General features: G+C 41.5%; 86 protein-coding genes and 2 tRNA genes (2 of these 88 cut by a window edge). 27 read left to right on the forward strand and 61 right to left on the reverse strand.

All coding sequences use genetic code 11. The annotated features are described in order from the left end of the window. Positions 1-200, forward strand: the 3' portion of a protein-coding gene (locus tag BMX50_RS26450; protein ID WP_091217381.1) for a VIT domain-containing protein. Its footprint begins 3061 nt before the window's first position; 200 of the gene's 3261 nt are visible here — the last part of the coding sequence; its start codon lies beyond the left edge, outside the window; the stop codon is at positions 198-200. A gap of 106 nt (positions 201-306) precedes the next feature. Here BMX50_RS26450 and BMX50_RS26455 read toward each other — a convergent pair whose 3' ends face one another. From BMX50_RS26455 to BMX50_RS26495, 9 genes are all read right to left on the reverse strand, one after another. Next, a complete protein-coding gene (locus BMX50_RS26455; protein WP_091217385.1) occupies positions 307-909 on the reverse strand; it encodes a DUF1684 domain-containing protein in 603 nt (200 codons plus the stop codon). A 135-nt stretch (positions 910-1044) separates the two neighbouring features. Next, positions 1045-1446, reverse strand: a complete 402-nt coding sequence (locus BMX50_RS26460) for a nuclear transport factor 2 family protein (RefSeq protein ID WP_167668119.1) — start codon at positions 1444-1446, stop codon at positions 1045-1047. Between the two features lie 18 nt (positions 1447-1464). Further along, positions 1465-2004, reverse strand: a complete 540-nt coding sequence (locus BMX50_RS26465) for a carboxymuconolactone decarboxylase family protein (RefSeq protein ID WP_091217389.1) — start codon at positions 2002-2004, stop codon at positions 1465-1467. 20 nt (positions 2005-2024) lie between these two features. Further along, the gene (locus BMX50_RS26470; RefSeq protein ID WP_091217392.1) at positions 2025-2597 is read right to left on the reverse strand and encodes a DUF417 family protein; all 573 of its coding nucleotides are present in this window, start codon (positions 2595-2597) and stop codon (positions 2025-2027) included. A 67-nt stretch (positions 2598-2664) separates the two neighbouring features. Continuing rightward, the gene (locus tag BMX50_RS26475) at positions 2665-3522 is read right to left on the reverse strand and encodes a helix-turn-helix domain-containing protein (RefSeq protein WP_091217722.1); all 858 of its coding nucleotides are present in this window, start codon (positions 3520-3522) and stop codon (positions 2665-2667) included. Positions 3523-3918: 396 nt separating this feature from the next. Next, positions 3919-6210 (reverse strand): GH92 family glycosyl hydrolase, encoded by a 2292-nt coding sequence (locus BMX50_RS26480; protein ID WP_091217396.1) that lies wholly within the window; start codon positions 6208-6210, stop codon positions 3919-3921. Between the two features lie 128 nt (positions 6211-6338). After that, positions 6339-7772, reverse strand: a complete 1434-nt coding sequence (locus BMX50_RS26485) for a RagB/SusD family nutrient uptake outer membrane protein (RefSeq protein ID WP_091217401.1) — start codon at positions 7770-7772, stop codon at positions 6339-6341. A gap of 20 nt (positions 7773-7792) precedes the next feature. Continuing rightward, entirely contained in the window at positions 7793-11299 is a 3507-nt protein-coding gene (locus BMX50_RS26490; RefSeq protein ID WP_091217406.1) for a SusC/RagA family TonB-linked outer membrane protein, read from the reverse strand. A gap of 125 nt (positions 11300-11424) precedes the next feature. Continuing rightward, a complete protein-coding gene (locus BMX50_RS26495) occupies positions 11425-12585 on the reverse strand; it encodes a FecR family protein (RefSeq protein WP_091217410.1) in 1161 nt (386 codons plus the stop codon). 190 nt (positions 12586-12775) lie between these two features. Here BMX50_RS26495 and BMX50_RS26500 point away from each other — a divergent pair, with 190 nt between their 5' ends. The 4 genes from BMX50_RS26500 (at position 12776) to BMX50_RS26515 (ending at position 16600) form a co-directional block, all read left to right on the forward strand. After that, positions 12776-13363 carry an RNA polymerase sigma factor gene (locus tag BMX50_RS26500; RefSeq protein ID WP_091217414.1) on the forward strand — a complete coding sequence of 196 codons (588 nt, stop codon included), beginning with the start codon at positions 12776-12778 and terminating at the stop codon, positions 13361-13363. Positions 13364-13597: 234 nt separating this feature from the next. Next, a complete protein-coding gene (locus BMX50_RS26505; RefSeq protein ID WP_091217726.1) occupies positions 13598-14653 on the forward strand; it encodes an alpha/beta fold hydrolase in 1056 nt (351 codons plus the stop codon). A gap of 113 nt (positions 14654-14766) precedes the next feature. After that, positions 14767-15237, forward strand: coding sequence for an organic hydroperoxide resistance protein (locus BMX50_RS26510; protein ID WP_167668121.1), 471 nt, complete (start codon positions 14767-14769; stop codon positions 15235-15237). Between the two features lie 268 nt (positions 15238-15505). Beyond that, entirely contained in the window at positions 15506-16600 is a 1095-nt protein-coding gene (locus tag BMX50_RS26515; protein WP_091217417.1) for a metallophosphoesterase family protein, read from the forward strand. Between the two features lie 555 nt (positions 16601-17155). Here BMX50_RS26515 and BMX50_RS26520 read toward each other — a convergent pair. Further along, the gene (locus BMX50_RS26520) at positions 17156-18091 is read right to left on the reverse strand and encodes a dipeptidase (protein WP_208864807.1); all 936 of its coding nucleotides are present in this window, start codon (positions 18089-18091) and stop codon (positions 17156-17158) included. Positions 18092-18316: 225 nt separating this feature from the next. On the opposite strand from BMX50_RS26520, the gene BMX50_RS26525 reads away from it, so the two are divergent. Then, positions 18317-18733: an acyl-CoA thioesterase gene (locus tag BMX50_RS26525; protein WP_091217422.1), complete on the forward strand. Its 417-nt coding sequence runs from the start codon at positions 18317-18319 to the stop codon at positions 18731-18733. Positions 18734-18848: 115 nt separating this feature from the next. On the opposite strand, the gene BMX50_RS26530 is transcribed toward BMX50_RS26525, so the two are convergent. The 7 genes from BMX50_RS26530 to BMX50_RS26560 all read right to left on the reverse strand — a co-directional run bounded on the left by BMX50_RS26530 (position 18849) and on the right by BMX50_RS26560 (position 38129). Next, a complete protein-coding gene (locus BMX50_RS26530) occupies positions 18849-19244 on the reverse strand; it encodes a DoxX family protein (RefSeq protein ID WP_091217425.1) in 396 nt (131 codons plus the stop codon). Positions 19245-19418: 174 nt separating this feature from the next. After that, a complete protein-coding gene (locus BMX50_RS26535; RefSeq protein ID WP_091217428.1) occupies positions 19419-20108 on the reverse strand; it encodes a fibronectin type III domain-containing protein in 690 nt (229 codons plus the stop codon). Further along, on the reverse strand, positions 20108-27199 hold the full coding sequence (locus tag BMX50_RS26540) for an IPT/TIG domain-containing protein (protein WP_091217431.1): 7092 nt from the start codon (positions 27197-27199) through the stop codon (positions 20108-20110). Before BMX50_RS26540 ends, BMX50_RS26535 begins: the two co-directional genes overlap by 1 nt. Before the next feature lie 288 nt (positions 27200-27487). Continuing rightward, positions 27488-29674, reverse strand: a complete 2187-nt coding sequence (locus BMX50_RS26545) for a TonB-dependent receptor (RefSeq protein WP_091217435.1) — start codon at positions 29672-29674, stop codon at positions 27488-27490. 76 nt (positions 29675-29750) lie between these two features. Then, positions 29751-30146 carry a hypothetical protein gene (locus tag BMX50_RS26550; protein WP_091217440.1) on the reverse strand — a complete coding sequence of 132 codons (396 nt, stop codon included), beginning with the start codon at positions 30144-30146 and terminating at the stop codon, positions 29751-29753. A gap of 43 nt (positions 30147-30189) precedes the next feature. After that, positions 30190-36618, reverse strand: coding sequence for an FG-GAP-like repeat-containing protein (locus BMX50_RS26555; RefSeq protein ID WP_091217444.1), 6429 nt, complete (start codon positions 36616-36618; stop codon positions 30190-30192). Positions 36619-37127: 509 nt separating this feature from the next. Next, positions 37128-38129 (reverse strand): hypothetical protein, encoded by a 1002-nt coding sequence (locus tag BMX50_RS26560; protein ID WP_091217447.1) that lies wholly within the window; start codon positions 38127-38129, stop codon positions 37128-37130. A 423-nt stretch (positions 38130-38552) separates the two neighbouring features. Between BMX50_RS26560 and BMX50_RS26565 the strand changes: the two genes are divergently transcribed. Then, positions 38553-39794 (forward strand): tyrosine-type recombinase/integrase, encoded by a 1242-nt coding sequence (locus BMX50_RS26565; protein WP_091217734.1) that lies wholly within the window; start codon positions 38553-38555, stop codon positions 39792-39794. A gap of 281 nt (positions 39795-40075) precedes the next feature. Here the strand turns inward: BMX50_RS26565 and BMX50_RS26570 are convergent, their stop codons facing one another. Then, complete coding sequence (locus tag BMX50_RS26570; protein WP_091217451.1) at positions 40076-42280, reverse strand: DUF262 domain-containing protein; 2205 nt, start codon at positions 42278-42280, stop codon at positions 40076-40078. Next, positions 42270-44078: a DUF262 domain-containing protein gene (locus BMX50_RS26575; protein WP_091217455.1), complete on the reverse strand. Its 1809-nt coding sequence runs from the start codon at positions 44076-44078 to the stop codon at positions 42270-42272. The genes BMX50_RS26570 and BMX50_RS26575 overlap by 11 nt, the downstream gene beginning before the upstream one ends. Before the next feature lie 271 nt (positions 44079-44349). Here BMX50_RS26575 and BMX50_RS26580 point away from each other — a divergent pair, with 271 nt between their 5' ends. Further along, positions 44350-44814, forward strand: a complete 465-nt coding sequence (locus tag BMX50_RS26580) for a tyrosine-type recombinase/integrase (RefSeq protein ID WP_262494047.1) — start codon at positions 44350-44352, stop codon at positions 44812-44814. Between the two features lie 468 nt (positions 44815-45282). Beyond that, positions 45283-46281 (forward strand): transposase, encoded by a 999-nt coding sequence (locus BMX50_RS26585; RefSeq protein WP_091217458.1) that lies wholly within the window; start codon positions 45283-45285, stop codon positions 46279-46281. A gap of 306 nt (positions 46282-46587) precedes the next feature. On the opposite strand, the gene BMX50_RS26590 is transcribed toward BMX50_RS26585, so the two are convergent. The 16 genes from BMX50_RS26590 to BMX50_RS26665 form a co-directional block, all read right to left on the reverse strand. Further along, on the reverse strand, positions 46588-49884 hold the full coding sequence (locus tag BMX50_RS26590) for a type I restriction endonuclease subunit R (RefSeq protein WP_091217463.1): 3297 nt from the start codon (positions 49882-49884) through the stop codon (positions 46588-46590). A 35-nt stretch (positions 49885-49919) separates the two neighbouring features. Next, complete coding sequence (locus BMX50_RS26595; protein ID WP_091217466.1) at positions 49920-51098, reverse strand: restriction endonuclease subunit S; 1179 nt, start codon at positions 51096-51098, stop codon at positions 49920-49922. Then, complete coding sequence (locus BMX50_RS26600) at positions 51095-52579, reverse strand: type I restriction-modification system subunit M (protein ID WP_091217470.1); 1485 nt, start codon at positions 52577-52579, stop codon at positions 51095-51097. The genes BMX50_RS26595 and BMX50_RS26600 overlap by 4 nt, the downstream gene beginning before the upstream one ends. Next, a complete protein-coding gene (locus BMX50_RS26605) occupies positions 52579-53457 on the reverse strand; it encodes a hypothetical protein (protein ID WP_091217475.1) in 879 nt (292 codons plus the stop codon). The genes BMX50_RS26600 and BMX50_RS26605 overlap by 1 nt, the downstream gene beginning before the upstream one ends. Position 53458: 1 nt before the next feature. After that, on the reverse strand, positions 53459-56146 hold the full coding sequence (locus BMX50_RS26610) for an N-6 DNA methylase (protein ID WP_091217479.1): 2688 nt from the start codon (positions 56144-56146) through the stop codon (positions 53459-53461). A 75-nt stretch (positions 56147-56221) separates the two neighbouring features. Next, positions 56222-57481, reverse strand: a complete 1260-nt coding sequence (locus BMX50_RS26615; protein WP_091217482.1) for a DUF2130 domain-containing protein — start codon at positions 57479-57481, stop codon at positions 56222-56224. Positions 57482-57523: 42 nt separating this feature from the next. Next, positions 57524-58528, reverse strand: coding sequence for a helix-turn-helix transcriptional regulator (locus tag BMX50_RS26620; RefSeq protein ID WP_091217485.1), 1005 nt, complete (start codon positions 58526-58528; stop codon positions 57524-57526). Between the two features lie 217 nt (positions 58529-58745). Then, on the reverse strand, positions 58746-59612 hold the full coding sequence (locus BMX50_RS26625; protein ID WP_091217488.1) for a nucleotidyl transferase AbiEii/AbiGii toxin family protein: 867 nt from the start codon (positions 59610-59612) through the stop codon (positions 58746-58748). Then, complete coding sequence (locus BMX50_RS26630; RefSeq protein WP_208864808.1) at positions 59612-60358, reverse strand: type IV toxin-antitoxin system AbiEi family antitoxin domain-containing protein; 747 nt, start codon at positions 60356-60358, stop codon at positions 59612-59614. The genes BMX50_RS26625 and BMX50_RS26630 overlap by 1 nt, the downstream gene beginning before the upstream one ends. Positions 60359-60563: 205 nt before the next feature. Then, the gene (locus tag BMX50_RS26635; protein WP_091217495.1) at positions 60564-61001 is read right to left on the reverse strand and encodes a hypothetical protein; all 438 of its coding nucleotides are present in this window, start codon (positions 60999-61001) and stop codon (positions 60564-60566) included. Next, complete coding sequence (locus BMX50_RS26640; protein WP_091217498.1) at positions 60998-61867, reverse strand: relaxase/mobilization nuclease domain-containing protein; 870 nt, start codon at positions 61865-61867, stop codon at positions 60998-61000. Before BMX50_RS26640 ends, BMX50_RS26635 begins: the two co-directional genes overlap by 4 nt. After that, positions 61864-62430, reverse strand: coding sequence for a plasmid mobilization protein (locus tag BMX50_RS26645; protein ID WP_244281109.1), 567 nt, complete (start codon positions 62428-62430; stop codon positions 61864-61866). Before BMX50_RS26645 ends, BMX50_RS26640 begins: the two co-directional genes overlap by 4 nt. Before the next feature lie 47 nt (positions 62431-62477). Then, positions 62478-62825 carry a helix-turn-helix domain-containing protein gene (locus BMX50_RS26650; RefSeq protein WP_091217500.1) on the reverse strand — a complete coding sequence of 116 codons (348 nt, stop codon included), beginning with the start codon at positions 62823-62825 and terminating at the stop codon, positions 62478-62480. Between the two features lie 97 nt (positions 62826-62922). Beyond that, positions 62923-63960, reverse strand: a complete 1038-nt coding sequence (locus BMX50_RS26655; protein WP_091217739.1) for a hypothetical protein — start codon at positions 63958-63960, stop codon at positions 62923-62925. Between the two features lie 67 nt (positions 63961-64027). Beyond that, positions 64028-65113 carry a TIR domain-containing protein gene (locus BMX50_RS34790; RefSeq protein WP_208864809.1) on the reverse strand — a complete coding sequence of 362 codons (1086 nt, stop codon included), beginning with the start codon at positions 65111-65113 and terminating at the stop codon, positions 64028-64030. A 46-nt stretch (positions 65114-65159) separates the two neighbouring features. Beyond that, the gene (locus BMX50_RS26665) at positions 65160-65459 is read right to left on the reverse strand and encodes a hypothetical protein (protein ID WP_091217503.1); all 300 of its coding nucleotides are present in this window, start codon (positions 65457-65459) and stop codon (positions 65160-65162) included. A gap of 276 nt (positions 65460-65735) precedes the next feature. On the opposite strand from BMX50_RS26665, the gene BMX50_RS34350 reads away from it, so the two are divergent. Beyond that, positions 65736-66416, forward strand: coding sequence for a hypothetical protein (locus BMX50_RS34350; protein WP_143065274.1), 681 nt, complete (start codon positions 65736-65738; stop codon positions 66414-66416). A gap of 18 nt (positions 66417-66434) precedes the next feature. After that, the gene (locus tag BMX50_RS26675; RefSeq protein WP_091217510.1) at positions 66435-66635 is read left to right on the forward strand and encodes a hypothetical protein; all 201 of its coding nucleotides are present in this window, start codon (positions 66435-66437) and stop codon (positions 66633-66635) included. A 376-nt stretch (positions 66636-67011) separates the two neighbouring features. Here BMX50_RS26675 and BMX50_RS26680 read toward each other — a convergent pair. The 6 genes from BMX50_RS26680 to BMX50_RS26710 all read right to left on the reverse strand — a co-directional run bounded on the left by BMX50_RS26680 (position 67012) and on the right by BMX50_RS26710 (position 73572). Next, positions 67012-67085, reverse strand: a tRNA-Asn gene (locus tag BMX50_RS26680). Between the two features lie 217 nt (positions 67086-67302). After that, positions 67303-68409, reverse strand: coding sequence for an acyltransferase family protein (locus BMX50_RS26685; RefSeq protein WP_091217513.1), 1107 nt, complete (start codon positions 68407-68409; stop codon positions 67303-67305). A 105-nt stretch (positions 68410-68514) separates the two neighbouring features. After that, positions 68515-70980, reverse strand: a complete 2466-nt coding sequence (locus BMX50_RS26690; RefSeq protein ID WP_091217516.1) for a glutaminase family protein — start codon at positions 70978-70980, stop codon at positions 68515-68517. A gap of 224 nt (positions 70981-71204) precedes the next feature. Next, on the reverse strand, positions 71205-71774 hold the full coding sequence (locus tag BMX50_RS26695) for a Crp/Fnr family transcriptional regulator (RefSeq protein ID WP_091217519.1): 570 nt from the start codon (positions 71772-71774) through the stop codon (positions 71205-71207). A 32-nt stretch (positions 71775-71806) separates the two neighbouring features. Further along, positions 71807-73252: an MFS transporter gene (locus BMX50_RS26700; protein ID WP_091217523.1), complete on the reverse strand. Its 1446-nt coding sequence runs from the start codon at positions 73250-73252 to the stop codon at positions 71807-71809. A 246-nt stretch (positions 73253-73498) separates the two neighbouring features. Continuing rightward, positions 73499-73572, reverse strand: a tRNA-Asn gene (locus BMX50_RS26710). Between the two features lie 317 nt (positions 73573-73889). On the opposite strand from BMX50_RS26710, the gene BMX50_RS26715 reads away from it, so the two are divergent. Beyond that, a complete protein-coding gene (locus tag BMX50_RS26715; RefSeq protein ID WP_091217747.1) occupies positions 73890-74804 on the forward strand; it encodes a PfkB family carbohydrate kinase in 915 nt (304 codons plus the stop codon). A gap of 60 nt (positions 74805-74864) precedes the next feature. On the opposite strand, the gene BMX50_RS26720 is transcribed toward BMX50_RS26715, so the two are convergent. From BMX50_RS26720 to BMX50_RS26735, 4 genes are read right to left on the reverse strand one after another with little or no spacing between them, the layout of a single operon-like run. Next, on the reverse strand, positions 74865-75107 hold the full coding sequence (locus BMX50_RS26720; protein WP_091217529.1) for a cytochrome b5 domain-containing protein: 243 nt from the start codon (positions 75105-75107) through the stop codon (positions 74865-74867). Beyond that, the gene (locus tag BMX50_RS26725; RefSeq protein WP_091217532.1) at positions 75107-75784 is read right to left on the reverse strand and encodes a lycopene cyclase domain-containing protein; all 678 of its coding nucleotides are present in this window, start codon (positions 75782-75784) and stop codon (positions 75107-75109) included. Before BMX50_RS26725 ends, BMX50_RS26720 begins: the two co-directional genes overlap by 1 nt. Next, positions 75781-76326 (reverse strand): hypothetical protein, encoded by a 546-nt coding sequence (locus BMX50_RS26730; RefSeq protein ID WP_091217535.1) that lies wholly within the window; start codon positions 76324-76326, stop codon positions 75781-75783. Before BMX50_RS26730 ends, BMX50_RS26725 begins: the two co-directional genes overlap by 4 nt. After that, positions 76326-77177: a phytoene/squalene synthase family protein gene (locus tag BMX50_RS26735; RefSeq protein ID WP_244281110.1), complete on the reverse strand. Its 852-nt coding sequence runs from the start codon at positions 77175-77177 to the stop codon at positions 76326-76328. The genes BMX50_RS26730 and BMX50_RS26735 overlap by 1 nt, the downstream gene beginning before the upstream one ends. Positions 77178-77259: 82 nt before the next feature. On the opposite strand from BMX50_RS26735, the gene BMX50_RS26740 reads away from it, so the two are divergent. Further along, on the forward strand, positions 77260-78741 hold the full coding sequence (locus tag BMX50_RS26740; RefSeq protein ID WP_091217538.1) for a phytoene desaturase family protein: 1482 nt from the start codon (positions 77260-77262) through the stop codon (positions 78739-78741). Between the two features lie 417 nt (positions 78742-79158). Here the strand turns inward: BMX50_RS26740 and BMX50_RS26750 are convergent, their stop codons facing one another. Together BMX50_RS26750 and murB are read right to left on the reverse strand one after the other, a co-directional pair. After that, complete coding sequence (locus BMX50_RS26750; RefSeq protein WP_090528721.1) at positions 79159-79695, reverse strand: RNA polymerase sigma factor; 537 nt, start codon at positions 79693-79695, stop codon at positions 79159-79161. A 263-nt stretch (positions 79696-79958) separates the two neighbouring features. After that, a complete protein-coding gene (gene murB / locus BMX50_RS26755) occupies positions 79959-80978 on the reverse strand; it encodes a UDP-N-acetylmuramate dehydrogenase (protein WP_091217752.1) in 1020 nt (339 codons plus the stop codon). A 339-nt stretch (positions 80979-81317) separates the two neighbouring features. Between murB and BMX50_RS26760 the strand changes: the two genes are divergently transcribed. From BMX50_RS26760 to BMX50_RS26780, 5 genes are all read left to right on the forward strand, one after another. After that, entirely contained in the window at positions 81318-81695 is a 378-nt protein-coding gene (locus BMX50_RS26760; protein WP_091217546.1) for a BlaI/MecI/CopY family transcriptional regulator, read from the forward strand. Between the two features lie 5 nt (positions 81696-81700). Further along, positions 81701-83692, forward strand: a complete 1992-nt coding sequence (locus tag BMX50_RS26765; protein WP_091217550.1) for a M56 family metallopeptidase — start codon at positions 81701-81703, stop codon at positions 83690-83692. Between the two features lie 87 nt (positions 83693-83779). Next, positions 83780-85477 carry a DNA repair protein RecN gene (gene recN, locus BMX50_RS26770; protein WP_091217553.1) on the forward strand — a complete coding sequence of 566 codons (1698 nt, stop codon included), beginning with the start codon at positions 83780-83782 and terminating at the stop codon, positions 85475-85477. 28 nt (positions 85478-85505) lie between these two features. Next, positions 85506-86273, forward strand: coding sequence for an energy transducer TonB (locus tag BMX50_RS26775; protein ID WP_091217556.1), 768 nt, complete (start codon positions 85506-85508; stop codon positions 86271-86273). A 34-nt stretch (positions 86274-86307) separates the two neighbouring features. Continuing rightward, positions 86308-87120: an enoyl-ACP reductase FabI gene (locus tag BMX50_RS26780; protein ID WP_091217560.1), complete on the forward strand. Its 813-nt coding sequence runs from the start codon at positions 86308-86310 to the stop codon at positions 87118-87120. 73 nt (positions 87121-87193) lie between these two features. On the opposite strand, the gene BMX50_RS26785 is transcribed toward BMX50_RS26780, so the two are convergent. Then, entirely contained in the window at positions 87194-87592 is a 399-nt protein-coding gene (locus BMX50_RS26785) for a hypothetical protein (protein ID WP_091217565.1), read from the reverse strand. A gap of 149 nt (positions 87593-87741) precedes the next feature. Between BMX50_RS26785 and BMX50_RS26790 the strand changes: the two genes are divergently transcribed. Next, on the forward strand, positions 87742-88851 hold the full coding sequence (locus tag BMX50_RS26790; protein WP_091217568.1) for a carboxypeptidase-like regulatory domain-containing protein: 1110 nt from the start codon (positions 87742-87744) through the stop codon (positions 88849-88851). A gap of 152 nt (positions 88852-89003) precedes the next feature. Here the strand turns inward: BMX50_RS26790 and BMX50_RS26795 are convergent, their stop codons facing one another. Then, positions 89004-91538, reverse strand: coding sequence for an ATP-dependent Clp protease ATP-binding subunit (locus BMX50_RS26795; protein ID WP_091217571.1), 2535 nt, complete (start codon positions 91536-91538; stop codon positions 89004-89006). Positions 91539-92062: 524 nt separating this feature from the next. Between BMX50_RS26795 and ettA the strand changes: the two genes are divergently transcribed. After that, positions 92063-93745: an energy-dependent translational throttle protein EttA gene (gene ettA / locus BMX50_RS26800; RefSeq protein ID WP_091217575.1), complete on the forward strand. Its 1683-nt coding sequence runs from the start codon at positions 92063-92065 to the stop codon at positions 93743-93745. 58 nt (positions 93746-93803) lie between these two features. Further along, positions 93804-94340: a hypothetical protein gene (locus BMX50_RS26805; RefSeq protein WP_091217578.1), complete on the forward strand. Its 537-nt coding sequence runs from the start codon at positions 93804-93806 to the stop codon at positions 94338-94340. 155 nt (positions 94341-94495) lie between these two features. Here BMX50_RS26805 and BMX50_RS26810 read toward each other — a convergent pair whose 3' ends face one another. The 7 genes from BMX50_RS26810 to BMX50_RS26835 all read right to left on the reverse strand — a co-directional run bounded on the left by BMX50_RS26810 (position 94496) and on the right by BMX50_RS26835 (position 103926). Next, positions 94496-95305, reverse strand: a complete 810-nt coding sequence (locus tag BMX50_RS26810) for an SDR family oxidoreductase (RefSeq protein ID WP_091217581.1) — start codon at positions 95303-95305, stop codon at positions 94496-94498. 753 nt (positions 95306-96058) lie between these two features. Beyond that, positions 96059-97381, reverse strand: coding sequence for an MFS transporter (locus BMX50_RS26815; protein WP_244281111.1), 1323 nt, complete (start codon positions 97379-97381; stop codon positions 96059-96061). 224 nt (positions 97382-97605) lie between these two features. Then, positions 97606-98985 (reverse strand): M20/M25/M40 family metallo-hydrolase, encoded by a 1380-nt coding sequence (locus BMX50_RS26820; protein ID WP_091217584.1) that lies wholly within the window; start codon positions 98983-98985, stop codon positions 97606-97608. A gap of 408 nt (positions 98986-99393) precedes the next feature. Beyond that, positions 99394-101493, reverse strand: a complete 2100-nt coding sequence (gene recG / locus BMX50_RS26825; RefSeq protein ID WP_091217587.1) for an ATP-dependent DNA helicase RecG — start codon at positions 101491-101493, stop codon at positions 99394-99396. 425 nt (positions 101494-101918) lie between these two features. Then, positions 101919-102296 (reverse strand): RidA family protein, encoded by a 378-nt coding sequence (locus BMX50_RS26830; RefSeq protein ID WP_091217590.1) that lies wholly within the window; start codon positions 102294-102296, stop codon positions 101919-101921. Then, positions 102293-102436, reverse strand: coding sequence for a DUF6728 family protein (locus tag BMX50_RS34660; RefSeq protein WP_162997005.1), 144 nt, complete (start codon positions 102434-102436; stop codon positions 102293-102295). The genes BMX50_RS26830 and BMX50_RS34660 overlap by 4 nt, the downstream gene beginning before the upstream one ends. 137 nt (positions 102437-102573) lie before the next feature. Then, positions 102574-103926 carry an OmpA family protein gene (locus BMX50_RS26835; RefSeq protein WP_091217593.1) on the reverse strand — a complete coding sequence of 451 codons (1353 nt, stop codon included), beginning with the start codon at positions 103924-103926 and terminating at the stop codon, positions 102574-102576. 148 nt (positions 103927-104074) lie between these two features. Here BMX50_RS26835 and BMX50_RS26840 point away from each other — a divergent pair, with 148 nt between their 5' ends. After that, a complete protein-coding gene (locus BMX50_RS26840; protein WP_091217598.1) occupies positions 104075-105364 on the forward strand; it encodes an aminopeptidase P N-terminal domain-containing protein in 1290 nt (429 codons plus the stop codon). 70 nt (positions 105365-105434) lie between these two features. Here BMX50_RS26840 and meaB read toward each other — a convergent pair whose 3' ends face one another. Further along, a complete protein-coding gene (gene meaB / locus BMX50_RS26845) occupies positions 105435-106319 on the reverse strand; it encodes a methylmalonyl Co-A mutase-associated GTPase MeaB (protein ID WP_091217602.1) in 885 nt (294 codons plus the stop codon). 336 nt (positions 106320-106655) lie between these two features. Here meaB and BMX50_RS26850 point away from each other — a divergent pair, with 336 nt between their 5' ends. Both BMX50_RS26850 and BMX50_RS26855 read left to right on the forward strand, forming a co-directional pair. Then, positions 106656-107648, forward strand: a complete 993-nt coding sequence (locus BMX50_RS26850; RefSeq protein WP_244281112.1) for a glycosyltransferase family 9 protein — start codon at positions 106656-106658, stop codon at positions 107646-107648. Next, on the forward strand, positions 107645-108709 hold the full coding sequence (locus tag BMX50_RS26855; RefSeq protein WP_167668122.1) for a glycosyltransferase family 4 protein: 1065 nt from the start codon (positions 107645-107647) through the stop codon (positions 108707-108709). Before BMX50_RS26850 ends, BMX50_RS26855 begins: the two co-directional genes overlap by 4 nt. 1 nt (position 108710) lies before the next feature. On the opposite strand, the gene BMX50_RS26860 is transcribed toward BMX50_RS26855, so the two are convergent. Next, the gene (locus tag BMX50_RS26860) at positions 108711-109448 is read right to left on the reverse strand and encodes a glycosyltransferase family 2 protein (protein ID WP_091217608.1); all 738 of its coding nucleotides are present in this window, start codon (positions 109446-109448) and stop codon (positions 108711-108713) included. A gap of 63 nt (positions 109449-109511) precedes the next feature. Between BMX50_RS26860 and BMX50_RS26865 the strand changes: the two genes are divergently transcribed. From BMX50_RS26865 to BMX50_RS26875, 3 genes are all read left to right on the forward strand, one after another. After that, the gene (locus BMX50_RS26865) at positions 109512-110651 is read left to right on the forward strand and encodes a glycosyltransferase family 9 protein (protein ID WP_091217612.1); all 1140 of its coding nucleotides are present in this window, start codon (positions 109512-109514) and stop codon (positions 110649-110651) included. 71 nt (positions 110652-110722) lie between these two features. Beyond that, a complete protein-coding gene (locus tag BMX50_RS26870) occupies positions 110723-112600 on the forward strand; it encodes an ABC transporter ATP-binding protein (protein ID WP_091217615.1) in 1878 nt (625 codons plus the stop codon). Between the two features lie 106 nt (positions 112601-112706). Further along, on the forward strand, positions 112707-113507 hold the full coding sequence (locus tag BMX50_RS26875; RefSeq protein ID WP_091217618.1) for a DUF5672 family protein: 801 nt from the start codon (positions 112707-112709) through the stop codon (positions 113505-113507). On the opposite strand, the gene BMX50_RS26880 is transcribed toward BMX50_RS26875, so the two are convergent. The 3 genes in view from BMX50_RS26880 to BMX50_RS26890 are tightly spaced (each overlapping or abutting the next) and all read right to left on the reverse strand, a layout consistent with a single transcriptional unit that may run on beyond the window. After that, positions 113504-113869, reverse strand: a complete 366-nt coding sequence (locus tag BMX50_RS26880; protein ID WP_091217621.1) for a CoA-binding protein — start codon at positions 113867-113869, stop codon at positions 113504-113506. The genes BMX50_RS26875 and BMX50_RS26880 overlap by 4 nt on opposite strands. After that, a complete protein-coding gene (locus tag BMX50_RS26885; RefSeq protein ID WP_091217624.1) occupies positions 113862-114344 on the reverse strand; it encodes a DinB family protein in 483 nt (160 codons plus the stop codon). Before BMX50_RS26885 ends, BMX50_RS26880 begins: the two co-directional genes overlap by 8 nt. Next, positions 114341-115343: the 3' portion of an NAD(P)/FAD-dependent oxidoreductase gene (locus BMX50_RS26890; protein WP_091217627.1), read on the reverse strand. It continues 548 nt past the right edge of the window; 1003 of the gene's 1551 nt are visible here — the last part of the coding sequence; the start codon falls outside the window, past its right edge — the gene reads right to left on this strand; its stop codon occupies positions 114341-114343. The genes BMX50_RS26885 and BMX50_RS26890 overlap by 4 nt, the downstream gene beginning before the upstream one ends.

Here is a 115343-nt window from a genome sequence, read left to right on the forward strand (position 1 = left end):
AGAAAGCTGTTAAAGGGACTTACAAAATAGAGATTAACTATTTTGGTGACCGCCAGGCCACCATTGCCGGACCAACTACCGTTATGGCCGAAATGTTCACGCATTACGGAACTCCTGATGAGAAGAAAGAGATCATTGTATTACAAATGAAAAAAGGTGCAAACGGTACTGTTTACATAGGCGATCTGGATTTTAAATAGATGATTACAGGGCGCAATCCAGGTCCTTTGGTAACAGCGGAGCCCCGTTAACGGGGCTCTTTTTATATGGGGGGGCAACATCATCACACTATCAAACGGGATGATATCAATGGCCTTTTCCAAAGTTTTTTTCGCCAGCTTCAACGGCCATATCAACCCGGTTTTCGTCGGGAGGTTTAGGGCATGAATAGCCGCTGCTGAAAGCGCAGTATGGATTATAGGCTTTATTGAAGTCGATAACGATAGAGCCGTTTTTGATATCTTTAGTTGTAAGATCGATATAGCGGCCGCCACCGTAAGTTTCCGACCCATTGGTAGCATCGGTAAAAGGCAGGAACAGGTAATTACTGAAAGCAGGGTTTTGCGACAGGGCTATGCTTTTGTAAATGGTTAACTGCATAGGTTTACCTTTAAGCATAAAGGAAAGCTGGGCGTAACGTACGTATTGGCTGCCTGCACCGCTGAAGGTAGGTATTATAAAAGCTGATTGATTGGTAAGCAATTCGGCTTTGGCAGTTACACGATAGGTACTGTCGGCATCATAAAACCTTAAAAATTGAAGGTCATCCTGTTTAAGCGGCGATCGTGAATCTTTTAAAAAATCATCCTTATAATTTTGCCTGAAGGCAGCAATTTGTTCTTTATGGTTTTGCGCAAAGCTGTGTTGGCGGATAAAAAAGATAAATAGAAGGGTAATGAAGTATTTCATGTGTATCGCAGGGATTAGGCTCAAAGATAAGGTAGGCGTAGCTCAAAAAAAAGCGTCATTAACGTTCCATCAGAATCCTCTACGAGAGACCCTGATGGAACGTTAATGACGAGTTTAATAATATACTGTATAACGTTAAATCACCCCTTCAATAAAAAACGCATTGATCCCTTCTACATCACTCAAATGGGTAGTTATCCGGCTGATCTTACCATCAGTAATATCACAAACTATGGCTACCTGTTCATCCAGGATCAAATCGCTGCGGCTGGCAGTATTGTGGAGCGACAAGGCTACACTATCCAATCCGTATAAAATGTGGTTCAACTGAACCATTACCCCAAAATCACGCAGCTGACCGGCACGTTTTATCACAGCATCGGCACCAACTGCAGGGCCCGAAAGCAGACTTGTTCCCGGCAGGGTCCAGGTAACATCATTGGTAAGGGCAGAGCGCATAAGTTCCCAATCACGATTTTTTAGTCCGGTTAAAAACTTATTAGCTAATTGTTCTTTTATTTCTTCGGTGGTTTTCATGATGATATGTTTTAGGTATTAGTTAAGAGGCTCGGCAGCAGGAAAATCTACCGGAACTTCGGTGTTTGCAAACACATAGTTGGTATATACACGTATAGTAATAAAGGCAATAAGGTCCATCAAGGCTGCTTCATCAAAACCGGCTGCGTAGAAGTTATTTAGTGAAGTTTCGTCGCCCTTCCCTTTATTTTCAACAATTGATTTGGCTAAACCGATAATGGCATTCAGTTTATCATCAGCAGTATGGCCTCTTCTGATATCCAGTGTTTGCTCTTTGGTAAAGCCGCGTTTCATGGCCAGCATACTATGGCCGGCTAAGCAATAGGCACAACCGTTTAGTTCAGAAACAATGAGGGCAATAGCTTCCCTTTCTTTAGGGGTAAATATGCTTTTGCTCATGTCATCCTCCATATCCATAAACATTTTAAGTGCAGGCGCCGAATAACCCATAGTGGCATAAAGGTTAGGCACTTTACCAACGCGTTTTGTGAATGTATCAAACATTACCTGCACTTCGGCACTTACCTGTTCGCGGGTGGGGACATTTATAGTTTTCATGATTATATGCTGGTTTAAGATTATTTACCTGTTGATTTACGTTTGAGATAAAGCTGTGCGGTTTCGCTCATGGTGATGATGGCGCCGCCAAGGATCACGATATCTTTAATAACCAAACGACCGCGACCTGACAGGTATGGGAAGCCCCATTGGTTATCGGTTAAATGTGGCACCCAGCTTTCGGGCGTGGTGATCAGGAAGGAAAGCGTACCCAAAGTCATGATGAAGACCAGTATACTGGCAATCATACTTGGTATTGGCGCAACTTTATAAAGTGCAACCAAAATACCAAGCGCTACCAGCATAATACCCAGACCAATTGAAAAGCCATAGGTGTTATTTTCGATATTCCACTGGTGGTTGGCGGCTATCAGTTCGCCTTCTTTGTTCATGTGTTTTTTGTATTCGGTTGGATGGTTGTAAAAGAATGACATCACCGGGCTGTTGGCTACAAAGGGCACAACGCCATCGGCTTCATATGTGAAAAACTTAAGGCCACCTATCCAAAGGAATACGACTACGATGCCGAAACGAACGGCTTTTTTACCAAGCTGATCAAGGCCGGCTATGGTATTTATGATTGAAGTTTTCATGTTGTTGTTTTTTGATGAAGCAAAACTACAACGACATGAGCACCCCCAACATGGACGAAACAGGGTTTTACTTGTACAAATCCGCGACGATGGAGATGCCTGTTTTATCGCGAAATGTTTGCGGCGATATTTTGGTGAACTTTTTAAATACCCGGCTAAAATAAAATTCGTCCTGAAACTTCAGGTTATAGGCAATTTCTTTGATGCTTTGCCGGGTTAAATGAAGTTGTTTTTTTGCCTCAAGGATTAGCCGCTCCTGGATGAGCTGTGAAGGCGATTTGCGAAAATATTTTGTACAGCGCCGGGTTAAATTATCAGAAGATATAGCCAGTAACGAAGCATAATCTGATGGTTTATGCAGATCAAGGTAATGCTGATTAAGCAGTGTCCGGAACTTTTCCATCATTTCGTCTTTTTGGGGCTTATCCTGATCACTGTTGATTGCATTTATTTTTATGCTGCTGGCCTTGGCCAAAAAAAGCTGCAGATAGGCCCGCAATACAATTTCAGAGGGTAGCGGCTGCATAAATTCATCGTTCATCTGCAGCAGTAACAGCTCAAACACTTTTACATCCTGCGGGGTAAGTGCAACTATAGGATCAAGATAGATATTGTTAAATAACAATCCGTTGCAGGCCACTTCTTCGCGGTGGTACTCGATACAATAAAAATCGCTGTGAAACTGTAAAATGTTGCTTTTTATGGCGCGGCACTCATCTACATAAATAATCTGCAGCGGGGTCGAAAACAACAACACCGGGCCTGTAAAAGGGAATGCCCCAAAATCTGCATGAAAGATACCCGATCCTTCAGGAACGAGGTAAACAGTATATTCAGAAAACTGGGCAGGTGTACATAAAATATCTTCCCGTACATCCTGTAACCCAAGTAAAAACTCGCCTGCTTTATCGCGGATTGCTTTCAATGGCCAATGATTTATGGCACTAATATAAATATAGTCTGGTTTATCGCGGCAACCACTTTTATGGGTTGAGTATTTGCTCAAAAAAATTACAAAAAACCTATAGATGCAGCTATTTTGTTGACATCTTTTATAATGCGGTTCAAGCGAAAAACGCTTGAGCTATAAGCTAGGTTAAAGCCCATGCAATAGCCGTTAAGCAGTTGTTGGTGTTGTCACCACAGGTATTCGGAACATTAGGTCCCATCAGGGTCTCTCGCAGAGGACCCTGATGTATACGCCTTGCAGATCCGCTGTTTTAAATATCCTGGTAAATGTTTAGAACGCAGCGAACCTCAGGGTCCTTTGCGAGAAACACTGAATGGACATGAAACAATTTCCCTTACTAATCCTCTATAATCACATCCCCTTAGGCTGATTTACCGGTTTAACTGCCCAGCTATTTCCCGGTTTATCATTCAGATATATTTCGAGCTTACCACCGCTCCTGATATCATTGTAACGGATAAAATTATCGGGCTTTATTTTGCCATTCAATTTCACCGCGCTGATATACATTGATTTCGGATTTGATTTATGGCAGATGATCTCAAATTTTTTACCATTTTGAAGTGTAATAGCAATGCTATCAAACAAAGGCGAACATAACAGGTACTCACCCGAAACCGGGTTTACCGGGTAAAAACCCATTGAAGCAAACATATACCACGCCGACATCTGTCCCGCGTCATCATTTCCGCCTAAACCGCCGGGGCCATCGCTGTACTCGGTAGCCAGGATCTTGCGTACGGCTGCCTGTGTTTTCCATGGAGATGGCGTATAATTGTACATAAAAGGGATCTGGTGCCCTGGCTCATTACCATGCCAGTACTCACCTTTTTCAAACAAACTATCTAATGATTGTTCAAGCTTTTTTGTACCACCCATCAGCTTTGCCAAACCGGGTACATCCTGCGGCACATAAAAGGTGTATTGCCGTGCGGTGCCTTCTGTAATATAAGTTGCCTTTTTATCCGGATCAAACGGAGATACCCAACTGCCGTCAACATGCTTACCGCGGACAAATCCCGTTGACGGATCAAACACATTGGTATAATATTTTGCCCGTTTGCTAAGCGCCGTATAATCGGCAGTGTTTTTTAAAGCCTTTGCAAATTGAGCCAGCGCATAATCATCGTAAGCGTATTCCATCGTGCGGCTCACCTGTTCCATTTTATGGAAGGCATCACGCACACTATCTTCTAAAGGGATATACTGATATTTCAAATAGCTATCCAGCGCCCTGCGGCCTTTACCTTCCACATAATCGGCGCGGTTAGCAGGCAGTTCAAAAGCGTTATGCCTTAAAATCTGGTAAGCATCCTTAGCATCAAAATCAGTGATCCCCTTTAAATATGCCGAACTGATCACAGAAACAGTATGATCGCCGATCATTTCGGATGTATAGCTGTTCCAGCACGGGAACACAGGCATCCAGCCCCCTTGCTTACCTTTCAGGATCAGTGATTTTGCCAGGTTATTGATCAGAACCGGGTTCAATATCTCAAACAGCGGCAGCTGCGCCCGGTAAATATCCCACATCGAAAAATCATCATAATAATTACCGCCTGATAACTTTTCGATCTGGTAATTACCAGAAAACCGCGGATACTTGCCATCTACATCATTAAAAAGGCGCGGATGCTGCATGGCATGATAAAACGATGTATAAAAGATCCTTTTATCCTGCTCGCTGCCGGTTGAAATGCTAATCTGCCCTAAAGCTTTTTCCCATCTTGATTTGCTATTTGCTACAGCCCTCTCAAAATCAAACCCGGGCATCTCGACCTGCAGGTTTTTACGTGCCCCGTCCAAACTGGTAAACGAGGTACCTATCCTGATGGTGAGCTTTTCGCCTTTATTGAGTTTGAACCCTGCATAAATACCCGTGCCCACATCGTTTTTGATGCTATCCGCAGTAAATGTTTTATCGCCCGAAAAAGTGCCTGTCTTACTTAAACTCTGTTCAAACCGGATCACAAAGAAACCGCTGAAACCTGCACTTTTCCCCCAGCCCTGGTAAATACGGTGCGCCGGGCTGTAGCCCGATATTTCGCCGGTTTGCTTATCTACTTTTACAAAACCTTCATGGTAATCGCTATTGGCTTTAATCAATAAATAAAGGCTGTCTGCCTGTTCCATGGTAAACTGCATCATGCCGCAGCGTTCGGTGGAGGTTACTGCTGCATTCACTTTATACTGGTTAAGGTTTATGCTATAAAAGTGCGGCGACGATAGTTCATCGGTATGTTTAAATGTCGTGCTATAATTAGTTGTTTTTAGCTTACCTGTGATGGGCATAATGGTGAAGCTGCCATAATCCTGGGTACATGAACCGCTTAACCAATGCGAACCGCGCAGGCCGTTAAATACACTGTCTTTATAATAATAAGGGGGCACGCATTTAGTTTCGCCGCTTTCGGTTTCGGGAGTCCATTGCGTCATTGCAAAGGGTGCGGTAACCGCAGGAATAGTATTAGCAAACCGTGTATCAGCCGCCTGGCCATGTTTTAGTGCCGAAGCTGTGGTAGCAATAGCTGTACCTGCCATCGGTTGTACATATTTAACCAGGTTTTGGGCAAAAACAGAACATGGAAACAACAGCAGGGCGATATAAATAAACCGGTTTATGAGTTTTGGGGTGAAGTTCATTTCAGACGGGTATTAAACAAAAATACGGCAGCAAAATACAGCAATCATCGCTAATTACTGTTATCAGCAAAGGATAAAATATTGAATAAAAAGCCTGTCACCAATTCAGGTGACAGGCTTTTGAAGTTTTAATAACCTGGGTTTTGCGTTAAATTAGGGTTTAACTGAATTTCCCTTAGCGGAATAGGATATAAGTTCAAAGTACTAACTATATTTCCAATAGTACCGTTGATAGAGCCTTTAGCTTTAAAGGCGGTCATTACGGGGATAAATGTATTCCAGCGTACCAGGTCAAACCAACGTTCGGCTTCAAAACAAAGTTCCACACGCCTTTCATTACGAATGGCTGTACGGGCGTCTGCCTGGTTTAAGCCAAGCTTTAGAGCAAGGGTTGCCCTGGCGCGTACCAGGTTAAGCTGGGTTAATGCCTGATCGGTTTTGCCATTTTCGTTCAAAGCTTCGGCATAAAGCAAAATCACATCACCATAACGCAGTACAGGCCAGTCATTGTCCCCTTCACTTACGCCAACCACACTTGGGTAAATAAACTTTTTGGCGTAATAGTAAGTAAGCGTACCGGCATTGTAAATACCGATAGAGGTAGCCAGCCGGCTATCGCCGGGCTCAAAGGCATTATAAAGATCTGCCGTTCCGACGTTGTTGCTATTGCCTGTTACCGATGGAGTAATGGTAGTACCTGATGGTTGAGGCACAAAGCCCCTGGCAAATGTATTGCCCTCGCTAAAACCACCGCCAAGGTATTGTACCGAAAATATAATGTCCTTATTATTATCATTCCCCAGGCCAAACACCTGGTTATATGGGATCAGCGTACCGGCAGTTGCAGATACTGTTGCCAATATAGCCTCGGCTTCCGTAAACTTATTTTCGAACATATACACCTTACCCAATAATCCGTTGGCGGCAATGCTGGTAGCGCGGCCAATGTCTGTGCCGGTGTAAGATGCGGGCAGTACTGCCGCAGCCTCTGTCAGGTCCTTTTCTATCTGTGCATATACTGCTGCTGCTGTTGCACGGTTATAGCTGTACGCCTGTTTTTCGGATGTTATTTCGGTTAACACCAAAGGCACACCACCAAACATACGTACCAGGTTAAAGTACATTAACGCCCTTAAAAATTTAGCCTGGCCAGTATAAAGGTCGCGGTTAGCCTGGGTCATGGGAGGCGTGCCCACATGCCCTAAAACAATATTTGCATATGCTATGGTAGCGTAAAACCGGGTATATGCGTTTTGAAGATTGGTAGATGTTGCAGTCCAGGTTAGTTTATCTTCTTCACCATATAGCACTTCGCTTTCACCGTAGGTTTGGGTATTGTCTGACGGGATCTCTCCGAACCCATATTGTTCATTATAAATTGGCCTTAAGCTGCTGTAAACGCCGGTAAGGGCGGTTTTTATATCTATCTCCGTAGCGTAGTAAGTGGTTACGGGGACAATTCCTTTCGGGGTAAGATCAACAAACGACTTTTTACAAGCCGGCAATACAGCCATTAGCGTTATCAGGGAAAGGCTGCTTATGATTATCTTTTTAATTTTCATGATTTCTGAGGGTTAAGCGATTAAAATCCAAAATTTACACCTACGATAATTGTGCGGGCAGTAGGATAAGTACCCTGGTCAACACCCGGTGTTGTGGGATCGCTCCCCATAATATTTGCCTCAGGGTTATAGCCTGTATATTTAGTTATCAGGAAGGGGTTTTGCGCAGTTACATAAAACCTTGCCGTTTTTACAAAAAGCTTGCTTAGCGCGTGTTCTGTAAGGCGGTAGCCCAACGTAATATTCCTAACGCGCAGATAGGAGCCATTTTCAACAGCCTGGCTGTTAAGTGCGGCACCAGGTAATGCAGCGCTGGAAAGCGGCGACGGATATTTTACATCTCTGTCCGGAAAAGCCGGGTCGTAATAATTATTGTAATATACAGCCAGCGAATTTTGGTTATTGTTACCGGTTAATGTTTGCCGGTTGTTTCCGTTGATGATATTTACCCCCTGTACACCCTGGATCAATATGCTCAGGTCAAAATTTTTGTACTGGAATGTATTGGTTAAACCGTAAGTAACATCAGGCAGCCCATGACCTAACGCTGTCATATCATTGATGTCGATTTTGCCGTCACCGTTCTGGTCTTTGATCATAAAATCACCAATCTTATTACCAGAGGTAACTTTTGCATTATTGGCCAGATCGTTTGCATTCCTGAATATTCCGTTAATTTGATAGCCGTACATAATGCCCAATGGCTGGCCTACTTTAACCTGGTACACATTGTTCCAGCCATTAATGGCTTGCACTCCAGGCAATGCACTTGGTCCGCCCAGATCAAGTACTTTAGTTTTATAGGTTGATAAGTTGGCATTGGTATTCCAAACCACTGCACCTAATTTAAAAGAGGTGCTGGCAGTAAACTCAAACCCTTTATTTTGAAGTTTCCCTAAATTGGCCTTGTATAAGGATGCATAACCTACATCAAGTGGCAGCGCTTTATTAAGTAACATGCCGTTTGAATAACGTATGAAGTAATCAACGGTAAACGCTATTTTATTCTGCATAAAGCCTATATCGGCACCTAAACTGGTTTGATCATTCTTTTCCCAGGTAAGATCAGGATTGGCGAACCCGGTTTGCTGAGTACCGAATAAACGGGTACTTCCTGATGCATAGTTTTGATTAAGAGCTATTGAGTTTACATAGGTAAAACTACCAATGTTGGCGTTCCCCGTACGGCCGTAACCACCTCTTAACTTTAGTTCGTTGATAGATAGTTTATCTAATGCTTCTTTCAAAAAAGGCTCTTCGGCCAAACGCCATCCCATAGAGAACGAAGGAAAAACAGCGTACCGGTTATTTGGCCCGAAACGCGATGAACCATCCTGACGAACAGCCACAGTAAACAGGTATTTACGAGCGTAATCATAAGTTAACCTGCCGGCGTATGACACAAAAGTATTAGCATCAAATGCTTCTGATCCCACCGTGTTTGGCGAAGCCAGCGGACTATCAACCGCCGTTGTTATAAAGGTGCCCGGCACACCGGCAGTATAGTTAATTTGTGAGTTATATTTCTGGGTAGAAAATAAGCCCAACAAGTTAAAATGATGCTTGCCTATTTGCTTATCATATGTTGCTGTATTTTCCCAAACCCAATCAAAACTGGTGCGTGAATTATCTGCAGCGAATATACCCGCCAGCAAAGGGTTTGAATCTGAAGCTGTTGGAGCTAAGCTATAAGCCATTGTACCCGGTATATAAGCATGCACCTGTTCGTTTTCTAAAGTGGCACCCAAATAGCTCTTTAATCTCAAACCGGCAATAGGTGTGTACTCCAGGAAGGTGTTGGCCAGCGTACGAAATGATCTTGAACGGTTAACTGATTTACTTAGAATATTTACAGGGTTATAAAAATTGCTGGCAGAAAAAACCGCCGTTGGCGACAGATTGTAATTCAAATCGCGGTCATAGGGTTCCTGGAAATCACCGTTCGCCTTGCGCACAGGCACAATTGGCTGAAAAGTTAATGCCTGGTTAAGCGGGCTTGGCAAATTTACAGGGGCAACTATGTTCGGTACACCAACCAAATAATCACTGGGATTAGCACCTGCTCCACTTGCCTGGCCTGATGAGGGTTGCCTGAACTGTTCGGAATATGATGGTGAAATTGAAAAAGCAAATTTTACATTTTTGATCAGGTCGGCATCCAGGTTTAACCGGGTGGTATAGCGGCTATAATCGGTTCCTATCAATACACCCTGTTGTTTAAAGAAACCAGCCGATGCATTAAAGCGTACCTTTTCGCTGCCACCGGCGGCATTCAGTTCAAAATCGCTTAAAGGTGCTGTTCTGAAAATAGCTTTTTGCCAGTCAACGTCAGGCAAGGCTGATATATCGCCATCTAAAATAGTAGGATATTGCAGGCCTTTTATCCGGCTCAGGGCTTTAACCTGGTCAACATATTGGTCCCGTTTTAAAACCTTTATAAACCTGTTTACTTGCTGTACACCGGTATAGGCAGTTACCGAAAATGTGGTTTTGCCGGCCTTGCCACGTTTGGTTGTAACCAGCACAACACCATTTGCCGCCCGCGAGCCATAGATAGCTGCTGAGGCCGCATCTTTTAATACTTCAATCGACTCGATATCGCCGGGGTTGATCAGGTTAAAATTGGCTGCGGTTTCAAGCGGATAACCATCAACCACATAAAGCGGGTCATTAGATGCGCTTAATGAGCTTACCCCACGCACACGAATGGTTGGCGCTGCACCGGGTTTTGAACCCTGATCTGACTGTACCTGCACACCGGCTGCCAAACCGGCCAACGCTTCACCGGGTGTTCCTACAGGCTGGTTGCCAATATTTTTACCATCAACTTTGGCAATGGCGGCAGTTACCGTTGCCCTTGATTGCGTACCATAACCAACAACCACAACATCGCTAAGGGTATGCGGTGCATCGGCAAGGGTAACGTCAATAACCGTTCTGTTACCCACTACAACCTCCTGGCTCAACATGCCAATAAAGGAAAACACCAGGATACTTTTATCGCCGGGTACTTTTATGCTATACCCGCCATCGGCATTGGTTACCACACCCTGCTGGGTACCTTTAAGCACCACGCTTACGCCGGGGAGCGTTTGTCCTTTACTATCCGTAACCTTGCCCGTTATAGTAATAGCTATAGCTACTACCGGTTTAACAGGCAGTTGTTTTTTGCGGATCACAATGGTATTGTTTTCGCCGGCAACAATCTCAACCAGGTCTTTATCAAAGCACTCGTCCAATACTTTTTTCAGTTCGGTATTTTTTGCGTTAAGCGTAACAGTACCGGCTGTATTAATGATATCGCCATCACAAATAAAATTGTAGCCGGTTTGTTTGGTGAGCTGCTTAAGCACCTCTTTTACAGGTGTATTTTTTGCACTAATACTCACCTGCTGCGCCAAAGTAGCAGCACTTACCTGTAAAAGCGTAAGCATCATTATAATGATGGTGAGTTTCATTATCAATAGAAATTTAGGGATACGACAAGGCATCTTCCCGCACTTTTGTGCAGTAAAAATTTTATACATTTGTTTTGGGTTAAATAATTGGTTATGTGAATTAATTGGTATTTATCCTAATTAACCTAACAAGGCTAATCAACGCCGGGGGTGGGCTCAAACACTCCCGGTTTTTGGATATTTTGGGGATGTAATTATTTTGCTATAACGGTAACCCTCCTTTCTTCGGTAATAAAACGTACTTTATTAACTAATTCTATGTTTTTAAGTAAACTGGCCAGCCCTTTTGAGCGGGAGTAGTTACCGTAAAAATTAACATTCGTCATATCGCCCTTAAAAACAACATCAACATCATACCATCTTGATATTTTTTTCATTATAGTGGTGATGTTTTCATTATTGAAGATGAAGCTGTCATTTTTCCATGCCATTACCTCCTCTATATTAGCCTGCTTTACAGTTACACCCTCATTTGGGTTATTAACCGCCATTTGCCCGGGTTTGATCAGGGTTGACCGGTTCTGGTAGTTTATTTTCACCGAACCTTCAAGCAAGGTGGTGGAGATGCTTTGCTCATCGGTATAAGCGCTAACATTGAAATGAGTACCTAAAACTTCAACAACCTCTTTACCGTTCACATCTATTTTAAAAGGCATGGTTTTGTTTTTGGCAACTTCAAAATACGCTTCGCCTGTTAAAGTAACCTTCCTTTCGGTACCGGAGAAAGCGGCAGGGAATGATAATACCGAAGCTGAGTTTAACCAAACTTTAGTACCATCGGCCAGGGTGATATTATATTTTCCGCCACGGGGTATGGCAATGGTGTTCATTGCATTATCAGCGTCATGCTTTTTATTTTCGTCGCTTTTACTGATAACTATTCCGTTGCCGGATTTTGAGATAGCAGCATTACCTTGTTTGCTTAACACACCATTTTGGGCATCGCCAAGTGTTATTGTGTTTCCGTTGGCCAACGTTAATACTGCTTTATCCGAACCGGGCCCGATATCCTTTTTTGCGATATTATTAGTGATGGCAACCTGATTGTCTTGCCCCTTTTTATTGCTCTTAATGAAATAAATACCTGCTGATGCAAACAGGAGAACAGCGGCTGCAGCGGCATATGACCACCTGCGTATTTTTACCACCGGTGCCTCCTGAAGATGCAAACTCGCCTGCAATTTGTGGCGCAGTAATGCCCTGAGCCGCTCCTGATCTGCAATATCAATGTTTGCCAGGTGCTCATCCAGCAGGCCATTATCAAACTGATATTTTTTGATCAGAATTTCCTCTTCGGGGGTGTGTTCACCTCTTAAATATTTCTCGCAAAGAGAAAGATATTGATCTTCTGTCATGAATAGCACAATTGCTGGTGTTTACAATTTGGTTTACATAAGTATAGATACATACCAGCGATGCAACACACATAAAAAAATAAAATTATTTTATGACCACACTTTCATTCCCAGGATACCGGTACAGCACGGGATGAATAAATATTTTTATTCCTAATTTATAATCCATAGTTTTATCTTACCCAATTATATGCTAAGTGATAATTTAACAGACTCAGAACTATTTGAGGCTATTATACTTAACGACCAAAAGGCATTCAATCAGTTGTTTGAGCGTCACTGGTTTAAAGTTTATAGCGTTGCTTATAAGTATGTTAAAGATGAAGAATCGGCCCTGGAAATTGCGCACGATATTTTTCTGAATATCTGGAACAGGCGCGAACAACTTCAAATCAATTCATTTAAAAGCTATGTAATTACTGCGGCCAGCTATCACGGTATCCGTAAAAAACAAACTACGGCAGGTGTTCCGGTGCAATATGTTGAGGATTACGAGAATGAAAGTTTGCTCGTAGCACATCCGTATGCCCACAACCAGGGCGAACTTAACATAGGCGAAAAGGAAGTTAACGACACCATTGAATCACTACTGAATAACCTTCCCAAAAGGTGCAGGGAGATCTATTACATGAGCAGACGCGACCACCTGTCTATCAGTGAAATTGCCGAACAGCTTAATATCTCAAAACGAACGGTAGAAAACCAGTTAACCACCGCATTAAAACATCTGCGCACTTCTTTAAAATTCGTTATACTGTTTACTTATTTTATAAGTTAAGCCTGCACGGAGTTTCAAAACCAATCCTGATATTCTTAAAGATAAAGTACCTGTATCTTCCGCTAATTTAAAATAACGGCAAATCCAACAGGGGGTATGTCTAACTGAGGTCACCATTTGTCCGGTTCATACATCAACCACTTCCATAATCTGGATGGCGGTGTACTTTTGTTATGCCCAACGATGAGGAAAGCATCTGAAGGTTAATTTATTAACAAGCTAATTATGAAAAACATGAACAACGAAACAAACTTCAGCCGCCGCCGCTTTCTTGGTATCACCGCACTAACAGTTGCAGCTGCAGAATTAGGCGGTCTCGGTTTGCTTAAAGCCGAAACCAGGCATACTGATTCATCAAACCAACAAAATAACCATTTGTCTACCGCAACCTTCGATACCATTAAACAGGTAAAAACAAGCCTGCTTGATATTGGGTATGCAGAAAGCGGCCCGGCAAACGGACAGCCTGTCATTCTGCTTCATGGATGGCCATATGATATACATAGCTATGCTGAAGTATCAGCAATACTTGCCAAAGCCGGCTACAGGGTAATAGTACCTCATTTACGCGGGCATGGCACAACACAATTCCTTTCTGCACAAACTTTCAGAAACGGGCAGCAGGCCGCAATAGCTACAGATGTCATTGCGCTGATGGACGCCCTGAAAATAGACCGCGCCATTATCGGCGGGTTTGACTGGGGCGCTCGTACAGCAAACATCGTGGCTGCATTATGGCCTGAGCGTTGTAAAGCAATGGTTTCGGTAAGTGGTTACCTGATTGGCAGCCAGGAAGCCAACAAAAAACCACTGCCGCCAAAAGCTGAGTTATCATGGTGGTACCAGTTTTATTTTAGCACCGAGCGCGGCCGTATGGGTTACGAAGCCAACCGCCGCGATTTTAACAGGCTTATTTGGGAAACCGCATCTCCTACCTGGAAATTTGACGACGCAACCTTTGCACAAACAGCACCATCATTTGATAACCCCGACCATGTTGCCATAGTGATCCACAATTACCGCTGGCGCCTGGGCCTTGCCGAAGGTGAGGCAAAATATGACGAAATGGAAAAAAAGCTGGCAACTGCTCCTCCTATCATTGTACCTACCGTAACCCTTGAAGGCGACGCCAACGGCGCTCCCCACCCTAAACCCGCTGATTATGCTGCCCGCTTTAAAGGTAAATATGCACACCATACCATTAACGGAGGTATAGGCCACAATTTGCCGCAGGAGGCACCAAAAGCCTTCGCCGATGCGATAGTGGAAGCAGAGAGTTTCGCAAAATAATCCTAATGGAGCAGAACATCAGGGTCCTCTGCGAGCGACCCTGATGGGACAAAATTTATAAAGAGCTAAAAGCAGAACGCACAAAGCTTAAAGCGGATAAAATACTATATATCATGGAAACAATAACAGTAATTGATACTACCAATAACGCGCAGATCATTGCGGATAAAGTACTATATACAGGTAAAGTGAAAACAACCGGAGGCCGCGAAGGTGCTGCCAAAAGCACAGATGGACGTTTGGATGTAAACCTATCTACCCCGGGTGGATCAGGCAGCGGGACTAATCCCGAGCAGTTATTTGCGGCCGGATGGTCGGCTTGTTTTATTGGCGCTATGAGGCGTAACGCAGCAGGCTTACAGATCGCGATTCCAAATGATACCGCTGTTGAAGCCGAGATTGACCTGGCAACAACCGGCGAAGGCAGCAGCCTGGCCTTTAGCCTTCAGGCACGCCTGTATGTTTATCTTCCCGGGCTTACAACTGAGCAAGCCAATACTGTAGTTGCAGCGGCACATCAAACCTGCCCATATTCAAAAGCCACACGCGGCAATATTAACGTTCACATTAGTGTTTCTGTTTAATAGCGGGCGCAATAAACAGAAACCGGAATATTATAAGCAGATAACATAAACCGGCTGCAATACACCTTCCAAAATTCAAGGTATATTGCAGCCGGTTTGTTTTCGTCTCCTCGGGGTATCTCGCAGATTTAATTAATCATGCGTAAATCCCCCTTTTGACTAAATTTAACAACGGTTATTTTGATCCAACACACACATCTTTCAGGAATAAATAAATAGCTTTATAATCATCAATTAGTTATACTACCTTCCTTAACCCTATTGAGCTATGAAAAAACTTTTGTTCCTGCTGCTCGCCGCCTTTCCCGCATTTAGTTACGCGCAAAAAGATTCCATATTGGTACTATCAGATGTACATGTACACCTGGACACAACATGGAGTACCTTTTATCATACGGACACAGATTCCTCACTCTTTTTGTCGGCCATCAACAATATTAAACCGGGGAAATACCCATTTATCATTATGCCCGGTGATCTGCTTAAACATAAAGGTCATAGCAAGCAGGTAATGAAAACAACGTTTGCCTATATTATTAAACATGTCCAGAACATAGATAAACGCGCAATCATCCTGCCTGCATTAGGGAATAATGATTGCATGGCACATAATGTACCCGACGCCGAGACTTATGACGTTTTCTATAAATCCCTGCTCAAACCAATTGACCAGAATGGGGAAATAAAAAAGACGTTTTATAAAGGAGGGTATTACGTTTACGAAAAGAATGACCTGTCAATCATCGTATTAAACACGGTGCTTTTTATGAGCGAAAATAAAAATCTGGCACCGGCAGCGCGGGCTGAATTAAAATGGCTGGAATACAAATTAAGTACACTTAAACGCAATCAATCGGTTTGGCTCGTTTACCACGTCCCTCCGGGCATCGATCGTTATTCAAAATCACCCTCATGGCAGGATAGCATTCAGTTGGCGTACACACACATCATAAAAAAGTATGCTTCGCTTATCAAACTTCAACTGGCGGGACATACCCATATGGCGGACGTTAAATTAATGATCAATAATGGGAAGCTGCTCTCCCCTGTTGTGATAGCCCCGGGCCTCGATACCCGGAACGGAAATAACCCAGCCTACCAGGTGATGCATTATAATGAACGGGATAAAAAGATAAACGAGATAAATACCTATTATACCGATTCCATAAGTAATCTTAAATGGCATTCCTTTACTTTCAAAGATCTTGGTTTTAAATTTCTGCTGGATTGTAACCACGGCAGCAGTATAGGAGCCGCGTTTGTTAAGCATTACACTATAGATAGGGGCACTACAAAGTCTGCAGACGGCGCAGTCATCGCCTGGGATGATGATTTTTGCATGACATCAAAATTAGATCATTGAGTGTAGAATTGAACAAAGGATTAAAAAAACGCCCCTCTTGAGAGGGCGCGCGGAGGAACGAGTGATAGTAGGGTGTGTCTCTGCTATGAGTATCCTATCAAAGCAGAAACACACCCCTCCACCCCTCTCAAGAGGGGAATCGCACAATACCATGCTCTTTTTATTAAGCTAAAGGTGATGGCGCGACCTACTGACGGCCGGAAGTAGCTGCATCAAATACCCGGCAAAAGTTGCCCCCTCCTATCTTGCCAATTTCATCTGCACTGAAGCCGGTTTTTAGCATAGCGTCAACAACTGCGTAATAAAATCCAACTTTCTGATCCTGCCAGGCTTCGTTGGTGCGTTCGCCAACCCTGCCTCTGTTCGGGCCAGCGCCGGGGCCATTTCTGCCATTATCCCCGGGGGTACCAGGGCCATTACGTCTGTCATCACCAGGACCATTTCTGCCATTATCGCCGGGGCCTCCATCATGATGATCATCTGGACCACCACCCGGCGGCGGGCTTTGATTACCGGGCTTAGGGCCGAAACCACCGCCAGCTCTGAAAGCCGGGGTCAGTTTGGTATCGTACCTATACCAACATGGTCAACCCCGATAATATCTACTAAAGCCCGGATGTTTTGGGCATATTCTAACGGGCTATCGGCCAAATGCGTCCATACACCAATTACCCCGCCTGCATCGGCAACAATTTTCGCCTGCTCTTTGCTGATGAGCCTTGGCTTCATCATACCTGCCATATTGGGATTTTGACCCAATTGGGTATCAAGACCAGTATGTGAAATAATAACCGGGCTGGCCGCCAGCTTAAGCGCTGCTGCTATGGTTTCGCCGTTAGCATGGGCAAGGTCGATAAGGATACCCAACCGGTTACATTCTTTGATGATATCGGCACCAAACGCAGTTAAACCTCCCCAACGTGCAGGGTTTGTATACACATCGCCCAATGGTACCGAAGCGTCATTATCATGAAGAAGCCCGAGATGCCTCAATCCGCGGTCATAAGCTACAGAAAGCCTGTCCAGTTTTCCTTCCAGGAAATGACCGCCTTCAATAGATTGGATCACGGTAGGCTGGTGCTTATCATGAGCTGTTTTCAAGTCGGCCAGGTTAAGGGACCTTTTTATACCGTTATTTTTTAATTGCTGATCCATAGCGGCAAGGCCATTCATGAACCTGTCGTAGGCCTCCCCGGGATTATTCAGCTTTTGATAATCAAGGGCAAAAGTCATGCAGATGGCAGATAAACCAGACCGTTTCATTTCGCCGGCGAGATCAATGTCAGGGCCGGGCATTCCGGCCGAGGTAAGCGGCACATCGATATGATTATGCGTGTCAATGCCGATTGTTGCAGCCACAATTGCGGCTACCCTTGGGTCTATCTCGTTGGCAGCCCATGTTGCCAATGGACTAAGCATTACTGCAGCGCCCGTGCCTGCAAGGGCTGTAATGAACTCACGGCGAGACCATGTGGATTGATATTTTATCATGATTAATGGTGGACTATTTTCCAACTGTTCAAATATAGCCGGGCACACAGTCAGCGCCTAACGTAATCGGCAGTCGGCTCTTTTTCACCGACTAAGCCCTGAAATAAACTGACGGAAGTTACAAGCTGGTTCTGCTCAATATTAAAGTTCATATCCCTCATTTTAGGGATTTCCTAAAACAAAAAGGTTCAATAGCTTTGCAATCCAACAAACAGGTTAATTATTATGGAATATTCAAAAACATATACAGTAAAAGATGAGCATATAGATGTGCAGGAGATCATGGACGGTTTATATTATCCGTTTTACATGGAATATTGCAGGCATGATTATATCAGGGAAGTGCTTGGTTTTGATTTTGAAACCGAAGCTAAAAACGGCGTTTATATGGTACTGTCAAACTATAGCATTAGCTTTTTGAGGTCGTTAAAAAAGGGAGATGAATTTAAAGTTACCTGCACCCTGCATACCGATAAAGGTGGCTTACCGAAACTGCATTTTAAACAATCTATCATATGCAATAATAAGGTGATGACCAAAGCTGTATTTACAGGCACCTGTGTACCGGCAACCGGTGGCAGGCCCTATTTGCCCTCATCGGTGCTGGAAAAGATAAAAGATGCTCCTGTTCTTGAAGATTAAATGCTGTATCATTTTATACAAAAAGAGGCCATCCCAATCGGATAGCCTCTTTTACATTTTATAAACTGATGTAATTTCCTAACCAGCTTTGCTTTTCAACGCAACTTGTTACTTTTTACAAAACTGCCGGTTTTGCATATGTTGCAGGGTAAAGCTTACGGAACATCAGGTAGGTTACAGTTACCATGATAAATGCAACGATAGCATCTATAGTAGCAGGAAAACCAAGTACTGCTATTTTGGAGAAAAAGGCAAAAAGGATGTCGAAACAAATGCCCGCAAATACCCATTCTTTTAACCTGAGAAACCTGTTAGGTGTTAAAAGTACCGCTATACCTAAAAGCTTTGCAACACCAAGGATATAAATAAAGTGAGGAGGGTAGCCTAATTTTACTGTTATTGCCCACACAAGTGGATTTGTGGTAAGCTCGCAAAATCCGCTTGTTCCAAACCATAATGAAGTTAATGCTACTCCTATCCAATAGATTGTTTTTACTGTTTTTGTTGTCATGATCGTAGTTTTTATTTTGTTTGATGACTCAAAATTGTAGCAAAAACAGCGAAAACCTAAGCCCTTTCGGTACGAACCAGACAAATGAACCCACCAGCCGGACAATCTTAAAGCTGACAACTTTTTGGCATTGATTCAATCCGGTTTAAAGATTACATCAAGCTGCAGCAAGCGTTATTTTGTTGTGAACTGACTAATGCCTGAATCGGATGTATTTCCACTCGAATCCCTGGTTATCACCCTCCAATAATATGTTTTGCCAACCGAAACAGCGACATCTTTAAGCGTATTTTCTAATATCTTTCCCTGTAATAATATTGGCGATGGCGAATCACTCAAATAAACGTCGTAATTCGCAATATCGTTATCTACATCATTGCCAGTCCAGGATAACGCAATTTTCCCGTTAGTAACAGTTACTGCCTGATTCATTGCCGGAGCCGTAATCTCAGCAGGAAAAGGAGCATAATTAACTGTACCCGGACCCGAATTATAAAACTTCCAGGTGTCGCTTTGAGGCGTCGTCGAACTATTGGCAGCCTTTGATATAACCGACCACGAATAAGGGGTATTACGTTTTAAAGTAACATCAAATTGCGTATTCGCTGTAGTTTGAGTTGTATTTGTACCGTCGGCAAGGTTTTTAATATTTATATCGTAGCTGGTTGCATTTGTAGCAGCAGACCACTTTAAAGTAACCGTGCTTTCAGATACAGAGATGACAGCTCCCTGGGTACAAACTTCGTTTTGAGCAGGTGTCAGGAGAGTGGGTTTACCTAATACAGGTGTTATTGGATCGTTTTTCTTGCCGCCGCAGCCTGTTAAAATAACAAAGCTTAATATGCTAAAGATCGTTCGTTTCATTATTTTATAATTTTATAAACTGTCTCTTTTCCGTCAACAGTTACGTTAAGTGAATAAACACCCTTTTCTAAACCGGAAACATCCATGCTGATAACCCCCGATTGATTGGTGTAATTCTTTGTTAATTTAAGCAGGCCGGTATTTAAGCTATAAATCTTGAGAATTACAGTTATAGCCGTCCGTTTTCCGATGTTAATATGTAAAGTATTTTGGAAAGGGTTAGGGTAAGGAAGTGACCCCGAAATGTTAATTATCTTTTCTATTATGCCCTGGCAAAGCTTATCTGTACCCACTGTCAAAGCATTGCTTCCTTTATTTAACGGCAACGAAATTGTGTTGTTAGTTGTTTTGTAACTAACCCCATTTAGCTTGATATCATAAGACGCCCCTCCGTCCATCGTTATATTTACCATTTCTGTAGCTTCGTTTACCGATGTATACACAGACAAATCTTTCGGTTCGGTAATAACCAGGTCAAAGCATTGCTTAATATTTGCCAGCGCAGCATCTGTAATACAAACGTTATATGTGCCCGGCGATAAGTCGCCAATATTTTTTTCCGTACTAAACGTGTAGGTTTTATTTAAGCCATTGCCCGTAATTACAGCGCTGTAATTTGCAGATTGGGCTGCTGTAATATTGATTGATCCGTTGTTTTGCCCTTTGCAGGTTACGCTATTGGTCGCGATTTTTAAATTAGTTACAGAAGCGGTAACAGTTAGTTTACCGTTAACATAATTAAAATCATAATTATCGGAAACCGCCCCACTAACCACTATGTCATAAATACCGGCCGGCGACTGCTTATTGGCTACCGTGCTAATTATCGGTAACACGGATAATTTGGTTTTATCTTCGCCGCTAATAAAACCGCTATAATCAAATGTCAAAACGGGGTTTGCCATTCCAAACACACGGGTTTGATCGGCTGCCTTTATCTGCAAGGCCTTTTTGCTGATAACCAGTATCTGTTTAGCTTCTGATGCAGAATTATTCAACGCGTCGCCAATTTGAGATGCAGTAATAGTGATTGTTCCTGCTTTAATAATATGCAGCTTACCATTTGTTATGATTGCCACGTCAGGCTTATCTACATTATAAGTTATGGGAATGGTAACGTTATTACTTACCGCTGGTAAAAGGAAGTCATTATCTCCATAGGTGAGGTTTGTAAGTGCAGGAAAATTAATAACAAGATTGTATTTAACAGTTATTCCCGGCAATGTTGCTGTGCCGCCCGCCGTGGTTACAGCCAAATCCCCGCTAACGCCGGGAAAAGTGGCTGTAATTTTGGTATCAGAGTTTACGATGAATGCCGAAGCCGGAATACCACCAATGGTTACGCCCGTAGCCTTTGTTAAATTACTGCCATTAATGATCAGTGTACCGCTGCCATCTGTTAAGGCATTTGCAGAAGTTATAACCGGCGCCGGGATAAAAACAAAGCCGGGGAAAGAGGCCGGGCCATTAGGTGTTTGAATGGAAATAGCTCCTGTTTCTCCCTCGCCCACAATAGCGGTAATGGTTTGAGTTGAATCAACTTTAAAGGATTGTGCTATTTTACTGCCAAATTTCACAACCGTTGTTTCGTCAAAGTGCTCGCCTGTGATGGTTATTTTTGTACCTGCTTTGGCTGTTAACGGCGAAACCGCTGTGATTTTTGGCGTTACCACCGGGCCGTTATGATAAATGGTGAACGTGCTATTGTTAATATTCATAGCCATAATATCCATCCTGCCATCGCTATCCATATCATTTAGCCTGATAGCGGCCAATGTGTTTTGACTTCCGGTTATAAGCGGGGCAGCACCTGCAATAGATATATTACCTACAGAAGATTGATTACGGGCGTAATAAACCCCATTGTACGATGCACCTACAAGATCAATTTTCCCATCGCCATTCATGTCGGCAACGCTAAGGTTAGATGTCATTGATGAATTTGAAAAAGCTCTGGCCTCATCAAGTGAAGAGGCATCTATTGTTCCTTTCGTGGCAATATTTCTTGAGATGAGTAACTGATTTGCAGCAAAATCATCTTCAACGATATCGGCCTTATTGTCGCCGTCAAAGTCGGCTGTAACCATTTCCTGAGTTTCATAGTAATATCCGCGGTGCGTGAAATAAGTAAGCGGAAAATCCGACTCTGAAAGATCGCCGGGGACAGAATTATTTTTAAATATTGATATACCTGTATATGAACTTGCCGCAATTGGGTCAGGTTTATTGTCGCCGTCTATATCGGTAATTGCTATACAATTAGTGCCGCTTGAAGAAGTGTTTCTAAGCACCATTATTGGCCCGAACGAAATATTTGACCCGGTTGAAGTGTTAGGATAGCAATAACCAACAAATGATTCATAAATCACCAGATCGGGCCTGCCATCCAGATTCATATCTCTGAGCATTATGCTTCCGGTTGTTCCGTTTAGGTTCTCCAGTGTTATATGTTCAAAGGAAATATTGCCATTTGTTGATGTGTTATGTAAAACATTTATACTGGGCGTATTACTATACATAATATCCATTTTTCCATCGCCATCTACATCACCAACTGTTACAGCCATTGCCTCCCTTTCACTTTCAAGTACAATTTTTTGCAGAAATGACGATTTAGACAATAGCGGATCGGCGCCATGCCTTAGGATATATATAGAATCTTCTCTCGATATCAGTATGTCCGGGTTACCATCTCCATCAAAATCATGAATAGCCATAACTCCAACCGCTGATTTAAGCTTAATATCAAGCCTGTTCGAAAAGCTGGTTGCACCTGCGGTATTAGTTACAATGAAAGGCAGATTGGAACTTCCTGACAATTTTTTATCGGTATTGACCACCGTTATCAAATTGTTGGCCCCTGCAGGCACAATAACTTCCAAATGAGTTTTAGTAGCACTTTTAACCCGCCCTTTAACCGGACCGAAGAATACAACGTTTTTTTGAGGTGAAGTACTAAAATTGCCTCCCTCTATGGCCACGGTTGTTCCTATTGGCCCTGAAGCAGGCGAAAAAGAAGCTATTGAAGGCGGCGTATCATATAAATATCCGAGTAACGTACCGGTACCGCCTGCGGCCTTCACCGAAATAGCACCTGTAGCTCCAGCACCTGGTTTAGCCGAAATACTTGTTGGCGACAACACAGTAAACGACGTTGCTGTTACGCCGCCAAATTTAACTTCGGTAACATCCTGAAAATTATTGCCGGTAATGGTTACCACCGCGTTTGATGCATCACCACTTTTTGTGTAAGAACTTACTACCGGTGCCGGTATAAAAGTAAATCCGGAAAATACCGCCGAACCACCAGGCCCTGTAATGGTAATATCGCCCGACTCCCCATATGCCGGTTCTGCTGTAATTTGGGTTGGCGAAACTATTTTAAAATTGGCATAGTTAGCCCCAAACTGAAGCTGGGTTATGCCTGTAAAGTTTGTACCGTTAATGGTTACGGTTGTTTGCGCATTGGCCTTTAGCGGGCTAACTGATGTGATAGTTGGGGCAGGGTACCAGGTAAAACCATCCGACTCGGCTAAGCCGGCTACAGTTTTAAGCGAAACTTTACCGGTAGCTCCAGTGCCTACTTTGGCTGTAACTAAATAGTCGGTAACACTGGTAATAGTTGCAGGTACTCCACCAACTTTCACTTCGGATGTGCTGGCGAGGTAATAGCCACTGATATTCATTATTGTACCTGAACCGCCAGAGGTTGGGGTGAAGGAATATATAACAGGTGGATACACATATGTAAAACCATCTTTATAGGCAGTGCCGTCCGGCCCTGTTACGCTAACCGTACCGCTTGTACCGGTGGCTATTACAGCATCAATTTCTTTAGAAGAAACAATTTTAAAAGAAGCAGCATCAGTACCCCCAAACTTCACCGATTGTATGGCATCTAAATTTTCGCCGGTTATAACTATGGTTTGCCCCGCTGTGGCAAATGAAGGACTAATTGCCGCAATTATTGGAGATGAATATTTAAAGCCGCTTATAGTAGCTGTACCACCTGCCGTAGCAACAGTTATATTGCCACTGGCCCCATTACCAACAGTTGCAGCTATAGTTGTGGGCGATGATACATAGGCATACAACGCCGGAATACCTCCGAATTTCACCGTTATATTTCCGTAAAAATCTGTCCCTGTAATGGTTACAGTCCCCCCGTTTTTTTGCGAAGAAGGGGTAAACGAAGTAATAACCGGTGCCTGCACCCAGGTAAAGCCAGATATTTGGTCGGTACCCTGTGGTGTTGTTACCACCACATTACCCGATACACTCGTTGCAGCAGGTGTTGCAGTAATGCTTGTTGCCGAAGTAACAATAAAAGATGCTGCCGGCACACCACCAAAACTTACAGATGTAGCTCCGGTGAAATTGTTGCCTGTTATAGTTACCGGCGTTGCAGAAAGAGCTCCCGCATAAGCAGGGTTTAAATAACTTATAACCGGGCCGGGATGATCAAAGCCGGCTATTGTAGCTTTACCTAAGGGCGTGGTAACCGCTATGTTTCCGGCCTTTCCTGTTCCAACTATAGCTGTGATTTCTGAAGGAGAGTTAATGGTAAAAGAAGTGGCAGGCACGCCCCCAAACTCAACTGCCGAAGTATTGGTAAAATTACTGCCTTTAATAATAACCGTTTCTCCAATACCGGCGCGCGCAGGCGAAAAAGAGGTGATAACAGGCCCCGTATGCGTAAAGCCCGCCAAACTTGCATAACCACCTTCCGAAGAAACTGTAACTGCGCCTGTTGTTCCGTAGCCTACAGTAGCTTCTATCTGGGTTGAAGATAAAACCTTAAATGCAGCACCAATACCACCAAATGAAACGTTGTCAACTTCATCGAGATTAGTGCCGGTAATGGTTACTTTATCACCAATAGCAGCCGTTTGCGGTGTAAATGATGTAATAGTTGGTGCTTGTACCAAAACAAAACCCGGATGGGTAACCGTCCCCCCTGCGGTCGTAATCGTAATGTCGCCTGATGCGGCCCCATAGCCAACATTAGCGTATAACTGACTATCATAATTATAGCTGATATTGGCAGGTACCCCGCCTATGGTTACCAGCGCCCCGCTAAGGCCCGAACCATAAATAATAATAGTTGAATTATATCCTGCCTTTGTTGGGTAAACCTGCGTTATCACAGGCGGGGGAATGAAGCTGAAGTTATAATAAGACCCTGAAGTACCGGCCGGTGTAGTTACAGTAATGCCATTTGATGATCCTGCTGCAACAACAGCGGTGATCTGCGTTGATGAAACAACTTTAAATGAAGTGGCATTTGTATTGCCAAACTTAACTGTGGTAGCGTTATTGAAGTTGCTGCCATTTATCGTTATTGTTGCGCCTGCACCGCCACTGGCTGGTGAAATTGAAGAAACTGATGGTGCCCCTATATAAGTGAATCCCGGAAATCTGCCATTTCCGCTGGGAGCTGATATATATACATCACCAGATGCGCCATCAACCAACGTGGCTTCTATTTGTGTTGGAGAATTTATATTGTATGTTGCATAGCTCCCTCCAAAATACACACCATTAACATTTGAAAAACCTGTACCTGTAATAGTTATCTTATTACCTTTCCATCCGGTTAATGGTGAAACAGAAGATATTGACGGGGGCGGAATAAAACTAAACCCCGAAAGACGGGCTGTTCCTCTTGGTGTGGTTACAGTCACCTCGCCCGAAGCAGCTCCAACAGGCACGTAAACAGATATGCTTGTTGGTGATACCTGATAATAGTCAGCATCTTTACCACCAAAAGTAATACCCGTAGCTCCGGTAAAAAAATTACCGGTTATAACTATCGGAGTTCCCGGATAACCTTCTTTAGGGCTGAATGAGTTAATAACCGGTGGGTCTGCCGATAATACTACCTGCAGATTGATCGTGGTCGAAGCCATTCCGGATGCATTGGAGGCTGTAATTTTATAATTTGCGGCATCAGAAAGGGTTGATGGCGTGCCACTGATAGTCCCATCCGTGCCTAAAACCAATCCGGCTGGTAGCACCGGTGATACATTGTAGCCGGTTGTATTTATTTTATAAAATCCGTCGCTAAAAAATCCCCCTCCACAAGCTATAATGTTATCATTTTCATCGAGTGCAATTTTAGTCGAAAACGGTTGATAAACAATCTGGCCATTATTATCATAATAGGGGCCCGGAATTGTATATACTTCCCCTGTTGGACTTACTTTTCGCAACAAGTCATTATGCTCACCTATAATCAAATAGCCTTTTGAATCAACTTTTATATTTTCGGGATAGTTAAAAGTAGCAGCAGTGCCAACCCCGTCGTCATCACCATTTTTTGTTGAGCCGGCAATTGTTGTTACCAATCCGGCAGGTGTAATTTTCCTGATCATGTTATTGGTATAATCCGCTACATATAAATTGCCTGCTTTATCGATAGCCAAGCCGTTGGGATTGTTGAAAGAAGCATTTGTACCCAGCCCATCGCTGGCACCGTTTCCAACTTTTCCCGCAAACACTGAAGTTGTACCGTCTTTGGCAATTTTCATGATTCTGCCGGCACTTTCGGCCACGTATATTATCCCATTGGCATCTGCTACTATGCCACGTGGCGCTCTAAAGCCCTGTGCATATGTAGTAACCACACCCGCAGTAGTAATTTTCCTAACCCTGGAGTTTAACGCGTCGCGATAATTATCTTCAGTTACATATAAATTACCTTCAGCATCGTTGGTAATGTTATTAATATCTCCAAAAAGTGCATTAGCGCCCACCCCATCAGCGTAGCCGTATTCATTACTTCCTGCTAATGTTGAATATGTACCATCTGGCTTTATATGCAAAATACTACGGTATTGCTCACCATAAATATCGCCGGAGGGCAGTCGTACAAAATTAGTAACAATGGCAGTTGAACTTAGTATCCTGTTAACCTGGGGATAAATTGAATTGGGGACTGCCCCTCCTATGTTGTTTACTTTAACTGGAGTTATGCTTTTCCCGAGATAAGCAGTTTGCGGACTTGGATAATTGATATTGGGTTTCTGGGCGCTGAGTTTTGCAGAAAAAAACAAGCACAGAAGAAAAGCAGGTAAAAATAACTTATACATGAAATTGTGAAAAAGTTTGGTTTGGGTATAACGACAGTACTAATATCTACTAAATAGATTTTGGGAAGAGGGCTTTTGGGTTAATGTGATAAGACTTAATTATTTAATGGTAAATATAAGGCTAACTTCTGATAATTGAAATAAATCGCAATTGAATAAGTAACATAGTAACACTGGTTTCAAGATAGTTTTCCATATCACCAATGGGATATATTAAGCCTGTAACTTGCATGTTCTAAATTTAAAACTTGCAAGTTACAGGCTTAATATATTATTTCGCATTTGCCATTAATGAGCCCTGTTCAGCAGCTTAACCCTGATCCCTACGTTGACAACCGCACCATCTAATGGCACATAAATATCTTTGAAATTGGGATTGGTTAAACTTCCGGTATAAATGCCGGCCCACTTAGTTTGGCGCTGATTGGTCAGGTTTTCTGCATTTACGAAAATGTCGAAGTGCTTCCACATCTTTTGCACCAGTAAACCAAAAGTGGTATAGCCTTTACCGGTAGTACCGTCCGACAACAACTGCGGCGCGGTATAAAAGCTCTCGGCACCAAAACGGCAAATACCTTCTATCTCATAAGTGGCATCAAAACTTAGCTGATTTTTGGGTGTTAACGTTTGCGGCATGCTTAAACCGTTAAAATGTGTTTTAGTGTCCGTATAGGTATAACCCAGGTAAAACACCAATTCGTCCATCACCAGTTTGATATTGGTTTCGGCCCCCTTTGAGTTTAAATAACCAGGACCATTAATAAAGCTGTTGTTTTGCAAAATAAGCGGCCTGTTTACACGGGTAAAAAAGAACAATTGATTAACATTAATAAATGCCTCATCGCCCAAGGCGCTGCGGTAGTTAAGATCACCGTTTAAACCATATGACTGCTCGGCCCGGGTAGCCCCAATATTCAAAGGCTGGATATGCCGATAGCCCTCCTGTTCGCTTTCATCATTAAATAATGATGGCATCTTGTAACCTAAGCCACCACCAATGCGGCTACTCAAATCGTTAGTGATTTTAAATAAAGCGTTTACCCTCGGTAAAATAAATAAACCCGACGATGGCTTTGCAGGTGCGGGGGTATTTTCATCCAGCCGCAGGCCGCTCTCAAGCGAAAACCAGTTATTGGCCTTATAGGTATTTTGCACAAATGCCCCTAAAGTTGTTAAATCATAATTGAAACTGCTTTGTGGCGGTTGCGCTGTAAAATGATCGGTAACTAAATTTACGCCGGCCACCCACGAGGCTTTTCCGCCATTACGCACGTAGTTTAATTCGCTAAATGAAGATAGTTGCTTCCCTTTAAAATCAAACCCGGGCTCGCTTAACGTCCGGTCAAAATAGCCAATGGCATTCTTAAAATTAATGCGGCTCTCCCCGTCTATTTTATGGGTAAACGATAAATAGGTTGAGAAACGCGTTGTTTTATTACGCTCAAAATACTGATGAATATCATCCGGTTTGCCGTCAATCACCTGCATATCGCCACCCAGCCTGTTTTCAGCAGTTAGGTTAACTCCAAACCAACCCGAATTACGGTCATCCATGTACAAAAACACTTTAGGGTTAATGCTGAAACGTTTGGTTAAAGGGATGGCACTCAATCCGGTACCCGACGGGTCATAAGCGCCGTTGTAATTATACGAACCAAAGATAGTTGTACCTATATGCTGCCATTTCTGGCTGTAGTAACCGCTTGCATCAGCACCTTTTGCACTTGTACCGTTAAGCATGAAAGTTAATTCCGGATCTTTTTCCGGCACCTTGCTAATCAGATTAACTAAACCGGCTATGGCGCCCCCGCCGTAAAGTGTGGAAGCTGAACCTTTGATAAATTCAACCTGCCTTAAATTGAGCGGACTGATCTGTAATAAGCTAAGATTGCCGGAAAAGCCTGAGTAAAGCGGCATTCCATCCTGTAATAACTGTGTATAGCGACTATCCAGGCCCTGGATACGGAAGCTGGCATTACCGCTTACTGCCGAGGTTTGTTGTACATGGATCCCGGTAGCTTCGCCCAGCAGCATTTTAATATCGCCCGGCCTCATGGTGCTCTTTTCATCCAGTTCCTCTAAAGGCAGTGCTTCGATGCGGGTTGGAATATCGCGCAGGTTTTGATTAGTGCGGGTAGTTTGTACGGTAACCTCCGCCAGTTCACCGCCTGATGGCTCTAACCCGATAATTATGGGTTGTTCGGCGTGTTGCGCAGGAAAGCTGTAAACTTTTTCGCTTTTGGCAAAGCCTACGTAGCTTACCTCTATCTCATATTTACCGTTGGGAATATTGGTTATGGTTATTATGCCGGCTGTATCGGCGCTTAAGCTGATCTTAAGATCAGGAATAGTAGCGGTCGCTCCTTTTAATGCGCCTTTTGTTTGATTGTTGATCACCTTTGCCACAAAGGTATTTTGTGCCATTACCCAATGCACCAACAGCACACAAAGTAATAGCATGAAAGTTTTTTTCATGAATATATAAATAAGTTGGCCAAGGCACAGCTTTGGCTTGCGTTAAAAATGATGGATAAAAAAGTAGAAAAACCGGTCAGGCTATCGGCGGCCTGAAATGCTGATCTCGATATTCTGAAGTATGATAGCGGGTACGATACGCAGGTTCACTGGTTAATTGCTGCTCCGTATCACCAAGAAGTTGTACGGTATGCTGAAAGAAAAAAATTGATAATGTGGGCTGATGCTGAAACTGCAAAGCGTTTTCGTTCCTCGGCTTTGCGTCATGGGGATTGTTGCCGAAAAGTTCTTTTCCATGAAGTAAATAATCACCTACAAAATCACATACATCCGGTTTACCTGTCCTTACCTCACAGTATGACCGGTACATAGCAGGCAGGTCTCGCATAAGGGAAAAATCACTCAGGGGAAAAATCATGCTCCCCGCTAAAAAATAGCAGGCCAACAAAATCCCTGTGATTGAGAACTTCATGGGGTAAAGATAATAAACCTTTAATCAGTTGTTTCCCGGTCTATCACTTTTTCAATATTTTGAACACCTTGTTCAGATTATCTGCAGAAAAATTAAACAGGTAAATACCGGTTTTAAGATCGGGCAGGTTAACTGTCAATGTGCCGCTTTTATTGGTGTAACCGGCAGAATAAACCTGCTTACCAAATGTATCTGTTATCCTTACATTTAAGGATTTTATTACATCTGGTCCGAGATTGATGCTGATATGATCACTAAACGGATTTGGATATGGGACATCATTATCCACAACAATATCTTTTTGTACTATTCCCTGGCAAGCTTTTTCGGTACTTACCAATAATGTGTTTTTTCCTTTCGCCAATTGAAGTGTGATCTCATTTTCTGATGTCGTATAATAGGCTCCGTTCAGGTTAACAGTATAGGATGAACTGCCAGATAAATTAAGCGTAACCTGATTATTGGAGTTTATATTAGTTACATATACCGATAAGTCCTGGGGCTCGGTCACTACTACCGTAAAGCATTGACTATAATCGGGTTGTCCTGCAACAGTAATACATACATTATAGCTTCCGGCAGAAAGGTTGTTTATTTGCGCGGAACTGGTAAAAGAGTAAGAAGTTGTTGTAATGTTAGCGGCTGTTATAGTTGCGGTATAATTAAAGTTTTGCGCCGCTTTTACTATCACCGATCCGTTTGCAGAACCTTTACAAGCAGCGCTGATAATTTGGACGGTGAAGTTGGTTGCCGGTAAGGCAAATGTAGCATTAACAACTAAAGGTGCAGAAAGTGAAACAACGCCATTTAGAGAAACAGCTACCGTGTAAGAACCACCTGAGTTGGTTGAATAGGAAGGGCTGTTTGCTCCGCTGATGGCAACGCCATCTTTCATCCATTGATAATTATATCCGCTGCCCGGACTTGCTGTTAAGGTAAGTTTTTGCGTAGTTAAAATTGTTGTAGGTCCGGATGCTGTAATTACCGGGGTAGGAACAAAAGTAAATCCGCTGATACTAACGGTGCGATTGCCAATGGTTACCGAAATATCTCCACTTGTCCCGGATGCTACAACTGCTGTAACACTTGTTGACGAATTAACAGTAAACGACGAGGCTGCAACACCTCCAAAAGTTACCGCAGTAGCCCCGGTAAGGTTGGTACCGGTGATGGTTACGGTTTGCTTGCTACCTGCAGCAGTAGGCGTAAAAGACGCAATTGATGGTCCCGGGATAAATACAAAGCCGGTAGCCGTAGCAATTCCGCCGGGTGTTGTAATTACGATATTTCCACTTGCCCCGGATGCTACAACTGCTGTAACACTTGTTGCCGAATTAACAGTAAATGACGAGGCTGCAACACCTCCAAAAGTTACCGCAGTAGCTCCTGTAAAGTTTGTACCGGTGATGGTTACGGTTTGCTTGCTGCCTGCTGTAGTTGGCGTAAAAGATACAATTGATGGTGCCAGGGTAAATACAAAGCCGTTAGCCGTGGCTGTTCCGCCGGGTGTAGTAATTACGATATCTCCGCTGGCCCCGGATGCTACAATTGCAGTAACACTTGTTGCCGAATTAACGGTAAACGACGAGGCCTCAACACCCCCAAAAGTTACCGAAGTAGCCCCGGTAAAGTTTGTGCCGGTAATGGTTACGGTTTGCTTGCCACCTGCTGTGGATGGTGTAAAAGACGCAATTGATGGCGCTGGGATAAATACAAAGCCAGTAGCCGTGGCAGTTCCGCCGGGTGTTGTAATTACGATATCTCCGCTTGCTCCGGACGCTACAACTGCTGTAACACTTGTTGCCGAATTAACGGTAAACGACGAAGCTGCAACACCTCCAAAAGTTACTGCGGTAGCCCCGGTAAAGTTTGTACCGGTGATGGTTACGGTTTGCTTGCTACCGGCAGCAGTAGGCGTAAAAGATGCAATTGATGGTACCGGGATAAATACAAAGCCGGTGGCCGTGGCGGTTCCGCCGGGTGTTGTAATTACGATATTTCCGCTTGCTCCGGACGCTACAACTGCTGTAACACTTGTTGCCGAATTAATAGTAAACGACGAGGCTGCAACACCCCCAAAAGTTACCGAAGTAGCCCCGGTAAAGTTTGTACCGGTGACGGTTACGGTTTGCTTGCTACCTGCTGTAGATGGCGTAAAAGATACAATTGATGGTGCCAGGGTAAATACAAAGCCGTTAGCCGTGGCTGTTCCGCCGGGTGTTGTAATTACGATATCTCCGCTGGCCCCTAACGCTACAACTGCTGTAATACTTGTTGCCGAATTAACAGTAAACGATGAAGCTGCAACACCTCCAAAAGTTACCGCATTAGCCCCGGTAAAGTTTGTACCGATGATGGTTACGGTTTGCTTGCTGCCTGCAGCAGTAGGCGTAAAAGACGCAATTGATGGTGCCTGGATAAATACAAAGCCGGTAGCCGTGGCGGTTCCGCCAGGTGTTGTAATTACGATATTTCCGCTTGCTCCGGACGCTAAAACTGCTGTAACGCTTGTTGCCGAATTAACAGTAAACGATGAGGCTGCAACACCTCCAAAAGTTACCGCAGTAGCTCCTGTAAAGTTTGTACCGGTAATGGTTACAGTTTGCTTGCTACCGGCTGTAGTTGGCGTAAAAGATGTAATTGTGGGAGTACTGCTTGTGCTATTATAGGTAAAGCCACTTTTTGCTGCGGTACCACTGGGTGTAATAATGGTTATATCTCCGCTTTTCCCGCTGCCGGTAACTGCCGTAATGCTTGTTGCTGAATTAACAGTAAAAGATGCTGCTGCAACACCACCGAAAGAAACAGAGGTAACCCCTGCTAAATTTGTTCCCGTAATTGTTACGGTTTGTCCACTGCCGGCTGTAGCAGGCGTAAACGATGTAATTGCAGGTATTGAACCGGCGTAAATAAAAGTGCCGGTACCGTATGGTGTAGTAACGTCAATATCCCCCAGTGTAGCCGAATTGGCTATAGCAGTAATTTTGAGTGCAGAGTTGACCGTATAAGATCTTGCTGCCACGCCGCCAAATTTTACTGCGGTTGCACCTGTTAAAAAGCTACCATTAATGGTTACCGTAGGATACGGAGTTGTTGCAGCAACAGAATAAGAAGTGATGGCAGGCGGAGGCGAAAAGTCTTTAAGCGTAGCTGTACCAAATGATGTAGTAGCGGTAATCGTCCCTATGGCTTTTAAAGCCGAAATTGCGGTAATAACCGTATCTGACACTACAGTGTACGATGTGATTGTTTCTCCTGCAATATTTAGCGCTGTTGTCCCCAGTAAATTAGAACCGGTAATAACCACATTTTTGGTATTATCGCCTTTTACCACTTTATAGGTATAAAGCTGAGGCTCGTTCGACTGGTTTATCAGCAAAGAAAATCCATTGGCCCCATCAACCGCCACTGCAATATCGGGTTTTCCGTCGTTGTTAAAATCGCCGGAGGTAATTTCCTGCGAATGAAGCCCTGTTGCATAAGTTACCCTTGTATCAAATAATATATTGGTTCCTGTGCTTATATTTTTGAGCGCAGATACAGACGAGCCATTGTTGCCATTTGAAATCATCAGATCGGGCTTTCCGTCTCCATCCAGATCATTTGCAGCTAAATATTGGGCAAAAGTTGACTCGGGCAGAATATTGATGACCGGATTGCCGAAAGATATGTTACCAATAGTACTGATGTTTCTTAAAACTGAAAAAGCGTTTGCACCCGTCATTACAGCCACATCGGGTTTGCCGTCGCTGTCAAAATCAGCAAACGTAATACCAGTTTGGGCACCTCTTACTGTTATAATTTTTACAGGATCAAAACTTATTGCACCACGTACGCTGGTATTTCTTAATATACATATTGCATTGCTGGAGCTTGCAACGATATCTGTTTTACCGTCGCCATCCATATCGGTCATCACAATGCTCTGCACGCTATTCAGAGACTGGAAATCCAATTTATGAGCAAAGGAAATTACGCCATTGCTCGTTGTGTTTTTTAACACCGACACCAGCCCATCCTGATTAGAGCCGGTGGTAACAATATCGGGTTTCCCGTCGCCATCGAGGTCGCCGGTGTATAAATTGGTAACATTAAAATTAGTGGCAAAACTGGATTTTGCACTAAATGATAATGCACCTGCCGTTGACGTATTTTTAAATACAGAAACATTATCAAGGTATTTATCTGCCGTAGCTATGTCAGGTTTCCCGTCGCCATCAAAATCAGCAGCTGTAATGTCATATATATTAGTTCCGCCAATTAATCTTAAGGGCGTTCCCCCTTGAAATGGGGTTTGCTTATTTCCGCTGTTTTTAAAAACGTATATCGAGGTATTGAGCGAATAAATATTTTCGGGAAAAACAGCATCTAAGTAACCGTCTCCGTCAAAATCTGCCGTTGTAATTGCCTGTACATGTGCATAACCAACCGTTACATCCTGTTTAGCGGCAAACAAGCTGCTTCTGAATTTACCACCGTTGCCGGGGAAAGTAGTATTAAAAGCAATTGCCGAATATCCCGTAACCCCGTTGTTGGTAACACTGATGGGATAATTAAGCGAGCCATACGGTACTTTTACCGTTAAAGAAGTAGGCGAAGCAGCTGTGACAGTAGCTTTTAGTGAGCCAAAAAACACCTGGTTAGCACCGGGCGACGAATTAAAATTTGCACCCTTTATGATAACCGTTGTCCCAATAGGCCCCGAAGTTGGGCTAAACGAACTGATAACCGGTGTTAATACATTTGTAAAGCCAGATAAGGTAGCGTTACCGTAAGGCGTAGTAACAGATATTATACCCGAAGTATTAGCTGCAACAACTGCGGAAATACTTGTAGCCGAATTGATACTGTATGAAGTTATGGGTTTCCCGGCAATTGAAAGTGCACTTGTTTTAAGTAAGTTAGTACCATTAATGGTTACATGAACGCCATCTGTTGTTTTATATCCGGTTAGCACCGGCTCAATAACTTTGTTAATTCGGTAACCTGCCAAACCCGTTTGATCTGTCCCGGCAACCATGTCTGGTCTGCCATCGCCATCAATATCAGCAATACATACGGATTGCGGGCTATACAAAGAATATTCTTCGTTAGTGCCAAATTTAACTACCCCAGGTGTACTCAAATTTCGCAATACAGAAACCAGGTTAGTATTAATATTGTTATATAGGCTGCTATATCTTAAAACTATATCGCCTAAACCATCGCCATCCAAATCATTCATAGCAACGCCCAGTAAATTTATAGAACTTGGCGTTGAGTTGGTTTTAAGGTAATCTACATTATACAAATCCTGGTTAACTAAAACCAACGGAACACTTACCTTGGAAGCGAAAGAAAATGAACCAGCATTGGGTGTTGTATTTAAATATATTTGCACGCCCCCGTAAGTACTGCCTAATAGCAAATCAGGTTTTCCATCGTTATCAATATCGGCAACCGTTGATGAATATCCTGCATCAAAAGCAAAATCAACAGCGGTAGCGAACGAGATGTTTCCGCCCACAGTTGTATTTTTTCTGATAGATATTTTCGATGGCGTCCGGGAACCAATAACCATATCCGGTAATCCGTCGCCATCCATATCAGCCATCGAAGTGTTGTTAGTCTGTATGGATGTATAATCAATTTTTGGAGCGAATTTTATTCCCGTATTATCCGAAATGTTTTTATACACCGATATGGCGGTGCTTGTTATGCTTGTTACTACAAGGTCTGGCTTACCGTCGTTATCTATGTCACTTACAGTTAAAAAATAAGGCTTGTTAACCGTTGCTAAATTTGTTTTAGGAGCAAAGGATAAATTACCGGTGACGCTTGTATTTTTAAATAGATTTATAGTATTGGCATCTAAATTTAAAACTGCTACGTCAATTAACCCATCACCATCAAAATCGGCATTAGCAAAATCTCTTGGCCCGGCATCTGTTGTAAGTGTTAAAGTTGCTGGAGAAACAAACGGTGCGCTTGTACCCGACTGTACATTTTTTGATATATAGATTGCGTTGTTTGTAAATTCATTTACAATTAAATCGGGTTTACCATCCTGATCAAAGTCGGTCAATAAAGTTTTCCTTGGATACTGAGCGGTATTACTGCCCAACTTCAGATCAACAAAGGGGTTGAATGATGTTGGAGAAAATACGGTGTTACCGTCTATGAAAGTTACGTCGAATGGTTTTTTACTGTATGCGGTAGCATTGTTGGCGGTAACGCTTATAGGTTCATATGTTGAACCGCCGGGCACTTTAACAGTAATTGCGTTTACGGTGGCAGAAGCTACAATAGCTTTTACCCCTCCAAAATGAACTATATTATTTGTTGCTATCGGGCTGAAATTACTACCCTTAATGGTTACGGTAGCACCGATAGGACCCGACGAAGGAGAAAACGAAGATATAACCGGTGCCTGGGCATAAGCTGTAAGGGCATATGCAAATGCAATAATAGTGGATAGTAAATTTTTAATCATAGCTGTTTTGGCCAGTATTTAATGCCAAACCCGCTTGTTGCAATGATTTAAAGAGAGAACAGTGTTTTACAAAAAACATTATAGCAATAAGGTTTGGCTTTATTTATATACGGGATACCCCGATTGCAAAAGTAGCAATAGTATATTAATTCAGCATCAACAGATTGATATTCTTGCAATTATTTAGCAAGCGGAGGAATTTTTTAAGTTGCAGAAGCTTAACGCATCAATACTAAAAGTATCTTATTCTTGAAAAGTTATGCGCATAAAAAAAGCCTCACAGACCTGTAAGGCTCTTAGCTCCTGAAGCTGGGAAGAATTCGAACCGTTTTGTTGAAAATTTGCATGCAATCGCAGATTTTGAACTCACCATCATCGCTAACAACAATATCGAAACAAGGACAATCCGAACCCTAATTGGGCATTTATAAAACTTATCGAAACATCATATAAGCCGAAGAAATAATACCTGCATGATAAAAGCACCCCTATTTTCATACCAGCATATACTACAACTCGCTTTTCAACGTCTTTTTCAACTGGCTCAAAAATCTGGCTACACTTTTCGCATTTCCCGAGGTTGGTTCCTTAACAGCACATCCCATCTTCACGAAACTTTTCAGATCCTCCATCTGCCATATCGCTGCACCACTTATTCCCGGATAGTCGTTTTTAAAGCCTTTTAACTGGGTCTTGATCTCAGTTACTGATTTACTTCCTTTATAGGTATCGCATGTACTAAATGAACCACGTACCATAAATACCGGATAAATCGGCTGTTTAGGCTTAAGCGCCTCTACCCAGTCTTTGATTTCGTTTTTTACGCCGCCATCATAACATTGTAAATACAAAGCATCAACTACGTTTACATCTGATGCTTTTAGAATACTGCCCCAATAAGCGTATCCTTTATAAGGGCATAATGTCATATGCATATTTAGTTTTGCAGCAATCTTGCCCATCGCAATAATAGAAGGGCTGTCATACACAGACTCGTCATCAATACAAAATGCATCAGCGCCAAGCACCTCTTTGAGCACCCTACAGATATTATATAACGTACTCTGTTCACCGATACCGGTCACGATACCCGGCACCGTCTTAGATGGGTCATACCAGTCACGGATAAAATCAAATGTGTTTGGCGGCTGCCCATACCAACGCCCTTCCAGTAAAATTTCAATCCGGGATATGGAAGATTTTCTTTTGAGACCGGTTACCCTTCGCACATAGGAAGAATCGCCTACCCATTTACCGTTATGAATAATAGGTTGATGAGAATCACCAGAATACAAATCTCCGTTTGCATGAATGTAAAAACTTGATAACAACAGTGTATTAAACCCGCTGTGTTTCAACAACCGGTAAGTGGTATCATTGCCCGGATATAAACCCCTGCCATATATACCCAGGTTTTTGGCGGGTAAAGGCGCGGCTGGTGCATAGGTTTGTTGCGAGAAACATAAATGAGAAAAAGTAATTAACAAGATAGCTGACAATAATGCCTTCATAATAAATAATGGATAATAAAGGCCAATCTAAGCAGAAAACAGCTAACCACTATGCTTGTAGTGGATCTGTTACAGGTAAATTATGGTAGTTAAATACAGATAAATCAAAAATTCAAGGCATAAAAAAGCCTCACAGACATGTGAGGCTTTTGCTCCTGAGGCTGGGCTCGAACCAGCGACCCTCTGATTAACAGTCTATGGGAGGCACTTTTCGATGCTTTGTTTTTCATTTAATTACTTATATATCAGCAACTTATAAAAATGGCATTTTGTGATATTTTGCTATTTTTTGCCATTTTTTGCCCATTTGTGTGAGAAATGTGTGAGAGTAAAACAGGCGATTTTGTGGGAAATTTGCGTAATTTCGCATGTTCTAAAAAATTTGTGTGAGAAAAATAGGCATTTTACCTAATTTTAATGAAAATGGCAGTAAAAGTTAACTTATATTTAGATGAACGGAAGGTTGAAACCGGTAAAAAGGCGCCAGTAAAAATTAGGCTATATATCTCGCGTACCGATATCAGGCACTATCCTACAGACATTCATCTGACGGCTCAACAATTCCAACAATCCTATTTAACCGAAAAACCTAAAAAGGCTTTTCAGGAGATGAAAATATCACTAGGTGCGATAGAGGCTCGGGCGAATAAGATCATCACCAAAATGGACGGCATATTTATTCTTGATAAATTTGAGCGGGAAATGTTTCGGTCGCAAGCCAGCACCACAGATGTATGTGCCTACTATCAGGATTATATAGATGAACTAACCAGATACGGTCGTGCCGGCACCGCTTCCAATTACCGGCTAAGCTTGAAGTCTCTACTGGAGTTCGCAGGAAAGGATAATAAACCAGCGTCAAGCCTATCATTTTCTCGCGTTACAGTCGATTTTTTAAACAGGTATGAAAATTGGATGGTAGCCGCCGACAAATCCAAGACAACTGTGGGTATCTACTTGCGGCCTTTAAGGGCCATATTCAATAAAGCTATGGAAGAAGGCAGCATAGCTGCTGAACTCTATCCTTTCAAAAAATACAAAATACCTACGGGCCAAAACATAAAGAAGGCGTTAAGTAAAGAGGAATTAAAAAAATTATATACTGCTCCAGTTGAACCAGGAAGCCCGAAAGAAAAAGCAAGGGACTTTTGGTTTTTTAGTTACCAGTGTAATGGAATGAATTTCCGGGACATTGCAGAATTGAAGTATAAAAACATTAATAAAAAGTCTATTTCATTTTTGAGACACAAAACGCTTCACACAACTAAAGACAAGCCCAAGCCCATCATTATTCCTTTAACAGAAACGATTAAAGCAGTAATAGAACGCTATGGTACTCGTCCTTTTTTGCCGGACAATTATGTATTTCCGATATTAAATAAAAAGATGGATGAAGCTGAGAAGCTAAGGGTAAACCAAAACTTCATTCGGTTTGTCAACCAGCATATTCAAAAACTGGCGAAGGATCTTGAATTGGATGCGGATATATCCACCTATTACGCACGGCATTCTTTTACAACGGCTGCTATACGTAATGGCGCGAAAATGGAGTTGATACAAGAAAGTTTAGGCCATCGTAGTTTGAATACTACCCAAAACTATTGGGCCGGCTTCGAGGATAACGTAAAGCAAGAAATAGCCGATAAACTAATGGATTTTGGATAAATTAATTCGCACCTACGTGTTTGTGAGCTGTTATTTTTCAAGTTGCAAAGCAACCAGCCTAAATCCGATAGTCGGAAAATGAACACACCATGCCACCGCTAAAAAACAAAATAAAACGGCCCGCTCTGCATGGCCTTTACTTTTTATTTCGGCGGGGGCTATATTCGCGAGTGTGCAGGCTGATTTAAACAGCCAGATAAGTAGACTAATCTCATAGATTCTTAATAGAACGGTTGCAGTATAATAATGCGATTTCAATATACTGCAACCGTCAATAATGGTTAAACAATCTTTGACCAATTTAACAACACCTCAATTTTTTTCGTTCCCAGGTGAAGGTCGCGCTGTATCCAAATGATCCTGTTATAACTCTCATGAAATTGGCGGTTATATTGTTGGAAGATATTCTTTTTGTTAAAAAAGCTGCGCGCTCCATCATGTTCCTCAAATACCCCAAAATTATGCCCGTTGTTCCAGTTCCAATTGTCGTTTTTCTTTAAGATATTTTTGCTGATGATATAATAGATATAAATCTGTTTCCTTAATGTTTTTTCATTTTTAACGTCATCGGCTACCTGGTATTCCCGGATGAATTCTTTTCTCCTTGCGATCAGAAAATCGTTTAATGAAGTGATCTTTGTTTTGTGCCAATTTAGCGTAAACCCGAGAAAGTCCGGATCCTTAAACCAACCAGCGGTCCAAATTACCCGGGCATTCGTCGCGGTAAATGCTTTAGTGATAACTAAGTCGCCCCGGATCTCATTTTCGGCATCAATTAATTCAACATAAGAAGCCATCATTTTGGTAAAGAGCTTTAACTGGAAAATTCCGACAGTGGAACCTTTGCTCCAGTTTATTAAAAATGCAATTTCTCCCTTGTTGTACTTCATATCTTCGGCCGTCCAAAATTGATCCTCCATCCGTATTCGCTCAGGATTGTCTTTGTAAAGGGAAAGCTTTAATTTTTCTTCGGTATTCAATATTGAAGCGGAGACACCCTTCCATGTAGATATAGAGGCGATTTCATCTGTAGTTTTAAACCTTGCGGTAAGTTTTATAGCGTTTATCGTTTGAAGGCCGGCAGTTTTAAAAATGGTATCATTATGCCTTAGATTATATAAAAAGCGAATGAGCCTGAACAAATTTATTTCATCCGGCACGTATTTGATATCCTTCATCCTTTTGACAAAAAACAACACCGGTAAGAGGCGAAATAATTCCAGTTGGGTTATAGTGCCATTCACCGGGGCAAGCCAGCGTTTCTCCAGTAAATCGAAGTCTTCGTAAATCTTATAGGTGGATCGAAGGCCTTTGATATTTTGTGGGAAATCTATATACAGGTATTGAAGCGCATTAAAATACTTTTCGATTTCGGGAAGGCTCAATAACGTTACATCGAGCTGGCAATTGTTGTCCCATTTAATAACCCTGATAATTTCCTTTTTGTCCAGTGCCTCTTCATCCTCATCATCTATGATCAGCTTTTCTCTTTCGGTCATTTTGATGATTTGCACCCATCGCAAAAATTCATTGAATCCCGCATCGGCATTCGCTGCCGGATCTTTTTTGTTTCGATGCTTCCAGAAAAAGTCCTGCCATATTTCCCATTGTTCACTCCAGAAGGTCACATCGTTCCCGGCTAAACGGATCGCTTCGAGTTCAAAGAATTTCGCCCGGAGGGTTTCATTATCGGCGAGTTGCTGTCCCCTGGAGTTCATAGTAATATAAAGTTCTTCGCCTTGCGAGGTTTCCTCTGTTTTAAAATGCCAGAACTTAACCTGATTTTTTAAGTAATCATAGTATTCGCCAACATCTGCAGCGAATTGCTCATTAAGGATCGGGAACAGCCCAAACACGATAGACTTAACAGTTGGGTCACCATTGTAGTTCGAAAGGAACCAATTCTTTTTGTCGATTCCGGTGAGATCCGCTACATTTTTGGTGTGATTCACCAAATCGATAAAAAAATTATGGGTTAGCGTCCTTACCCGGTAATCGAAAGCGATGTGTTCCAAGACAGGGTTAAATCGAAACAGCTCACAGAAATCGCTTTTTCTGTTTTGTTTGATGGCGAAGTAAAACAGCATCAGAAAAAGGGTGGTGAACCGCTGTTGTCCATCTATCAGGTAAATATCCTCGCTACGGTCGTTGAATACGAAATAATCGGGACGGTACGAATAAAGGAAACCAATATTTAACCCCTTTGTGCCAGGCTTCAACTGCCCAAGTAAAGACAGGATGATGTTTTTTGTTTCCTGGTCGGCCTTTTTTGAAAGGCCCGCCATAAGTTCGGCGGCCTTTTTATTGGCGCTGTCGGCAGGGTGCTCGGCGCTTAAGCCTTCTTTAATATCTCCGAAAAAGCTGTTAAGGATATTGTTGGCATTATGGCCCCAAACATATTCCCGCTGGATTTCCGGCACGATCAGGTTATAATTTTCAAGCAGGCTTCCAACCGAAACCTCTTCCATGGACTGGTTATAATTCATCTAATTGGGTAAAAAAGGCGTTTATTTTATGGGATATGAAGTTGGCATTGGCGGCTATATCGTTATTGGTCCAATGCTTAACATCGAAATTCTGATCGTTTTTATCGTTAAAGTAGCGTATAAAAACCTGGAAGGTATGCGGTTGAATAAAGTGCCCTTCTTGGAAGTATTGTATAATCCTTCCCCGCTTGACCGAATACGTTGAATTTTTAATACTCCTGTTGAGTGAGCTGTAAAGCAATACGAGGTTGCCAATGGAATTCGTCCTGATGGAGGCGACATGGTCGTCGATAAATTCATCTACCAGTTCCTGGTAATCCTCATTGTTTTTGTTCTTATCGAAGTTGGAAAGATCGAATGGGATCTCACCGTGCCTGACCACATTTTTGTTAAGGAAATCTATAAAATCTTTTTTGGCAGCGACCTTCTCGGGAGTTTGCGGAAATATGTGTTCAATATCGTTGTTGGATTTCGTGAATGCGACTACCGGCAGGTTTTCACGGTCCTCCTTTAATGAGTGGATAATATCCATCAGGATCAGGGAACGGACGAGGATCTCAGGCCTGTCTTTATACCAGTCTGTCTCCTCATCATTGAAATCTACCAGGGCATCCTCTATAGAGATGGATTCTCTGATCTTGTTTTTGAGTTCCCCGATAAATTCTTTTCGGCTATCGGTTTCATCCCATAGTTTCCAGGCATCAACAAAATTCCAATCACGCTTTGGCAAATGGTTAAACAGGTAGCCCAGGAAATGATAGATCTTTTTATGAGCAAACCAATCCTGAAGCGTATAATGCAGTTTTAGCAGTTCTTTATAAAGGCCTAAAGCATCATTATTATTTTCCTCGATGAGTTCCAGCGTCAGTTCTTTTTTACCACGCTTTTCTGCAAAAAGGAGATAAAGCAGGTTGATCGGGTAGAGGTCATCGTTAAATAATTTATTGCCTGCGCCGGCCTCCGCTGACTTCGCACTCTTGAAGCTTGAAAAATACGCGATTACTTCCGTTTTGCTCCACCACTGGTTGATCTGGTCAAGCTCCCAGCCAATTTTGACGCGGCGCTCATTCACCCTTACGATGTTTTTAATGTCGCTTTCCTTTTTACCTTCTTCATGGGCAACGCGGGTGATCAGCATCGCACGAATTAGGTCAGCGCCATCGAGCGGGACGCGTTTCGAATTTAGGTTGCCGAATATTTTCTCTTCACTGTCGGTACTTTCCACCTTGTTGATGATGAATTTTACATCGTTTAAGAGCTTGTCCAGAAATTTCGTTTCGCTTCCCGCCCTTAATACCGTATACTTTTTGAACCAGCCCACGACTGCCTGGTATCCCCTGTATAAATGCCCGATATCCTGGTGATCGTAATCCTCGTATTCTCTGATAAACTCATCCCAGCTCAATTCAGGAAATTGTACCCCCTCTACAGTTACCATGGCATTCAAAAACTTATTGGTTTCCTTGCGGATGGAATTTTCAGGAAAGCGCACCTTATTATAAACGATACCCCTTGCAGACAAATAGGATAAAATAAGCGTCAGCGTCGTTAATCGCTGCTGGCCGTCAACAACATTGAAATGTTTTCCGTTTGGGACCAGGGTGATATTTTGCAGGCAGTAAAACTTACCGTCTTCTGATTCAAAGTTGTCGATATCGTCCAATAATTTTTCAATATGACGCGGCTCCCATTTATAGCCTCGTTGATATAAAGGAATATTGTAGTATTTTTTGTCCTGGGATTGGAGATAACCGCTGGAAGAAAAAACATCTTCGACGGAATATAAAAGACGGCTCATGAGTTAAGGTTTATAACAGGGCAATCTAACCATAATACTATCAAATAGTGAAGCACATTAGGGTAAATTTTTACCAAGTCCCGGATTGCAAATAGAAAAGATGTATCATCAGTCTATGCATGATCTTTATCAAAACAACCAGTTCAAATCAACGTCGTTGATAAAGTTAGTGGCAATTACTCTGGGTATATATGTACTCCACAATTTGTTGAACCAATATCGCGTTCTTTTTCGATCCTAGCTTTAGCAACTCTTTCGGGACATTGCAGAATTGAAGTATAAAAACATTAACAAAAAGTCTATTTCATATTTGCGACATAAAACGCTTCATACCACTAAAGACAAGCCCAAGCCTATTATTATTCCTTTAACAGAAACCATTAAGGCTGTTATAGAACATTACGGCACCCGCCCTTTTTTGCCTGACAATTATGTGTTCCCGATATTAACTAAAAAGATGGATGAAGCAGAGAAGCTAAGGGTAAACCAAAACTTTATTCGCTTTGTCAATCAGCATATTCAAAAGCTTGCTAAGGATCTGGAATTGGATGCCGATATATCTACCTATTACGCACGGCACTCATTCACAACCGCTGCTATTCGTAATGGCGCGAAAATGGAGTTGATACAAGAAAGTTTAGGCCATCGTAGTTTGAACACCACTCAAAACTATTGGGCTGGTTTCGAGGATAACGTAAAGCAAGAAATAGCTGATAAGCTGATGGATTTTGGATAGAAAAAGGTTTACAATTTAATAATAGCGGTTTGCAAAGCCTTTTTTAAGTTTGAAGGTCAGCCCGCGTAAATCCGTTAGTCGGTAAATGAACACACCATTCCATATTACCACTTAAGCAACCAAAAGCGCGAGCCGGGTAAATAGTCAAGGCCTTTAGATTTGCTTTGTGATTATTATCGAAAGTATCTTGTTGACAAAGAATAAGGTGAACCAAGTCAAGGCCCAGGTTAAAGACCTATGCTTCGTATTAGTCCTATTCCAAGTCCTTTAGATTTTCCTTGTGATTACTATTACAACTATCTTGCTGACAAAGAATAGGGTGAACCAAGTCAAGGCCCAGGCTAAAGACCTATGGCCCGTATTAGTCCCTGTTCCGAGTCACAAGTCGATGTCAATGACAAGTTAGAATTTTAGACACCAGGTCTTATAAAGGTTTTAGTCTGAGTACATCACATTAATTTATTTAGTATGAAATACAAAGTATTTATCGGCATCGATGTATCAAAGCTTACTATTGATGTCCACCTGCACGGAATCGGTGCTTCCAAAACATTCAGTAACGAGGAAAAAGGATTTGCTTCGCTTTTAAGTTGGGTAAAAAAGCATAGTAAACAATCGGAATCGGCGGAGATGATCATATGCTTCGAGCATACCGGTATGTATTCAATTAAACTTGCCACCTATCTAAATGATATTGGAATCCCATTCGCTATGCTTCCTGCGCTTCAGATCAAACAATCTATAGGGATCAGAAGAGGAAAGAATGACCAGATCGATGCACAAAGAATCGCTGAATATGCTTGGCTACACCGCGAAACCATTCAGGCAACTCTATTACCAGCCAAAAGTATTCTCAAACTTCAGTCGCTGCTTACATTACGAAATCGCTTGGTATGTGATCGTGGAGGGTATGAAGCCACATGGAAAGAACAGAAAAAGGCATTGGAAGGAAAAGAGCACAAGGGAATATTTCAAGTTTATAAAAGCCTGATAATGAACCTAACGGTTCAAGTTAAAAAGATTGAAGAACAAATAAAGGCGGTTATAGAAAGTGATGAAGCAGTTAAATTAAACTATCAATTACTGACCAGTATTAAGTGTGTAGGACCTGTACTGGCCGCAAATATGATTGCTTATACGCACAATTTTACCCGTTTTGCTACCTGGCGAAAGTTCGCCTGCTATGTGGGAACTGCTCCTTTTGAACATCAGTCTGGCACGAGTATAAAAGGAAGAACACGAGTCAGTAGTTTATCCAACAAGCAGCTAAAAAAATTAATCCACATGGTGGCCATTTGTGCTTGCGCATATAATCCAGAGATGAAAAGCTATTATAAAAGAAGAGTGAGCGAAGGGAAAAATAAGATGAGTACGCTAAATGTTATACGCAACAAGATCATTTCCAGAATGTTTGCCGTTGTCAATCGCGGCTCGGGCTATGTGGATCTGATGAAATATGCAGCTTAGGGTTTATCATCTAAACTCTTAAACAACTCCCCTTATTTTGGACGGGTTCTGTCAAGGGCAGCGAAGGGCGGGCTTGTGCGGCTGCGCTGTTTATGTACCCTTGACCGGTTCCGGCCAAAATGAGAATTTTGTTGTCGAGTTAAGATGAAGAAATATTATTTGGAAAAGTCTTAGAATACGGGCGGGGCCGCTGAAAAAAAAAACACAATGGCCCGCTCCGCATGGCCTTTACTTTTTATCCCGGCGGTGGGCTATTTTTGCGGAGGTGGTGAATATGGAAGTATGCAGATCTACAGAAAAGATTAGTTAGGCGATATTTGAACTTTGATTAAACCCATCAATTATACTGATAATCTTAACCGTGTCCTCATCTTTAAATACGCCTGAAACTCCTTGTTGGTTAATGTCGGTAAATGGCCTGTCAAACAGCATGCTCCTGTCTATAGTACCATTGTTAGTTAGGTAGTTGATCAGCGTGTCCATAAATGTCATCTGTGGGGCGGTGGTACCGGGGCGGTTGATAAACTCAGCAAATAGGGCTTTTGCAGCAACAGCATCTAACCCTATAATTGAGCGGATAAAGGCTATAAAATCACGGCCTTTTAGTATTTCATCTAAATGCTCCGCAGCTTCAGGCTCTTCTTCAAACAGCAGGGATTTTATTTGCTCAAGCTCATCGGTTGATATTGGCTGATTGGTTTTTATTTTACTGATAGCAAGATAGTTTTCGTGCTTGCGGATAAACGAGGCTACCCTTTTATTATAAGTATCTAAACCAACGTAGGGTACTATGATATCCATCAGGGTAATTTCGCCCGTTAGCTCGTCGGTAATGTTGGTGTATATTTTAGCTTGGTTTTCTTTCTCAATAAACTTCATCAGCTCACGAATCTCCTCCCGTATATGTTCTACCCGAGGGATGCTAATGTTTTGCCAAAATGCGTCGTTGGTGAGCGACAACAGCAGATTTTTTTTAGCGGCAACCTGCGGTATGGTGGTTTGCTTTAACAACGATGTGGCAGTATCTTTTACTATGGTGATAAACTTATTTAGGTTTTTATCATCGTTTAAATAGGCGTTCATTAAGCGGTAAGCTATCGCGTCGAATTTGCGGGCATCAAAATCAGGATCGGAGTTGATGAGCAGGGGTACGATATTCTTTTTTAAATCCCGCAGTTTGTCTTCCGTAAGACTGTTCCAGTGGTTTCTATCGGCAAATGCTATTATCAAACGTAAATGCTGGCGGTTAACAAAGCTGTCCTGATTTAACAGCAAAATTTCCTGGTGTAATTCATTCAGCAAGGATGTCCGGTATTCGTTTAGTTCGTCATCGGCCACAAATTTTTCGAGGGTAACGGCCAACTCAACTTTTAACAGAAATACACGCTGTGTTAGCGAGACAGTTAAGCCTGGTTCAACCCCGGCAGGGTTATCGCCAAAAAATTCAATATTGCCGCAGAAATCAAAAATATAAAAGTCTTTTTTATCCAACCCAATTCCAAATACGTCAGGACAAAGGCGGGTTCCACGGCCAATCATTTGCCAGTACTTTGAGCTTGAACGCACCGGTTTAAAAAATACCAGGTTCAATATTTCAGGCACATCTATCCCGGTATCCAGCATATCAACCGATACCACTATTTGCGGCATTTTATCGGCCTGTTTAAACAGATCGATAGCTGCCTCAGGTTTATCGGAAGAGTGGGTGACCACCTGTAAATAATGCCCTTTTAGCTGTGGATATAAGTGGTTGAAACAATTAGCGATATAGTTAGCATGTTTTTGATTTTTAGCGAAGATGATGGTTTTGCCAATAGTATCACCATTGTTTACCTTATGGCCTTTATCCATTAATAGCTGCAAAACTTTGTTAACGGTATCTTCATTAAACAGCCACTCGTTCAGCGCTGCCGAATCTATTTCGTCTGGGATATCATCTTCGCTGGTGGCGAAGGTTTCCTCATATTTAATTTTGTCTTCGGGGCTTAACTCGGCATATTTAATACCTTGCCGCAAAAATTTCAATGGAACACTTAACGCTGCGGGAGGCCGTAAAAATTCATCCTCGACCGCCTTGTTTAATTCGTAGCTAAAGGTTGGCACACCGGCTTCCAGTTTGAACAAATCGTAAGTGTCTTTTTCTGTTTCAGATTTCGGGGTGGCTGTTAAACCCAGGCGAATGCCATCGAAATAGTTGAAAATGGCCTTGTATTTTTGGTAGATGGAACGGTGTACTTCGTCAAAAATGATCAAATCGAAATAGCCGGTGGTGAATAAGCGCCTTTCTCCATCAAACTCGTTATCTATTTGATTGATCATAGTTTGGTAAGTGGAGAACACCATACGTACCTGATCGGATGTTTTATCTTTTGTAAGATTGACCGACGTTAACTGCGGCAGGTAATCGTTAAAAGCGTTTTTAGCCTGCGATACCAGCGGCGTCCTGTCTGCCAAAAAAAGGATTCGTTTTACTTTGTTGGTTTTAGTAAGCACATCAACCATAGCGGCGGCAGTGCGCGTTTTGCCGCTACCGGTGGCCATGATGAACAACAAGTCGCGTCTATGGCCATCCAGTGCTTCTTTAGCGCGCTGTATGGCTTCTATTTGATAATAGCGGCCTGCTATGGTGGTATTGACAGACTGACCGCTCAATGGCTTTTCTATCAGCCTGCGATTCATCAGCGTTTCCAGATCTTCTTTACAGTAAAACCCATAAACTTGCCGGTAAGGGTAATGCAGATCATCCCAGATATTATGCTCGAACCCGTTGCTGACAAACATGATTGGTCGGCGGCCAAATTCTTTTTCAAGTGCGTCGGCATAGCGTTTGGCCTGGCCTAAACCTTTGTCCCGACCGTCAACGGTTGTTTTCTTGGCTTCTACCACGGCAAGGGGTTTACCATCATTACCGAATAACACGTAATCGGCACGGTCGGCACCAGCTTCGCTGTGTTTTAGCGGATATTCGGCTACAGTGTTGGCCTCGCCTACTATCCAGCCGGCTTCTTTCAGTAGGATATCGATATACAGCTCGCGGGTTAATTTCTCTGACGGAGAATGATATTCGATACCGGTAGCGGTTTCGGCAACGGCATCAGCCAGCGGCTCTTCTGCCAATACCTCAATCTCCTTTTTTATGGCTGCGGCAACTTCAACAGCTTCTTCCTCCTGTATTTTTGATGCTTTAAATGGCTCACGGTAAATGGTATCCCCGTAAAAACTGACCAGCCATTGCGCAAAGGCGTGCAGGTTGATAAGACAGGTATAGGCATCTTTTGTAGTTGTTTTTTTGTGCCTGTCGCTGTGAACAGCCAGGTTGCCCGTGCGGCGGATGGCGGTAATATCCGTTAGCAATTGGCGACCCACCAAGTAGGTGAAACCGGGTTTATACATGAGGGCGTTCAGGGTATTCTCGTCCTCGTCATGGATCACGTCCAGCTGGCGGTCGGTATCAAACATCCAGCGGACCATTTCCTCTAACGATTTACGGCACACAATGGCGCAAATTTCGGCGTCTGTTTGCAGGTAGGTTTCCGCTTTACGGGCCTGCTCGTAGAACACCTGGTATTGGCCCGTTAAAAAGTAGAAGTTACCCTGCTGCATTTGATGTAATTAGGTAAGCACTAAACTATTAAAAATTAATTTAAAACACCATTAAAAGCTTTTTGCAATAAGGCCTGGAACAACTTCTCAGACTCCTGCATTTGCACTTTCAGTTTTTCTTTTTGCTGCTCGATGTTTTGGATTTGTTTTGCGAATTGGTTTTGGAGGGCAAGCGGAGGAACAACAGCTTTGAATTTTTTAATATCGCCAACGTTAATGTGGCCAACTGTCGACCCTTTTGTCTGTCTTAAAGCTTGGTTATAAATGGCGTCACTTCTTAACTGAAACCAAAAAAATATAGGATTCGCGACTGTTTTGTCAGGTCGAAAAAGCATCGTTCTTTGACCAAGGCATAAACTCGTGTTAAGCGGCACTAATACAGCTTCTCCAAATGAACCTTCTCTTCCGTAAATCACATCATTAAACTGTGGCTGAAGCGCTTTTATTCTTTGTAAAAATCCAGCCTCATCTACATATTTCATGCTTTCCCATTTAATTTGACCATTAACCAATTCGCTTGTTCGGATACAAGGATATTGTGATGTCATTTCAATATATTTAGGTGTAGTATGTGGGCAATCAACTATATATGTTGATATTTCAGCAAGGGTTTTTATACACCAATTCTTTTCATTTCTAACCGGATCGCCAAACATATCAATAAATAAGCTTTGGGCAAGGTCATCGTAGTATTGCAGTAGTTGCTTATCCTTTTTGCGTAGGTTGTCGGCTTTGTCTAAGATATCGGCAATACGTTTTTGAACAGTTATTGATCCAAAAGGAATAAATAGATTAGCTATTTCCCCTGTACTTATATTTGGTTGTGCAGCACCTTGTGCCCCAGTTTCAATTTCTTTTTGTAAAAGATTTAAGTAATGATAGATATATCTTGTATCGACACTATTATTTTTTGGTCGCAGCAATCCTACTCGTTGGTTAAGCAATGCGCTTTCGTCTGAATCATAAATACCGTATTTGCCAGTTGTTGCACCCGACAATGCAACTAAGATATCGCCTCTTTTAACCAAAAATTTAGAATATTTTGTTAAATATTCAGACGGCACATTCACAGCATGGTCTATTCTAACACTGTTATTATTAATATTGGATATTCTTATTAAGGGAATCCCTTCGTCTTTAAATTCAATGCTTTTAAATGCAAATCCATTTAACACTGTACACACTTCACCAAGTCTTACTGCCTCCCAACTCATACCAACTCCTTATTATACGCCAGTGATCCTTTCAACTCCAGCATCAGCACAGCTCTTTCCTTATCAAGGCTTACAATCCGCTCAATAATCACCTCCGGTTTATCGTAAGTTTTTTCTACATGTGCGGTTTCCTTATAGCGGTTAATGCTCAAATCGTAGTTATTGGCCTGAATTTCGGCAAGAGGTACTAAAAAGCTCTGCTCGGTACGGGTGCGGCTGGTTTCGGCCGCTCGGTTATTCCAGCGGCTTACAATATCGGGAATATCGTTGTCGGTAATGTCCTGTCGCTTATCGTCTAGGCTCAGTCCGTCGGCTTTCATATCGTAAAACCAAACCTTATCGGTTCCGCCAGCGCCGGTTTTGGTAAATAACAACACCGCTGTGCTTACCCCGGCATAAGGTTTAAACACCCCGCTTGGCATGGATATTACCCCGGTCAATTGGTTATTATCTAAAATCTCTTTCCGTATTTGCTTATGCGCGTTTGATGAACCGAACAACACACCATCGGGCACAATAACCGCCGCCCGGCCGCCTAATTTTAAGCCTCGCAATATCAGGGCTATAAAAAGCAATTCGGTTTTGGTGGTTTTTACTACGCTGCTCAGGCTGCTATCAACCGCGTCATGATCTAACGATCCTTTAAATGGCGGGTTAGCCAATATCAGGGTGGCATTGCTTTTAAAGTCGCTATTGGCCTCGCTAAGGGCATCTACATCATACAGCTGAGGGTTTTCTATACCGTGCAGCAGCAGGTTCATAGCGCCAATGCGTATCATGGTAGCATCAAACTCCATCCCCATAAACATCTCGCCCTCATACCTTTTACGAGTTTCAGGATTATTCAGTATTTGCGGATTACGCTCTAAAATATACTCGGCAGCCTTTACCAAAAAACCGGATGTTCCTGCTGATGGATCGCAGATGATATCTTCGGGGGTGGGGTTAGTCATTTCGACCATCATGCGAATGATGTGCCTCGGCGTGCGGAACTGCCCATTAGTGCCCGCACTGGCTATTTTGCTGAGCAGATATTCGTATACATCGCCCTTGGTATCACGGTCGTTCATATCCACTGCCGAAAGTAGATCTACCACCAACTGCAACAATCGAGGTGTAGGGATCATAAAGGTGGCCCCCTTCATGTATTTGTTGAACGATGAATCGGTTGACGCACCCTTGTTCTTCATAAAGTCAAACACGCCATCAGCCTTCCTAAACAAATCAAACATGGTTTCAGCATCCATATCCTTAAACACACTCCAGCGCAGTTGCTGCTCTTCCGCTTGGTAAACCGGGTTTTTAATGGGATCGCCCAACGCATTCGCTCTTCTTTCTGCCAGAATTTGCAATTCATCCAGTCTGCGTATAAAAAGCAGGTACGTGATCTGCTCGATCACGGTTAAGGGGTTGGATACGCCACCGGTCCAAAAGGTAGTCCAAACTTTATCTATTTGTGATTTGAGGGATGATGTTAGCATTAGTTTATAAGTTTTTTAGCCCAGGTGACAAGATCAAGAAAATTATGTATTAAAGAAATAGTTGTATTACTTGAGGGATAATCAGCGATTTTCTGGGCGTCTTCCGGAGAATGGCTACCGAAATTGCTGGTTACCTTATAAAGATTGATAGCTGGATAATAAATATGTGGAAGTATTCCTTCTTTGTCATTTATATAATTAAAAACATCACTTGATCTGCTTGAATTTTTTTGAATAATTCCCGAACTATTATTCAAATATTTATCAAAGACTACATCCATTAAATGTTCATTTAGCCTCCGAAGCGAGGCTAAAACCATTACTCTTGTAGCTATGCTATCAGATTTAAAAGTATCTCCTTTTAGTATCTCGCTTAAGATAGCAAGATTAGGTTCATCAAAATAAGCGTCAGCAAACTCAAAACAATCAGGATAATTTTTTCTTAATACCGCCTCGGTACTATTGTTATAAGTATCCCATATAAAATTTATTAGTGCCTGTTCGTTGCCTTTTTCAAATATTTCGCAGTTAACAACCTCGCTATGGCTAACTTTTACGTCAGCAAAGCCAGTGTTAATACAATAAGGTAAAAATCTTTGCTGCTCATTGGATATTCTTTCTATCTCCCGAAAAATTTTTATGAGATTAGCCTCACTTTCCGATCCGGTTTTTTGGCCCTCGTGTAAAAATGCGCGTGCATCGAGAACTACAAACTTGTGTTTTTTGTGATCTTCTTCCAACTTTTCAATCAGTAAATCCACATTGTCCACCGCGTCTACTATTATTCGATTGGCTTGAGCTATTCCTTTAAAACTATCTCTATAACTTGGGCTATCTTCGTAATGTAATATTGTGATGGGTTTGATAATTGTTGCCATATTAATTGGACAAAGGTAAATATATATTGAATTGAACTTTAAAATCTGAATGTAACAGTTCGTCGATGGGCGTTATTTTAAACTCACCATTATGATTCTCGATGATGCGTTTTATATGATATCCGCCAAAGCCGGATCCATTATCTTTACTACCGGTGCTTCCTTTAGTTTCAAAGGCGTTTTTATTGAAGCCTTTAGGAAAAGCTTTACCATTATTCATAACTGTGACCTCAAGCATGTTCTGACGGATTAATTTGCCGAACTGGATAGAAATGATATTTTCGTTTTTTGACCTATCATCAGTAAAACCATGTTTTAAAGCATTATCAAAAAGATTTTTAAAAAGGATCTTCAATTGATAAGCGTCGGCTTTAATAATTGAGCTGCCGCCCTTAATTTTAAATACACAGTTAGCATTGGCGTAAAGTGGAACAATAGTATTTTCGAATAACTGTTTTAAGTCAAACTCCTCAAACTTTATTGTGTCTGATCTCAGATTTAATGTTTCTTCGGCTTTTTTTAGAGTGTGCTGAGCATCGGCCACACAATTATTCATTCGGTTTAAGATATTGTTTATTCGGACTAGGTCTGCATCACTTTCACTTTGTCCTTCCAGTGGCTCTACTGCGTAATCCTTAATCGAAATAGGATTATTAGAAGCTGATTTTTCTATTAAATAGCTCATTAATAATTTTAAATCAATTCCAAGCGAAGAAATAGGTTGATTCACCTCGTGTTTAATGCGCGATATTAGGTTGTATAATGCATCGTCTCCGGTCTTAACGGCCTCCCGTTCAACTTTTTGAATTTTTTGAGAGTAGAAGGATGCGACGTACTGTAGTTGCTCATCAATTGGGAGCATTCGTATCCGGACCTTTTTTAATTCGTCCAGATTAAAAGTAGGAATACCACTATATCTCCTGATTGCTTTAAATTGCAATTCCACATACTCACTTTGCAGTTGAGTAATAAGATACTCTGGATGAATTAACTCGTTAGTGACTAAGCCGATAATATTGGAACTAATTAAGGCTTGCCAGTTTCCTTCAAATAATGTTGGTTTTATGTTTTCTCCGACCTTGGAAATAAGGATAGATGAAGTGCCTATCCATTCAATTTTGCCACTGATTAATTCTGTATCAGAAATAAAATCGCTTACATCACTTTCCTTCAAGGAATATATCCCATGGTCACCATTCAGGTTTTTTATTTGTATGAAAGGAATACCTTCTACTTCATTGAGATTATCTGCGCTAACGTACTTTCCAGACTTAATTGTTGCCAAAGTGCCTAAAGAACTATACTCCGGTCCGTTATAGTTATCAATTAATTGATGTCTAATATTAATTTCATAGCTGCTGCTGTCTAATTCGGTAATAGAAATCCATTTGCAACCATCGACAAAAAGACTTTGATCACTGAATGCCGCTGCTATTTTTTTGCTTTCTTGTCTGAAATTCTCCATACGAATATTTGAAGAATCGCAAATAAATAGTTCATCATTACTTTCAGAACGAGATTTATCTATAGCTATTAGCGCCATACTGGCCGTAGATTGCGGACGCAGCGTGTCTTTAGGAAGTAAAATGGCTCCGGCTAAATAATTTTTTTGTATCAAATATTCCCGGAGTCCGATAGCATCTTTTTTTCTTGAAAATAATATCGACTCAGGAACCAGCAGCACGATTTTGCCATTTGACTTTGTATGATATAGCGCTAACAATACCGCATTGATTGCATAATCGAACGAATGAAACAGTTGCCAACTTTCAAAGTTATAATCGGCAATTTTCATATTGATAGGTGGCGCAGAAATGAAAAAATCCGCTTTTACATTATGATGCCATTTTTCAAAAGCGTTGGCGATCTTATATGTAAAAGGTTTACTATCATTACTGCTAAGGATATTCAACGTTCCTATAACACTAGCGCTTTCATTAATATCACCTACTATCAAATCCAAATCGGACGATCGCTTCAGCAACTCATGTGCTAAACCTGCGTTGCCAGCGAATGGGTCGAATAAACGTGCTCCTTCGTTTATTGGGAACAAGGTTGACATCAAATAAGAAAGAACTTTTGGTGATGAATGGCTGCTGCCCCTAAACCTATCTTTTATTGTGTATTCATTTACGCTATCATTAAAAAACTCACCGAACTCCTGTGCAGAGAGGTTTGTATAACTAAATTCAGACAGACTCAGGTAAATTTCCTTGGCTTCTCTTTCTCGTAGTCGATCCTCTATTTTATAGGTTATATTAATAAAGTTGTCTAATCTATTTTGAATAGTTTTCTCTAAACGTCTAAACTGATCGATTAAATGCATTTTAAAATCGCCAGCAACGTTTGGCAAGCTTTCTAAAACATGATAAGCATAAAATAATACAATAGCGTTCAACTGCATACTGGTTTCAGAATCCAAACCGGACAAATGACTAAGCAGATAAATCTTTTTAGATAAGTCTCTAAAAGGCCTCAAACCAATGTCTTGCAGAGCAACACCCGATAACCCAATAGCGAAAATATCCTGGTATTTTTTTACCCGCGCTGCAATTTGATTGGCGGTAACATCCGATCCATCATTTTTAAGATAAAGCCGTTGCTCATTAACCCTCGACGCAATCTCTGCGTAAGAAAGCGGCTCTTTTTCGTGTAACAGTATTTGCTCTATTGCCTCGTGTAATGTCATTGTTATTATCTACCCTTATACTATCCAAATATCTGATTAAAATATGCAGTGCATCTGCACATATGTTGTTTTACTTTAAACATTCGCAAGTGAGTCACCTTCATCCAACAAAAGTTCATCAAACTCCAATGCTTTCACTTCTTTTACCGAAGTTCCGGCAATCCCTTTTATCGACCCGTAAATTTCTATAGTGTTTTGGGTCATCATTTCAATTTGCTTTTCGCGCTCTTTCCAGTTCTTTATCGCCACCTTCTTTTCCTTGGTAAGGGTTTCCTGCATCGCTTTAAAACCACTTAGAACAAACTCAATGTGATGAGCAAATTCGTGACTGGTAAGGTAGTCATACAACATCTGTTGTTTTTCTCCCTTGTTTTCGCCAGCTACTTTTTGCTCCTGCAGAGATAATAAGTTTTGCCTTAATACTGTTACTAAAGCAATTGCCTCATTAAAAGTGCAAACCCATACGCCATCTTTCAAACCGAATTGCTTCATATCCTTAGGCAATACTTCGGTAACCAAAACAGGTATCAGGCCTTTATGATGACGCATGTCCGCTTTTAATTTATCAATCCACGCAGGCACAAATGCTTTTGCCCGTTTACTTTCAAAAACAATTGTTCCACAATCATTCATTTGTAGATTTCGGACTTTGTGCAAAATATCGGCTCCGTTAGCACCTTTTAAAATTTCGGTTATTTCGTCAAAAGGGAAAGTTTGAATTAATAATTTTTCTAACTCCAGTTCCATCACCTCTCCTTGAACCTGCATTGACCCTTGTTCCATTTTCCGCTGCATGTTCTCCAACTGTTGCTTCAAGCCACTGATAAGATGCTCACTTTCCTGCGACTTTAAGAAGTTAGCATCCTGCTCAGTTTTGCGGACTTTTTCTTCAATTACTTTACGTTCTTTCGCAAGCGTACGTTCAACTTGCAGTTCCAGTGCTTCGCGCTCTTCAGTGATCTGTCGTTGTTGCTTTAACAATTCCAGTTCGCGGGTTTGCATCAATTTGGCAGCGTCTTTCCTCTCCTGATTTTCCTTTTTCAGAGCTTCCAGTTCAGCACCGGTTTTTTCAGAAACTTCTTTTTCTATTTTGATTCGCTGTAAATCTTCCGCTTTTCTTAATTTTTCTGAAATAATACGGTCTTGTCTTTCTTTTTCGTCGGCCAAAGCATTTTCTTTTTCCTGAAAATTTTTCTCTTTTGCATCAAACTGCTGCTCCAATTCATGCTTTCTTTTCAGAAAATCAGCATTGAAATTTTTCTCTAAATTTTCTTTGATAGCCTCTTCAACATCTAATGGAGTTTGGCAGGTTGGACAAATGATTGTGTTTTTCATAAAACAAAGGTGCCCATCATGTGTGCAGTATATGTGCACACATTATAAATAGTTATTACGCATGCTTTCCACCTTAATTTTGAGTTCATTTACAAGGCTTTCTGGCGAAATAATTGTCAACCCATCTCCATATGACAGAAGCTTTGCAATCAGTTCATAATTCACAATTACATTAATTTCAATCAAAACACCCGTATCGGTGTGATTTGGCGGCATTTGTGAACCATGTATAGGCTTGGTTTTAACGTAGGGCCAAAGGGCGTCAGAAACGAGTATGGTGATTTTTTCAACCGGTTTAGTTTTATTGATGGTTACGCCAACGATGTCATCGAAATATTCGTTGAAATCAATGCCCTTATTTTCCTTGAATTTTATGGCAAGTTCAGTTAAGTGTGTGATTCTATCGAGTGCGAGATTTGTTATTTGATTCGACTGCTCGTTCAAACCGAAAACAAACCATCTTAAATTGTACTGTTTTAGATAATACGGATGGATCTGGTATAAAACGGATGATTCTCCTTTAAAGGCTGTGTAATTAATTGCCAATGCCCGATGGTTGTATATGGCATTGAAAAGTGGAGTTATCAATTCCAGGCCCTTTAAAAACTGATTTTGCTCAAAATCAATTATTTTTCCGATGTCTTGTTTACTTATACTTTGAAGTCGATTAGAAATTTCATCAATCCATTCAAATTGTGGCAACCCTTTAAAGCGAGATAGCGTCAATAAAACTTCATTAATCTGGGTAATCTCCACTTGGTTAAGCGGGCTTTTGTTAATGGAATAGTTTCTGTCGACATATCGGTGAAAAACCTTTTTCATGTCTTTGATCCGATCAAGTTCTACATGCCAACCTTGGCTGCTTTCCATAAACTTAATATCTTCGTAAACCTGCCTTTTCTTTACGCCTTCTGATTTTCCGGTAAATTCATAGATAGCGACGTTACAGGCTTCCACAAGATCTTCAATGAAATATTTACGCCCAAAATTACTGAAACATTTATCTAAGGCTATATAGCGAATTTGGGCGTGTTTGTTTGTAGACATAACTTATTTAAATAAAGATCCTTAAAATGGTCATTGATAATGCTCACAAATTTACCAGACTTAATTGTAAATCATTTTAAGTGGGTAGGCCATAGCAGGGATGTAATGAGCGACAGCGAATTTCATCCCTGCTTGTGCGGCGGCGAGGCTGACGGCGGAATGGAGCCAGCGCGATAGCGTATGGTGCAATGAAGCCACCTGCCGCGGCCGCTTGGCCTCAATTGGCATTAAATATTCTTTCAAACAACAATGATAGCTCTTCTTTCACCTGACTATAAGGCGGCAATTGCTCATGTGGTATTTGATGAGCCAGGCTATTTTTCCAGGCCCCTGTAAGTTTTTTATCTACATCATCATTTAAAAATTGGTCTATTCCGGTAAATTCCAAGTTTTTAAATTCCATTTTTTTGTGAAACGCTTTTACTATTATCGGCCATTCAATAGCTGTAAGCTTATGGGATAGATACCATATATCAAAATAATCCCTCGGCGCAGAATAAGAGCGCTGTATTAACGCCCTCAATTTCTCCGACATTACCTCTTGCAAATCATAACAGGGGATAGTTTGATCTGCTAAGGCCAGTTTATCAGAATACGCATGTGTTATGGGGCATAAACTAACCGGGAATAACATTTTTTCATAAAGGATGATCTCTATTTTTACGCTTGTTGCCCATCTTTCCTGTGGAGGTGGTGCCTGGTTCTTTAAATGATCTGCTCCCCAAAATTTAATGATTGCTGCATAGCCGGTAGGCATGTCCTTATGCTTCAATTCTTTTATAGAATCAATAAATAAAGGAATTTCTGTCCGTTGTGTTATCAGTTCGATTATTTCCTGTAATAATTCGCGGTTTAATACAAAGTCAGGGTTTACAGAGGTAAAGTCCAGGTCTTCTGAAAATCGGTAGTCAGGTATGTAGCACTTTTTCAAACAGGTGCCACCTTTAAATACAAGACTATCCCGGCACAATGGGATAGAGAATATGGCATCAATGAAATGGCCTAATACCCAATCCTTATCTACCGTACTACGGGACACGTTTTCTTGCAGCGCAATTTTCTCTATTTCCTTCTTTAGTATCATTAATATTGTTTGTCTGAAAGGTTAAGCAATTCATCTTTGCTGATATTCAGCCTTAACTTCCAAGCTGCTATAAATTCACCTTTCTCTGTTCCCTGCGGATCAAAAAGGTTATATTTTCTATTTATCTGCGCTTTTGCAAAATCAATAAATTTATCCATTGATGGCTTTTCAAATAACTCTACCAAAAATCCTATTCTTTTAGTAGCAGCAGTATTGCCAACTTTTCGGCAATAATTGATCATCTTATCAGCAGTAATTTCTGCCTGGGATAAAGCCCTTATTAGTTCAGCATAACCGCCAGAATATTGTGGTTGATCAAAACAGTCTATAATAGTCTTTTCAATATCTGTTATAGGATATTTTGTATTACCATATCCATTGTACACAATACCAGTACGCTTACCAGGGTTTATAGTGACAAATTTATAAGGGGTTCCTAAAAGGACATTATCGGTTTTCCTCTGCGTGGTCTGAATAAATATTGTATTAGAAAATTGCTCGGTTAACCCATGTAGATTTAAAGCCGACCAATAAGCCACTGCGCTATTTTTTACCACAAACGTGCCGATTACGTTTTCATCACGGAAATTAACCTTGCAAAACTTCCCGCGCTCTATCCGGGAAAGCAGCTCTTTATGGACCAAATTTTCAAGGACTTCGTTGAGGTTATCAAACTTTCTATTGATTTGGTTCTCAATTTCATCAAATTTAAACAGCTCAATTTCATAATCATCCAGCAACTTCATAAATTCAAGTTGTTGCTGTGTTAAGTTGGATGATATGTAAACACTATGTGCCATATTACTTCGAGTGTCATTATAAGACCTAAAAAATGGGTCTTATCGTTACATTAAAAGTAAATATAGGTAGTTATTTCTAATAAACAATACCTATTTAGAGATTGATCCACAAACAAGCAGCCGCTTAACGACTGCTTGTTTACGTACTGATTTATTTGATAAGTTTATTCAACAACAAATAAACCATAATTAAAAAAACAAAACCCAACACGCCCCATACCATTATTTTGTAATATTCGGGGCTTCTCATTTGCTCCGGGAATATTTGAAACCTTATTTGCTTAGTAACCGGCTTAGGCCCTTTTTCAATAGTTTGATTGATGGTAAACAAACTACTGGCTAATGTTTGATTAACCATCGAAAGATCTGGCTTTGGTGCCTGCACCTGTATATTGCTAAATTTAGCTTCAAAACTATTAATCAATCTTTCAGTCTGCTTTTTACCAGTCTCTATAATCCTGTCTTTTTCATCAAGCTTTTCTTTTTGCATACTCATAAAGTCCTGCATTTGCTTATTGTGCAAAAAGACCTCTTTAAGCATTTCTGTTAGCGTTATATCATACATTGGTGTTTCTTCCTGTGTCTTCATATTGAAATTCCTTTCGAATAGTTAAGTTTTTGTTCCTGTTCTTTAGTTAATTCTTGCTGTTGTTTTTGTTCTTGTAGCCGTTGCTGCTGTATTTGCTGTTGTTTTAATAACTGTTCCTGTTTAAGCTTTTTTTCAATATCCATCAAAGCATAACCAACCTGACTGCCTTTGAAACGGACTTGCTGCTTATCTATAAATGCAATACCTCGCCCAAGCTCTACGGCATAACCTTGCTTTTCCATGTACTTTTTTAATGCTGGTAAATCTTTACATTGTTTAATAGCCTGTAATAAATGATTTTTTAAAGCCTCCTTCCGCTGATCAACCCTCTTCTCTTGTGATACTCTTTGTTCGGGTCTTAAAAATTTATTGGGACTTAATACTTTGGTGAGTTTATATTCCAGTTCCATCTTTCGGCAGTACTCTGCCATGCGTTTATAGCTATTGCTGTCAGTGGCTGTTTTGCCATCGTAACCGATACGGTTGGCCACAATATGAAGGTGCTGATGTTGCCTGTCACTATGCTCAATCACTACGTACTGGTTATTATGAAACATAAACTCTTTGGCCAGCTTTTCAGCCATGTCAACTTTGTCCTGGGGATTTAATTTGCCCGCATCACCGTGGGCAAAGCTGATCGCTAAATGGAATACTGGCTTACTGACATTTGAGTTAAGCTTACTCACTTCAATAAAATCACGGACCAGTTGCCGCTTATCACCAAAACATTGGTTGTAGGCAATCACTTCTGCTTGTTTCTTTTCCATCTCGTGTAACTGCATCGCCTTAGTTTGTTGCAAACGACCTTCGAAAAGATAATTCAGACACCCCCGAAAACTTTTACCAGTTCCTATTTTACCAATCATGATATAGAGTTTTTAATGTCCTTAACCAATGTTTGCAGGCTCCTGATCTCTTGGTTAAGCAAGGCTCTTTCCATACCGTTGAGATCATTTCCCTGGTTATGCTTTTTAGCAAGCTGGTTTATATTGGCAGCTATATGATTCAAGGTTCCTGTCAATTGCAACACTGACCTCGGTAGCGTTCGTACCCTGATCACCGCCCGATTGTGCAAACCAAGATCACGGAGAAATACAGATACTGTTTTCCCAACATTCCGGGCATTTGCCTGGATAATCTTTTTCTCTAAAAGGTTGCACATAACACTTAGGGCTTCACTTTTTTTATGCGGCACCTTAGGGCGTCCCCCCTTGTTGATTCTTCCTTTTTTTTCCTCACCAACCGCCTTACCTGTCTTTTTGATTAAGCCTTTCATAAGATTAAATTCTTTAAAATACCCCCCGAATGCGATAGCATGAGTGGGGGCCAGCAAGTTTCGGCAGGGCCGAAACATAGCTGGCTCCACTTTGGGGCTAATGCCCCTCGTGTTAGCCGAATACTTCGTATCCGGGACTTGCGACTTTTCCATTTGGTTTGATTTTAGATTTCGGGCTTTAGCTCGAAATGCTTATTTGCTTAATAAGTTTTTGGGCTTTTTCGAGAGCCAGTAAACTGCTGTACCGCCTCTTCTCTGATTTCGTCCGCTGTCTTCTTCCGGCCAGACTTAATCCATTCCGTCAATTCGGATCGATAGAAATACAGCCGCTTGCCGCGCTTATTCACGGGGATTTCTTTACGGCATACTTTGCTGTAAATTGTGGGTACGGAGAGATTTAGAAATTTGGCAGCGTTAGAAATGGTCAGGAGTTCTTCGTGTCCGGGTGGCTGCTCATGCTGATGAAGTAAAAGCTGTTCAATGCTTTCAAGCTTATCCTGAAGTTTGCTTACCGCTTGCGGTAATTGGTCAAATGTTAGTGTTTCCATTGCGCATTATTTGTTTAATGCTGCAATTGTAGTGGCTTGTTTTGCTGGGTTACAAGAGGGTAAACTGTAACCTCACTGCAACCCACTCATTTCTTTGTTATCTTTTGTTACGAGGCGTAGGTAGGATATAAAATTTATCCTCCTTTTGTTCAATTTTAAGGATAGGGGATTTGCAGGGTCGGGTTTTGGTAGACATTAGACCGTTGAGATAGCCCTCCGTTAATTCCCTTGCTTCGGCTTGATTAGAAAGATAATTAAATTTTGGAGCGATCCATCGCTCCAAGTCTGCCATCTGGCAACCTACGATAAGCCGGGCATCAAATAACTGTTTGAATGCATCGGCCAGCTGATTGCCAAAACCACGGAAAACCAACGGCCTCTCCGGTGCCTCATCTGATAATAACAGTCTTTCAAGTTTGGAGTGATCTGCAGAAACAAAATACTCTCTTAATAAGTCGAGCAGTTGCGAGGCTATGCCTGGTTTGAAAGTCGGGTAGCGATCTATTGATTTAGTGGGTGGTTCATTTTCAAACACCGCTTCCTGTACTTTACTTATTTCTGTCGGCTCATCAGCCTGAATGGCCTCCTGCTTTTTAGCATGAAGTGATTTTTGAAAGTCTTCAAATGAAAGATGTTCTTTGATCGAGTTTTCAGCATCATAGATTAGTTCCATCAGAAACTTCTCACGTAACTTAACAGAATCGCCCAGGTCCTCCGCAAATTTGGAGGTCACTTCAATATCAGCGCCGTCAGACTGAAGGTTATTCACGATAAACAAATAATCCAAGCGGACAGAAAAAATAAAAGAGCGATCATAAATCAGCTTCATTTCCGAATAGTGCTGATTATAATTACCCCAAAACTCTTTAAACCGGCTACGAACTTTAGACAATTCAGCCAACTGAAGTTTAATGCGCTCTTTATCTAACGTAATTAAATCAATAAAAGCCATATCCTTTAATACCCTTAGTTCGCTCCTGTAGGAAAAGGAATCATAGTATTGAGTTTGGTAGGTTAAATCATAGGCTTTAACGTGCTCCTTTTCATTCGTACCCGATTCCATTTGAATATCATCTTCGACAATACGCAAGTCAAAAGTTTGGATGCGGGTAAGAAATTCTTGTAGGTGCTGCATATTCATTATTTAAAATGAATGCTTAAATTTAACAACAGTGCGAATATTAAGATTAAACCCAGAACTCTTATTGTCGTTGGCGTAAAAGCTTCATATATGTTTGCGTACTATCTCTGCCTTCCCAAGCCGCTTTAATATGATCAGAAAGTTCTGGAATGTCAGTTTCAATAGATGATTTCCACAAAACAGGGTTATATTCAAAATAACGCATCATATTATCAACATCAAAAATGCTACCAGTTCCCTTAGCTTTAATAATCACAACAGGTTTATCAAGAGCCATTCTCATTCCTAATTCGAAAAGAACATTCGGATTATGATCGGTCAAATCAGCTACTACCAAATCAGCATTTAATAATTCATTTATTATTGTAGAATGAATAATGTCACTACCTTTAATATTTGCGGTATAGGCTTCAAAGCCAGCTTTTTCAACTGCTGGGGTTATCAAACTCTGTAAAACCTCTTTAAAAAAGCCTAATGGCCTATCCGGGTTTTTTTCACTAAAAGGGATAGCTACAAATATACGCTTTAACCCTTTTTTAGACCCTCTGCTTGAAGATGTATGGGATACTACCTCGACATCTTCTAATAAGATTGACCTATCATCTGAATTGGTTTGATAGTCTATATCATTTACTTTGTTTATATGAAGATCTGAACAATTTTGATTGAACAACTCAGCAAATTCTTTGTGGAAAGATGGATTTAATTTGAATTTATGCTCAAGGGTATTGCCCAAATAAGTCATCTCCGGTAAAACAGATCCCTTATAATGTTCTAAAACTTTTTTAAAAAGAGGAACTTGCAAAAAAGCTTCAATTTTTTTTTCTCTTTCTATTTCAGGTGTATCAGCATAAATAATTTCTTTCCCCAAAGGTTCGATATTAATTGTTTCTGAATGTCTCGTTCCTGACGTTATTCCAAACTCTCTAGAAGATGCAGCATAGTAAACAAAATCATTATTTGTGATAGCGAATCCTATCGCTTTCCCAACTTCTTTTGGGCTCCATGGATTTCCACCATTAAGTTCTCTTATTTTCCTACCTATAATTAAACATTTCTCCAAAGTGATTCTTGGATATGGCCTTATTTCTCGCTTAATTTCAGGTTTACTCGTTGGAGTTTTAGCTGCAGATTCATTTTTTGCCATTTATTTTAATCTTATGTTTTACTATATATTATAGAATCAATAATATTTAAGACCTTGGCCAATTGCTAATTATCCAATCTGCAATTTTCTTGTGTGTACGTTGGTTATGCGGTACATCATATCGAATCATTTTCTCTATTTTTTGGTATGTTTCCAACGTTGGCGCCCCCGACACATGTTTATCAGCAAAATGGTTAATAAAATATAGGATTTCATAGCCTTCGGTTCTGTTTAATTCAGACCAATCAGTTCCTTTCGTGTAGTAAGGATTATCATGGTCGGCTTTTGCCACCCATTTATAATACTTCCCATCGTCATAAAGCATTTGTGATTTTAAATAGCTCATAATAAGTAAACAAGGTTTAAGATTTTATAAAGATACTAACTTATTAATAATTATTTAATGATTATTAGGCAGCAATAGTTACCGCAAATGCTCTGCTTATGATGCTGTAAACGATCAATGATGACCGAAACTCGAACCTTCCTTTATGCATTTTTTTGATTACTATTTCCCTTTACTAAGCTTTCTTTCAGAAAACCCAAGTGAAACAAAAAAGAGAATGCAAAAATTACATAAGTTATAGTAAATTAGAGCATTGGAACTACTCAAGCTATTACCATGATTAATAAAGTGCCTGTAAAAAAATTAATTGAATTCAGAAGATTATCTGAAAGAAGGCGCTCGACTTTTGCAAATAGCCTCAAAACTCCAAAAATGCCTAAGTCTGATGACAGTAGTGGAGGAGATTACTGGAAAAGAAGCACAAGTGGATTAAGTAATGCTTTTAAGTATAATGATAACAAACTAATCCAAGAAAAGATAGACTCCGTGTCAAGTGTTTATGAGTCGGCAAGAAAAGAAAGTACGAAAAGAATGTACAAACGGAACCTTGAAATACTGCACAGTTATACAACCTTCGATTTCTCAATTTGGCGCCCCCCAACAGATTTGCGATTTCTTACTAAATCAAAATTAATGTTAACTATAAAAGATATACCTATACAGGTTCTTCCACATCATATTTTTTCCTATGAAGATAAAGGAAAGTCAAGCATAGGAGGTATTTGGTTTGTTGTTTGGTTAGATGGTTTCAAACCAGGCGATTTGGGAATTTATTCTGAGTCTTTATTCCGATACTTAACACTTATCTATTCAAAAAAATATAATGTAGATCCTAATTACTGTTTGACCGTCGATGCTTCTAGTAAAGATGTGGTGAGCTATACTCAGGTTTTAAAAGGTAAAATTCCTTCATTGCTTGAAAATACCGTTGATACACTTAACAAATTTTTAATTTGATATCTAAAGCTTAAGCACATGACAAATTACGATTTAACTAAACTTAATTTAACAATAGGAGATTATATTCATATTATGAATGAGAGTGGAGAAATGTTTTACGGAAATTATTTAGGTAATTTCGACGGCATGAATGGAACATTTAGTTTTGCCAATCACTCAAATGGTCAAACTCAAACTATAGTAATTAACAAACTTCAAAGATTAGGTATATCATAACATATGCCTTTTGCTGTTTGATTCTTTTTACGTCAATAATGTCTGTACCTTTTGAATGGTGAAGACGGAGTAAATTAAGTCTATGACAAATCTACGCCGCCCGAAAACACACATTCAATATTGAAATATTTTAATTCAGATCAGGGATGTTTTTTATTAAGCGATCGAGATTCAGCTAACTAATCTTCTCCATCTTTTTACATTGGTTCTAAATCGACTATCATGGCTTTATTGGTCCAAAAAAGATCATAAAGTGCTCATGAGCTCTCGTACAGAAAATCATGCATGATTATAAAAACTTCAAAATTGTGTGAGAAATGTGTGAGAAACAAAAAACCCCACTCGCCAGAGTGGGGTTAAATCATTGATTTTGAGGCTCCTGAGCCTGGACTCGAACCAGGGACCCTCTGATTAACAGTCAGATGCTCTAACCGGCTGAGCTACTCAGGAATCTAATCCGGTTGGGGATTGCAAAAGTATAATTTTCATTGATATTTCACAATTTTATTCAACTTGTTATTAACATAACATTACCCATGTTAAAAATTGAGGCATAAACCACTGAAAGCGTGCAGGCTTGGGGAATTAAAAAAGCCACACATGTCTGTGTAGCTTTTCGAAACGCTCAATACAATGGGTAGTTTCATCGCCAAATACAGGTTATTTCTTAACCAAGCTTTTTCCGCAACCATTTACGAACCGGCTCATCGTACCATTTCAAAGTGATATACGCCAGGATTATTGCCCCTATCAAAATAGCTAAGGCATAAGGCCAGGCCTGTACTATGGTTACGCCTTTATGATTGCTGATCCATGCTACATAAAAATAAACCAGCGGATAATGTACCAGGTAAAGCGGATAGGATATATCACCCAGGAATTTGCATATCCTGTTTTCTTTTTGAGTTTGTATTACGCCGCTGGCACCAAGGTAAACGATAAGCGGGAAAACAATAATAATGCAAACTGATTCATAGATCCCGTTCATCCAAAGATGGTTGGCGCCGCCGATGCGCGGCATGTATAGTACGATAGCCACCAACAAACTACACCACAAAAATGCATTTTTAATACGGGTAGGTTTTACCACGCGTGAAAGCAACAGGCCGGCAAAGAAAGGGTATATTGTACGGGTTAATCCTACGCGTACCTGTTCTGCATTTAAAGTCCAACCACCGCTAACATCTCCATTAGTTATAGCCATATGCGCCAGTGCTACAGCTGCAATGCAAACTAATACAGTTAATGTAGTTTTTGAAAACTTTCTGATCCAAACCGCATAAAGAATATTGGCGACGTACTCAAAAAATAACGACCAACCTACACTGTTCATAGGGTGCATCTCTTCCCAGCCACGTATATCAAGCGATAAAGGCACCGGCAGTATGGTATAACCAATCAGCATTACCAGCAGCATTTTCCACACAGGTACAGTATGGATTAGCGGCCATATAGCAGAGTCGGTAAAATAGAATCCGATAGCACCCAGTGTCATCCCCAAAACCACCATTGGCTGCAGGCGCTCGATACGGCGTTTAAAGAAACTGCCCACTGTCATTTTATCCCAGCGATCGTCATAAGCGTAGCCTATTACAAAACCTGATAGCAGGAAAAAGAAATCGACAGCCAGGTAGCCGTGGTTAACGATGATATCCAGGTGACTGGTTCCCAGTGGTTCGGTTAGGTGAAAGGTAACTACGATAATGGCTGCAACTCCGCGTAAGCCATCCAATATCGGGTAATGCGGTTTAGTACTTAAGTTGTTATTATTCATTTTACAGGATAAAAGAATAGGGCGCTGATATTATAAGAGCCACATACAGTCCTGTCAATCTTAACAGAAAAGCAGTATGTGACTCTTAAATATTTACCCGGGAAGTTACTTTGCTTTTAATTTATCAGCCAGCATTTTCATATAAAAGCCGCCTACTACACTTCTTGCTTTGAAGTTTTCCCTTATGCCTGTATTTGAATCGTAAAAATCATTGAGCGGCACGCGTGACTGGGTTTCCAAAGCGTGGATATAAAGCGGCTTGATCAGGGCTTCGAACTGATCTTTTTGAGGGGCAAAAGTTGCTGTCCAGGCTATCCAATCGTTCTTGGTATATGCTTTACGGCTATCCAGCGGAATACCGAACTTATTTATTTTAGTAAGGTAATACCGGGTTTCGGTATCATAAACTTTCTGCGGAAATAAATGCAGTCCCAGTACCTTGTCCCAAACCAGGTTATATTTCTGGCTCCAGGTATCTTTGCTGTCGAAGGTGAGCGCATAGTGATCGCCTGCATCAGCCATCTTTATCCACTCAGGTACCATGCCTTCGGCTATGGCGCGATATTTTTTAGCAGTTTCCGTTTCACCTAATGTTTCGGCCATTTGTGCGTAACAAGCTATCGCAACAATGGCTTTTACCGATAAGTTGGCGTTACGGGCCAAATGTCCGGCAAAATCATCTGTACACAACTGGGTTTTGGGATCCAAGCCTTCTTTGGCAAGGTAATCAACCCAGGTAGTTAACGTTTGCCAGTGTTTTTTTGCGTAGCCGGCATTACCTTCCGCTTTAGCAATAGCAGCACAAAGGATGATCATGTTACCAGATTCCTCTACCGGCATTGGCTCGCCGTAAGTTTGCCCGTTGGCCTTTGGATAAGTGCCCAGATCGTGCGCAGCCCATGGATGCGGATATTTGCCTGTTTCACTGAAATGAAATATCCCGTTTAACATGCCCTGTACCAATTCCGGGTTATAGATAAGGTATAACGGGGCAGATGGGTAAGTGACATCAACGGTATTGATAAAGCCGCCGCTATTGTTTTCTTTGGATAACCATAAGGTTTCACCTGCAGGGCTTTTTACCAGCGCATGTGCAGCAATGCTTTGACGATAGGCCAATACGCACAAATGGGCATATTCTCTTCCTCCCGAGCGTAGGGCGTCCGCATAAACCTCTTTATCAAAGGTATTACACTTTTGCATAACCGAAGGATATTCATTCAAGGCATCGGTCAATTCGCCTTCAATGGTAGCTTTACCTGAGTTGTTCCACCATGGCCTCAAATTGGTATTGAAATACTGCACAGAAACCCCTTCGTCATAACCCAACTCAACAAAACGCTCAACAGCAGTTTTGCCAATAGTTCCGAAAGGAACAATGGTATTTAATGAAAGTGAATGGCCTTTAGTTTCGGTTGATAAAACAGATCCCTTCCTGAATGCGTCGGCGGCTTCGTTGCCTTTGGTAATAAACTGAACTGCGCCTGCAGTTTTTGGCGCAGCTACATAAAAATATCCCCAGTCTATACGCATGTCGTCGCCGCCCTTTTGAAGAACGGGCTGCTCAACAGTGCCTATTTTCAAGACTGAAAGCTTCGCAGTAGCATATTTCTGCGCACTAACCGCCTGTGTTGGCTGATAGACTGCGATATCAGATGACGCGCCAAGAAAAACTTTTACAGCGTGGTTTTTCCCATCGTTTGCATTCACTTTATATGCAACGTAAGAAACCGGACGGGATAATAAATTCAGGTCATTCAACAACAGAGGTGAAGTAAAGGTTAGCTGAAGATCTACTTTTCCGGCGGCGAAATTGTAAACGGTTTGCGTTGCTTTAACTTCTACATTTTTCTGTTCGGCCAGTGATATTTGGGCGGCATTGTCTTTCAATTTATCAACAAGGCCAAAATCTAAAAAGCGGCCACCTGCCGAATTAGCGAGATGGATGGCAATCACGTTCTGCCCTGCTTTAAGTGCGCTTTTATTGACTGGAAAATATTGAAAACTACTTGTCCAGCCCTTCTTTTCGTAAATCCTGGTGCCATTCAGAAACACCTCAACATTATCGTCATGGTTCAGTTTCAGAAAAAGCTCATTAATGGCAGAAACCGAGTTAAGATTAAAAGTCCGCCTTACCCAAATGTCGTCCGATTTCCATAGCGTTTTTACACTCTTCTCATCGTCGCCAATCGGTGCCTGTCCCAACTTCCAGCCGGTAGTACCATATTTTAACGAGGTCCAGTCGCCCTCTGGTTTATTTTCTGTATAACTAACGTTATAAGTCGCTTCATCAGAGGCGTTTAATATTGTTTTATAATTGGTTTGCTCTTTTCCCAGGAAACGATAAATCTTCCCATCCACATTAATCAGCCCCAATAGTGAGTGTTCGGCCCCTGTCCAATGTGTTGTGGTAGAGTTGTTCAGCTGATCGGTGTTTGACCAGATGCTAAAGTAGGTGTTGTGGGTGATGAGCGGATACGCAGGTGCTTTTCTTTCCTGCGCATGCACTGTACCGGCAAGACATGCATAGGCCAGCACGACCAATGACTTAAGTCGGTTAGATTGGTTCATGGATAGTATATAATTGATATTTTATTCAAATCGTAAAAGTAGGTAAAAGCATTGCCCGGATATCTTCATATTGTATCAAAGTGGGCGCATATTGTCTCATTTTCGCATGTTTTACTCAAAACCCGGGGGAGTTTACCGGATTACAGCAAAAAGCTATGTGCATCAATTGGCAAGATAATAAGCTTTGGAATTAACGGTTTCCCATTCATTTATAGTAAGGCATTCTATAATTTTGACTTCAGCCTGCTTAAACCTTCTTGTGTAATATTCAAATAATTAGCCACCAATCTGTTGGGTAAACGTTTTATGATCTCAGGGTTTTCTTTAAGCAGTAGTAAATAGCGCTCGGTAGCGTCGTTGGTAATGAAACTCATTAACCGGTTGGTATTTATCACGTAGGCATATTCCAGTTGATGGCGATAGAACTTTTCCCATGCGGGCAATGTTTCTACCAGGTGGTAAAAATCCTTCCTGTCCATATAAAGTAGCTCTGAATCCATTACAGCTTCAATATATTCATTCGAAGGGTTTTCGGTAATAAACGACACCATCGACGATGATGCATCATTTTCAAATATGATCCTCCGGGTAACTTCCGTACCAACGTCCTTTATAAAATAAATCCGTAAGCAACCCTTCACAACAAAATACATCCTGTTTGACAAACCGCCTTCGTGTAATAAAATTTCTTTCTTTTTAACCGTACGCGATTTAAAATATGAAAGGATCAACTGCAAATCTTCATCACTCATTTTAACCTTTTTCAGGATGTATTTGGCCAATGCTTCTTTCATAAATATGCAATAGAATTTATTACCTGATAAAATTATGCGTTTTGCTTAAAGAATTTGGGGTAAATTAACAACGCGGCAAACAATGCAATAAATGCGTTTATCAAAAATACTTTATCAAAGCCATATGTTATTGATTGTGGCGAACCGCCCATTTTTGAAGTACCCGACACGCCCGACAAAACAGCGAATATAACCCCAATAACTGTTGTGCCGGTTATTTGCCCTAAAATCCGCGACAGCGACAGAAAGCCGCTGAGCAGCCCGCGCTGATCTGGCCGAGCTACTTCCATAACAACGGTGTTGTTAGGCGTTTTAAAAAAGTTTAACCCCAGCGCAATTATTCCTATCCGCCAAAGGTAACCTGTAATATTTTGAGCCGGGGTAATTGTACTCATACAAAAACATCCAATTGCTATGGTAAGTACAGCATAAAACATCACATTTTTTGCGCCATACTTATCTGCAATTTTACCTGCATAAATGCTTAGCGCAACAGTTAATAAAGGCCCGAAAGACATAATTAGACCAACTTGTACCAGGCTGTAATTGGCTGCCTTTGAAAGATAGAACGGCGGCAATATTACCGTGGTAATAATTACGGTGTAAACGAGTACCGTAGCAAGCAGATTTTTACTGATAAGCCTGTTTTTAAAAATAGCGACATTTATTAACGGATGGGTTATCCTTTTTTCTAATTCAATAAATGAAAATAAACCAACAACAGTAATTGCTAATAATATTAAAACTAAAGGGTTGCTAAAACCACTTTTTTCAATCATTGTCATACCGATACAGTAGCACGATAAGGTTACTGCCAATAAAACTATTCCAACCCAATCAATAGATATCGTTTTTTTAATGGCAGGGCTCAATATATACTTATAGCCCAATCCGTAAGCTACTATTCCAAACGGAACATTTACTAAAAACATAGACTGCCACCCAAAAGTAGAGAGCAATATGCCGCCAATGGTTGGCCCGCTTGCAATGCCCAGTGCGGTTATCGTTGATAAAATACCCATTATTTTGCCAAGCTGCTTTTTGGGCGTAAGCTCGGTTGCAATAGCCATACTTAAGGCCAATATTAAGGCTGCCCCCAAACCTTGTAAACCGCGAAATACGATAAATAACGTTGCGCTGTTTGATATGCCACAAAGCAGGGAAGCTATGGTAAATATTACAATACCCGCCAGGTACAATTTCTTTTTACCAACAATATCGCCAAGCCTGCCTACAGCGGTAATTAAAGCGGTAAGCACAAGCAGGTAGGCCAGTACAAACCACTGCGCCGCGGCAAAAGTTGTTTTTAGCGTTTTGATCATGGTTGGCAATCCTACGCTCACAATACTTGTGTCAAGGTTCATCATAAACAAGCTAATGGAAATACCGGCAATAGCAATGTTCAGGTTGGCTATATTGTGGGTAGGCTTTTCTTCAATATCGATGTTATGTAAGGTTTCTAATGTTTCTGTTTCCATGCTACAAAATTGAAAAGCAGAAAATGAATAAACATTGATGTGTGTTAAAAAATGGAAGAAGATGGAAGTTATTTTAAATCCTGCTGATTTGCTGATTTACGAGATGAAAAGAACAAGAATCTGTGTTATGATTGACCGACGTTGGCACGTATATTTCTCTCAACTTTTCAAGCCGGTCCTCTGGAATCGCTCTTTTGAGCAAAATAAAAGGTATAAAAAAAGCCTCACAGACATGTGAGGCTTTTGCTCCTGAGGCTGGGCTCGAACCAGCGACCCTCTGATTAACAGTCAGATGCTCTAACCGGCTGAGCTACTCAGGAATCTAATCCGGTTTGGAGTGGGGCAAAGGTAAAAACTCGTCGGATATTTCACAATTTTTATTCAAAAAAATTTCAAATATTTTTTAGCTGCTTTTTTACTTGCTGATTTCCTGCTATTTAAGATTCCATCACATACTATGGGTTCTTTAACAACTGGTAAATTTCTCCGCAGATATTGTTTTTTCCGTTGTCAAGTTTACAAAATCTGCCTGCATGATGTTTTCACTGATGAAAATTGGCGTTACAAATGGACACCGATGAATGATTATCCCTTAATTTTCGCAATATTTGCGGCGAAAAAATATAAATATCTTTACATGAGTTTGTTAGTTATTGGCACTGTGGCGTTTGATGCCATTGAAACCCCTTTTGGTAAAACCGATAAAATAGTAGGCGGCTCTGCAACTTTTGCAAGCTTGGGCGCTTCTTACTTTTATGATAAAATAAAAATTGTTGCTGTTGTTGGCGATGATTTCCCGCAGCACGAAATTGAGGACCTGCAAAATCACAACGTTAACACCGAAGGCCTGCAGATAAAACAGGGCGAAAAATCATTTTTCTGGAGCGGTCGTTACCATAATGACATGAATAGTCGCGATACCCTGGTTACCGAGCTCAATGTTTTGGAAGCTTTCGATCCAATCATCCCCGACAGCTACCAGGATTGCGAATACCTGATGCTGGGTAACCTATCGCCGCAGGTACAGCAAACGGTGATCAACCGCCTTAAAAACCGTCCAAAGCTTATTGTAATGGACACCATGAACTTTTGGATGGACATTGCCCTTGATGAATTACTAAAAACCATACAAATGGTTGATGTTTTAACCATCAATGATGCCGAGGCACGTCAGCTATCAGGTGAATTTTCATTGGTTAAGGCTGCCCGTAAAATATTAACCATGGGCCCTAAATACCTCATCATTAAAAAAGGCGAGCATGGCGCATTGTTGTTCCATGAAAATCAGATCTTCAGCGCCCCTGCCCTTCCATTGGCCGAAGTATTTGACCCAACAGGTGCCGGTGATACTTTTGCTGGTGGCTTTATTGGTTATATGGCCAAAGTGGGTACCGTTAACTTCAACAATATGAAAAACGCCATCATTTTTGGTTCGGCACTGGCCTCATTCTGCGTTGAAAAATTTGGCTCAGAAAGGTTAAGAAACCTGAGCGAAGAAGAAATTGCAGCTCGTATCCAGGAGTTTGTTGGCCTGGCTAAATTTGAATTGTAACACCCCACCTAAATCCTCCCCCAAGGGAGGACTTTAAAAAAACAAGCCCCGCTTAGCTATCTATGCGGGGCTTAATTTTCCTACTCTTTTAAACTTTTCAAATACTGTTTCTGTATGCGGGGCGTCAGCAAGTTCATCTGTAAGGTCCTGGCCCGCCCAGTGTTCATAGTGTTTACCATTACGCCATAGGCGGCTTTCGGTTACATCATAAATATCGCCTTTGTAAGCCACCCAGGTCTGGGGCTTATCCTGGCCGTTACGTAAGGCCAGTTGTGATTTAGTGTATGTTGGCAGCTCGCTCATCAGCTTAATTTCCGCTGTTTAAAATATTCAAAAAAACCAATATTCATCAGCAATAAAGCCATCAGGTAAAAATGATCCTCAAACGGGATAGTACCCACCCGTTTCCCAAGGTTTTCGGCATTGTTATACAACACAATCGGCACCGACGTTAATATGCCATTTACAATATAAAACGGCAAAAGTGCTACAACATAGGCCAGGTAATACCGGTTAAGCCAATCGGCTTTAAAAACGTATTGAATCAGTAAAACCAATACCAGCAATAATCCAAAAGTAACCGTGGTGTAAAGCCGGTCATGATAAAATATCAGCATTAAAATAGCCAGTAATATCATCAGGCTGCTTATAATACTTGTAAGCCTGTATGGCATCAGCCATTTTACATAATAATTAAGGCAGGCATAAATGAATATACAGGAAAAAGGCACCGTTAAAAAGAACAGGATTTCCTCTAAGGGCAAACCAAAAAACTTAATGCCGATAATGTATGCCGGATTAAACGACCAAACGCCGTGGATGGTGAAAAGCACATCCCAAAACAAAAAAAACAGACCAGTAACAGTCATGCCCGGCCATATAAATTTCCAGTTTTTGTGAAATTGTACCCTTTTATCAAACGAAAGCACAACGGGAAAAAATACCGTTAGCAGGTTGATCAGCAAATAGGTGTATCTCACGTAAGTTCGGTTAAATGTTTATTAAGGATTTGGTTTTGTGCCGGCGTGCACCTTTTGGAGTGGATCAGGAATTTGATAATTGCTATGGTCAGTTCCTTATCGGCCGAGCCGTAGTTTTTTTTATCCAGTTGCGCTATAATATCTTCGCTATCGGCTGCCAGATCTTTATTAAAGCCTAAAATAGCGGGTACGTTATGTTCGATAGAAAAGCGCATGAACCGGATCTCGATATTATGCGGATCGGCCATTACTGCCTGTTTAAATACCTTCTCTGATCTGTTAAGATACTTTATTTTAGAATAGGGGTTCCAGGCATGTTTAGCTTTTAAGGCCAGTAACGCACCCACAAAGCCGTTCACAATGCCACTTTTTTCTTTAATATGATCAAGGCTATTATACAATGAGTCGGTTAGCTGGCTTTTATCAATGGCAATAACCATTTGTTTACGTAACACTTTAAGATTAGGCTCTTCCGCTTTAACTGATTGCACAACGAATACCAGCGCCCAAATATTGGCTATAAAAAATATCTTTCTGAACATTAAATAGCATTTAATTTTTGCTGCAGCACAGCTTTGACATATAAACTCATTTTGCGCGCATCCGATACCCTGATGCGTTTTTGCAATATGACGCTGGCAGGCGTATAACTTATTTTCTTAAACAACTGCAGGTAGTAAATATAAGCAATATAAACTCCAAGCCGGGTGCCTACCGGTAAACGCTTAATACCTTCCAGTGCCTGGTCAAAGTCGTGTTTAATTTCGGCTTCAATGGCCAATTTATCCTGTTCGGTAAAATTATTGAAATCAATCCCCGGAAAATAGGTACGACCGCGTTCGGTATAATCGGCCTTAACATCGCGCAAAAAATTCACTTTCTGAAAGGCTGCACCCAGGCTCCTTGCATTGGGAATAAGCGACTGATACAAAGCATCATTGCTGGTAAATATCCTTAAACACATCAGCCCGATAACCTCTGCCGAACCGTAGATGTATTTTTGATAGGTATCCTTATCGTATGCTTTATTATCCAGATCCATCGCCATCGACCTCAGGAAAGCCCGGATCAATTCATGATCGATATGATACTGATTTACAATCTGCTGAAAAGAATGAATAACCGGGTTAGTGCTTATCCCCTCTTTAATAGCACGAAAAGTTTCATCGCTAAACCTTTCAATCAACTGCTGCTGATCATAATTATGAAAAGTATCCACAATTTCATCGGCATAACGCACAAAACCATAAATGGCATAAATTGGGTACCGGAACCTTTTATCGAAGGTTTTAATACCGAGACTGAATGAAGTGCTGTATTTTTTGGTTATCAGTTTACTGCATTCAAAACATGCTTCATCGTACAGGTTCATCATCGGCCTTTGCGTGGTCATTTGTTCAAAAGTACAAATTCGAAGCCGGATTGTTTTTTAATGAGCCTAAAACAATTTGCTTACCTTGGGCTTCACATTAAACATGAGCAGCAGCAAGCATATTATTGTTATTGGTTCGGGCTTTGCAGGTTTATCAGCGGCCTGTGTTTTGGCTAAAGAAGGATACAAAGTTACCATATTGGAGAAAAACGATCAGCCCGGCGGGCGCGCCCGGCTTTGGGAGCAGGACGGCTTCCGGTTTGACATGGGGCCAAGCTGGTATTGGATGCCCGATGTGTTTGAAAATTTCTTCGCGTTGTTTGGTAAAAAAACTGCCGATTATTATCAACTTAAAAGACTTGATCCCGGCTATCGCATTTATTACAGCCAAAACGAAATATTGGATGTGCCCGCAGATATGACTCAACTCGAAGCCCTGTTTGAGCAAACGGAACCCGGCAGCAGCAAAGCATTAAAAGAATTCTTAGCTCAGGCCGAGTATAAATATAAAGTTGGTATGGGCGAATACGTTTTCCGCCCCTCCCACTCCATTACCGAGTTTATTGATTTCAATCTCATCAAGAAAAGCTTCAGTATTCAACTGCTTACCAGCATGAGCAGTCATGTACGCAAGCATTTTAAAAACCCTAAACTGGTTAAGTTACTTGAGTTTCCGGTGTTGTTTTTAGGCGCTACGCCGCAAAACACCCCTGCCATGTACAGCATGATGAACTATGCCGATCTTTCGCTGGGAACCTGGTATCCCATGGGAGGCATGAATGAGATTGTAAAAGCGATGGTAAACATGGCTACCGAACTCGGGGTTGAGATTAAATTGGATACTGAGGTTATAAAGATCAATGTAAAAGATAAACAGGTTGATACTATACAAACCAATAAAGGCGCATTTACTGCCGATATGGTAATTGCCGGGGCAGATTATGAACATGTTGACCAGCATTTAATTGATGCGCCTAATCGTAATTACACAAGCAAATATTGGGATAGCCGGACCATGTCGCCATCGAGCTTGCTTTTTTATATCGGCACCAATAAAAAAGTACCCGGCATACAGCATCATAATTTATTTTTTGATGAAGATTTTGAGCTGCATGCCAAAGAAATTTACACTTCACCGCAATGGCCAACCAATCCATTATTTTACGTTTGCTGCGCTTCAAAAACAGACAGCACCGTAGCGCTAGAGGTCGGTGAGAACTTGTTTTTCCTGATGCCGATAGCCCCGGGATTAAATGATGATGAAACCATCCGCGAAAAATATTTCAACCTGATGATGGACAGGTTTACCCACATTACCGGGCAGGACATCCGCGATTCGATAATAGTGAAACGGAGCTATGCGCTCAATGACTTCAAGGCCGACTACCACTCTTTTAAAGGCAACGCTTACGGATTAGCCAACACACTTGCACAAACCGCTTTTTTTAAACCCGCTATGCGGGCAAAACATGTAGATAATTTGCTGTATACCGGTCAGCTCACAGTGCCGGGGCCGGGCGTGCCGCCGGCTATTATATCCGGGCAGGTGGTGGCTTCGGAAGCAGTGAAAATATTATCAAAATAAGGCTTTACTTCCACTCTTTAAAAAAACATGTCATTGCGAGTAACCACCAGGAAAGCCCTGGAAAAAATTGTGATGATGTGTAAAATATGTTTTAGAGATAGTGCGCTGGGTTGCGTTAGGAATGGGAGCAGATACCGGCCTGTGGCTAAGGCCCGTGTAGTATGAGCGTACAGCCCGGGCCGCAGGCAACGCCCATGTTATAAAACCGATCAAAAAAAACAATCCTAATAATCAAAAACTTAAGATTACATCATTATAAGGTACGAAGCAATCTCATAGCTATATGCATTGGCTACGAGATTGCCACGCTGCGCTCGCAATGACATGATTTTTGGGAACCATTTTCTTTACAAACAAAAAACCCGCCTCATGGGGCGGGTTTCCTATTATATGTATATGATGGAGTTTAATTGAACATTAATTCTCGGCATAAACGGGTTTGGCGATTCCGTTATCGTATGCTTTAAGGTTTTTCTTTAGCAGCTTGCGTGCTACGTGAATACGGGTTTTTACAGTACCGATCGGGATATCCAGGTGATCGGCAATTTCATGGTATTTATGACCTTCAAAGTACATGGTGAAGGGTACATAATAATCTTCGGGCAGCCTGTCTAAAGCTTTTTTAATATCATCCATTACAAATTTAGCTTCGCCCTGGTTTTTGGTTGAACTAAATACCAGGTTAGGTGATGATATTTCATCACTTTTAGTAACGAAGGTGCTCATTTTAACAAAACGGCGATAGTTGTTGATGAACGTATTTTTCATGATGGTATATAACCATCCTTTTAAATTGGTGCCTTCCTTAAACTTGTTGTAATAAGTTATGGCCTTCAACATTGTATCCTGGACAAGGTCGTTAGCATCGTCTGCGTCATGCGTGAAATGTAAAGCGTATGATCTTAAAGAAGTCGCCTGACGTAGTACAAGGGTGTTAAACTCAATCTTTGTCATTTTGTTAAAGTTTTGTGTTAACAATTAGACAAGCATGATGCCACTAACCTAAAGTGTGTAGTAAAAACTCCACATTTAAACATCAGTATTAAAATTCAACAACAGTGTATTTTTTACACTCTAATTACAATTACTATACTGAAAAACAGAAAGTTACACAATAACCAGACAAGAAAACAAACTTATTTATCGACCATTTGTAACAGGAATGTTATTTAGAACAAATTTTATTTAAAATGAAAATTCACTTTAAATAAACTTATTTAACTAATAATATTAACCTCCCGTTGTAGTGTAACGCCAAATTTAGTGTACACACTGTCTATGATTTGCGACGAAAAATCATACACTTCCTGTCCGGTAGCCCCTCCGTGGTTCACCAATACGAGGGCCTGGTTCTTCCATGTTCCCGTATGACCAACGGTTTTTCCCTTCCAGCCGCATTGTTCAATAAGCCAGCCGGCAGCCAGTTTTACGCCACCATCGGCAGCAGGATAATTCACCACATCCGGGAATTTAGCCAGAACTGCTGCAAATTCTTCGGCACCGATCACCGGGTTTTTGAAAAAACTGCCGGCATTACCGATGGTTGATGGGTCGGGCAGTTTAGATACCCGGATATGTGCCACCACTTGTGATACATCTTTTATAGTAGGGTTTACAATCCCCCTGTTTTGCAGCTCCTGTCCTATTGCACCATATTGGGTGTTAATATTAGGAGTGAGCGATAAATGGAATTTTACCGATACTATAATATATAGTCCTTTCAGCTCTGCTTTGAACACACTTTCGCGGTAGCCGAATTTACAATCTTCTTTGCTGAATGATTTGAAAGTACCTGTCGCTATTTCAAAAGCGCGACAGCTATGAAACACATCTTTCAGTTCCACGCCATAGGCACCTATATTTTGAATAGGCGAAGCACCTACCGAACCCGGAATGAGGCTCAGGTTTTCGATACCGGCATAACCATGGTCAACACAATAGTTTACCAGGCCATTCCATACCTCACCGCCCCTAACTTCCACATAAACATCATCATGACTGATGCGGTGCTCGATACCCCGGATATTCATACGGATCACCAGCCCGTCAAAATCATTAACCATTAACATATTGCTGCCGCCGCCAAGTACCAGTCGCTCCGTTTGCTGCCATTGCGGGTCGGCAAACAGTTCTGTTAGTTCATCTTCATGGGCTATTTCTACAAAGTAGCGGGCGTGGGTATCAATACCGAAAGTGTTAAAGTTTTTGAGGGATACGTTTTCCTGTATTTGCAGCATGGTTCTGATTTCGGATTTGGGATGTTCGATTTTGGAATTTTTGATTTCCAAAGCTCTTCAGCGCAAAAGTAACTAAAAGATGGGTATTGTTTTGATTTGGGATTTTGTCTGAACTCGAATTTATAGAATTAAGGAATTAACAGAATGCTGAGCAAATTCGAAAAATCCTCAAAATTCGTTTAATTCGAGTTCAGACAAAATTTAACCACTCACCTAATCAACGCAATCAACCACTCACCCCTTCCGATGGTTAAAAAATGTTAAATATTTTTCAAACCCCTTGCAAATACGAAAATCATCGTAGATATTTGTACGAAGAAATTCGTAATAGAGAAACAGATGGAAATTAAACCAACAGAAAGCGAACTTGAAATTTTACAGGTGATCTGGAAAAAGGGCCAGTGCACCGTACGTGAAGTTCACGAGGAGCTTGCTAAAAACAAGGATGCCGGTTACACCACTACTTTAAAACTCATGCAAATTATGCATGATAAAGGAATGGTTGAGCGCGACACCACTTCAAAAACACATTTATACAAAGCTTTATTCACAATGGAGCAGGCACAAAGCAACGCTCTGGATAAAATCTTGTCTACTGTATTTAAAGGCTCCACTTCCGACTTGGTGATCCAGGCGCTTGGCCAGCACCGCGCATCAAAAGACGAGATTGACGCTATTAAAAATTTTTTGAATCAATTTGATCAGGACAAAAAATAAACGTGATGGAAAATTTATTCTATAATATAAGCCAGGTGTTGGGCGTAACTATTCTGCAATCGTTGTGGCAGGGTTTGTTAGTATGGTTTGCCTTAAGGTTAGTGTTTATTTGCAGGCCGCAATTATCGGCCATAAAAAAGCACAATTGGGCCATGGGTGCTCTGCTTACCATCAGCGCCTGGTTTATATACACGTTTATCCATCAGTTCAGGCTGCACGAGTGGATCAATTATACATCCGCAAACGCGCCATCTTTATTACCACGTTTCTACCTGCCGCTGCATGAAGTAGCTGCCAAACCGCAAAGCAATTATTACGAATACGTTATAAAAGGTTATCTGCCTTATATATCGGCCCTTTACTTTGTTGGTTTGGTATTTAACCTGCTTAAAGTAAGCTTAAGCTGGCAAAAGATCAGCCTGATAAAACGTACCATGGTACCTGCCGACAGGCTGCAGGACTTTGCCGATGAGCTTTGCCAAAAGCTGGGCATTAAAAAAAGTGTGTGGGTAAACTTTAGCCGTATGGTTGATGCCCCTTGCATGATTGGCTTTTTAAGCCCTATAATCTTGCTACCGATAACCCTTACTACATACTTATCGGCTACCGAGGTTGAAGCCATTTTACTGCACGAGCTATCGCACATTAAACGCAACGACTACCTGCTGAACCTGATGCAGCAATTTATTTCCATACTGTTATTCTTTAATCCCTTTGCCCAATTAATTAACCGCATTATTAACCAGGAGCGCGAAAACAGCTGCGATGATCTGGTTGTGGCAACAACGCAACAACCGTTGATCTATGCGCATGCGCTTCTTAAACTGGAGCAAACCAGGCAACAGCATTTACAGCTGGCCCTGGCTGCTAACGGCAAAAAATATCATTTATTAAACAGAATTGAACGCATCATGAAAACCAAGAAACCTATAGGCAATATCCGCCACCTGCTTGTGGCCATTGCCATAATGACTGCCGGCGTTAGCAGCATTGCCTGGCTAAACCCCACCATAAAAGATGGCAAGCTAACGGTTAAAAAAGTTACTGCACCTGCCGCCTTACACGCCATATTTATAGAAGACACTACGCACAAGGTCAAAGCGAAAAAAGCCGTAACTTATAAAAAGAAGACAGCAGCTGAAATTGTAAAAGCAAAACAACGTCATGATTCTTTTAACTACGATGGCTTTAACGATGCCGAATTAGAGAAGCTAAGCGCCGAAGTAAGCAAACAAGGCGAGCTGATTGGCAAATACTACGCCAGCGACTCGTTTAAAAAGCAACAGGAAATGATTGAAGCCAAAAGCAAGGCTTTGCAGGCTTATTATAATACTGATGCCATGGAGAAAATGAAACTCGAAATGGAAAAAATGGGCGAAGATTTCCAGAAGGAATATGGCGAAACGTCTGAAAGCAAAAAAACCAGCGAACAGATGGGCGAGATCGGCCGCAAGATCGGTGCTTATTACAGCAGCCCCGACTTTAAAAAAATGAACTCGGAACTGGAGAAAAAGTATGGCATCCCACATAACCGCGGTTATAACGGTTATAACGACGACAGGGACCCTAATTATAAAAAATACCAGGACGAACTGCAAAGTAAAATCCCTGCCGACGTAAAAGAGCAAACAGAACTGTTGAAAACCCTGGGCCAAAAAATCCGTAGTCGTTATGATTCACCTGAGTTTGTTGCCAAAAGGGATCGCATGCAGGCCATGGGCGATAGCCTGAGATTGGCTTATGATAATCCTGATATCAAGAAGCTACAGGAAGATATGAAAAATATAGGCAGGCAAATGCGCGTTTACCAGGACAGTCCCGAAATAAGAGCAGCCCAACAACGTCTTAAAGAAGCCAGCAAAAAACTGCAGGACTATATGAAAAGCCCGGCCTTTAAACAAAAAATGAAACTGTACCGCGATAAAATGGATAAAGACTTTGATTATAAGTTTGACAACGACAAGCTGGAGGATATAAAACCCGATACCGCTGACTAAATAAATTAGCAAAAAGCATTAAAAATATTTTTTAAAGAACCTTAATTTGTAATTTAGTGTCCTCAATAAAATGAGGACACTTTTTTTATGCTTCAAAAGCTAACCATTAATAACTATGCGCTTATCGACAACCTGGAGATAGGTTTTGATAGCGGTCTGAACATATTAACCGGCGAAACCGGTGCCGGAAAGTCGATCATATTGGGCGCGCTGTCACTCATTTTAGGTCAGCGGGCCGAAAGCAAATATTTTTTCAACCAGCAAAAAAAATGCGTTATCGAAGGCACATTCAAGATCAGTGGCTTTCATTTAGCCGATTTTTTTGAAGATAACGACCTGGATTACGAAACGGAGACTGTATTGCGCCGTGAGATCTCAGCCGATGGCAAGTCCCGCGCTTTTGTGAACGATACCCCGGTTAACCTTACTGCGTTGAAACAGCTGGGCGAAAAGCTAATCGATATCCATTCACAGCATGCCACACTTGAGATAAACGACCCGGAGTTTCAGTTGTTAGTGGTTGATTCGGTTGCCCGTCATTCAGATTTGCTGTTTGATTATCAAACCAAATTCCGCGCTTATAAAAAGTCATTAAGCAAGCTTAACCAACTGATTGCCGAAAACGACAAAGCCAAAGCCGATCTGGATTATTTCAAGTTTCAGTTTGATGAGTTGGATAAAGGCGCATTGGTAGCCGATGAACAGGAATTACTTGAGCAGGAATTAAACACGCTCAACAATGCCGAAGAAATTAAACGCGCCCTCCTAAACGCCAACTATCTGTTACAAGATGGCGAAGCAGCAGCACTGCTTCAACTCAAAGAGGCAGGACAGGCTTTAGGCACAATAGAAAAATACAACCCTGCCCTTGCTGAGTTGCACCAGCGCATCAGCAGTGCTATAATTGAACTCAAGGACGTTGCCGCCGAAATAGACGCAGTTGAACAACATACGTTTGTTGATGAGGCCCGCGCCGAGGAAGTGAACAATCGCCTCAGCATGATCTATAACCTGCAAAAAAAGCATCGGGTAAGCACTATTGCCGAGCTATTGCAGATCCAGGAAGAATTATCAGACAAAGTGCAGCAAGCCCTCTTTGGCGATGAAGCCATCGAGAAACTACAAAAACAGATTGCTGCAGATAAAGCTGAACTGGAAAAATTGGCAGCAGAGCTATCGGCCAATCGACAAAAAGCTATCCCGGATATTGAGAAACAGGTGCTGGCTACATTGGCCGAAATGGGCATGGGTAATTCGAGCTTGAAGATTGAACAACATTCAACCTCCCCCCGTCCGCCGGCTGGCGGAGGTGCTGATAGTCCTAAATCCATGCTTACGGCTACCGGGATTGATAACATTAAGTTTCTGTTTTCGGCCAATAAGGGGCATGCTTTGGCAGAGATGAGCAAGGTGGCTTCGGGCGGTGAGCTTTCGAGGTTAATGCTGAGCATCAAATCTATTGTGGCACAATACACAGCGTTGCCTACTATTATTTTTGATGAGATCGATACAGGTGTATCGGGCGAGGTGGCTAACAAGGTTGGGCAAATTATGGAGCGTTTAGCCCAAAACCTGCAGGTAATTACCATTACCCACTTACCGCAAATAGCCAGCAAGGGCCAAAGCCATTATTTTGTTTATAAGGATGACAGCGAGGCCGCTACATTTACCCGCATCAAGCAACTGAGCAATGACGAACGCGTACTGGAAATTGCAAAAATGCTAAGTGGGGATAAACCCGGTGAAAGTGCATTGCAGAATGCAAGAGAGTTGCTTAGCGTATAGTTACTCTAAACATACAACCTAAACCAATATGAAATTATTTTTTTGCCTGATATTACTGCTATCAGTATCGAGGTTATTTGCGCAACAAACCGAAAATGATTCGATTGTTCGGCGTGACACTATTAATATACATGGTTATGTTTATGATGAAGCGGGTAAGCCTGTAAAATATATTGAGCTGCGTTCATCCCAAAAATACATTGATTTCGATTTTCTTAATATCAGTACCCGAACAGATACATCAGGGCACTTTATACTTAATGGAGTAAAATTCAACGATACCTTAACGATTGAAAAAAATGTATTATATGTTCCCAAGCCGGTTTACAATAAAGGTAGTCGTTTCTTAATGATTTACTTGCCATTTGCCTCAATAAAGGATGCCAATGAGAAGGGGCAAGCGATCATAAGTGCAAAACGAACACACGCTAAGGTTACACCTTCATTCATCCGTAGCTATAAGGAAAATGTCGGATGCTTTTTTGGCGAACTACATGAGGCTCCCAGGTATAAAGAGGGTAATGACAGATTAATCCAATTGATAAATGAACAAATGCACTACCCTGCCAAAGCCATTAATAATAATATAGAAGGCACCGTACAAGTTTCATTTAAAGTCGAAAAAAATGGTGCTGTTTATGATTTTAAAGTTTTAAAAGGTATAGGTTACGGTTGCGAAGAAGAGCTCATAAATACGATAAAACGTTTAGGTGGTTGGATTCCCGGTATTGAAAATGGAAGGCTTTTAGTGATGGAACAAACTGTTTCGGTTGAATTTATACTAACTGATAAATAATTATAACTTTGCTTCAATTATAAAAACTTAACAAATGGCTTATAATTTATTAAAAGGCAAAAAAGGCATCATATTCGGTGCACTAAATGAGCAATCAATAGCCTGGAAAGTGGCACAACGCGCTGTACAGGAAGGTGCTGAAATTGTATTATCAAATGCCCCTATTGCTTTACGCATGGGCGAACTCAATAAGCTGGCCGAAGAATGTAACGCGCCGGTTATTGGTGCCGATGTTACCAATGGCGATGATATCAACAACCTGTTTACTAAAACACTTGAACACTTTGGCGGCAAGGTTGATTTTATCCTGCACTCGATAGGCATGAGCGTTAACGTGCGTAAAAACATCCCATACTACGAAAACAACTACGAATTTACCCACAAAGGGTTTGATATATCTGCACTAAGCCTTCACCGCATTTTGCAGGCGGCCATGAAACACGATGCCATTAACGAATGGGGATCGGTATTGGCATTAAGCTATATCGCAGCTCAACGTTATTTCCCTGGCTACAATGACATGGCCGATAACAAAGCAGTATTGGAAAGCATTGCCCGTAACTTTGGTTACGAGTATGGTATGGCTAAAAAAGTACGTGTTAACACCATTTCTCAGTCGCCAACCCGCACTACTGCAGGTTCAGGCGTAAAAGGCTTTGATGGCTTTATTGAATTTGCCGAAAAAATGAGCCCGCTGGGTAATGCTGATGCTGATCAGTGTGCTGATTACTGCGTAACCATGTTTAGCGATTTAACCAAAATGGTTACCATGCAAAACCTGTATCACGATGGTGGTTTCTCATTCACCGGCGTAACCCAGGCGGTTATTGACCAGATGGCTAAGTAATTACAATATCGCTATTAAATAAAAAAGGAGCTTTTGCCATGGCAAAAGCTCCTTTTTTATTTAATAAGGTAACTTACGGCACCAAAACTATTTTCAGCTTTAAAGGGCCAGGTTTATTTGCTGAAGTTGGCACACTTCCATCAGCATTTTGCGCATCAATGTATAGCGTCCCCTTACCATATACAAACCGATAGGTTATACCTCCATATACGTCAGGTAATTGCTCATATGTGCCATCCTCGTCCAGGTATACCAAAACAGCACCGTGACTATTATAATAATCAGTAATTTCAGGCACAGATAATGTCGTAGTATAACCAAAGATGTTATTCTTAGGATCAGTATCGAGCACGAAAGCCGGAGTGGTATCAAAAATAGTAGTAGCACTCGGAGCCGTGGTTACATACTCCTTTTTACACGATGTTGCGGCAAGTACAATAGTGCAGCAAATTAAAGTCAAGATTTTTTTCATAAAGTATTGCGTTAGTTATTATAACTGTATGAACAAATTTTTGTTCAAAGGTTTAAACGTTTTTTTATTTTTTTTATTTCTGATCTTTATTTCTGAAGATTTTTCACACTGCCATATTAACTAACTAAAATTATAGTTTATCTTTAACTATGCATAAGTCTTTGTTGTTTTTATTGTTACTAATACCCATAGGTGCTTGGGCCCAGGTAAAAATTACCGGGAAGGTAATTAACATGACGGATACCAAACCCGTACCCAATGCCAGCGTGTTTTTAAATAACGCCCAGGTAGGCAACAAAACAGCCGATGATGGCACGTTTACCCTAAGCAATGTGAAGCCCGGTAAATATGATTTCATTATATCTGTAGTGGGCTATGAAACTTATACTTACAGTTTACAGGCAGGCTACACCAATATCGATCTGGGTACCATCAGCATTATTCCTAAAACCTTTCAACTTAATGAAGTAAAGATCAGGCCCGACCCTAACCGTGAAAAATACTATGCCATTTTCAGGCGACAGTTTTTGGGAAGTTCTGAAAACGCTGCGCAGTGCAAAATATTAAATTCGGATGTATTGGATTTTGACTACGATGATACTACCCGGATCTTAAAGGCCACTTCTCATGATTTCATGGAGATTGAAAATAAAGCATTAGGTTATAGCATCAAGTATAAGCTGACTAACTTTAGTTTCAACCCCAGTATCCAGCTGCTCTACTATGAGGGCATTTCAACCTTTGAAGACCTGAAAGGCACCGAAAAACAAAAACGCAAATGGAACAAGCAACGGCAGTGGGCTTATCTTGGCTCACCCATGCATTTTTATAGGTCGGCCATCAAAGATAGCCTTACAAGCGAAAACTTTGTAGTAATGCGCCTGATCAGGAAGCCCAACCCCAACTATAAAGGCGGACCAAATAACAAATACCTGCAAAGTTTGGTCGATAAGCCTTTGGACAGGGCCGACTTTTTTAATCTTACCGACAAGGAAGGTTTATTTGCTATAGGATATACGGATTGCCTGTATGTAATGTATACCAAAAAGGCTCAGGATCCTTCTAACAACGTTTTTCAGGCATTCAATATGCCTAACAATGCTACAACCATTATTTCTTTTGATGAACCGCATGCTTTTTTTGACAATAACGGTATTATCGCCACTCCACATGCCATTATCTATGAAGGCGATTGGGGCATTAGCCGCGTTGCCGAAATGCTGCCGGTTGATTATGAACCGGTGGTGGAGAAGAAGTAAGGTCTGAACTCGAATTAAACGAATTAAGGGAATTAAGAGAATTTGCTTTGCATTCTACCCATTCATTTAATTCAAAAAATTCGAGTTCAGACAAACAAAAAGCCCCGTTCCAAAAGAAACGGGGCTTTAATATTAATTACAGTATTACAAAATTACTTTTGCTCTTCCTGCTCAGGTTTTTTGCTTTCGCCTTTTCTGTCGGTGATCTTGATCTCTTTGGTTTCGGTATCAAAATCAACTACCATCACATCACCTTCGGCTAATTCGCCTTTAAGGATCTCTTCGGCAATTGGATCTTCCAGGTATTTCTGGATGGCACGTTTAAGTGGCCTTGCACCAAACTGCGAATCATAACCTTTATCGGCAATGAAGTCTTTAGCTGCTTCGGTAAGCTCTATTTTGAAACCTAAGCCATTTACACGGCTAAACAGGGATGCAAGCTCGATATCGATGATCTTGAAGATTTCTTCTTTACCTAATGAGTTAAATACGATAACGTCATCAATACGGTTCAGGAACTCAGGTGCAAAAGCACGTTTCAGAGCATTCTCAATAACACCTCGCGAATGGCTTTCGGCCTGTAAAGTTTTAGCATTGGTGCTGAAACCTACACCCTGACCAAAATCTTTCAACTGGCGGGCACCGATGTTTGATGTCATGATGATGATGGTATTCCTGAAATCAACCTTACGGCCTAATGAATCGGTAAGCTGACCTTCGTCCAACACCTGTAACAGGATATTGAATACATCAGGGTGAGCTTTTTCGATCTCATCCAGTAATACTACAGCATATGGTTTACGGCGTACTTTTTCAGTTAATTGTCCGCCTTCTTCATAACCTACGTAGCCCGGAGGCGCACCAACTAAACGGGATACAGCGAATTTCTCCATGTACTCGCTCATGTCTATCTGGATCAGGGCATCCTCAGTATCAAACATAAAACGGGCAAGCTCTTTGGCAAGCTCAGTTTTACCAACACCTGTAGGGCCTAAGAAGATGAATGAACCAATTGGTTTTTTAGGGTCTTTCAAACCGGCACGGGTACGTTGTATAGCACGGGTTAGCTTTTTGATAGCTTCATCCTGACCGATGATCTTGCTGGCAACGGTATCGCTCATGTGCAACAGCTTTTGGCTGTCGGCCTGGCCTACACGTTGTACAGGGATGCCGGTCATCATTGATACTACTTCAGCAACATTATCTTCGGTTACAGTGTAACGTTTTGATTTTGTTTCGGCTTCCCAAACAGCTTTTGCCTGGTCAAGCTCCACTAACAAATTCTTTTCGGTATCACGTAACTGTGCAGCTTCTTCGTATTTCTGACTGCGAACAACTTTGTTTTTCTCAATCTTGATCTGTTCTATCTTTTGCTCAATATCCAAAATGTTTTGAGGCACGTGGATATTGGTTAAGTGAACACGTGAACCTGCTTCGTCAAGCGCGTCGATAGCCTTGTCCGGTAAAAACCTGTCGGTAATATAACGGGTGGTTAAGTTAACGCAAGCGTTGATTGCTTCAGGAGTATAAGTAACACCGTGGTGTTCTTCATATTTATCCTTAATGCGGTTCAGGATCTCAATAGTTTCTGACGGCGTAGCCGGCTCAACCATTACTTTTTGGAAACGACGGTCCAAAGCACCATCTTTTTCAATATACTGGCGGTATTCATCTAAAGTGGTTGCGCCAATGCATTGTATCTCTCCCCTCGCCAAAGCTGGTTTGAACATGTTCGATGCATCAAGCGAACCTGAAGCACCACCAGCGCCTACTATAGTATGGATCTCGTCAATAAATAAAATTACATCAGGTGATTTTTCCAGTTCGTTCATTACCGCCTTCATACGCTCTTCAAACTGGCCGCGGTATTTGGTACCGGCAACCAATGAGGCTAAATCAAGTGTAACAACACGCTTATTGAACAATACACGTGATACCTTGCGCTGAACAATGCGTAATGCAAGACCTTCGGCAATAGCCGATTTACCTACACCCGGCTCACCTATTAATATAGGGTTGTTCTTTTTACGGCGCGATAGAATTTGTGATACCCTTTCGATCTCTTTTTCACGACCAACAATAGGATCAAGCTTACCATCTTCGGCGGCGCGGGTTAAATCGCGGCCAAAGTTATCAAGCACCGGTGTTTTTGATTTAATGTCAGATACTTTTTTAGGCTGACTAAATGACTCTTCTTCTTTAAAGTCATCGTCGCCACCTGTAGGTGATCCCGGCATTTCGTCGGTAACATCGTTTTTATGCGATTCAACTTCACCTTTAAATACTTCGTAGTTTACGTTAAACTGTACAAGTATTTGTGAGGCAATATTGTCCTCGTCGCGAAGGATAGACAGCAGCAGGTGCTCTGTACCAATCACATCACTTTTAAATATTTTGGCTTCCAGATAAGTTATCTTCAATACCTTTTCGGCCTGTTTTGTTAACGGGATGCTGCCGATATGTACGTTTGTTCCTATAGTTCCCTTTACTGCATCCTCAACGGCGCGGCGAAGTTTTGCGGTATCAACGTTCAATCCCTTCAGCAATTTAATTGCTACACCATCCCCATCGCGGATAAGCCCAAGCAAAAGATGTTCAGTACCTATATAGTCATGCCCAAGACGTAATGCCTCTTCCCTGCTATATTGAATAACATCTTTTACCCTCGGCGAAAATTTAGCTTCCATATATACCTTTCTAATTATTGAACGCCCTAATGTATAAATTATGTTTTTACAAATTACGACGCCTGTTTTACTTTCATCAACAATATTGCCAACATTTAAAGCTTTGCAGAAACAGACATTGTTATGATACGCAATGTATCAAAGATTGGTGCCAATCAACAGTTTTTATCCGAAAAGCCCACTGCTAAGTGTTTTTTTTACAATATACGAACGAAACTTACCTGTTTGATATAAATATCCTAAAAAAGTTTAAACAAATTTCAAATATTTAATAACATTTCCACCTTTTAAGGCATTTCGTCATAAACATGACAATTAGGCATTAGCCTGTAATTATCGTCATACAACTATATACGGCAAAGGTATTGCGATGGTTGTGTATCTTCGTTTTAGGTTCAATTAAATTTAAATTAACATTATAACTCAAAAATCAGCTTAAAATTACTACTCCTAATCAATTAATCTGCGGCTTCCTTTTCAGCTATTTTAGCCATATTTGAATTTCTATTTATCGATCAATTATAATGGCAGACGAAAAGATAATTTTTTCAATGGCAGGGGTTAGCAAAGTTTATCCCCCGCAAAAAACAGTATTAAAAAACATATACCTGTCGTTTTTTTACGGCGCTAAAATCGGCGTTATCGGCTTAAATGGTTCCGGTAAATCGTCGTTGCTGAAGATCATTGCGGGTATTGATAAAACCAATATAGGCGAGGTTGTTTTTTCGCCGGGCTATACCGTAGGCTACCTGAGCCAGGAACCCGAACTTGATCCTGAAAAAACAGTACGGGAAATAGTTGAAGAAGGTGTTGCCGAAACTACCGCCTTGTTAAAGGAGTACGAAGAGATCAACGAGAAATTCGGTCTCCCTGAATACTACGAGGATGCCGACGCCATGGAAAAACTCATGAACCGCCAGGGCGAATTGCAGGATAAAATTGATGCAGTAAATGCCTGGGAACTGGATAGCAAACTGGAACGCGCCATGGATGCCCTCCGTTGCCCTGAGCCAGATACCAAAATTTCAGTACTATCAGGAGGTGAACGCCGTCGTGTAGCTTTATGCCGCCTTTTATTAAAAGAACCGGATGTTTTATTGCTTGATGAGCCTACCAACCACCTGGATGCTGAATCTATTGATTGGCTGGAGCAACATTTACAACAATATAAAGGAACAGTTATAGCAGTAACACACGACAGGTATTTCCTCGACAACGTTGCCGGCTGGATCCTGGAGCTTGACCGTGGAGAAGGTATCCCATGGAAAGGAAATTATTCCTCATGGCTGGATCAAAAAGCCAAGCGTTTGGCACAGGAAGAAAAGAGCGAGAGCAAACGCCAGAAGACTTTGGAGCGCGAGCTGGAGTGGGTACGCATGGGCCCGAAAGGCCGCCACGCCAAATCAAAGGCCCGTTTAGGCAATTACGAAAAACTGGCATCCGAAGAAACCAAAGAACGCGAAGAAAAACTGGAGCTATTTATTCCGCCGGGCCCGCGTTTGGGTAACGTGGTAATCGAAGCCAACGGGGTAAGCAAATCATATGGCGATAAATTATTGTTCGATAACCTGAGCTTCTCCTTGCCTCCGGCCGGTATAGTTGGTATCATCGGCCCTAACGGTGCCGGTAAAACCACACTGTTCCGTTTAATTACCGGGCAGGATCAGCCGGATGCCGGTACTTTCCGTGTTGGTGAAACTGTAGCCCTCGGTTATGTTGACCAGATGCATGACGACCTTGACCCCAACAAATCTGTTTGGGAAAACGTAACCGGCGGTTTGGAAACTATCATGGTAGGTAACCGTCCGCTCAATTCAAGGGCATACGTATCCAAGTTTAACTTTAACGGTGCCGATCAGCAGAAAAAAGTGGGCGTACTATCGGGCGGTGAGCGTAACCGTGTTCACTTATCCATCACCCTCAAAAAAGGATCAAACGTATTGCTGCTGGATGAGCCTACCAACGATATCGACGTAAATACTTTGCGGGCACTGGAAGAGGCACTGGAAAACTTTGGCGGCTGCGCAGTAGTGATCAGTCACGACCGCTGGTTCCTTGACCGCATTTGTACCCACATCCTTGCCTTTGAAGGTAATTCGCAGGTTTACTTTTTTGAAGGGATCTATTCCGATTATGAAGAGAACCGGAAGAAACGTTTGGGTGATATAGCGCCGAAAAGGATCAAGTATAAAAAGCTAACGGCATAAGCCCCATCTAAATCTCCCCCTGCAGGGGAGATTTTTTTTATCCTAAAATGATCAGCATATGAGTCAATTAAATTTCTTGCTTCTGCCTGATGAAATCTTGGATAGACTTAATTCAATTATTCAAAAAAACGACGCTTTAGTTTTTTCAGGCCGTTTCTTCGAGCATGAACATCCTAAACCTTTCGAAATAAAAGAGGACACCTCACTTCCCGATGAGCTAACCCTTTGGCTAAATAACAGCAAGAAAATGCCTCGTGGTGAAATTATTACTGAAGGTCCCTTTAAAGGTAAATTTGCGTTCGACTATTACAAAGATCCCATTATACAATTTCACAATTGCGTAACTGCACAAACTACAATCCATTCGGGAAGAATTTTTTATAAATCAGGATGGATAGACGATGACGTACTCAGGTCAAAACATAAAAAATGGGCAGCAAAAACAACGAGGATCATTGATAGAAATCTTCAAAAGCTAAATAAGTTTTGGCGAATATCAACTGCAGTCGAAGAGTGGGTTAATGAAGGAGGTAGCTTAGAATTGGGTCCCGGTGGATTAATTGTAAATAAACAGAACTTCAACAAGTATCGTTAGAACGAGAACATACTTATTTCCTAATCTTAAATTATAACAAAAAATGCCACTCAATCTGCCGCGGGTTACACTGTGCTAAACCCGCGGCAGTGAAAAAAATGAAAGGGGCATTCTGCGTTGCAGAGTCCCATTTATACGATCGTGTAATGAGATCACTATTTTATCCCGTAATGATCATTCATCAATTTTTCAAACAAACCGCCCGGCAAAATCGCTTTTAGCGTAGGCACAATAGTTTGCCCAACCTGCCCTACCAAATAGCGGTGTTTCGGACTTGATGAACCTACTATCGAAACCAGCTTTTTAGCTAATGACTCCGGACTTGGGGCGATGCTTTCGTCTTTTTCCATAGCGGCAACGGCAGCATTATACTCGGTTTCCAGTTTATCGTTTTTGATAGGGAATTTCACTTTAGCTCGGTTCTGGCTAAAGTCTGATTTAAAGTCCCCTGGGTTAAGCAGGGTTACTTTAACGCCGGTATTGCGCAGCTCCATCCTTAGGCTTTGTGAATATCCTTCAATTGCGTACTTTGAAGCGCTGTACATGCCCTGGTATGGTAAACCGAATAAACCGGCTAATGAACTAATGTTTACGATAAGGCCTTGTCCTTTCTCAATCATTCCAGGCAATGCCGCAGAGCTAACACGGATCACACCAAAAAAGTTAACCTCAAACTGCTGCTTGGCACTTTCAACCGGCATGGCATAAGCTGGACCGGTTACACCGTTACCGGCATTGTTCACCAATACATCAATTTTACCTTCGGCTTTGATAATGGTATCAATAGCTGCCTTTACAGAAGCATCGTCGGTAACATCAAGTTGAACAGGTTTAAATGATACAGATTTCATACGGTCGAGGTTGCGCGATGAACCGTAAACCGTATGGCCTGCTGCCTGCAATGCACTGGCGCACGCTAAGCCAATACCAGAAGATGCTCCTGTTACTAATATTACCTTTTTCATTGTTGTAAGGGTGAGTTGTTTTGTTTGATTGTTTATTGGTTTGCTTGTGCCGTTTTTCGGCAGCGTAAAGATGTGAATTTATATCCCAGCAAAACAAGGGGATAGGTTAAAAATAATATTGGCTACATGAAAAATTCATGGTAGGACTACTAATTGCTGGCCTGTCAGTCTGAGCTTGTCGAAGACTCGCGCGCAGAGGCCCACCCACCATGCTTCGACAGGCTCAGCATGACACCCATTTTTAAATAATGCCTGCGACGAAGCATCTCTTTGTCTTACATGGCTGTTTTGCTTATTGAAGAAGATCCTTCGTTCCTACCCATGACATGTTAAAAAAGTGTGTTTCCCGTCAGCAGGAAAGCTTCGGGTGAAAACGGACAGAACAATGGTGGCCAGGAGCGAAGGACGGGGCATAGCAAGTTTTTGCAGCAGCGTTGGGAAAGCGCGCGCGAAGCGGGGCAAAATAATTGCAGCCCGTGGTTCTGACCGTTTTGCAGGGCAAAAGCCCGCGCGACGGGCAGCGGGATGGGCAGCGCAAAGAAGCCTCCCTGCTGACTTGATTTTTTGGGTACTTTTGTATCAAGACAAAAGTACCTGACCCCGCGCGGCCAAGAGCGCGACGATGCAAGTTTGATACCTCTAAACGCGTTAGCTGCCGATAGGGAATTGCTTCGTTCCTCGCAATGACGTGGTGGAGATGTCATTCCTCCTTCACAGATCTCGATTTTTTCCTACTCAGTATGACAAATCGCTTTACGCTTCCTTTATCCCCTCTTCACCCGGTGCATGAATTTCCTGCAGTGACAATGGGATTAACTTTTTAGTTTTCAAATATGTAACTCCAACAATAAGCATGGTCATACTACCACCAAAAATTACCGATGGAACAGTACCCAGCAGTTGCGCGGCAGTACCCGATTCAAAAGCACCGATTTCGTTTGATGAGCCGATAAACATCTGGTTAACCGCCGATACCCTGCCACGCATATGATCGGGCGTTAAAAGCTGCATCAGTGTACCGCGGATAATCACACTGATACTATCAAAGGCACCTTCGGTAAAAATGAATAGCAGCGACAAATAAAAATTAGTGGATAAACCAAAACATAAAATTGACAAGCCAAAGCCGGTTACGGCAATAAGCAGGTTACGCCACGGTTTTCCCATTGGCGAAAAACGCGTCATCACCAGCATGGTCAATACCGCACCTAATGATGACATGGCCCTCATGATGCCCAATCCCTCAGCACCTACCTTCAATATCTCGTTGGCAAAAACCGGCAGCAAAGCAACCGCACCACCAAAAAATACCGAAAACAGGTCGAGGCTCATGGCGCCTATCATCATCTTATTACTAAACACAAAATGGATCCCTTCCGAAAGGCTTTTCCAGATGCTTTCTTTAGGTACATATTGCGCAGGATATTTCCTGAGCATAAAAACCAGTACCAATGATACCAGCAGCAAAAACAGGATACAGCCAAAAACCGCGGTAATGCCTGTTAAACCGGGTACTATCTTATCGGCATAACCATAGAGCAAACCACCTGCAGCCGGGCCTAAAATAGATGCCACCTGCCAGCTGCTGCTGCTCCAGGTACTGCCATTAGGATATAATTCTTTAGGGATACTGTTGGCATAAATGGTAAACGTAGCCGGGCCATAAAAAGCGCGGGCCACACCATTACAAAATATCATGGAGTACATGATAGGCACTATCCAGGCCGCATCTATAATATTGCTCATGCTTTTGAGCGTAACGGTAAACATAACCAGCGATGTAAGCAATACGCCGCTAAATATCAGCAAAAGCATTTTTCGCTTTTCAGATTTATCGGCGATATACCCGCCGTACAAAGCAATACCAATAGCCGGAATAGCCTCGCACAAGCCAATGTAGCCAAGCGCTATTTTACTATGTGTAATGCTGTAAATATAAAAGCCGAGGACTACGGCCTGCATGGAATATGCAAAGGTGAAACAAAAACGCATGCCTATGTAAGATCTAAAATCTTTATAACGCAATGCTGCAAAGGAGTCTACTTTCTGGGGTTTACTATCGCCTTCTTCGGTCACGGGTGTAGTTTTTTATGATGTGTCGCAAAGGTAGATATTTTTTTGAACCTTGATTGGTAGGATTAGAGGATGACCATGAGATGAAGGCTGTCTGAACTCGAATTTGGGGAAATTATAGAATTAACAGAATGCCAATCAAATTCTATAAATTCCTTAATTCGTTTAATTCGAGTTCAGACAATATCATGTTCATCTTCTAATCCTAAAAATCAAGGTTCAGTTGCTTACAATCCGTGCTGATCTATCAAATAAATTAACGCCGCCATGCCAGCCGCACCAAGCTCAAGCTCGCGTTTGTTTACGTTTTCAAAAACGTCTTTGGCGGTATGGTGCAGATCGAAATAACGTTGTGAATCGGGGCGGAAACCGATCAGCACTACGCCAGGCAAAGCTTCTTTCATCGGTTCTATATCGGTACCGGCGCCGCCAATGGTCAACTTGTCAACATCATAAGGTTCCAGTATTGATTTAAAGTTATCGTTAACTTTTTTGATAAAATCTTTTGATACATCGGCAAAGCTGAAACCGCGGGGGGTAAAGCCGCCTTCGTCTGTTTCAATGGCTGCAATGTGTTGCTCTTTATTTTGGGCAGCCAATTCGGCATATTTTGTACCGCCTTTATGGCCGTTCTCTTCATTCATGAAAAGCACTGCTCGTACAGAATTTTTAGGCCTGTATCCTATGGTTTTAAAAATCCTCAAAACTTCAACCGACTGCATTACGCCGGTGCCATCGTCATGTGCGCCTTCGGCCAAATCCCATGAGTCCAGGTGCCCACCAACTGTAATAAACTTATTAGGATTCTCCGAGCCTGTTATCTCGCCAATAACGTTGTATGATTTTACATCGGGCAGGAGTTCGCAATTTTGTTTAAAGTAGAATTTGGCAGCCGGGAATTTCCTCAATTTAAGCATAGCGCTCAACTTATTGGCAGCTTTTGTAGATATCGCGGCGGCAGGTATGATTTTGCTGGCCGAAGTTGCAAGCGTAGCACCGGTATGCGGATAATCGTCAATAATTTCGGTAAGAGAGCGTACTATTGCACCTACAGCGCCAAGTTTAGCAGCAACAGCAGGACCCATAAAACGCTGGTCGCCTGCATTACCATAAGCAGCACCCGTTTCAATAAAACGGGGGTCAAAGGCGCGATTAAAGAACACTATCTTTCCTTTTACCACATTTTCGCCGAGGCCTTCAAGTTCCTTGATGCTTTTAACCTCTATAACATTAGCAGTAATACCCGATTTTGGTGTAGCTATACTCATACCCAAGGCAACAATCGGCACCGGAATACGGGTTTTGCCATCAATAATAGCCGCTTCTTCTTTTGCTCCGCGAACCCAATGCGGCACCATCACTTCCTGCAAATAAACCTTATCAAAGCCATAGCCGTCCATCAATTTTTTGCTCCAGTCAACAGCTTTTTGCGCATTAGCCGAACCGCTGATCCGCTGGCCTATATTTTTACACAGGTAATGCAGGTTATCATAACACTGGCCGTTTACCAATGCTTCGTCATACATTTTGCGAATAGTCAGAGAGTCTTGTGCTTTTACCTGCGAGCACAGTAACACGGCAGAAAATAAGAGGGTAAATTTCTTCATATATAAACAGTAAGATCAGTTTCAACAAATGTACTATTTGAGGGGCAAAGGCAGAAAGATGAAGTGCGTATAATTGAGAAAGGCGAGGGCATAAATAGCGTTTTATTAATATTTATCATCCTGAACGGGTAAAACCCTGCTGTTACTTAAAACAAAAAACATTCCGGGCGTAGGCTTGTCACCCTGAGTGTTTAAATCCGAACTCTGAAGGTGAAATGACACCTATTAAAGGGGGCTGTCACCCTGAGCTTGTCGAAGGGTCGCGCGCAGAGGCCCCACCCGCTATGCTTCGACAGGCTCAGCATGACCCATTTTTAATCATGTCATGGGTAGCTTGTCGAAGGGTCGCGCGCAAAGGCCCTGCCCACCATGCTTCGAGGGCCTCAGCATGACACCCTACTATGATCCTTACGATATCTTATCCCAGCTTAACCCGGCATTCTTTACTTCAAAGGCATGATGCAAAATCTGGTTTTCGGGATGAGCCAGTTGCGGGTCTTTTTCAAAGATGGTTTCAACGCATTTACGTACCTTAAAAAGCAGCTCCTGGTCGGTAGCCAGGTTAGCCAGCTTCAGATCAATCACACCGCTTTGTTGGGTGCCTTCAATATTGCCGGGGCCCCGCAATTGCAGATCGATCTCTGAAATTTCAAAACCGTTGTTGGTTTTCACCATGGTATCCAGGCGTATCTTGCCGTCGTTGCTTAGCTTATGGCTGCTCATTAAAATACAATAGGATTGCTCGGCGCCGCGCCCCACCCTACCCCTTAATTGATGCAGTTGCGACAGGCCAAAACGTTCCGCATTCTCAATGATCATCACCGAGGCATTGGGCACATTCACACCTACTTCTATCACAGTAGTAGCTACCATGATCTGTGTTTCGTGCTTGATGAAGCGCTGCATTTCAAAATCCTTGTCGGCAGGTTTCATTTTACCATGCACAATACTTAACTGATATTGAGGTTTTGGGAACTCGCGCGACATAGCTTCAATACCATCCTCAAGGTTTTTAAGGTCGAGTTTTTCACTTTCCTGTATCAGCGGATATACCACGTATACTTGCCTCCCCAACGCTATCTCTTGTTTCATAAAACCGAACATTCGCAAACGCTGGTTTTCATAAAAGTGAACAGTTTTAATAGGTTTACGTCCGGCCGGCAACTGGTCAATTACAGACACATCCAGGTCGCCATACAGTGTCATGGCCAGCGTACGGGGTATTGGAGTAGCCGTCATTACCAGGATATGCGGAGGGATAATATTTTTACGCCATAGTTTTGAACGTTGTTCAACACCAAAACGGTGTTGCTCATCAATCACCACAAAACCCAGGTTTTTAAACTGCACCTTATCCTCAATAAGCGCATGCGTGCCTACCAGTATTTTCAGATCGCCATCTTCAAGTTTCTGGTGTAAAACCTTGCGTTCCTTTTGTTTGGTTGAACCGGTTAATAAAGCTACCTCAATAAAATCATCGCCCACCAGGCCTTTAATGGTTTGATAATGCTGAGTGGCCAAAATCTCGGTAGGCGCCATAATACAGGTTTGAAAACCGTTATCAATAGCTATCAGCATGCTCATAAGCGCTACTACTGTTTTACCGCTGCCCACGTCACCCTGCAACAGGCGGTTCATTTGTATGCCGCGCTGGGTATCCTGCCGAATCTCCTTTAATACCCGCTTCTGCGGATCGGTAAGTGTAAAAGGCAGCTTGTTATGATAAAACTCATTGAAATAATGCCCCACCTTATCAAACACATTACCCTTAAACTTTTGCGTATGCAGCAGCTTATTTTTAAGCAACTTAAGCTGAAGAAAAAACAATTCTTCAAACTTCAGGCGGATCAATGCTTCGTTAAGCAACGTAGCATCGCCCGGAAAATGAATATTGCGGTAAGCATCTGCCCGGTTAAGCAGCTTAAACTGATTGATGATATATAAAGGCAGATTTTCGCGAATGTCCTTAGCGTGCAAATCAAGCAGCACCGCCGTAAGCTTTTGGATCCCTTTAGTGTCCAGCGAAAATTGCTTGAGCTTTTCTGTAGAGTTGTAAACAGGTTGTAAGGAAAGGTTGCCTTGCTTTTGTGCGCCGGGTACGTACAACTCCATTTCGGGATGCGCCATCTGCGGCATCATGTTAAAAAAGCCGGGCTTTCCAAACAATATATAAACCTTACCGGGGATAATGGTTTTCTCTATCCAGTTAATGCCCTTAAACCACACCAGTTCAATAATACCAGTATCATCTTTTGCTTTTACCACCAGGCGGCGGCTTTGCTTTTCGCCAACAACTTCTTTATTTATAATGCGCGCCAGCACCTGTACATAAGGTAGTTCTTCACGTATTTCCCTTACCTTGTAAAAACGGGTACGGTCAATATACCTGAACGGAAAATGGCGCAGCAGATCTTCAAAAGTGTGCAACTCAAGTTCCTTTTTCAAAACCTCGGCCCTCGACTGGCCTACACCTTTTAAATATACAAGTGGCGTCTGAAAAGGATTCATTGATTAAGAGTTGTCTGAATCAGAATTTACAGAATTTGAGGATTTACAGAATAATGTCTGAACTCGAATTAAACGAATTATAGGAATTTATGTAACTTGCTTAGCACTTTGCTGATTCTTAAATTCTAAAAATCGGGTTCATGTAAAAAAATTCATCGGGAAACTACCAACTGCCACTCTAAACTACCAACTTAATTGGGGCGTTGCCTTTGGCCGGGCTATCCACTCATACGCCTGCAGGCCTTAGGCTCAGGCCGGTATCCACTACTATTCCTAACGCATTTGTCTGAATCAGAATTTATTGAATTAAGAAATTAACAGAACGCTAAGCAAATTCAATAAATTCTTTAATTCAATAAATTCGAGTTCAGACAAAAATTGTCATAAAATTCGAAATCGAAAATCCGAATTCCAAAATCAAAATATTATTTAACCGCGATAACCGAAATCTCCACATTTACCCCTTTAGGTAAAGCAGACACCTGGATAGTTTCACGGGCCGGAAAATCGGCAGTAAAATAGGTGCCGTATACTTCATTAACCTGTACAAAGTTTTGCAGATCGGTTAAGAAGATACTTGTTTTTACTATGTTATCGAAACCTAAACCGGCTTCGGTTAAAATAGCTTTGATGTTTTCCATTACCTGTGTAGCCTCAGCTTTGATGTCGCTGCTAATAAGTTCGCCACTTAGCGGATCAATAGGGATCTGACCCGATACAAATAAAAAACCACCGGCTAAAGTAGCCTGGCTATATGGCCCTATTGGGGCAGGTGCATTGTTGGTATTGATGATTGTTTTCATTTTTTAAGTATAAATACCTGTACCAGTTTCCAGATGATCCCGGCCAGGAACATAATAATAGCCAGTGCATTTATAAAATGCATCACCCTCAAATTGAAATTATCGGGGCGGTTCGGATCTTTTTTCCTGAAGAAATACATTACACAAACTTACATAAAATTTTGTCGCCGTAAACCCGTACCTATTATATAAGGTGTAAGTATCAGGCACAAAACCTTATAAAACAAAGAAGGCTCCGGGTTATCCGGAGCCTTCGCAAATAATATTTAATCAGATATTATTTCTTTTTGAATTGAACACGACGGTTAAGTACGCGACCTTCTTCAGTTGAGTTGTCAGCAATTGGGTTAGTTTCACCGTAACCTTTTACTTTCACTTTCTTAGCATCAACACCAGAGTTAACTAAGTAAGTTTTTACTGAGTTAGCACGGTCTTTAGATAATGACAAGTTGTGAGCAGCAGTACCTTCAGATGAAGCGAAACCGTCAACTTCAACAGCTGAACCAGATGAACGTAAGTCAGCAGAAGTAGCATCTAACACTGGGTAAGATGAAGTACGCAATACTGAGCTATCAAATTCAAACTGGATGTTTGAGTAAGCAGCAGCTGGAGTTGGAGCAACAGTATCTTTAGGGAATACGATAACGCAACCAGAACCATCAACTACGCTACCTGCAGCAGTACCTGGGCATTTGTCAAACTGATCAGCAACACCGTCACCGTCAGAATCTTTTTTCAGGTCATTAACAGCAGTTTCAACGTTAGCAACACGGCCTTTTAAAGCTTCAACTTCCTGACGTAAAGCTGCATCATACAGTTCGTCATACATCATAGCTACCGGGTTAACCCACTCTAATACTGGTTTTGATTTTGAACCTAAAGTAAAGGCTAAACCAGCATAAGCATATGAGTAGTGATCTTTAGTTGGGTAAGATTTGTTGTAACCGTCAAAGTTATCAGCATCAACATAAGTTTGAGTATAACCCAAATCTAATGCTACTGCATCGCTTAAACGGAACTTAACACCAGCACCTACAGGAACAACAAACTCTTTTACGTAGTGGCTGCCATCAGATGTTGGGTTTTTGAAATGAAATTCATCAGCACCTACCCTGGTTACTTTTGGATCATAAAAAGCCATACCAGCACCACCTTTTAAGTAAAAGTTAACTGCATTTTTACGACGGATGAAATCGATAGTAGCAACGTTAACCACAGCGCTCATGCTTGCTTGCCAAAAACGAGTATCATATGATACATAATCGCCTGTTGCAGTAGGTGCAGGATCATTTTTACCTTTAACTTTACCACCTGTAACATCTAATTGTAAAGCAAAAGAATGTGCTAACTGCTCTTTTAAATAGATACCGTAGCCATAGCTAACAGAATGAGAGTTAAAGTCGTTGTTACGGCCACCGGTAGCAATTACTGGTGAAGTAACACCACCATTGATACCAATGCTAAATTTCCTGTACTGGCCTAAACCACCAAATACCTTAGCGGTTTGGGTTTCAGATGACGTTGTAGTTGCCGTTGTTTTGGTTGAATCGGTCTGCGCTTGAGACAAACCAGCAACCATCAAAGAAGCAAATGACAATGCGACTGTTTTCTTTAATGTAGAATAATTCATAGTTTTTAAGATTAAACGATTTTAATTGTGATTTTTTTCAAATTTAGTAATTATGTTTGAATCCATGACCAAACATTGTTCCAAAAATTGTAATAGTTACACAAATAACTAAAAAAAAATGATTTTATAAAATAATCACCCGATAAATATGAAATATCTGCCGATTAAAAATAGCTTATTTACAAATAATAGAAAAAATTTCGTTTCAAGAACAAAACCCAACTCAATCGCTATTTTTCATGCTAATGACGAGTTTCCACGCAGTGGCGATCAGGCATTTATGTTCAAGCAAAATCCCGACTTTTTTTATCTGACAGGCATCGATCAGGAACAAAGTATCCTGGTTTTATACCCCGATTGTCCTAATAAAGCATACAAAGAAGTACTTTTTTTAAGACAAACCAACGAACACATCGCCATTTGGGAAGGACACAAATACACCAAAGAAGAAGCGCGCGAAACATCCGGCATCCAAAGTATTTTTTGGCTGAGCGAGTATGATACTATACTTCACAGCATTATTAACTATGCCGAAAATATATATATTAATACCAATGAAAATGACCGCTACGCACATACCGTCCCCTATCGTGACTACCGTATGTATGAAGCACTTAAATTAAAGTACCCACTTCATAATTATACACGCTCGGCCCCCATTTTGCGCGATTTGAGGGTGGTAAAATCAGACATAGAGGTTGAGCTTACGCAAAAAGCTTGTGACATAACTCACGATGCTTTCGTACGCGTTTTAAAATACACCAGGCCCGGCGTAACCGAATATGAAATTGAAGCAGAGATTATTCATGAATTTATCAGGCAGCGGGCTACAGGCCATGCCTACAATCCCATCATTGCATCAGGTGCCAACGCCATTGTACTGCATTACAATGATAACAACCAGATATGTAACGACGGCGATGTAATACTGCTTGATTTTGGTGCCGAATATGGCAACTACAATGCTGATATGACCCGTTCAATACCAGCTAACGGCCGTTTCACCGCCCGTCAGCGACAGGTTTATAACGCTGTTTTAAAAGTAATGCGCGAAGCCACGAAACTCATTGTTGCAGGCACAATATTGAGCGAGTACCAGGATGAAGTTGGTAAAATCATGACCGGCCAGCTTATTGACCTGGGCTTGCTTGACAGGCACGACGTTGAAAAACAGGACAAGAATGCTCCCCTGTATAAAAAGTACTTTATGCATGGCACATCACATCACCTGGGCCTGGATGTTCACGACTATGCCAGCAGGTATAAGCCTTTTGAAGTAGGCAACATACTAACATGTGAACCGGGTATCTATATTGCAGAAGAAGGATTAGGTATCCGCCTTGAAAACAATATTCTTATCACCGGCAATGGCAATATTGACTTAATGGGCAACATTCCGGTTGAAGCAGATCACATTGAAGAAATTATGAACAGCTAATAATTTACGTTAAGCCTATATAAACAATACAACCTGATTGACATTTACTTTACATTAAGCTAATCAAATACTATACATAGGTATCCACAAAACTATACAGGTTAAAATCTCCGCCCGCTAAAGCTTCGGCTATATCAAGCTGAAGCTTTTTTTTGTCTATTCCAACCATCATCTTTTGCTGAATAAGTTTGTATACTTTTTCGGTCAGCAATAATTTGCGCCTGTTATTTTGCTTTAAATAGCTTTGTTGTATAAAAGAAGCGATATCAGCTATGCCCTGGTTTTGTGAAGCTACAGTTTTGAACACAGGCGGTTGCTCATCAAGGTCACGTCCGATAATTTTTTTTAAGTTGTTGGCAAACACATCGGCCCCTTCCCTGTCGGCTTTGTTAATGATAAAGGCATCAGCAATTTCCATCAAGCCCGATTTAATGTGCTGGATCTCGTCGCCTGCTTCAGGTACTAATATTACAAGGGTAATGTCGGCAAGGCCGGTAATTTCAACTTCGCTTTGGCCTACGCCAACAGTCTCAACCAACACGTAATCGAACCCGACCGATCGTAGTACATCCGTCATTTCAATGGTTTTTGCTGATAATCCGCCTAATGAACCCCGTGTAGCCAACGACCGAATAAAAACATCGGGATGGTTAAAATGCGAAGCCATCCTGATTCTGTCGCCCAACAGGGAGCCAAAATTAAAAGGTGAAGTTGGATCGATAGCCAGTACAGCTATCTTTTTCGCCTCTTTCAAAAGTATCTCAATAATACCGTTTACAAGCGTGCTTTTGCCAGCCCCGGGTGGGCCGGTGATGCCGATAACCGGGCAGCTTTTATCAAATTTAAGACCCTTAAGCAATTCTTTACTGCCATTAAGATCATTTTCAACAACAGTTAAAGCACGCGCAATTGCACGAAAATTTAATTGACCAATGCCATTTTGATGCAAATTCAAAGCAAATGATAATAAAGTTCAAATCTATTCATTATGTAACAAACACTTTATAGCAATATTTAAATTATGCTGAATGGCGGCCGACTCGCTTATTATATATCATCAGCATTATACAGCTAACATAAGCAGCTAATATTTAAGCAAAAGGCTAATAATTGAAAACTATAAATTATTGGCCAAATAAATAAGATACCTATAAACTACCTTTAATAAAAAAGACACAGATTAAACGCAACAATGATATAAAATTACATTAACCCTGTAACAGATTTAATCTTATCATTGCAAATTAATGTGTAGCATTTTATTAATCTGCCCGTATAATTCTTTAAAACAATGGCCAATATCAATCATTTGAAAACGCCCCATATCTTAATAAGCAGGGTTGACGCCATTGGTGATGTTGTACTTACTTTACCCGTAGCCGCATACATTAAACAATTGTTCCCCAACGCCACCGTGTCTTTTTTAGGCCGTACCTATACACAGCCGGTAATCAATACCATGACATCGATAGATGCATTTATCAATTATGATGAATTAAAAAAGCTCTCCGAACTACAGCAGATCGAATATCTGCAAAAACAAAACATAGATGCAATTATTCATGTATTGCCTAATAAACACATCGCCAAAATAGCAAGGCAGGCAGGTATTAAGCTCCGGATAGGAACAACAAACAGGCTGTTTCATTGGTACACATGTAACAAACTGGTAAAGCTAAGCCGCAAAAAATCTGATCTGCATGAGGCACAGCTCAACCTGGTTTTGTTAAAGCCACTGGGGCTTGAGCAGGTACCATCTTTACCAGAAATCATATCGCATAATAACTTTCGTAGTAAAACCGGGCTTACACCGGCGTTAAATGCTGTATTTGCAGGCGATAAGTTTAACCTGATTATTCACCCAAAATCGCACGGTAGTGGCATGGAGTGGGGACTGGATAATTTTGCGGAGCTCATACATAGCCTGCCCGCCGACAAATTCAACATCATTGTAACAGGGTCTGAAAACGAGAAAGTTTTGCTTGCAAACTGGATCCAAACACTCCCCTCAACGGTACAGGATATGACCGGAAAGATGTCGTTGAATGAGTTAATTGCATTTATAAGCAAATCTGGCGGGCTTATTGCTTCAGGTACAGGTCCGCTGCATATTGCTGCTTTCACCGGGATCAATACCCTTGGATTATTCCCTTCATTAAGGCCAATACATCCGGGCCGATGGGCCCCGGTAGGCAAAAAAGCCGGCTATATGGAAAGCGGCACAAACAATTTAGAAACAATTACGCCGTTTATGGTGTCGGAGAAAGTTAAAACATGGATATGAATAAACCTCGTGTGCTTGTAACATTTGATTCGATGAGGTACCCGAATACCGGCTTGCATCAATTTGGAAAAAGTTTAGGAAAGGCATTTATAAAAGAAAATACAAGTTTAAATTTAACCTATTTTTTGCATAAATCGGTAACCGAATTTGATGCTGATGCAGCCATACACAAAACTTATTTGCAAAAGCATCACAAGTTTTTTTTCTACAATAACAAAGGTGTTGACCTGTTTCATTTTACTGATCAGTTTTCAAGGCTAAAACCTAAAAAAGTAAGGAGCAAATACAAAAAGATACTTACTATACATGATATTAACCAGATACATGAAAATGTAGGTAAAGAGAAACTGAACCTATACCTTAAAAAGCTGGGGGAGCGGATTAATTCAAGTAATAAAATAGTAACAATATCAAACTTTGCGGCTAATGATGTTTTAACTTACTTCCCACATGTTGCAAACAGGTTAACAGTTATACATAATGGTGCCGATAAATTAATATTGAAACAGGGGCACCAACCGGTTTACAATCCTCAAAAACCTTTTTTATTTACCATTGGTATTGTGGCGGCCAAGAAAAACTTTCATGTGCTGCCTGCCTTATTGGTAAACAATGATTTTGAGCTCATTATTTCGGGCATCAAAACGCCCTATGAAGAAGACATCATTGCCGAAGCAAAAAAACATGGGGTTGAAAACAGGGTTAAAATAACCGGCCCAATATCAGATGACGACAGAGCCTGGTATTATAAAAACTGCGAAGCATTTGTTTTTCCTTCAATTGCCGAGGGCTTCGGTTTACCGGTAATTGAGGCTATGCATTTTGGAAAACCTGTTTTTGTATCTACCCGCACCTCTCTGCCCGAAATTGCGGGAGATTGCGCTTATTATTTTGAAAATTTTGAACCTGCCGAAATGCAAAAAGTATTTGATGCAGGGTTAGTAGATTTTCGTAAAAACTCACCGTCGGCCAGGATAATTACTCATGCTGAAAGTTTTAATTGGGACAAAACGGCTAAACAATATCTACAACTGTACCAGGAAGTACTTGAAGGTAAGTGATTTATGATTTGCCTCTCAATTTCCTAATCATAAATCTAAACCAGAATTTAAAACCGAAGTTCTTTAAAATCAATTTAGGTTTATCCTTTTCAAATATCATATCGCGCGATTGTCCTGAAACACCGTCGTGACTAAAATTGGCTATTACATAGTCCAAATGCACAAACTTCAGGCCCTTATCGCCAAAGCATTGCATATTCAAAGCAAAATCGGCCGATGAACGATACTTTAAGTTATAGCTATATTTTTCAAAAACAATTTTAGGGTACACGATGGATTGCTGAATAATGCCGTGCTTGGCAAGATAATAATCAGATACCTCGCCCAAAGGTTTTAGCCCTCTCGTAAGCACGCTGCCGTAATAAATTGTATCAGGCAGCTTTAGTTCTGCAGCCATATTTGAAAAATCGGGTAACAAATCATCATCAGCCCCTAAAAAATAAATCCAATCGCCTTTTGCCTGTTTTAAGGCCTTGGTCATAGCATCATATATGCCATTATCAGGTTCGCTTTTCCAGTAAGTAATTTTATCGTTATTGGTAATCAAAATATCTTTGGTGCCATCATTGCTGTTTCCGTCAATAACAATAAGTTCGATATCAGGATAGGTTTGCATGTAAACACTGTCCAGGCTTTTTTGCAATGTAGCAGCAGCGTTATAGGTAACAATTATAACTGTAACTTTGCCGGCATACGCATTGCCCGGTTTTGTCGTTATATTTTGTATATTTTTGCTCATCGTTAATTTGTGCAAAGTAAATATTATAAAGGCAAATACATTAATTCTATCTGTTGTTTTTAAATGCAAAAAAACAGGAATCTATTCCGGATAACCCGCTTCATTTTACTTAAAGCACCATACATATTCCGCTTTTTTGCTTTATTCAGGTCTCCTAAAAAAAGGATACTGATTATTAAGGCCGACGCTATAGGTGATTATATTTTGTTCCGTAATTTTATCGAAATCGTAAAACATTCGGCAAAGTATTACAACTATGAAATAGATTTATTAGGTAACGAAATATGGAGCGATCTTGCTACAACGCATGACGGGAAATATGTAAAAAAATTCTTTTTCACCAAGGCAAATAGTCTTTATCATTCGCCGAAAGCGGTTTTTAAATTGGGATGGCAATTGTTGGGTAGAAACTATGAAGCCGTACTGAACCCCAGCAGCACCCGTACATTCATAACTGACGGCCTTGCCGCTCTTTCCGGCACATCAAACTTAATTGGCTTTAAAAGCGACACCGAAGGCATCGAACCTAAGTACAAAGCTAAAACAGATAAATTTTATAAAACGTTGCTGCCCATAGATACTTCAGTACATTTTGAATTTGCCAGAAACAGGTATTTTTTTGAGCAGGTGCTTAATCAACCGCTCAACATTCAAAAACAATTTATTAGTGCAAACCGGGTAAAGAGAAGCGGTATCATTATCTTTCCGGGTGCTGGTCTCAAAAACCGGGGATGGGAGGCAGATAAATTTGCCGGGCTTATTAAAAAACTTGAGCAAAATACCGGTGAAATCATTTACCTGGCCGGCGGCCATTCCGAAATTACCCTTTGCAATTATATATTGGAAAAATCACAATCGGCATCTGTGGCTAATATCAGCGGAAAAACAAGTTTAACTGAACTTATTGATTTGGTTGCAAATTCGGCCATGGTAATCTGTAATGACAGCAGTGCCGTTCATATCGCCGCGGCCGTGGATACCCCATTTGTATGTATTGTTGGCGGCGGCCATTTTAATCGTTTTGTACCGTATCCTGCCGGTACCGTAAAAAATGGGGTATTTATATATGAAAAAATGGATTGTTATTATTGCAATTGGAACTGCGTTTTCAAAATAGAAGACGGCCAATGCTTCCCCTGCATTGCCGGTATAAGCATCGAGAACGTTTGGCAGGCAGCGCAAAAGCGTTTAACCATAGCGTAATATGCTTTCGGCACACACATTACAGGTTATTAGCTAATTACTATTAGCTTTGCATTTTATAATAAAATTTAATGAAGATTTATTTCAGGCTTCTTTCCTTCGCCCGTCCTATAGGTAAATTTGCAGTCCCATACTTTATATGCACTTTATTTTCGGTAATATTTAATACCCTTAACCTTGCCTTGCTGGCACCATTATTAAAAACAATTTTTGATCCCAAAACCGCCCAGGTAGTTGCCAAACCAGAAAACTGGTGGAACCCGTTAAAAGATTTCGACTATTTTGCACATGAGGCCAATTTAACTTACGGGCCATTGGGAGCGTTAAAATTTGTCTGTGTAGCAATAGTCATTTCAGTATTGTTAAGTAACCTGTTTCGCTATTTTTCGCAGCGTATTATGGAAAACCTGCGCATATATACCCTGCTTAACCTGCGCCGTACTGTTTTCAATAACGTGATGAACCTGCACCTGGGTTACTTTAGCAATGAGCGCAAGGGCGATATCCTTTCAAAGATCTCTGCAGATGTGCAGGTTGTTCAATTTTCGGTGACCGGAACCCTACAAGTAGCTTTTAAGGAACCTTTTCAGCTTATAACCTACCTTGTATTCTTGTTTGTAATATCGGTTAAGTTAACCTTGTTTTCTATGCTGATCATCCCGGTTTCGGCATTTGTAATATCAAGAATAGTTAAGCGCCTTAAGGAGCAGGCTGCCGAATCTCAGCAAACCTACGGTAACATGATCAGTAACCTTGATGAAGCATTATCGGGCATCAAAATCATCAAGGCATTCAATGCCGTTACCTTTATCAAAAATCGTTTTGATCGTGAAAATAAGGAGTATTCAAGAATAACCCGTTCAATGGCCAAAAGGCAGCAAATGGCATCCCCGGTATCTGAATTTTTAGGGGTGCTGATGGTTGCAGGTATAGTGTTGTATGGTGGCTCATTAATTATCAAAGGCCAGGGCTCGCTGTCAGCTGATAATTTCATTGTTTATATCGCTATGTTTTCGCAGATCATGCGCCCGGCCAAGGCCATATCCGATTCATTTAGCAACATCCATTCGGGCATTGCTGCGGGCGAACGCGTACTTGCGCTGATAGATGAGAAGCCACTGATTGTTGATGCGCCAAACGCTACAGAACTTACAGGCTTTGAGGATAAAGTTAAATTTGAAAATGTATCATTTGCCTATACAGTAAAACCAGGCAGTACACAAACTGCCGGCACCGAAAAACAGCCGGTCGATACTGAAAAGTATGTTCTCAAGAACCTTAACCTCGAAATACCTAAAGGCAAAACGATAGCCCTTGTTGGGCCATCAGGCGGCGGAAAATCAACATTGATGGACTTGTTACCCCGTTTTAGCGAGCCACAATCAGGTATAATTTCTATCGATGGCAAAAATATCCAAACGGTTACGATGGAATCGTTAAGGGCATTAATGGGTATAGTTAACCAGGAATCTATTTTGTTTAATGATTCTATTTTCAACAATATAGCCTTTGGTAAACCTCATGTAACCATGGAGGAGGTTGAGGCCGCGGCACGCATAGCAAACGCCCATAACTTTATTATGGAAACGCCCAATGGTTACCAAACCAACACCGGCGATCGTGGCACCAAACTATCAGGAGGGCAACGTCAGCGGATCTGCATTGCCCGTGCCGTACTAAACAACCCCCCGATTATGTTACTGGATGAAGCGACATCAGCCTTGGATACCGAATCGGAAAAACTGGTACAGGAAGCTTTGAATAACCTGATGAAGAACCGCACTTCGCTCATTATTGCCCATCGTTTAAGTACCATTCAAAATGCAGATATTATAATTGTACTTGAAAACGGTTGCATTGTTGAGCGCGGATCGCACTCGGAGTTACTTCAAAATAATGGCTTATACAAAAAACTAATAGATATGCAGGCTTTTAATGCCCAGGCATAGCAATGTATATTTGTTATTTTCTATGAACGCTTGTAGTGTTTTTAAAGAGAGTAATTACCGCAAATAACGTGGTTAAACTTGATATCAATTTTATTCTTTTCTTACCTTGAAAGCAGCAGTAGTAATCCCTTTTTATCAGCCCTTTATAAACAATTTTGAACAGACGGCGTTTGCGCAGGCAACTAAAGTGTTGTCGGCCCATGATATAATCGTTATTAAACCTAAAAACCTTGTTTTGCCCGATGAAACCAAATCGAATGCCATAACCAATGTAATTAATTTCGATGACCAGTACTTTAGAAGTGTTAAGGGCTATAATGAGCTTATGCTTTCGGAAGAATTTTACAAAAGCTTTTTAAACTACGATTTCATGTTGATACATCAGCTGGACGCGTTTGTATTCAGCGATGAGTTAACCCAATGGTGCACCCGGGGCTATGATTATGTAGGTGCTCCATGGATACATAAATATGATTATCCGGATATAGTTAAGGCAGTAAAATCAAAAATTCAGCGCTGGACACATACGAAATTCAATGTGCAAAAAGATGGCCGGCCGTCCCCCATGCAATTTGAAAACAAAGTTGGTAACGGCGGCTTCTCGCTGCGAAGGGTACAAAAGTTTCACAAACTTTGTATCGATATGAAAAACGAGGCAAACCGGTATTTAAGCCTCAGCCATGATCATTATTTTAACGAAGATGTATTTTGGAGCATTGAAGTTAACCGAAAGCGTAAAGTGCTGAATATTCCTTCATATAAAACAGCTATCAGTTTCTCTATCGAACTATTTCCTGAAAGGGCAATAACAATAAACGATAATAAACTGCCATTTGGATGCCATGCCTGGGATAAAAACCTGGATTACTGGCGCCCAATAATAAACGGATATGGCTACAATGTTTAATACTCCCCTACCGATAACATGACCAGCGTACAGGCATACTCTGTTTCAATGCCTTTTTCATTCGCTTTACGCCGCAGTTCGGTATTTTCGGTTCCGGGATTAAATATGATACGTTTGGGATTTGTATTCAATATGTAATCATACAGCGGCGGTTGATTTTGAGGACCAACGTACAGCGTTATGGTATCAATATCATGATGTATGGTTTCGGGCTTTTCGATAGGTACACCGGCAACCTCTCCTGTTTTTATGCCAACGTTAACAATAGTATGCCCGCGTTCGACCAAACGGGTAGCCGCAAAATTGGCGTACCGGCTGGTATCGGGCGTTGCTCCTAATATTAATGTTTTTTTATTAGCCATTGATCATCCTGTTTAATAAGGCAATTTGCGCAGAGTGATAAATATGGTGCTGTATTAAACCTGCTACCTGGTACTCGTAAGTTTCGTCGGCCTCATCCGCTCCCGGTTTACCGGCAACTATTTCGCTCCATCTTTCTTCCGGAAAATTTTGGATAAAGCCTGCCAGGTTTACATTCACCAGCTTTATATCTTCAACAATCCATTTCCACTTTTGTTCGTCGGGCAGCCCGGGTTCGGGCCAGTCACCACGAACCGGCAGTTGGGCATCCATACCGTTCATGCGGTCCATTACTTCTTCTGTCCAACCGGTCATGTGCAAAATAATGGCGGCAATGTTATGCACCGAGCCCGCGGGCTTTTCATAAGCTGCTTCAAAGCTGATGCTATCAACGATAGCATAAACCGAAGGGCCATACCATGGTTCGCCCGACAGAACGCTTTGAAGCTGGTTAAATAATTTTTGAGATGTGGTCATGATAATATTTTTAAAGCGGCAGTTGCGCAATTAATCCCATCAATAGCAGCAGAAATTATACCACCGGCATACCCCGCCCCCTCTCCGCACGGAAATAAACCCGTAACCTGTGGATGCTGTAACGTCTCCCTATCGCGCGGAATTTTTACCGGAGATGATGTGCGCGATTCAACACCAACCAAAATAGCTTCGTTGGTATAATAACCTTTCATTTTTTTACCGAATACCGGCAACGCTTTACGCAAACGTTCATTGATCCACCCTGGTAAAACTTCTTTCAGTTCAACGCTTTTAGTACCGGGCAGGTATGAATTAACCGGCAAATCACTTGATAAACGGTTCTTCACAAAATCAACCATCCGTTGTCCGGGGGCTACAAGGTTACCACCACCGGCTACAAAAGCAGCCTGTTCAACCTGCTTTTGAAAGTTGAGCATTTTAAAAGGATCATTGTCATTGCCGGCAACATCTTCCAGATTAATTTGTACCACAGTGCCTGAATTAGCAAAAGGATTATTTCGTTTAGATGGGCTCCAGCCATTAACCACAATTTCCCCTGCTTCTGTTGAGCATGGTGCGATGATACCACCGGGACACATACAAAAAGAGAACACGCCACGGTTGTCAACCTGTTCAACAAGACTATAATAGGATGGTGGCAGATCAGGGCCGCGCAATTCGCAATGGTATTGAGCGCGGTCAATTATTTCCTGCGGATGCTCAATCCTTACTCCCAAAGCAAACGGCTTTGCTTCAATCAGGATATTCTGGCTGTGCAGCATTTCAAACACATCACGTGCCGAGTGGCCCGTAGCCAGGATCACAGCATCAGACATCATCTTTTCGCCTGCAGAAGTCTTCACACCTTTGATCTTTCCAAAATCAACCAGCAGTTGAGTTACTTTGGTATCAAACATGATCTCGCCACCAGCGTTCAGCACCGTTTCGCGCATGGCAGTGATGATCTGCGGTAGCTTATTGGTACCGATGTGTGGTCGT

This window comes from Mucilaginibacter gossypiicola (assembly GCF_900110105.1).
GTDB lineage: Bacteria > Bacteroidota > Bacteroidia > Sphingobacteriales > Sphingobacteriaceae > Mucilaginibacter > Mucilaginibacter gossypiicola.

What these genes read in the sequence shown, in the direction of transcription:
- BMX50_RS26455 (WP_091217385.1), bottom strand. Translation starts at nt 909, where the DNA reads ATGAAATACTTCATTACCCTTCTATTTATCTTTTTTATCCGCCAACAC.
- BMX50_RS26460 (WP_167668119.1), bottom strand. Translation starts at nt 1,446, where the DNA reads ATGAAAACCACCGAAGAAATAAAAGAACAATTAGCTAATAAGTTTTTA.
- BMX50_RS26465 (WP_091217389.1), bottom strand. Translation starts at nt 2,004, where the DNA reads ATGAAAACTATAAATGTCCCCACCCGCGAACAGGTAAGTGCCGAAGTG.
- BMX50_RS26470 (WP_091217392.1), bottom strand. Translation starts at nt 2,597, where the DNA reads ATGAAAACTTCAATCATAAATACCATAGCCGGCCTTGATCAGCTTGGT.
- BMX50_RS26480 (WP_091217396.1), bottom strand. Translation starts at nt 6,210, where the DNA reads ATGAACTTCACCCCAAAACTCATAAACCGGTTTATTTATATCGCCCTG.
- BMX50_RS26485 (WP_091217401.1), bottom strand. Translation starts at nt 7,772, where the DNA reads ATGAAAATTAAAAAGATAATCATAAGCAGCCTTTCCCTGATAACGCTA.
- BMX50_RS26490 (WP_091217406.1), bottom strand. Translation starts at nt 11,299, where the DNA reads ATGTATAAAATTTTTACTGCACAAAAGTGCGGGAAGATGCCTTGTCGT.
- BMX50_RS26495 (WP_091217410.1), bottom strand. Translation starts at nt 12,585, where the DNA reads ATGACAGAAGATCAATATCTTTCTCTTTGCGAGAAATATTTAAGAGGT.
- BMX50_RS26500 (WP_091217414.1), top strand. Translation starts at nt 12,776, where the DNA reads ATGCTAAGTGATAATTTAACAGACTCAGAACTATTTGAGGCTATTATA.
- BMX50_RS26505 (WP_091217726.1), top strand. Translation starts at nt 13,598, where the DNA reads ATGAACAACGAAACAAACTTCAGCCGCCGCCGCTTTCTTGGTATCACC.
- BMX50_RS26510 (WP_167668121.1), top strand. Translation starts at nt 14,767, where the DNA reads ATGGAAACAATAACAGTAATTGATACTACCAATAACGCGCAGATCATT.
- BMX50_RS26515 (WP_091217417.1), top strand. Translation starts at nt 15,506, where the DNA reads ATGAAAAAACTTTTGTTCCTGCTGCTCGCCGCCTTTCCCGCATTTAGT.
- BMX50_RS26520 (WP_208864807.1), bottom strand. Translation starts at nt 18,091, where the DNA reads ATGATAAAATATCAATCCACATGGTCTCGCCGTGAGTTCATTACAGCC.
- BMX50_RS26525 (WP_091217422.1), top strand. Translation starts at nt 18,317, where the DNA reads ATGGAATATTCAAAAACATATACAGTAAAAGATGAGCATATAGATGTG.
- BMX50_RS26530 (WP_091217425.1), bottom strand. Translation starts at nt 19,244, where the DNA reads ATGACAACAAAAACAGTAAAAACAATCTATTGGATAGGAGTAGCATTA.
- BMX50_RS26535 (WP_091217428.1), bottom strand. Translation starts at nt 20,108, where the DNA reads ATGAAACGAACGATCTTTAGCATATTAAGCTTTGTTATTTTAACAGGC.
- BMX50_RS26540 (WP_091217431.1), bottom strand. Translation starts at nt 27,199, where the DNA reads ATGTATAAGTTATTTTTACCTGCTTTTCTTCTGTGCTTGTTTTTTTCT.
- BMX50_RS26545 (WP_091217435.1), bottom strand. Translation starts at nt 29,674, where the DNA reads ATGAAAAAAACTTTCATGCTATTACTTTGTGTGCTGTTGGTGCATTGG.
- BMX50_RS26550 (WP_091217440.1), bottom strand. Translation starts at nt 30,146, where the DNA reads ATGAAGTTCTCAATCACAGGGATTTTGTTGGCCTGCTATTTTTTAGCG.
- BMX50_RS26555 (WP_091217444.1), bottom strand. Translation starts at nt 36,618, where the DNA reads ATGATTAAAAATTTACTATCCACTATTATTGCATTTGCATATGCCCTT.
- BMX50_RS26560 (WP_091217447.1), bottom strand. Translation starts at nt 38,129, where the DNA reads ATGAAGGCATTATTGTCAGCTATCTTGTTAATTACTTTTTCTCATTTA.
- BMX50_RS26565 (WP_091217734.1), top strand. Translation starts at nt 38,553, where the DNA reads ATGGCAGTAAAAGTTAACTTATATTTAGATGAACGGAAGGTTGAAACC.
- BMX50_RS26570 (WP_091217451.1), bottom strand. Translation starts at nt 42,280, where the DNA reads ATGAATTATAACCAGTCCATGGAAGAGGTTTCGGTTGGAAGCCTGCTT.
- BMX50_RS26575 (WP_091217455.1), bottom strand. Translation starts at nt 44,078, where the DNA reads ATGAGCCGTCTTTTATATTCCGTCGAAGATGTTTTTTCTTCCAGCGGT.
- BMX50_RS26585 (WP_091217458.1), top strand. Translation starts at nt 45,283, where the DNA reads ATGAAATACAAAGTATTTATCGGCATCGATGTATCAAAGCTTACTATT.
- BMX50_RS26590 (WP_091217463.1), bottom strand. Translation starts at nt 49,884, where the DNA reads ATGCAGCAGGGTAACTTCTACTTTTTAACGGGCCAATACCAGGTGTTC.
- BMX50_RS26595 (WP_091217466.1), bottom strand. Translation starts at nt 51,098, where the DNA reads ATGAGTTGGGAGGCAGTAAGACTTGGTGAAGTGTGTACAGTGTTAAAT.
- BMX50_RS26600 (WP_091217470.1), bottom strand. Translation starts at nt 52,579, where the DNA reads ATGCTAACATCATCCCTCAAATCACAAATAGATAAAGTTTGGACTACC.
- BMX50_RS26605 (WP_091217475.1), bottom strand. Translation starts at nt 53,457, where the DNA reads ATGGCAACAATTATCAAACCCATCACAATATTACATTACGAAGATAGC.
- BMX50_RS26610 (WP_091217479.1), bottom strand. Translation starts at nt 56,146, where the DNA reads ATGACATTACACGAGGCAATAGAGCAAATACTGTTACACGAAAAAGAG.
- BMX50_RS26615 (WP_091217482.1), bottom strand. Translation starts at nt 57,481, where the DNA reads ATGAAAAACACAATCATTTGTCCAACCTGCCAAACTCCATTAGATGTT.
- BMX50_RS26620 (WP_091217485.1), bottom strand. Translation starts at nt 58,528, where the DNA reads ATGTCTACAAACAAACACGCCCAAATTCGCTATATAGCCTTAGATAAA.
- BMX50_RS26625 (WP_091217488.1), bottom strand. Translation starts at nt 59,612, where the DNA reads ATGATACTAAAGAAGGAAATAGAGAAAATTGCGCTGCAAGAAAACGTG.
- BMX50_RS26630 (WP_208864808.1), bottom strand. Translation starts at nt 60,358, where the DNA reads ATGAAGTTGCTGGATGATTATGAAATTGAGCTGTTTAAATTTGATGAA.
- BMX50_RS26635 (WP_091217495.1), bottom strand. Translation starts at nt 61,001, where the DNA reads ATGAAGACACAGGAAGAAACACCAATGTATGATATAACGCTAACAGAA.
- BMX50_RS26640 (WP_091217498.1), bottom strand. Translation starts at nt 61,867, where the DNA reads ATGATTGGTAAAATAGGAACTGGTAAAAGTTTTCGGGGGTGTCTGAAT.
- BMX50_RS26645 (WP_244281109.1), bottom strand. Translation starts at nt 62,430, where the DNA reads ATGGAAAAGTCGCAAGTCCCGGATACGAAGTATTCGGCTAACACGAGG.
- BMX50_RS26650 (WP_091217500.1), bottom strand. Translation starts at nt 62,825, where the DNA reads ATGGAAACACTAACATTTGACCAATTACCGCAAGCGGTAAGCAAACTT.
- BMX50_RS26655 (WP_091217739.1), bottom strand. Translation starts at nt 63,960, where the DNA reads ATGCAGCACCTACAAGAATTTCTTACCCGCATCCAAACTTTTGACTTG.
- BMX50_RS34790 (WP_208864809.1), bottom strand. Translation starts at nt 65,113, where the DNA reads ATGGCAAAAAATGAATCTGCAGCTAAAACTCCAACGAGTAAACCTGAA.
- BMX50_RS26665 (WP_091217503.1), bottom strand. Translation starts at nt 65,459, where the DNA reads ATGAGCTATTTAAAATCACAAATGCTTTATGACGATGGGAAGTATTAT.
- BMX50_RS34350 (WP_143065274.1), top strand. Translation starts at nt 65,736, where the DNA reads ATGATTAATAAAGTGCCTGTAAAAAAATTAATTGAATTCAGAAGATTA.
- BMX50_RS26675 (WP_091217510.1), top strand. Translation starts at nt 66,435, where the DNA reads ATGACAAATTACGATTTAACTAAACTTAATTTAACAATAGGAGATTAT.
- BMX50_RS26685 (WP_091217513.1), bottom strand. Translation starts at nt 68,409, where the DNA reads ATGAATAATAACAACTTAAGTACTAAACCGCATTACCCGATATTGGAT.
- BMX50_RS26690 (WP_091217516.1), bottom strand. Translation starts at nt 70,980, where the DNA reads ATGAACCAATCTAACCGACTTAAGTCATTGGTCGTGCTGGCCTATGCA.
- BMX50_RS26695 (WP_091217519.1), bottom strand. Translation starts at nt 71,774, where the DNA reads ATGAAAGAAGCATTGGCCAAATACATCCTGAAAAAGGTTAAAATGAGT.
- BMX50_RS26700 (WP_091217523.1), bottom strand. Translation starts at nt 73,252, where the DNA reads ATGGAAACAGAAACATTAGAAACCTTACATAACATCGATATTGAAGAA.
- BMX50_RS26715 (WP_091217747.1), top strand. Translation starts at nt 73,890, where the DNA reads ATGAGTTTGTTAGTTATTGGCACTGTGGCGTTTGATGCCATTGAAACC.
- BMX50_RS26720 (WP_091217529.1), bottom strand. Translation starts at nt 75,107, where the DNA reads ATGAGCGAGCTGCCAACATACACTAAATCACAACTGGCCTTACGTAAC.
- BMX50_RS26730 (WP_091217535.1), bottom strand. Translation starts at nt 76,326, where the DNA reads ATGTTCAGAAAGATATTTTTTATAGCCAATATTTGGGCGCTGGTATTC.
- BMX50_RS26735 (WP_244281110.1), bottom strand. Translation starts at nt 77,177, where the DNA reads ATGACCACGCAAAGGCCGATGATGAACCTGTACGATGAAGCATGTTTT.
- BMX50_RS26740 (WP_091217538.1), top strand. Translation starts at nt 77,260, where the DNA reads ATGAGCAGCAGCAAGCATATTATTGTTATTGGTTCGGGCTTTGCAGGT.
- BMX50_RS26750 (WP_090528721.1), bottom strand. Translation starts at nt 79,695, where the DNA reads ATGACAAAGATTGAGTTTAACACCCTTGTACTACGTCAGGCGACTTCT.
- murB (WP_091217752.1), bottom strand. Translation starts at nt 80,978, where the DNA reads ATGCTGCAAATACAGGAAAACGTATCCCTCAAAAACTTTAACACTTTC.
- BMX50_RS26760 (WP_091217546.1), top strand. Translation starts at nt 81,318, where the DNA reads ATGGAAATTAAACCAACAGAAAGCGAACTTGAAATTTTACAGGTGATC.
- BMX50_RS26765 (WP_091217550.1), top strand. Translation starts at nt 81,701, where the DNA reads ATGGAAAATTTATTCTATAATATAAGCCAGGTGTTGGGCGTAACTATT.
- recN (WP_091217553.1), top strand. Translation starts at nt 83,780, where the DNA reads ATGCTTCAAAAGCTAACCATTAATAACTATGCGCTTATCGACAACCTG.
- BMX50_RS26775 (WP_091217556.1), top strand. Translation starts at nt 85,506, where the DNA reads ATGAAATTATTTTTTTGCCTGATATTACTGCTATCAGTATCGAGGTTA.
- BMX50_RS26780 (WP_091217560.1), top strand. Translation starts at nt 86,308, where the DNA reads ATGGCTTATAATTTATTAAAAGGCAAAAAAGGCATCATATTCGGTGCA.
- BMX50_RS26785 (WP_091217565.1), bottom strand. Translation starts at nt 87,592, where the DNA reads ATGAAAAAAATCTTGACTTTAATTTGCTGCACTATTGTACTTGCCGCA.
- BMX50_RS26790 (WP_091217568.1), top strand. Translation starts at nt 87,742, where the DNA reads ATGCATAAGTCTTTGTTGTTTTTATTGTTACTAATACCCATAGGTGCT.
- BMX50_RS26795 (WP_091217571.1), bottom strand. Translation starts at nt 91,538, where the DNA reads ATGGAAGCTAAATTTTCGCCGAGGGTAAAAGATGTTATTCAATATAGC.
- ettA (WP_091217575.1), top strand. Translation starts at nt 92,063, where the DNA reads ATGGCAGACGAAAAGATAATTTTTTCAATGGCAGGGGTTAGCAAAGTT.
- BMX50_RS26805 (WP_091217578.1), top strand. Translation starts at nt 93,804, where the DNA reads ATGAGTCAATTAAATTTCTTGCTTCTGCCTGATGAAATCTTGGATAGA.
- BMX50_RS26810 (WP_091217581.1), bottom strand. Translation starts at nt 95,305, where the DNA reads ATGAAAAAGGTAATATTAGTAACAGGAGCATCTTCTGGTATTGGCTTA.
- BMX50_RS26820 (WP_091217584.1), bottom strand. Translation starts at nt 98,985, where the DNA reads ATGAAGAAATTTACCCTCTTATTTTCTGCCGTGTTACTGTGCTCGCAG.
- recG (WP_091217587.1), bottom strand. Translation starts at nt 101,493, where the DNA reads ATGAATCCTTTTCAGACGCCACTTGTATATTTAAAAGGTGTAGGCCAG.
- BMX50_RS26830 (WP_091217590.1), bottom strand. Translation starts at nt 102,296, where the DNA reads ATGAAAACAATCATCAATACCAACAATGCACCTGCCCCAATAGGGCCA.
- BMX50_RS34660 (WP_162997005.1), bottom strand. Translation starts at nt 102,436, where the DNA reads ATGTATTTCTTCAGGAAAAAAGATCCGAACCGCCCCGATAATTTCAAT.
- BMX50_RS26835 (WP_091217593.1), bottom strand. Translation starts at nt 103,926, where the DNA reads ATGAATTATTCTACATTAAAGAAAACAGTCGCATTGTCATTTGCTTCT.
- BMX50_RS26840 (WP_091217598.1), top strand. Translation starts at nt 104,075, where the DNA reads ATGAAATATCTGCCGATTAAAAATAGCTTATTTACAAATAATAGAAAA.
- BMX50_RS26850 (WP_244281112.1), top strand. Translation starts at nt 106,656, where the DNA reads ATGGCCAATATCAATCATTTGAAAACGCCCCATATCTTAATAAGCAGG.
- BMX50_RS26855 (WP_167668122.1), top strand. Translation starts at nt 107,645, where the DNA reads ATGAATAAACCTCGTGTGCTTGTAACATTTGATTCGATGAGGTACCCG.
- BMX50_RS26860 (WP_091217608.1), bottom strand. Translation starts at nt 109,448, where the DNA reads ATGAGCAAAAATATACAAAATATAACGACAAAACCGGGCAATGCGTAT.
- BMX50_RS26865 (WP_091217612.1), top strand. Translation starts at nt 109,512, where the DNA reads ATGCAAAAAAACAGGAATCTATTCCGGATAACCCGCTTCATTTTACTT.
- BMX50_RS26870 (WP_091217615.1), top strand. Translation starts at nt 110,723, where the DNA reads ATGAAGATTTATTTCAGGCTTCTTTCCTTCGCCCGTCCTATAGGTAAA.
- BMX50_RS26880 (WP_091217621.1), bottom strand. Translation starts at nt 113,869, where the DNA reads ATGGCTAATAAAAAAACATTAATATTAGGAGCAACGCCCGATACCAGC.
- BMX50_RS26885 (WP_091217624.1), bottom strand. Translation starts at nt 114,344, where the DNA reads ATGACCACATCTCAAAAATTATTTAACCAGCTTCAAAGCGTTCTGTCG.